At 68.9% G+C, this 85745-nt stretch carries 89 protein-coding genes; 40 read left to right on the forward strand and 49 right to left on the reverse strand.

Going from position 1 to position 85745, the window contains the following annotated elements; translation table 11 throughout:
• Positions 1-348: 348 nt before the first annotated feature.
• Complete coding sequence (locus ACFPJ1_RS12130; RefSeq protein ID WP_380103668.1) at positions 349-849, reverse strand: DinB family protein; 501 nt, start codon at positions 847-849, stop codon at positions 349-351.
• 138 nt (positions 850-987) lie between these two features.
• Between ACFPJ1_RS12130 and ACFPJ1_RS12135 the strand changes: the two genes are divergently transcribed.
• The 10 genes from ACFPJ1_RS12135 (at position 988) to ACFPJ1_RS12180 (ending at position 10392) form a co-directional block, all read left to right on the forward strand.
• Positions 988-2169 carry an MFS transporter gene (locus tag ACFPJ1_RS12135; protein ID WP_380103669.1) on the forward strand — a complete coding sequence of 394 codons (1182 nt, stop codon included), beginning with the start codon at positions 988-990 and terminating at the stop codon, positions 2167-2169.
• A gap of 14 nt (positions 2170-2183) precedes the next feature.
• A complete protein-coding gene (locus ACFPJ1_RS12140) occupies positions 2184-3335 on the forward strand; it encodes a N(5)-(carboxyethyl)ornithine synthase (protein ID WP_380103670.1) in 1152 nt (383 codons plus the stop codon).
• 59 nt (positions 3336-3394) lie between these two features.
• Entirely contained in the window at positions 3395-4612 is a 1218-nt protein-coding gene (gene cobG, locus ACFPJ1_RS12145) for a precorrin-3B synthase (RefSeq protein ID WP_380103671.1), read from the forward strand.
• Complete coding sequence (locus ACFPJ1_RS12150) at positions 4609-5244, forward strand: precorrin-8X methylmutase (RefSeq protein WP_380103672.1); 636 nt, start codon at positions 4609-4611, stop codon at positions 5242-5244. Before cobG ends, ACFPJ1_RS12150 begins: the two co-directional genes overlap by 4 nt.
• Positions 5241-6746, forward strand: a complete 1506-nt coding sequence (locus ACFPJ1_RS12155) for a precorrin-2 C(20)-methyltransferase (RefSeq protein ID WP_380103673.1) — start codon at positions 5241-5243, stop codon at positions 6744-6746. Before ACFPJ1_RS12150 ends, ACFPJ1_RS12155 begins: the two co-directional genes overlap by 4 nt.
• 94 nt (positions 6747-6840) lie before the next feature.
• Entirely contained in the window at positions 6841-7530 is a 690-nt protein-coding gene (locus tag ACFPJ1_RS12160) for a hypothetical protein (protein WP_380103674.1), read from the forward strand.
• Positions 7531-7612: 82 nt separating this feature from the next.
• Entirely contained in the window at positions 7613-8374 is a 762-nt protein-coding gene (locus ACFPJ1_RS12165; RefSeq protein ID WP_380103675.1) for a hypothetical protein, read from the forward strand.
• 100 nt (positions 8375-8474) lie between these two features.
• The gene (locus ACFPJ1_RS12170) at positions 8475-9176 is read left to right on the forward strand and encodes an SDR family NAD(P)-dependent oxidoreductase (RefSeq protein WP_380103676.1); all 702 of its coding nucleotides are present in this window, start codon (positions 8475-8477) and stop codon (positions 9174-9176) included.
• A gap of 12 nt (positions 9177-9188) precedes the next feature.
• Complete coding sequence (locus ACFPJ1_RS12175) at positions 9189-9680, forward strand: 2,4'-dihydroxyacetophenone dioxygenase family protein (RefSeq protein ID WP_380103677.1); 492 nt, start codon at positions 9189-9191, stop codon at positions 9678-9680.
• A 43-nt stretch (positions 9681-9723) separates the two neighbouring features.
• Positions 9724-10392, forward strand: a complete 669-nt coding sequence (locus tag ACFPJ1_RS12180; protein WP_380103678.1) for an ABC transporter permease — start codon at positions 9724-9726, stop codon at positions 10390-10392.
• Positions 10393-10401: 9 nt separating this feature from the next.
• Here ACFPJ1_RS12180 and ACFPJ1_RS12185 read toward each other — a convergent pair whose 3' ends face one another.
• Positions 10402-10647, reverse strand: a complete 246-nt coding sequence (locus ACFPJ1_RS12185) for a substrate-binding domain-containing protein (RefSeq protein WP_380103758.1) — start codon at positions 10645-10647, stop codon at positions 10402-10404.
• Positions 10648-10737: 90 nt separating this feature from the next.
• Here ACFPJ1_RS12185 and ACFPJ1_RS12190 point away from each other — a divergent pair, with 90 nt between their 5' ends.
• The gene (locus ACFPJ1_RS12190; protein ID WP_380103679.1) at positions 10738-10962 is read left to right on the forward strand and encodes a Rossmann-fold NAD(P)-binding domain-containing protein; all 225 of its coding nucleotides are present in this window, start codon (positions 10738-10740) and stop codon (positions 10960-10962) included.
• Between the two features lie 4 nt (positions 10963-10966).
• Here ACFPJ1_RS12190 and ACFPJ1_RS12195 read toward each other — a convergent pair whose 3' ends face one another.
• The gene (locus ACFPJ1_RS12195) at positions 10967-11860 is read right to left on the reverse strand and encodes a LysR family transcriptional regulator (protein WP_380103680.1); all 894 of its coding nucleotides are present in this window, start codon (positions 11858-11860) and stop codon (positions 10967-10969) included.
• Between the two features lie 54 nt (positions 11861-11914).
• Here ACFPJ1_RS12195 and ACFPJ1_RS12200 point away from each other — a divergent pair, with 54 nt between their 5' ends.
• On the forward strand, positions 11915-12976 hold the full coding sequence (locus ACFPJ1_RS12200) for an FAD-dependent oxidoreductase (protein ID WP_380103681.1): 1062 nt from the start codon (positions 11915-11917) through the stop codon (positions 12974-12976).
• A 53-nt stretch (positions 12977-13029) separates the two neighbouring features.
• On the opposite strand, the gene ACFPJ1_RS12205 is transcribed toward ACFPJ1_RS12200, so the two are convergent.
• Positions 13030-13506 carry a GyrI-like domain-containing protein gene (locus tag ACFPJ1_RS12205; RefSeq protein ID WP_380103682.1) on the reverse strand — a complete coding sequence of 159 codons (477 nt, stop codon included), beginning with the start codon at positions 13504-13506 and terminating at the stop codon, positions 13030-13032.
• Between the two features lie 156 nt (positions 13507-13662).
• On the opposite strand from ACFPJ1_RS12205, the gene ACFPJ1_RS12210 reads away from it, so the two are divergent.
• On the forward strand, positions 13663-14967 hold the full coding sequence (locus tag ACFPJ1_RS12210) for a glycoside hydrolase domain-containing protein (protein WP_380103683.1): 1305 nt from the start codon (positions 13663-13665) through the stop codon (positions 14965-14967).
• A 40-nt stretch (positions 14968-15007) separates the two neighbouring features.
• Here ACFPJ1_RS12210 and ACFPJ1_RS12215 read toward each other — a convergent pair whose 3' ends face one another.
• Positions 15008-15379 carry a cupin domain-containing protein gene (locus tag ACFPJ1_RS12215; RefSeq protein ID WP_380103684.1) on the reverse strand — a complete coding sequence of 124 codons (372 nt, stop codon included), beginning with the start codon at positions 15377-15379 and terminating at the stop codon, positions 15008-15010.
• Between the two features lie 61 nt (positions 15380-15440).
• Here ACFPJ1_RS12215 and ACFPJ1_RS12220 point away from each other — a divergent pair, with 61 nt between their 5' ends.
• Positions 15441-15905 (forward strand): MarR family winged helix-turn-helix transcriptional regulator, encoded by a 465-nt coding sequence (locus ACFPJ1_RS12220; protein WP_380103686.1) that lies wholly within the window; start codon positions 15441-15443, stop codon positions 15903-15905.
• 55 nt (positions 15906-15960) lie between these two features.
• On the opposite strand, the gene ACFPJ1_RS12225 is transcribed toward ACFPJ1_RS12220, so the two are convergent.
• The 3 genes from ACFPJ1_RS12225 to ACFPJ1_RS12235 form a co-directional block, all read right to left on the reverse strand.
• Positions 15961-17229: a serine hydrolase domain-containing protein gene (locus ACFPJ1_RS12225; protein ID WP_380103687.1), complete on the reverse strand. Its 1269-nt coding sequence runs from the start codon at positions 17227-17229 to the stop codon at positions 15961-15963.
• 121 nt (positions 17230-17350) lie between these two features.
• Positions 17351-20197 (reverse strand): DEAD/DEAH box helicase, encoded by a 2847-nt coding sequence (locus ACFPJ1_RS12230; protein WP_380103688.1) that lies wholly within the window; start codon positions 20195-20197, stop codon positions 17351-17353.
• Positions 20198-20597: 400 nt separating this feature from the next.
• Positions 20598-21017, reverse strand: coding sequence for an SgcJ/EcaC family oxidoreductase (locus ACFPJ1_RS12235; protein ID WP_380103689.1), 420 nt, complete (start codon positions 21015-21017; stop codon positions 20598-20600).
• A gap of 109 nt (positions 21018-21126) precedes the next feature.
• Between ACFPJ1_RS12235 and ACFPJ1_RS12240 the strand changes: the two genes are divergently transcribed.
• Positions 21127-21663, forward strand: a complete 537-nt coding sequence (locus ACFPJ1_RS12240) for a hypothetical protein (RefSeq protein WP_380103691.1) — start codon at positions 21127-21129, stop codon at positions 21661-21663.
• 126 nt (positions 21664-21789) lie between these two features.
• Here ACFPJ1_RS12240 and ACFPJ1_RS12245 read toward each other — a convergent pair whose 3' ends face one another.
• The 5 genes from ACFPJ1_RS12245 to ACFPJ1_RS12265 all read right to left on the reverse strand — a co-directional run bounded on the left by ACFPJ1_RS12245 (position 21790) and on the right by ACFPJ1_RS12265 (position 25057).
• Positions 21790-22677 carry a chitosanase gene (locus tag ACFPJ1_RS12245; RefSeq protein WP_380103692.1) on the reverse strand — a complete coding sequence of 296 codons (888 nt, stop codon included), beginning with the start codon at positions 22675-22677 and terminating at the stop codon, positions 21790-21792.
• Positions 22678-22806: 129 nt separating this feature from the next.
• On the reverse strand, positions 22807-23679 hold the full coding sequence (locus ACFPJ1_RS12250; RefSeq protein WP_380103693.1) for a diacylglycerol/lipid kinase family protein: 873 nt from the start codon (positions 23677-23679) through the stop codon (positions 22807-22809).
• 1 nt (position 23680) lies between these two features.
• Positions 23681-24436: a twin-arginine translocase subunit TatC gene (gene tatC / locus ACFPJ1_RS12255; RefSeq protein ID WP_380103694.1), complete on the reverse strand. Its 756-nt coding sequence runs from the start codon at positions 24434-24436 to the stop codon at positions 23681-23683.
• A gap of 82 nt (positions 24437-24518) precedes the next feature.
• Positions 24519-24812, reverse strand: a complete 294-nt coding sequence (locus ACFPJ1_RS12260) for a twin-arginine translocase TatA/TatE family subunit (protein ID WP_380103695.1) — start codon at positions 24810-24812, stop codon at positions 24519-24521.
• Positions 24813-24865: 53 nt separating this feature from the next.
• Positions 24866-25057 carry a hypothetical protein gene (locus ACFPJ1_RS12265; protein ID WP_380103696.1) on the reverse strand — a complete coding sequence of 64 codons (192 nt, stop codon included), beginning with the start codon at positions 25055-25057 and terminating at the stop codon, positions 24866-24868.
• Between the two features lie 164 nt (positions 25058-25221).
• Here ACFPJ1_RS12265 and ACFPJ1_RS12270 point away from each other — a divergent pair, with 164 nt between their 5' ends.
• Positions 25222-26412 carry a winged helix DNA-binding domain-containing protein gene (locus ACFPJ1_RS12270; RefSeq protein ID WP_380103697.1) on the forward strand — a complete coding sequence of 397 codons (1191 nt, stop codon included), beginning with the start codon at positions 25222-25224 and terminating at the stop codon, positions 26410-26412.
• A 56-nt stretch (positions 26413-26468) separates the two neighbouring features.
• On the opposite strand, the gene ACFPJ1_RS12275 is transcribed toward ACFPJ1_RS12270, so the two are convergent.
• Complete coding sequence (locus tag ACFPJ1_RS12275; protein WP_380103698.1) at positions 26469-27446, reverse strand: helix-turn-helix transcriptional regulator; 978 nt, start codon at positions 27444-27446, stop codon at positions 26469-26471.
• Positions 27443-28405, reverse strand: a complete 963-nt coding sequence (locus tag ACFPJ1_RS12280; protein ID WP_380103699.1) for a helix-turn-helix transcriptional regulator — start codon at positions 28403-28405, stop codon at positions 27443-27445. Before ACFPJ1_RS12280 ends, ACFPJ1_RS12275 begins: the two co-directional genes overlap by 4 nt.
• Positions 28406-28495: 90 nt before the next feature.
• Here ACFPJ1_RS12280 and ACFPJ1_RS12285 point away from each other — a divergent pair, with 90 nt between their 5' ends.
• Positions 28496-29593 (forward strand): DUF3866 family protein, encoded by a 1098-nt coding sequence (locus tag ACFPJ1_RS12285; protein WP_380103759.1) that lies wholly within the window; start codon positions 28496-28498, stop codon positions 29591-29593.
• Between the two features lie 31 nt (positions 29594-29624).
• On the forward strand, positions 29625-30095 hold the full coding sequence (locus tag ACFPJ1_RS12290; RefSeq protein WP_380103700.1) for a hypothetical protein: 471 nt from the start codon (positions 29625-29627) through the stop codon (positions 30093-30095).
• Positions 30096-30157: 62 nt separating this feature from the next.
• On the opposite strand, the gene ACFPJ1_RS12295 is transcribed toward ACFPJ1_RS12290, so the two are convergent.
• From ACFPJ1_RS12295 to pafA, 3 genes are all read right to left on the reverse strand, one after another.
• On the reverse strand, positions 30158-31135 hold the full coding sequence (locus ACFPJ1_RS12295; protein ID WP_380103701.1) for an FKBP-type peptidyl-prolyl cis-trans isomerase: 978 nt from the start codon (positions 31133-31135) through the stop codon (positions 30158-30160).
• Positions 31136-31322: 187 nt separating this feature from the next.
• The gene (locus ACFPJ1_RS12300; protein WP_380103702.1) at positions 31323-32621 is read right to left on the reverse strand and encodes a GNAT family N-acetyltransferase; all 1299 of its coding nucleotides are present in this window, start codon (positions 32619-32621) and stop codon (positions 31323-31325) included.
• 75 nt (positions 32622-32696) lie between these two features.
• Entirely contained in the window at positions 32697-34058 is a 1362-nt protein-coding gene (gene pafA / locus ACFPJ1_RS12305) for a Pup--protein ligase (protein ID WP_132191035.1), read from the reverse strand.
• Positions 34059-34123: 65 nt separating this feature from the next.
• Here pafA and ACFPJ1_RS12310 point away from each other — a divergent pair, with 65 nt between their 5' ends.
• Complete coding sequence (locus ACFPJ1_RS12310; protein WP_380103703.1) at positions 34124-34525, forward strand: hypothetical protein; 402 nt, start codon at positions 34124-34126, stop codon at positions 34523-34525.
• Here the strand turns inward: ACFPJ1_RS12310 and ACFPJ1_RS12315 are convergent.
• From ACFPJ1_RS12315 to ald, 8 genes are all read right to left on the reverse strand, one after another.
• A complete protein-coding gene (locus ACFPJ1_RS12315; RefSeq protein WP_380103705.1) occupies positions 34498-35235 on the reverse strand; it encodes a pseudouridine synthase in 738 nt (245 codons plus the stop codon). The genes ACFPJ1_RS12310 and ACFPJ1_RS12315 overlap by 28 nt on opposite strands.
• Positions 35228-36796, reverse strand: coding sequence for an SMC-Scp complex subunit ScpB (gene scpB, locus ACFPJ1_RS12320; protein ID WP_380103707.1), 1569 nt, complete (start codon positions 36794-36796; stop codon positions 35228-35230). The genes ACFPJ1_RS12315 and scpB overlap by 8 nt, the downstream gene beginning before the upstream one ends.
• Positions 36793-37836, reverse strand: a complete 1044-nt coding sequence (locus ACFPJ1_RS12325) for a segregation and condensation protein A (RefSeq protein ID WP_380103708.1) — start codon at positions 37834-37836, stop codon at positions 36793-36795. Before ACFPJ1_RS12325 ends, scpB begins: the two co-directional genes overlap by 4 nt.
• A 7-nt stretch (positions 37837-37843) precedes the next feature.
• Positions 37844-38215: a hypothetical protein gene (locus tag ACFPJ1_RS12330; protein ID WP_380103709.1), complete on the reverse strand. Its 372-nt coding sequence runs from the start codon at positions 38213-38215 to the stop codon at positions 37844-37846.
• On the reverse strand, positions 38212-39267 hold the full coding sequence (locus ACFPJ1_RS12335) for a ParA family protein (RefSeq protein ID WP_305000053.1): 1056 nt from the start codon (positions 39265-39267) through the stop codon (positions 38212-38214). Before ACFPJ1_RS12335 ends, ACFPJ1_RS12330 begins: the two co-directional genes overlap by 4 nt.
• A gap of 221 nt (positions 39268-39488) precedes the next feature.
• A complete protein-coding gene (locus ACFPJ1_RS12340; protein WP_380103710.1) occupies positions 39489-40235 on the reverse strand; it encodes an alpha/beta fold hydrolase in 747 nt (248 codons plus the stop codon).
• A 125-nt stretch (positions 40236-40360) separates the two neighbouring features.
• Positions 40361-41296: a site-specific tyrosine recombinase XerD gene (xerD, locus tag ACFPJ1_RS12345; protein ID WP_380103711.1), complete on the reverse strand. Its 936-nt coding sequence runs from the start codon at positions 41294-41296 to the stop codon at positions 40361-40363.
• A 16-nt stretch (positions 41297-41312) separates the two neighbouring features.
• Positions 41313-42428: an alanine dehydrogenase gene (gene ald / locus ACFPJ1_RS12350; RefSeq protein ID WP_380103712.1), complete on the reverse strand. Its 1116-nt coding sequence runs from the start codon at positions 42426-42428 to the stop codon at positions 41313-41315.
• A 413-nt stretch (positions 42429-42841) separates the two neighbouring features.
• Between ald and ACFPJ1_RS12355 the strand changes: the two genes are divergently transcribed.
• Complete coding sequence (locus ACFPJ1_RS12355; protein ID WP_380103713.1) at positions 42842-43582, forward strand: aminoglycoside phosphotransferase/kinase family protein; 741 nt, start codon at positions 42842-42844, stop codon at positions 43580-43582.
• A 233-nt stretch (positions 43583-43815) separates the two neighbouring features.
• The gene (locus ACFPJ1_RS12360; protein ID WP_380103714.1) at positions 43816-44646 is read left to right on the forward strand and encodes an LLM class F420-dependent oxidoreductase; all 831 of its coding nucleotides are present in this window, start codon (positions 43816-43818) and stop codon (positions 44644-44646) included.
• 8 nt (positions 44647-44654) lie between these two features.
• Here the strand turns inward: ACFPJ1_RS12360 and ACFPJ1_RS12365 are convergent, their stop codons facing one another.
• Complete coding sequence (locus ACFPJ1_RS12365; RefSeq protein WP_380103715.1) at positions 44655-45104, reverse strand: cupin domain-containing protein; 450 nt, start codon at positions 45102-45104, stop codon at positions 44655-44657.
• A gap of 55 nt (positions 45105-45159) precedes the next feature.
• Between ACFPJ1_RS12365 and ACFPJ1_RS12370 the strand changes: the two genes are divergently transcribed.
• From ACFPJ1_RS12370 to ACFPJ1_RS12385, 4 genes are all read left to right on the forward strand, one after another.
• Positions 45160-45771, forward strand: coding sequence for an HIT family protein (locus ACFPJ1_RS12370; protein ID WP_380103717.1), 612 nt, complete (start codon positions 45160-45162; stop codon positions 45769-45771).
• Positions 45772-45798: 27 nt separating this feature from the next.
• A complete protein-coding gene (locus tag ACFPJ1_RS12375) occupies positions 45799-46149 on the forward strand; it encodes a VOC family protein (RefSeq protein ID WP_380103718.1) in 351 nt (116 codons plus the stop codon).
• Positions 46150-46440: 291 nt separating this feature from the next.
• Positions 46441-47187, forward strand: coding sequence for a peptidylprolyl isomerase (locus ACFPJ1_RS12380; RefSeq protein WP_380103719.1), 747 nt, complete (start codon positions 46441-46443; stop codon positions 47185-47187).
• Between the two features lie 84 nt (positions 47188-47271).
• Positions 47272-48342, forward strand: coding sequence for a serine/threonine-protein kinase (locus ACFPJ1_RS12385; protein ID WP_380103720.1), 1071 nt, complete (start codon positions 47272-47274; stop codon positions 48340-48342).
• 82 nt (positions 48343-48424) lie between these two features.
• Here the strand turns inward: ACFPJ1_RS12385 and ACFPJ1_RS12390 are convergent, their stop codons facing one another.
• Positions 48425-50494: a vWA domain-containing protein gene (locus ACFPJ1_RS12390; protein ID WP_380103721.1), complete on the reverse strand. Its 2070-nt coding sequence runs from the start codon at positions 50492-50494 to the stop codon at positions 48425-48427.
• Positions 50495-50638: 144 nt separating this feature from the next.
• Between ACFPJ1_RS12390 and ACFPJ1_RS12395 the strand changes: the two genes are divergently transcribed.
• From ACFPJ1_RS12395 to ACFPJ1_RS12415, 5 genes are all read left to right on the forward strand, one after another.
• Positions 50639-51160, forward strand: a complete 522-nt coding sequence (locus ACFPJ1_RS12395; protein ID WP_380103722.1) for a DNA-binding protein — start codon at positions 50639-50641, stop codon at positions 51158-51160.
• Positions 51161-51397: 237 nt separating this feature from the next.
• The gene (locus tag ACFPJ1_RS12400) at positions 51398-52270 is read left to right on the forward strand and encodes a substrate-binding periplasmic protein (RefSeq protein WP_380103724.1); all 873 of its coding nucleotides are present in this window, start codon (positions 51398-51400) and stop codon (positions 52268-52270) included.
• Positions 52270-53022, forward strand: a complete 753-nt coding sequence (locus tag ACFPJ1_RS12405) for an amino acid ABC transporter permease (protein ID WP_380103725.1) — start codon at positions 52270-52272, stop codon at positions 53020-53022. Before ACFPJ1_RS12400 ends, ACFPJ1_RS12405 begins: the two co-directional genes overlap by 1 nt.
• Positions 53006-53773 carry an amino acid ABC transporter ATP-binding protein gene (locus tag ACFPJ1_RS12410; RefSeq protein ID WP_380103726.1) on the forward strand — a complete coding sequence of 256 codons (768 nt, stop codon included), beginning with the start codon at positions 53006-53008 and terminating at the stop codon, positions 53771-53773. Before ACFPJ1_RS12405 ends, ACFPJ1_RS12410 begins: the two co-directional genes overlap by 17 nt.
• Before the next feature lie 201 nt (positions 53774-53974).
• Positions 53975-54652 (forward strand): polysaccharide deacetylase family protein, encoded by a 678-nt coding sequence (locus ACFPJ1_RS12415; RefSeq protein ID WP_380103727.1) that lies wholly within the window; start codon positions 53975-53977, stop codon positions 54650-54652.
• A 24-nt stretch (positions 54653-54676) separates the two neighbouring features.
• Here the strand turns inward: ACFPJ1_RS12415 and ACFPJ1_RS12420 are convergent, their stop codons facing one another.
• The 8 genes from ACFPJ1_RS12420 to ACFPJ1_RS12455 all read right to left on the reverse strand — a co-directional run bounded on the left by ACFPJ1_RS12420 (position 54677) and on the right by ACFPJ1_RS12455 (position 62305).
• Positions 54677-55468, reverse strand: a complete 792-nt coding sequence (locus tag ACFPJ1_RS12420; RefSeq protein WP_380103728.1) for an HAD-IIA family hydrolase — start codon at positions 55466-55468, stop codon at positions 54677-54679.
• 383 nt (positions 55469-55851) lie between these two features.
• Positions 55852-56514, reverse strand: coding sequence for a ribulose-phosphate 3-epimerase (gene rpe, locus ACFPJ1_RS12425; RefSeq protein WP_380103729.1), 663 nt, complete (start codon positions 56512-56514; stop codon positions 55852-55854).
• A gap of 13 nt (positions 56515-56527) precedes the next feature.
• Positions 56528-57259 (reverse strand): cobalt-precorrin-6A reductase, encoded by a 732-nt coding sequence (locus ACFPJ1_RS12430; protein WP_380103730.1) that lies wholly within the window; start codon positions 57257-57259, stop codon positions 56528-56530.
• Position 57260: 1 nt separating this feature from the next.
• Positions 57261-58001 (reverse strand): precorrin-4 C(11)-methyltransferase, encoded by a 741-nt coding sequence (gene cobM / locus ACFPJ1_RS12435; RefSeq protein WP_380103731.1) that lies wholly within the window; start codon positions 57999-58001, stop codon positions 57261-57263.
• Entirely contained in the window at positions 57998-59287 is a 1290-nt protein-coding gene (gene cbiE / locus ACFPJ1_RS12440) for a precorrin-6y C5,15-methyltransferase (decarboxylating) subunit CbiE (protein ID WP_380103732.1), read from the reverse strand. The genes cobM and cbiE overlap by 4 nt, the downstream gene beginning before the upstream one ends.
• On the reverse strand, positions 59280-59681 hold the full coding sequence (locus tag ACFPJ1_RS12445) for a TIGR03618 family F420-dependent PPOX class oxidoreductase (protein ID WP_380103733.1): 402 nt from the start codon (positions 59679-59681) through the stop codon (positions 59280-59282). Before ACFPJ1_RS12445 ends, cbiE begins: the two co-directional genes overlap by 8 nt.
• Positions 59682-59795: 114 nt before the next feature.
• Complete coding sequence (locus ACFPJ1_RS12450; RefSeq protein WP_380103734.1) at positions 59796-61394, reverse strand: ABC transporter permease; 1599 nt, start codon at positions 61392-61394, stop codon at positions 59796-59798.
• Positions 61391-62305 carry an ABC transporter ATP-binding protein gene (locus ACFPJ1_RS12455; RefSeq protein ID WP_380103735.1) on the reverse strand — a complete coding sequence of 305 codons (915 nt, stop codon included), beginning with the start codon at positions 62303-62305 and terminating at the stop codon, positions 61391-61393. The genes ACFPJ1_RS12450 and ACFPJ1_RS12455 overlap by 4 nt, the downstream gene beginning before the upstream one ends.
• Positions 62306-62402: 97 nt before the next feature.
• Between ACFPJ1_RS12455 and ACFPJ1_RS12460 the strand changes: the two genes are divergently transcribed.
• Complete coding sequence (locus tag ACFPJ1_RS12460; RefSeq protein ID WP_380103736.1) at positions 62403-62918, forward strand: GbsR/MarR family transcriptional regulator; 516 nt, start codon at positions 62403-62405, stop codon at positions 62916-62918.
• Between the two features lie 28 nt (positions 62919-62946).
• Here the strand turns inward: ACFPJ1_RS12460 and ACFPJ1_RS12465 are convergent, their stop codons facing one another.
• Together ACFPJ1_RS12465 and ACFPJ1_RS12470 are read right to left on the reverse strand one after the other, a co-directional pair.
• Positions 62947-64803 carry an alpha/beta fold hydrolase gene (locus ACFPJ1_RS12465; protein WP_380103737.1) on the reverse strand — a complete coding sequence of 619 codons (1857 nt, stop codon included), beginning with the start codon at positions 64801-64803 and terminating at the stop codon, positions 62947-62949.
• A gap of 103 nt (positions 64804-64906) precedes the next feature.
• On the reverse strand, positions 64907-65599 hold the full coding sequence (locus ACFPJ1_RS12470) for an NBR1-Ig-like domain-containing protein (RefSeq protein WP_380103738.1): 693 nt from the start codon (positions 65597-65599) through the stop codon (positions 64907-64909).
• A gap of 158 nt (positions 65600-65757) precedes the next feature.
• On the opposite strand from ACFPJ1_RS12470, the gene ACFPJ1_RS12475 reads away from it, so the two are divergent.
• A complete protein-coding gene (locus tag ACFPJ1_RS12475; protein ID WP_380103739.1) occupies positions 65758-66453 on the forward strand; it encodes an SH3 domain-containing protein in 696 nt (231 codons plus the stop codon).
• A 45-nt stretch (positions 66454-66498) separates the two neighbouring features.
• Here the strand turns inward: ACFPJ1_RS12475 and ACFPJ1_RS12480 are convergent, their stop codons facing one another.
• Both ACFPJ1_RS12480 and ACFPJ1_RS12485 read right to left on the reverse strand, forming a co-directional pair.
• The gene (locus ACFPJ1_RS12480) at positions 66499-67263 is read right to left on the reverse strand and encodes an alpha/beta fold hydrolase (RefSeq protein WP_380103740.1); all 765 of its coding nucleotides are present in this window, start codon (positions 67261-67263) and stop codon (positions 66499-66501) included.
• A 14-nt stretch (positions 67264-67277) separates the two neighbouring features.
• Positions 67278-68294 (reverse strand): LacI family DNA-binding transcriptional regulator, encoded by a 1017-nt coding sequence (locus tag ACFPJ1_RS12485; protein WP_380103741.1) that lies wholly within the window; start codon positions 68292-68294, stop codon positions 67278-67280.
• Between the two features lie 123 nt (positions 68295-68417).
• Between ACFPJ1_RS12485 and ACFPJ1_RS12490 the strand changes: the two genes are divergently transcribed.
• The 3 genes from ACFPJ1_RS12490 to ACFPJ1_RS12500 are packed head-to-tail and all read left to right on the forward strand — an operon-like array spanning position 68418 to position 71593.
• Positions 68418-69353, forward strand: a complete 936-nt coding sequence (locus ACFPJ1_RS12490) for a carbohydrate ABC transporter permease (protein ID WP_380103742.1) — start codon at positions 68418-68420, stop codon at positions 69351-69353.
• Complete coding sequence (locus tag ACFPJ1_RS12495; RefSeq protein ID WP_380103743.1) at positions 69334-70272, forward strand: carbohydrate ABC transporter permease; 939 nt, start codon at positions 69334-69336, stop codon at positions 70270-70272. The genes ACFPJ1_RS12490 and ACFPJ1_RS12495 overlap by 20 nt, the downstream gene beginning before the upstream one ends.
• Positions 70273-70297: 25 nt before the next feature.
• A complete protein-coding gene (locus ACFPJ1_RS12500) occupies positions 70298-71593 on the forward strand; it encodes an ABC transporter substrate-binding protein (RefSeq protein WP_380103744.1) in 1296 nt (431 codons plus the stop codon).
• Positions 71594-71651: 58 nt separating this feature from the next.
• Here ACFPJ1_RS12500 and egtD read toward each other — a convergent pair whose 3' ends face one another.
• Genes egtD through ACFPJ1_RS12520 form a run of 4 tightly spaced genes read right to left on the reverse strand, consistent with a single transcriptional unit; the run spans position 71652 to position 76093 of the window.
• Positions 71652-72665 carry an L-histidine N(alpha)-methyltransferase gene (egtD, locus tag ACFPJ1_RS12505; RefSeq protein ID WP_380103745.1) on the reverse strand — a complete coding sequence of 338 codons (1014 nt, stop codon included), beginning with the start codon at positions 72663-72665 and terminating at the stop codon, positions 71652-71654.
• Entirely contained in the window at positions 72653-73471 is an 819-nt protein-coding gene (gene egtC / locus ACFPJ1_RS12510; protein WP_380103746.1) for an ergothioneine biosynthesis protein EgtC, read from the reverse strand. Before egtC ends, egtD begins: the two co-directional genes overlap by 13 nt.
• Before the next feature lie 31 nt (positions 73472-73502).
• Positions 73503-74840, reverse strand: coding sequence for an ergothioneine biosynthesis protein EgtB (gene egtB, locus ACFPJ1_RS12515; protein WP_380103747.1), 1338 nt, complete (start codon positions 74838-74840; stop codon positions 73503-73505).
• Positions 74837-76093 carry a glutamate-cysteine ligase family protein gene (locus ACFPJ1_RS12520; protein ID WP_380103748.1) on the reverse strand — a complete coding sequence of 419 codons (1257 nt, stop codon included), beginning with the start codon at positions 76091-76093 and terminating at the stop codon, positions 74837-74839. The genes egtB and ACFPJ1_RS12520 overlap by 4 nt, the downstream gene beginning before the upstream one ends.
• A gap of 300 nt (positions 76094-76393) precedes the next feature.
• Between ACFPJ1_RS12520 and ACFPJ1_RS12525 the strand changes: the two genes are divergently transcribed.
• Positions 76394-77497, forward strand: coding sequence for an FAD-dependent oxidoreductase (locus ACFPJ1_RS12525; protein ID WP_380103749.1), 1104 nt, complete (start codon positions 76394-76396; stop codon positions 77495-77497).
• On the opposite strand, the gene ACFPJ1_RS12530 is transcribed toward ACFPJ1_RS12525, so the two are convergent.
• The gene (locus ACFPJ1_RS12530) at positions 77440-78159 is read right to left on the reverse strand and encodes a (2Fe-2S)-binding protein (protein ID WP_380103750.1); all 720 of its coding nucleotides are present in this window, start codon (positions 78157-78159) and stop codon (positions 77440-77442) included. The two genes, ACFPJ1_RS12525 and ACFPJ1_RS12530, sit on opposite strands and share 58 nt — an antisense overlap.
• A gap of 63 nt (positions 78160-78222) precedes the next feature.
• Between ACFPJ1_RS12530 and ACFPJ1_RS12535 the strand changes: the two genes are divergently transcribed.
• Positions 78223-78879, forward strand: coding sequence for a hypothetical protein (locus ACFPJ1_RS12535; RefSeq protein ID WP_380103751.1), 657 nt, complete (start codon positions 78223-78225; stop codon positions 78877-78879).
• Here ACFPJ1_RS12535 and ACFPJ1_RS12540 read toward each other — a convergent pair.
• The 3 genes from ACFPJ1_RS12540 to folP are packed head-to-tail and all read right to left on the reverse strand — an operon-like array spanning position 78876 to position 81129.
• Entirely contained in the window at positions 78876-79565 is a 690-nt protein-coding gene (locus tag ACFPJ1_RS12540) for a class III extradiol dioxygenase subunit B-like domain-containing protein (protein WP_380103752.1), read from the reverse strand. The two genes, ACFPJ1_RS12535 and ACFPJ1_RS12540, sit on opposite strands and share 4 nt — an antisense overlap.
• Before the next feature lie 23 nt (positions 79566-79588).
• On the reverse strand, positions 79589-80317 hold the full coding sequence (locus ACFPJ1_RS12545; protein WP_380103753.1) for a pyrimidine reductase family protein: 729 nt from the start codon (positions 80315-80317) through the stop codon (positions 79589-79591).
• Positions 80317-81129, reverse strand: coding sequence for a dihydropteroate synthase (gene folP, locus ACFPJ1_RS12550; RefSeq protein ID WP_380103760.1), 813 nt, complete (start codon positions 81127-81129; stop codon positions 80317-80319). The genes ACFPJ1_RS12545 and folP overlap by 1 nt, the downstream gene beginning before the upstream one ends.
• A gap of 249 nt (positions 81130-81378) precedes the next feature.
• On the opposite strand from folP, the gene ACFPJ1_RS12555 reads away from it, so the two are divergent.
• The 3 genes from ACFPJ1_RS12555 to ACFPJ1_RS12565 are packed head-to-tail and all read left to right on the forward strand — an operon-like array spanning position 81379 to position 84409.
• Positions 81379-82698, forward strand: a complete 1320-nt coding sequence (locus tag ACFPJ1_RS12555; RefSeq protein WP_380103754.1) for an L-fuconate dehydratase — start codon at positions 81379-81381, stop codon at positions 82696-82698.
• Positions 82695-83447, forward strand: a complete 753-nt coding sequence (locus ACFPJ1_RS12560) for an SDR family NAD(P)-dependent oxidoreductase (RefSeq protein ID WP_380103755.1) — start codon at positions 82695-82697, stop codon at positions 83445-83447. The genes ACFPJ1_RS12555 and ACFPJ1_RS12560 overlap by 4 nt, the downstream gene beginning before the upstream one ends.
• A complete protein-coding gene (locus tag ACFPJ1_RS12565; protein ID WP_380103756.1) occupies positions 83444-84409 on the forward strand; it encodes an aldo/keto reductase in 966 nt (321 codons plus the stop codon). Before ACFPJ1_RS12560 ends, ACFPJ1_RS12565 begins: the two co-directional genes overlap by 4 nt.
• Positions 84410-84758: 349 nt before the next feature.
• On the opposite strand, the gene ACFPJ1_RS12570 is transcribed toward ACFPJ1_RS12565, so the two are convergent.
• Positions 84759-85436 carry an SDR family NAD(P)-dependent oxidoreductase gene (locus ACFPJ1_RS12570; RefSeq protein ID WP_380103757.1) on the reverse strand — a complete coding sequence of 226 codons (678 nt, stop codon included), beginning with the start codon at positions 85434-85436 and terminating at the stop codon, positions 84759-84761.
• Positions 85437-85745 lie beyond the last annotated feature (309 nt).

Here is an 85745-nt window from a genome sequence, read left to right on the forward strand (position 1 = left end):
TCACTTACCAGCGGCTACAGGCACCGAGTCTGCCAGCGACCGACCCGATAACACCCATTAGGCAGTACGGCATCAATCGCCGACTTGCAGGCGCGGGCGGTACGCCGCGGTGGTCCGTGCGGCGACTACTTCCTGTCCTTCGGTACGCCGGGCGGCGCCCGGGCTGTGGTCTGCCCAATACCCCGGTTGGTCGTTCTCTCTTCCCCGCGCCTCCCTGCTGCGGGCGGCCAGCGGTGCGAGGGTGGCGGTTCGGTGCGGGGGTACCTGCTGTTGTTGGGGGTTGGCCCCTTGGAGGTTCGGCGGGTAACCCACAACGCGAGTGGGTAACCCCTCGAAGTTGCCCGGCTGCTACTCGCCCTTGGTGCCGTCGATCAGTTCGCGGACGATGTCCAGGTGGCCGAGATGGCGGGCTGATTCCTGCAGGACGTCGGTGAGGAGCCGTTCCACCCGGACCGGGCGGTAGCTCTGGACGACGGCGCTCCAATCGGCGTCGCGCAGAGTCTGCTGGGACCGCGACCACTCCTCGTCGTACGCCGCGATGACCGAGGCGATCGTCTCGTGCGGCCCGATCCGGAACTCGTAGTCGTGGTCGTCCGAGCGCCACAGTGACGGCAGGTCCTGGCCGCCGACGGTTCGCTGGAGGTGCTGCCGCTGCACCGCGGTCAGGTGTTTGATCAGCCCGAGCGGACTCATCACCGGCGAGGACTCCAGCGGTGTCGCCCGGGCCTGTACCTCGTCCAGCCCGTCCACCTTGTTCACCGCCGTCGTATGCACGAACTGAAGAAATCCCACCACCGACTCCGCCAACGTCGACAGCGGATCCGGCCAGGAACGATCACGCGGCGCCATATCCCGGATCCTGCACCACTCCACCGACATCGCCCTCCACCCCGCCAGGGTGGCGGAAATGCGACGTTGTGCTCGACGGGAAGCCAGGTGGCGTATTTCCGCGAGTGTGCACTGGCTGCGGGCGGTGGAGTGGTCCGCATGGTGCTCACGGAAACGGTACGGCCTCTCGTTCGGTGGGGCGGGGTGGTGGCGGTGACGGCGGGGATCTTCCTGATCGTCACGGCCGAGATCCTGCCGGTCGGGTTGCTGACGCCGATGGGGAACAGCTTCGGGGTTTCGGCCGGGCGGGCCGGGTGGTTGATGACAGTGCCCGGGCTGGTGGCGGCGGTGGCTGCGCCGCTGGTCACGGTGTGGACGGCGCGACTTGATCGGCGGCTGATGCTGGTGGCGCTGATGGTGGTGCTGGCGGCGGCCGACTTCCTCACGGCGGCCGCCTCGGCCTACTGGCTCCAACTCGTCGCGCGGGCGATGGTGGGCCTGACGATCGGCGGATTCTGGTCGATCGGCGCCGGACTGGCCGCGCGGTTGGTCCCGGACCGGTGGGTGGCTCGCGCAACCGCCGTCATCTTCTCCGCGGTCCCCCTCGGCTCAGTGCTCGGCGTACCGGGCGGAACCTTCCTCGGGGAGCACGCCGGCTGGCGGGTGCCGTTCGTAGTACTGGGGGTGTTGTCGCTCGCAGTACTGGTCGCACTGCTCGCGCAGGTGCCGTCTCTGCCGCCGTTGCAGGTGACGCGTTTGGCAGTACTGCGGGAAGCGCTCGGGCGGCGGCAGACGCGGATCGCGTTGCTGGTGACCTGCCTGATCGTCACGGCTCACTTCGGCACCTACACCTATGTGACCCCATTCCTCCGCGACGTCACCGGGGTCGGCGCGGCCCAGATCAGCACGCTACTGCTCGTGTACGGCGTGGCCGGTCTGGTCGGCAACCTCGTCGCCGGTACGACGGCCGCCCGGCATCTGCGGGCCACGTTCGCCACCAGCGCGGGTCTCCTGGCGGCGGCCACTTTGCTGCTGCCGGTACTCGGGCGGACGACGGCCGGTGCGGTCCTGCTGCTGATCGTCTGGGGCATTGCGTACGGCGCGGTCCCGGTGTGCTCGATGACCTGGTTCGCCCAGGCGGCGCCGGGGTCGCGGGAGGCGGCGACGGTGCTCTTCACCTCGTCGTTCCAGGCGACGCTGTCCACCGGCGCACTGCTCGGCGGGGTGCTCGTCGACGCCACGTCGGTGTCCACAGCGATGGTCTGTGGCGGAGTGCTCGCGTCCACAATCGTGATCATCGTGGGAGCGGATTACAGCAGGGCTGTGCTAAACAGGCAGTAACCAAAGGGGCCCTCGTGGACCAGTTAACTCTCGGCGTCGTCGGCCGTTCCCGCAAAGAGAACGAGCATCGGCTGCCGATCCATCCGCACCATTTCGACCGGATCGATGAGGATCTGCGGCAGCGCATCTTCCTCGAGGCCGGGTACGGCGAGCAGTTCGGGATCTCCGACGAGCAGTTGGCCAAGTCCGTCGCCGGGGTCGTCGGGCGGGACGAGTTGATCGCCCGGGCCGATGTCGTGCTGCTGCCCAAGCCGCAGCACGAGGATCTCGCCGAGCTCCGCACCGGGCAGGTGCTCTGGGGCTGGCCGCACTGCGTCCAGGACGAGAAGGTCACCCAGCTCGCGATCGACCGCAGCCTCACGCTGATCGCGTTCGAGGCGATGAACCACTGGACACCCGACGGCCGATTCAACCTGCACGTGTTCCACAAGAACAACGAGCTCGCCGGGTACTGCTCCGTACTTCACGCCCTCGAGCTGATCGGCTCGACCGGCGATTACGGACGCCGGCTGCGTGCGGTGGTGATCGGGTTCGGCGCGACCGCGCGTGGAGCCGTCACCGCGTTGAACGCGCATGGCGTGCACGACGTCGACGTACTGACCGGGCGGGGCGTGACCGCGGTCGGTTCGCCGATCCACTCGGCCCGGATCATCCAGTTCGACCACGACGACCCCGAGGACGACGATCCGCGCCGCAGTCACGCGCTGACCGACGACGGCAGGGTGCCGCTGGCCGGGTTCCTGGCCGAGCACGACGTGATCGTGAACTGCGTGCTGCAGGATCCGGACGCCCCGCTGACGTTCCTGATCGAGGAGGACCTCGCGCAGTTCGCGCCGGGCAGCCTGATCATCGACGTCTCCTGCGACCTGGGCATGGGGTTCAGCTGGGCCCGGCCGACCGGCTTCGCCGACCCGACGTTCATCGTCGGCGACCACATCACGTATTACGGCGTCGACCACAGCCCGTCGTACCTGTGGAACTCGGCGACCTGGGAGATCAGCGAGGCCGTGCTGCCCTTCCTCCGCCCGGTGCTCGAAGGCTCCGCCGCCTGGCACGCCGACGAGACGCTCAGCCGCGCGATCGAGATCGAGGCCGGCACCATCCGCAACCCCGGCATCCTCTCCTTCCAGCACCGCTCCCCCGCCTACCCCCACCGGCATCTCTGACCCCGCTGAGCTTGCGTGAGCGAGAACACAGTGGGAGGCCGGCAAGTAGCATCACGGCCGTGCCACCTGTCGAAAGGCTCTCCACCGACCGCTGCCCTGGTGTTCTCGCGGTTCACCAGGCGGCTGACGGCGGGTTGGCACGCGTCCGGCTACCGGGCGGACTCCTGAGCATCGGGCAGCTGGAAGTCCTCGCCGCGGCCTCCGCTGAGCTGGGTGATGGCAACCTCGAGCTGACCTCCCGGGCGAACCTCCAGATCCGTGCGCTCCGCCCCGGCGCCCCGCGAGCCCTCTCGGACCAGCTGTACGCCGTCGGCCTGCTCCCCTCGATCACCCACGAGCGCATCCGCAACATCCTCGCGTCGCCGCTCTCCGGCCTCGACCAGCACAGCCTGTACGACGTACTGCCCGCGGCGGCTGAGCTGGATCGCCTCCTCTGCGACCGCCCGGGTCTCGCCGAGCTACCAGGCCGCTTCCTCTTCGCGCTGGACGACGGCCGCGGCGACCTCGCCTCAGCCCGGGCCGATGTCGCCGTACGGGTAGTGCCCGGCGGGCAGGCGCTCCTGGCACTGGGCGGGGTCGTGTGCGCGCAGACGACATTGGCGGAGATGCCCGCCGTAATGGTCGCGGCTGCCGAGGCGTTCCTGGTGGAGCGTGCCGAGCAGCGGTCGGAGGCCTGGCGTCTGGCCGAGCTGCAAGACGGCCCGGCTCGGGTTCTGAAGCGCCTGGACGTGCAGGAGTCAACCGGCGAACTGCGGAGTCCAGCTCCGCTAGTGGCCGGGCACTACCAGCAGCCTGATGGGCAGTGGGCCGTGGTGGCGACCGTGCCGCTCGGGAGCCTGCGGCAAGAGCAGGCGTCGGCGCTGGCGTTCGTCGCCGCGCAGGGTGTCGGGCAAATCCGGGTGACCCCCTGGCGGTCTGTCGTCGTCGCCGGCTTGGCTGACGTAGAGGATGCCGTCGGACGGCTGCAGGCCGTCGGGCTGGTGGTCGAGTCGGAGTCGCCCTGGAACGGGGTCACCGCGTGTGCCGGCCGACCCGGGTGCGCGAAGGCGTTGGCAGACGTGCGGGCTGAGGCGTGGCGGATGACACCCACGATGGCGCCGGGCCATCCAGCGGTGCACTGGTCCGGGTGTGAACGACGCTGCGGACGCCCGACCGGTGATCACGTCGAGGTCCTGGCGCTGGCCGGTGGCGGCTATTCGATCGACGGGATCCCGGCGGATGACCTGGCGAGTTCTCTGTCCCCAGTACGAACCGCAGTCCGAAAGGCGAGGTCGTGAGCAGCAAGTACGAGTACGTGACGGACGGGGCCGAGATCTACCGTCAGTCGTTCGCGACGATTCGTGCGGAGGCTGCACTCGGCGAACTCCCCGCGGACGTGGCGCAGGTCGCGGTCCGGATGATCCATGCCTGCGGGATGACCGATCTCGTCGCGGACCTGGCGTGGTCCAGCGAGGTGGTCTCCTCGGCGCGGGCCGCGCTGCGCTCGGGCGCGCCGATCCTCTGCGACGCCGCGATGGTCGCCGCCGGGGTCACCCGACGCCGGCTCCCCGCGGACAACGAGGTCATCTGCACCCTGAGCGATCCGTCCGTCCCCGGTCTGGCGGCGTCGCTCGGTACGACGAGGAGCGCCGCCGCACTCGACCTCTGGCTGGATCGACTGGAGGGCTCGGTGGTCGCCATCGGCAACGCGCCGACCGCGCTCTTCCGGCTGCTCGAACTGGTCGGCAACGGCGCGCCACGGCCGGCCGCGGTACTGGGGATCCCGGTCGGGTTCATCGGCGCCGCGGAGTCCAAGGAAGCTTTGGCCGCCAACGACCTGGGCCTCGAGTACCTCGTGGTTCGGGGCCGCCGGGGCGGGAGCGCGATCACCGCTGCCGCCGTCAACGCGATCGCGAGCGAGGAAGAATGACCGGACGGCTGTGGGGTGTGGGGCTCGGCCCGGGTGACCCGGAACTGGTGACGGTGAAGGCTGCCCGGCTGATCGGCGCAGCCGACGTGATCGCGTTCCACAGCGCGCGGCACGGACGCAGCATCGCCCGCTCGGTGGCCGCGCCGTACCTGCGGGACGGGCAGCTCGAGGAACACCTGGTCTACCCACTGACCGTCGAGACCACCGATCACCCCGGTGGCTACCAGGGCGCGATGGACGACTTCTACGCCGAGTGCGCCGAGCGGCTGGCCGCACACCTGGACGCCGGGCGTGAGGTCGTCGTACTGGCTGAGGGCGATCCGCTGTTCTACGGCTCCTACATGCACATGCACAAGCGGCTCGCCGATCGGTACGAGTGCGAGGTCGTACCGGGAGTGACCTCGGTCAGCGCGGCGGCCGCAGTACTGGGTCGGCCGCTGTGTGAGCGCGACGAGATTCTCACCGTGCTGCCCGGCACGCTGCCGCCCGAAGTACTGGCCGAGCGGCTCCGGAACACTGACGCCGCCGCGGTGATGAAGCTCGGCCGGACCTTCGGCAACGTCCGAGAGGCCTTCGAGCTGGCCGGCCGCCTGGACGAGGCCTGGTACGTCGAGCGCGCGACCACCGACGCCCAGCGGACCGCGCCACTCGCCGACGTCGACCCCGACTCGGTCCCCTACTTCTCCCTCGCCCTGCTCCCCAGCCCGCTGAACACCACGTCACCCACCACCGAACAGGTTGCTCTCAGCCACAAGGGATCGGTGACCGTCGTCGGGCTCGGGCCGGCCGGGCCGGAGTGGATGACGCCGGAGGTCCGGTCCGCGATCGCCACCGCCGACGACCTGATCGGCTACGGCCCGTACGTCGACCGGCTACCCGACCGTGCTCGCCAGCGCAAGCACGGTTCGGACAACCGGGTCGAGTCCGAGCGGGCCGCCTTCGCCCTCGACCTCGCCCGCAAGGGGTCCCGGGTCGTCGTCGTGTCCTCCGGCGATCCGGGCGTCTTCGCGATGGCGAGCGCGGTCACCGAGGTCGCCTCGGAGCCGGAGTACGCCGACATCGCGGTGCACGTGCTGCCCGGGATGACCGCGGCCCAGGCCGTCGCCAGCCGGGTCGGAGCGCCGCTCGGGCACGACTACTGCGTCCTGTCCCTGTCCGACCGGCTGAAGCCGTGGGAGGTGATCGCTGCCCGGCTGAGCGCCGCAGCCGCCGCCGACCTGGCGATCGCGATCTACAACCCGGCCTCGAAGTCCCGCACCTGGCAGGTCGGCGCCACCCGCGACCTGCTGCTCGAGCACCGTTCGCCCGAGACCCCGGTGGTGATCGGCCGCGACGTCGGCGGCACGGCGGAATCGATCACCGTCACCACCCTCGCCGACCTGAACCCCGACCAGGTGGACATGCGGTGCCTGCTGCTGATCGGCTCGTCGCAGACGCGTACGGTCGACCGCGAGGCCGGCCGCCTGGTCTTCACCCCTCGCCGCTACCCGTCCGGGGCGTGATCTCAGGGGACCGTTAATTCTGCCGAGACCTTGCATGAGGACGCGGGTCGAGGGGTAGGGACCCGCCGCAGGGCGGACGTGAGGAGAAACTGCAGTGGCTCAGAGCTATGGCAACACCGGTACCTTGACCGAGCCCGGGATGGACCCGGGGACCGATACGACGACTACCAAGCGCTACGAGGAAGCACGGGCGGCGGCCCGTCGGGCCATGACGACTGCGACCCAGGTCCCAGACCAACCTGCGGCCAGGATACCGGCGGACGTCGAGCGGCCGGCGTACACAGGCTTCAAGTTCGGAGCGGCATTATTCGGCTGGCTGATCACGGTGTCGATGGCCGTGCTGCTGACCGCTGTCATCGCAGGCGCAAGCTACGGCGCCGGTTACGTGCTCGACTACACCCGTGCGGACGCGAAGCAACAGGCCGGTACGGTGGCCGTCACCGCCGCTGCCGTGCTCGTGCTGACCTTGACCCTGGCCTTCTACATCGGCGGGTACGTCGCCGGCCGGCTCGCGCGGTTCGACGGAGCCCGGCAGGGGTTCGGCGTCTGGATGATCACCTTGCTGCTGCTGGCCGTCGCGGCGGGCGTCGGCGCCTACTGGAACAACCAGTACGACCTGGTCGGCCGGGTGGACCGCCCGGACGTGCCGCTGTCCAACGACATGCTGCTGACCGGGGGACTCTTCACCGTGGCCGCACTGGTGTTCGTCCCGCTCCTCGCCGCGCTGCTCGGCGGCAAGACGGGCCAGCGGTACCACGACAAGATCGACGACATGCTCGACTGAGCGCGGGGACCCTCTGCTTACGGATTCGAGGGGTGGGGTACGGGTATTGCAGACGGGGCTGTCGATATGAGGAGACGGCGACATGGTTCAGCAATATCGGGACGACCCTGACACGCAGCAGTTCAACCACCCCAGGCAGTTCAGCGAGGATCCGCCGGCCAAGCGGCCGACGGTGGATCCCAAGGCGACCGGCCTGACCAGGACCGGTGGATCCACACTCACGCGGCCCACGGTGGATTCGACCACGGAGCAGCCGGTGGTCGTGGACAAGACCGCCACGCACCGGGCGAACGTGAAGACGTCGACGGCCGCCGAGGTCGACCCGGCCTACCGCGGCTTCAAGTCCGGTTCGGCGTTCTTCGGCTGGCTGATCGCGGTCGGTTTGACCGTCCTGCTGACCGGCGTCATCGGCGCTCTCGCGGCCGCGGTCGACTACGCGATCACCCTCGACCGGTCGATGGCCGAGGAGAACGCGGGCACCATCGGCATCGTGTCCGGCACCGTGCTTGTGGTGATGCTGGCGATCGCCTACTACAGCGGCGGGTACGTCGCCGGCCGGCTCGCGCGGTTCGACGGCGCGCGGCAGGGGCTCGGCGTCTGGGCGATCGGCCTGATCGTGACGCTGGTGGTCGCCGGGATCGGCGCGCTCGCCGGTTCGCAGTACAACGTGCTCGACCGGGTGGACGTGCCGACGGTGCCGATCGCGGACGACACGCTCACCGCGGGCGGTGTGATCGCCGCGGCCGCGGTGCTGGTCGTCACGCTGCTCGCGGCAGTGATCGGCGGCAAGGCCGGCCAGCGGTACCACCGCCGCATCGACAACAGCTTGGACTCACCGGCGTAGGCAAGGTCAGACAGCCTCAAGCACCCGGAAGTCGGATCGCAACGATCCGGCTTCCGGGTGTTTCTTGTCGCCGCCACCAGCAACCGCCAGGCTGATCGGCATGTCCCGTACTGCGCTCGTCGTCGGAGGTACCAGTGGTATCGGCGCGGCCACCGCGCTCCGGCTGGCTGCCGACGGCGCCACCGTCATCGCGGCCGGGCTGAACACGGCCGCGGCGTCACCCGAGCTCCAGCAGGCGGTGGAACTCCACGAGCTCGACCTCCGCACACCGGGCGCGCTGGAAGAGCTGATCACCTCACGCTCGCGGCTCGACGTACTGGTGAACGCGGCCGGCATCATCCGCCGGGGCGAAGAGCACCGGCCGGAGGTCTTCGCCGAGGTGGTCGCGATCAACCTCACCGGCGCGATGCGAGCCGCTGCCGCCGCGCACGAGCTCCTTGCCGAGAGCAAGGGCTGCATCGTCAACGTGGCGTCGATGCTGAGCTATTTCGGCGGCCCGCTGGTGCCGGGGTACAGCGCGAGCAAGGGCGGGATCGTGCAGCTGACCAAGTCCCTCGCGGTTGCGTGGGCCGTCGAGGGGATCCGGGTGAACGCCGTCGCACCCGGCTGGATCGCCACCGACCTGACGGCGGCGCTGCAGGCCGACCCGGCCGCCGCCGACCGGATCCTCTCCCGTACTCCGATGGCGCGCTGGGGCCGCGCCGCGGAAGTCGCCGGCGCGATCGCGTTCCTGACCGGACCCGACGCCACCTTCATCACGGGCGCGGTGCTGCCCGTCGACGGTGGATACCAGAGCAACTAGGAGGAGAACCGGATGAGTAGCCAGATCCCGATCGCGGCCGGCGTACCGGCGGAGATCGCCGTCCAGGCCGTGCCGGACGACGACCGGTTGTGGGTGCCGCAGGCGCCGGACGTGTGGTTCCGGCCGCTGATGCTGAACACGATCACCGGGCAGTGGTGCAACCTGCTCAAGGTGACCCGGGCCGGGATCGTGTCCCGGCACCGGCACCCGAGCGCGGTGTTCGGCTACGTGATCAAGGGCCGCTGGCAGTACGACGAGCACGACTGGGTCGCGGAGACCGGGTCGTTCGTCTACGAGCCGCCCGGTGAGATCCACACCCTGCGCGTGCCCGAGAACACCACCGAGATGATCACCTTCTTCAACATCTCCGGCGCGATGATCTACGTCGACGACGACGGCAACCAGATCGGCTACGAGGACACCTTCACCAAGATCCAGCTCTGCCGCGACCACTACGCGGCGAACGGTCTCGGCGCCGACTACGTCGACCAGTTCATCCGCTGAGGCCCACGTCCTTTGAGCCCCCACGTCCGCTCAGCGCATTGGCTTGACGGCGCAGCACACGCTTCAGCGCCCTGCAAGCGATCCGGGCTGGTGCCCCCACACCGGCCGGGCGGTCTCGCCTCGCCCGCTTGATCGGTCGCGCGAGTCTGCCGGTTCGCTCTCACTCGGCCTCAAGGACCTCCTCGCCAGGCGCCATCGAGCCTTCCGCCTGGCCGGCGCGATAGCGGTCACCGGCGCCGCCGTCGTCTTCGCGTTGTCGATGCAAGCCAGCCTTGACGCCCGACCGCCAGGCGAAGCGAGCGACGTCCCGAAGGAACTACCGGCACTCGTCTACTCTCTCGACGCCGTGCTCCTGCTGATCACCGCGACGACGCTCGTCGCCGTCGCCCTCGTCTCGGTCCGCGAGCGAATCCGTGACTACGGAGTGCTGAAGGCAGTCGGCCTCACCCCCGGTCAGATCACCTCGAGCCTGGTCAGCGCCCACGCCGTCCTTGCGGCAGTCGCCGGGATCCTGTCGATTCCGGTGGGCATCGCGCTCTATGTCATCGTCTACGGAATCGCCGGTGGAAGCAGCGAAGACCGGGTGATCGCACCTTGGTGGTGGCTCGTTCTGGTCCCAGCGGGAGGCGTACTCATGGTCATCCTCGCGACCATCCTGCCCGCCCGATCGGCTACCCGGATCGCGACCGCCGACGCCATTCGCTACGAGTAGCGGAGGGCGTCAAGCGGAGGCACGGACGACGAGTTCCGTCGGGAGGATGCGAGGGCCTTCGTCGTCACCCTCGATCCGGCGGAGCAGCACCTCCACCATCTCGCGGGCGACCAGCTCGAGTGGCTGGCGGATGGTGGTCAGCGGCGGGTTCGACTCCCGGGCGATCCGGGAGTCGTCGAACCCGCCGACGGCCACTTCCTCCGGGACCCAGCGACCGGCCCGGCGAAGCTCCACCAGAGCTCCGGAGGCCAGCAGGGCGGCTCAAGTGCTGCGGATCGGGGCGCCGGAGGTCGTCGTGCACAACGCCGGCCGGAGGTGCTGTCGAACGCGGTCCACCCCGGCTGGGTGAGCACGAAGATGAGCGGCTACGCGGCCCCGCTGACCGTTGCCCAGGGCGCCGATACTCCCGCCTGGCTGGCGGTGTCGGATGACCCGGACGCGCTCGTCACCGGCAAGTTCTTCCAGCACCGCAAGGCCATCGAGGTCAACCCGCAGGCCTACGACCCCGACCTCCAGGCCAAACTCCTCACCCACTGCCTCGCCCTCGCCGGGACCACGCTCCCCGACTAACCCGTCAGGGCCAGGTCGGCGGGGGTACGGCTCTGACCGACGCGACGACCTGGTCCAGCGCCGGGGTGCGGGGGCGGTCGCGGTGGACGAAGAGGGCGACCTGCCGCTCCACTCCTGAGTCGCTGATCGGGACCAGCCGTACTCCGGTGAGGTTGGCGGTGGTGACGGCGAGCGCGTTGGTGACGCCGGTGCCCAGGCCGTGGCGGACCAACGAGAGCAGGGTTTGGGGCTGATTGGTGCGGTAGACACTCTCCGGGCTGAGCCCTACGGACGCGAAGGCCAGGTGCGACTCGAATTGACGTGCACCCGACGTCTCTCCGATCGAGATCAGCGGCAGCTCGGCCAACTCCCCCAGGCTGACCGACGACGCGGAAGCCAGTGGATCGCCGTCCTGGAACACCGCGACCAGCGGCTCGGTCCAGAGGATCTCATGCTCCAGGGACTCCGACGCCACTAGCGGATGCACCGGCCGGATCGCGAGGTCGACCTCACCCCGCCCGAGGGCACCTTCGAGGTCGATGCTCGGCCCCTCGACCAGATGCAGCTGTACCTCGGCCGGAAGGCGCTGCGCGACCTGCGGAAACAGCCACGCGGCCGCGCTCGGATAGGCGCCGAACCGGACGTGACCCCGAGCCGCTGAGAGGTCGCCGAGCCGGTTGAGGATCTCCTCGGCGTGCGGCAGCAACGCCCGCCCTTCCGGGGTCAGCGCGGCCGGGTGCGCAGTACGGTCGAAGAGTTGGACGCCGAGGGCCTTCTCGAGCTCGGCGACGTGCTCGCTGATCCGCGACTGGGAGCGGAAGGTCGCCTTGGCCGCGGCCGAGAATCCGCCGTGCCGGGCGACCGCCACGAAGCTGACGATCCAGTCCAGGCGGTAGCCGTACGCCGCGGTCAGGTCCATAGCTGATCAGGCTAGCCGGGAAGAGACACCCCCGCTCCGGCTGTTGTCACCAGTGTGAAGACGACCCAGGTGGTGGTGATCGGCGCCGGCCAGGCCGGGCTGTCGGCCGCGTATCACCTGGTCAGGATGGGGTTCAGCCGGTACGACGGGGTCGTGGTGCTGGACCGCAACCCGGCTCCAGGTGGAGCGTGGCAGCACCGCTGGGACTCCCTCACCATGCACGACGTGCACGGGATCGCGAACCTGCCCGGTGTCGCCGTACCGGAGAGTGCGGGTGACGAGCGGGCGAACGTGTTCGTCCCGCAGTACTTCGCCGACTACGAGGCTCGCTTCGACCTGCCGGTGGTCCGGCCGGTGGTCGTGCAGAGCGTGCGCGAGACCCCGGACGGGCTGTTCGAGGTGACGACGGATCACGACAGCTACCGCGCCGAGGCGATCGTCAACGCCACCGGGACCTGGAACCGGCCCTTCATCCCCTGGTATCCGGGCATCGAGACCTTCCAAGGCCGGCAGCTACATACGTCGGATTACAACGGCGCTGAAGAGTTCGCCGGGCAGCACGTACTCGTCGTTGGAGGAGGCGCATCGGCGGTCCAACTGCTGGCCGAGATCTCCGAAGTCGCCAGTACTACGTGGGTCACGCGCCGGCCGCCTGAATGGCGCACAGGCGAGGAGTTCGGTCCGGAAATCGGGCGGCAGATCATCGCCAAGGTCGAGGAACGGGTCCGCGCCGGCTTGCCGCCGAAGAGCGTCGTCGCCGTGACCGGGCTGCAGTTGCGCGAGCAGGAGCAGGCGGCACTGCGTCGAGGCGTATACACCAGGCACCCGATGTTCGAGCGGATCACGCCGACCGGTGTCGAGTGGGCCGACGGGCGGAAGGAACGCGTCGACACGATCCTGTGGGCGACGGGCTTCCGCGCCGACCTCGGGCATCTCGCTCCGCTGCACCTGCGCGAGCCCTCGGGTGGGATCCGGATGGACGGAACGCACACCGTGCTGGAGCCGCGCGTCCACCTGATCGGGTACGGCCCGTCGGCCAGCACCATCGGCGGCAACCGAGCCGGCTTCACCGCCGCCCGCGAGCTGCGAGACCTGCTACAACCCGTCGCCGCCTAGCCCCGCGACCGCGGCCGTGGCGCGGCCGGGTTGCGGGGACGGCGAGCCCCAGCTCAGCCGCGGAGGCGGAACAGGAGTTCTGTCTCCCAGGTGTCCATGTCGGGCTGCTCGACCGGGTCGGACTTGTAGACCTCCAGCCGGCTGCCCCACTTGTCACCGTCGACGTCCCACTGCAGGCCCTGCTCGTCCGCCCAGGCGAGCAGGTCGCGGGTCGCGTCGTACAGCTTGTCGGGGTGGCCGAAGTGCGTGACGCTGGCGTAGCGGCCGCCGGGCAGGACACCGGCGACGATCTCTCCCTCGCCGTGGTGCCGCTCCTCGACCGGGACGCCGATCTCGATCACGAGTCCGTTCTCCATGTCGACGACGTCGTACTTGAAGAACACGTCGCCGATCGGGTCGATCGTGCGCGCGGCGAGCCAACTGAACAGCTCGGGCGTGCGGTTCGCGAACTTGCCGATCTCGTTCATCGCGACCTTGCCGCGCAGCGCGACGTACGGCTGGTCCTCGCGCTCGACGATGGTGGGCTCCATGCGATCTCTCCTGATCTGTGGGGATGCCAAAACCATCCTGCCCGAGGTGGACTCAGCACGGGAGAGGCGGGCCTTCACCCGGCCCGGAAAACTGCCCATTGCCGTCCGGTGATTTGAGGCGTGTACTGCAATTGGGGTTTCGGGGGGATGGTCGCCATGAGGCGGATCAGAGTTGCTTTCGTAGTGCTGACGGCCGGGCTGTTGCTGGGTCCGGCACTACCTGCCGCGGCCGAGCCCGCGACCTCGATCGCCTATCCCGTCAGCGCCACGGCGACGCGGTACATCGGCTTGGCGTTCGACACCTGTACTGCGCCGACCGTCGCGCAGATGACGGCGTGGAAGGCCTCGCCGTACCGGGCGATCGGGATCTACATCGGCGGGGTCAACCGCGGCTGCGCGCAACCGCAACTGACGGCCAGTTGGGTCAGCAGCGTGACCAAGCTGGGCTGGCGGCTGGTCCCGATCTACATGGGCTACCAGGCACCGTGCACCTTCCGTCCGAACGCGGTGAAGATGACGGTGCCGTCCGCCGCCACGCAGGGGACGAGCCAGGCCGCCGACGCGATCGCCAAGGCCAGGGCCCTCGGCATCCTGCCCGGTAGCGCGATCTACGGCGACATGGAGCACTACAACGCGACCGACACGACCTGCCGGGCGACCGTACTGCGGTACTTGTCCTCCTGGACGAAGGAGATGCACCGGCAGGGGTATGTGTCGGCCGTCTACGCGCACCAGGATTCGGGCGCGCGGCATCTCGCCCAGGTGTACAACTCGACCGCCTATGCCCGGCCCGACGCGGTGTGGATCGCCCGCTGGGACCTGAACTCCGCAGTGACCACCCTGACCAACTGGCCGCTGATCTCCAACCGCTACTGGCTGATCGGCCAGCGGGCCAAGCAATATCGCGGTGACCACCTGGAGACGTACGGCGGTGTCACCCTGAACATCGACAACGATCGGTTCGACGCGCCGGTCGCCTCGGTCTCGTACACCTACACGATCCGGGTCGCCCTGTTCTCGCGGACCGGGCCCGGGACCAACTACCCGGCGACGGCGACGCTGCCGGCCAACTCCGGCGTACGGGTGGTCTGCCAGACCTACGGCACGAAGGTCGGCACAAGCATCGCCTGGGACAAGCTGACCAACGGCACGTACATCGCGGACTACTACGTCCGGACTCCGTCCAACACCGGCTACAGCGCGCCGATCCCCGGCTGCAGCTACCCGTACCAGATCACCATCGACAACCTTGCCCGCCGGAAGGGGCCGAGTACAACGTACGAGAGGTACCCAGGGTTGCTGCCGATCGGCTCGCTGGCGTGGGTCACTTGCCAGCGAGCCGGGGGCAAGGTCGGTACTACGGCGGTGTGGGACCGGCTGACGGACGGCAGTTGGGTCACCGACTACTACGTGGCCAACCCGAGCAACACGACCTACAGCGCTCCCATCCGCCGCTGCTGATCTCCTGGGTGCTGCTGATCTCCTGGGGTGCTGGTGGCTGCTACTGGGCCCAGGGCGGCTGGATCTGGGTGCCGTCGGCCATGGTGCCGGTGAAGCCGGCGGTGATGGCGACGTGCAGCTCGGCCTTGCCCTCGCCCAGGTTGGTGAGCGAGATCGGCTCGCCCGCTGGTACGACGACCGCGTCGCCGGGACCGAGCTTGTCGCCGTCCGGGGTGACCTGGACCTTGCCGGTGAGCACCATGAACACCTCGTCCCGGTCGAGCGTGTGCGGCTCACCGCCGCCGTGCCCGGGATCGACCGTGAGCTTCCACGTGCACAGCCCGGCGGATCCACGACTCGGCGCCGCCAGGCCGGTGAACTCGACGCCGTGCAGCTGGAACCGCGGCGCCTCGATCGCGCGAATGACCTGCATGTCTCTCCCTGGTAGATAGTCCAGCTGACTTGACCAAGTCAGCTTGACTATCATGGCCTGCATGACGCGATCGGGCAAGCCGGATTTCGGGATCTTGTTACTGCTGGCGGACCAGGAGTTCGTCCGCTCACTGCGCGCGGCGACGGCCGAGCAGGGTTACGACGACCAAGGCCGGTCGGACGGATTCGTCCTGCGCACGCTGGGCGCCGGGCCGACCACGATCGGCGGATTGGCTGAGCGGCTGGAGATCACCAAGCAGGGTGCGAGCCAGATCGCCGACGACATGGAACGCCGCGGGTACGTCGAACGCCGTTCCGACCCCTCCGACGCTCGGGCCCGCCTACTGCACCTCACCGCGAGGGGTGATGCCGCACTGCAGACGGCCCGGAAGTTCCACCAGGCCTACGAACGCAAGCTCCGCAGGCGGTTCGGCGACGACGCGATCGACACCGTGCGCGGCGTACTGACCGAGATGGCCGGCGAGGCTCAGATCAGTACGCCGCACTTCCGGGCGTTGATGTTCTAACGCTTGCGTCCGAAGAACTGTGGGTTATAGACCACAGTTCTTCGGACGCAAGGGATCAGGCGAAGTACGTCGGGAAGAAGTCGTTCGTGGGCCAGGTCTTCACACTGTTGGCCGCGGTCCAGAGGGCGGCGTCGATGTCGCCGTACGACTTACCGCTGGCGTCGTCGCGGCGGTTGAACAGGGCGGCCCAGCTCATCCCGTTGTAGGTCCGGACCACGATGGTGAAGGTCCCCGGCAGGCTGCCGGTGTGCCAGGTGTTGCGGCCGGTGCCGCCCGTGACGGGACGCACCTGCCAGCCGAGGCCGTAGTACCAGCCGTCGGGGTTCACGCCGGTCGAGGGCTTCGACCAGAAGCGGCTCAGCGAGGTGCTGTTCAGCACGCTCGACGGCGCGTCGAACATCTTCGCCCAGCGGACCAGGTCCGGAGCGCTGGCGATCCAGCCGCCGTTCGCGTCGTGGAGCCGCATGCTGAACGAGCCGTACGGCGCGGCGACGGTCTTTCCGGACATGTCCAGCACGGTCCGCGCGGTGTACTGCGACTCGTACGACGTCTCGCCGGTGTGCTTCGCGATGGTGTAGCCCTGCGCCATCCGCTTGATCTTCAAGGGAGTGAGCAGCTTCTGCTGCACATACGTCGCATAGCTCAGGCCGCTGACCTTCTCGATCACGCGGCCGGCCAGCAGGTAGCCGAAGTTCGAGTACGCAACCTTGGTGCCCGGGTTGAAGTCCAGCTTCTGTCCGGCCATGTACTTGATCACGTCGGCGTGCTGCAGCTCCATCGGTACGCCGAGAGTCCGGGAGATCACGGCGTCCTTAGCGAGCGGGTCACCGGAGACATCGCGATCCCAGCCGCCGAGGTGCTGCAGCAGCTTCCACAGCGTGATCGTCGACCAGCGCGAGTCCCGGGTCAGACCGGTCGCCGGCGTGATGTCGATGATGTTGCCGACCGGCGTCGACAGGCTCAGCTTGCCGTCCTGCACGAGCTTCACGATCGCTGCCGCGGTGAACGACTTCGTCAGGCTCGCGACGCGGAACAGCGAGGTCGGCTGAACCGTCAGCGCGGTCGACGTACTGTAGCCGCGGGCAAGCACCAGGCGGCCCTTGTAGGTGACCGCGAGCTGCCCGGCCGAGATGCCCCGGGCCTGCATGAAGGCCTTCATCTGGTTGTCGAAACCACTCAACGCCGGTACTGCGGTCCCGGTCGCGCGCCAGGTGGCCTCAGCACTGGCCGACCGGCCCATCACGGTGCCGACTCCGGTACCGACGGCAGCGGTCGCTCCGGTCGCCACGGCAAGCTTGCCCAAATTACGGCGCGTCAGTTCCACGGACATGAACTCCTTCGATCTGCAGGGGGCAGGTGTTCGTCGCGAAGGGGAACGTTACTGCTAGACCGGTTCAGCTCAGGGCTCGTCGACGCTTCGGCTGACGGCTCGTCGACTATTCGGCTCAGGGCTCGTCGACGACCGAGGCGTAGGCGATCACGCCGCGGCGGATCTGGTCGGTGACGGCCCGGGCGGTGGAGCGCAGCGGCGTGGGGCCGGCGGCGTCGGCGACCTGTTCGGTGAGGTCGATCAGCTGCTTGACCCAGCGGACGAAGTCGCCGGCCGCGAGATCCGACTCGTAGAGCACCTCGGCCAGCGAGGCCCCAGACGCCCAGCGGTACGCGGCCCAGCTGAAGCCGAGATCCATCGGACGGAGGAAGTCGACGCGCATGTCGCGTTCCAGCGCCGACAGGTCCCGCCAGATCGAGCCCATCTTCTCGATCGCGTGCCGCACTTCGCCCCGCGGCAGCCGCGGCGACGTCGGCTCGTCCTTGGCGCGTGACTCGTAGACCAGTGCCGCCAGGCAGGCGGCCAGGTCCGGCACCTCCAGGTCGTCGAACACGCCCTGCCGCAGGCATTCGGCCGCGACCAGGTCGAGCTCGGTGTAGATCCGCGACAGCCGGTCGCCGGCCTCGGTGGTCTTGTCACCGTCGAGGTAATGCAGCGCGTCCAGCACCTGGCAAACTCGGTCGAACTGCCGGGCGATGGTGTTCGTCCGCTGCTCGATCTTGCGCTGTACCTCGCGGTTCTCCCGGTCCAGCCGGAAGTACCGCTCGGCCCAGCGGGCGTGGTCCTCGCGGTCCGAGCATCCGTGGCAGGGGTGCGCGCGCAGTTCCGCCCGCATCTCCTGCAGCTCGGGGTCGTCCGCGTGCGTGACCACGTCACCGTTGCGGCTGCGGGAGGACGGCGGCCCTTCCTCGCCGAGCATGTCGGTGCGGCCCCGCAGTACATGGGCCAGCTCGCGGCGCTGCTGCGGGTTGCGCGGGTTGAACTTCTTCGGCACCCGGAGCGAGCCGATCGCCTCGACCGGCGTCGGGAAGTCGATCATCGACAGCTTGCGCACCTGCCGGTCCAGCGTCAGCACGGTCGGCCGCGGTCCCTCGCGCTCCGACCGCACCCCCGGGTCGAGCACCAGCGCCCAGCCTGCGCTACGGCCCGCCGGGATCCGGATGATGTCGCCGATTCGTAGCTTCTCCAGGGACTCCTGGGCCTCGACGCGGCGATCCAGCTTGCGCCGCTTGGACCCGGACGATTCGCGCTCACTGATCCGGCGGCGCAGGGCGGCGTACTCGAGGAAGTCGCCGAGGTGGCAGTCGATGGACTCCTTGTACCCCTCGAGCGCCTCGTTGTTGCGCTGCACCTGCCGCGCCAGCCCGACGACCGCCTGGTCGGACTGGAACTGCGCGAACGACAGTTCCAGCATGTCGCGCGCCCGGCTCCGCCCGACCTGGCGGACCAGGTTCACAGCCATGTTGTACGACGGGGAGAACGACGAGCGAAGCGGATACGTACGGGTCGAGGCCAGGCCGGCCACCGCCCGCGGGTCGAACCCGGGCTGCCAGAGCACCACGGCGTGACCCTCGACGTCGATGCCGCGGCGGCCCGCCCGGCCGGTCAGCTGGGTGTACTCCCCCGGCGTGATGTCGACGTGCGCCTCGCCGTTCCACTTGCTCAGCTTCTCCAGCACCACCGTGCGGGCCGGCATGTTGATGCCGAGGGCAAGGGTCTCGGTGGCGAAGACGACCTTGATCAGGCCGCGCGCGAACAGCTCCTCGACGACCTCCTTGAACGCGGCGAGCATGCCCGCGTGGTGCGCCGCGATGCCACGGCTGAGCGCCTCGGCGAAGTCGTGGTAACCCAGTACTCCGAGGTCCTCGTCCGGCAGGTCCGAGGTGCGCTCCGCGAGCACCCGCTTGATCTCGTCGCGCTCGCTCGGCTTGGTCAGCCGCAGACCTGAGCGCAGGCACTGCAGCATCGCGTCCTCGCAGCCCTTGCGGGAGAAGATGAAGTAGATCGCCGGCAGCAGCGCGCCCGCGTCCAGCTCCTCCACCACGTCCGACCGGTACGGCGTGAAGTGCGACCGGGCCGGGCGGCTCTTGGGCAAGTCCCGGCGGCGGCGTGGCTTGCGCGAGTCGTCCCGGAAGATCCGGCTGTCGTCGCGGGCGATCCGGACCAGCTGCGGGTTGACCAGATCCTTGATGTCGGAGCTACCGCCTCCGGTTCCGGCCTTGGCCGGGTTGCCGGACTTCGCCGGGTTGCCGGAGCGGCTGGGCGCGCCTGTCCGGGCGGTCGGGGCCTCGCCGGCGAACAGGTCGTGCAGCCGCTTGCCGACCATGACGTGCTGGAACAGCGGCACCGGCCGCTTCTCCTCCAGCACGACCACGGTGTTCCCGCGGACCGTCTCCAGCCAGTCGCCGAACTCCTCGGCGTTGCTCACCGTCGCCGAGAGCGACACCACCGCCACCGAGTCCGGCAGGTGGATGATCACCTCTTCCCAGACCGCCCCACGGGCCCGGTCGGCCAGGTAGTGCACCTCGTCCATCACCACGTACGACAACCCGAGCAGGGTGTGCGACGCGGCGTACAGCATGTTCCGCAGTACCTCGGTCGTCATCACGACGATGGGCGCCTCGGAGTTGATCGAGTTGTCCCCGGTCAGCAGCCCGACGTTGTCGCTGCCGTAGCGGCGGACCAGATCGGCGTACTTCTGGTTGCTCAGCGCCTTGATCGGGGTGGTGTAGAAGCACTTCTGCCCCCGCTGCAGCGCGAGGTGCACCGCGAACTCCCCGACCAGCGTCTTCCCGGACCCCGTCGGCGCCGCCACCAGCACCTGGTGACCGTCCTCCAGGGCCGCACAAGCGCGCAACTGGAACTCGTCCAGCTCGAAGTCGTACAGCCCCCGGAACTCCTTCACCGCAGGATGCTCCTGGTCCGAGCGGAAAACGGCATACTTCTCGGACGGGGTGCTCATACGCCCCAGGCTATGCGAAGCCACCCCCAGACCCACGCCCACCTGCCTCGAGGCACCCCACGCACCTCCTCAGTCGCACGACTCCCACCCGCTCCCGGTGCCGCCGCTCCTCCGTCGCCGCTCAGCGACGGCCGGGTGGTCGCGGTGGAGTGACGTGGGTCACCGGACGGGCTGCTGGGTGGTTACCAAGCTGCCCGCGAGGTGGTCAGGCGGCCGGCCCGCTCTCAAAGACAACCCCGAGCTGCTGATCCGGCCTGGCTGTACCGAAGGACAGGAAGAGGCCGCTCGCAACGTCAACCTCCACGCCTACCGAGGCGATCGAAGCGCAGACAGAATGCAGGACTTCCTGTCATTCCGTACACCGCTCGCCTCGTCGACGTACTGCGTGAGCTGAGGGCTGCTAGTGGATCGGCGTGGTCTGGGCCAACCCGATCCGCCAGCCGTCACCGGTCCTGACCACGACGTAGGTCAACGCTCCCGCCAAGGGCAAGGCGCCCTCCGAGCCCTGCCTGTTGTCGTGGACCGTCTTGACGCAACTGACCAAGGCGACATCGGTTGCCACGGCCCGGATGTCCACGATCTCGACGCTGGTCTGAACGTCCTTGAGCGGCGAGGCAAGCGCAGTACTCATAGCCTCCGCGAACACGTCCCGCCCGAGCAGCCGCCGCCCCGCGATGTTCACGATCGCCATCTGCTCCAGATGAAGCCCAGGCAACACCGCCGCATCACTCTGCGCCCGATCAGCCTCCGCCACCAGTTCCCGGATCGCCCCTTCATCCTCAACGGAGAGGCCCACAGTCGAAGTACCAGTTGAAGTCATGCCCCAACCCTCCAACCTCAAGCCGACTTGAATTCAAGCCGGCTGGTGACCGGAACGACTGTGTCGCGCCGTCGGCTTGTGCTCGTGGGTTCCGGGTGATGATGTCCGCATGCGCCTGAACTGGTCGAACCTCCCGCGGTGGGTCCTGGTCCTGTTCCACGGAGTGCCTTTCGGAATCGTGATGGGGGCCTTCGTCAAGACCGATGGGGAGAGTTGGACTTCGGCCGTTGTGGGTGGGCTCTTCATGGGCGTGTTTTACGGCCTCGCCATGGGGATCTGGGCTTTCAAGCAGCAAGGCGAGACGCAGGCGGCTGGCGGGGACCTCCTAGCCGTCAAGGCGACGGCCGCGTATCGCGCGTCGGCCCGCGGGCTGGTACCTGAGGGTCCAGAAGTCCGCGCGGCCGCGCTCCGGATTGCAACTCAGGACCTGGCTCGCTTCCGTCGACCGGGCATGGCCACTGTCTTAGTGGCGCTCGCGTTGATCTGGAGCGTGGTCGGCAGCGTGACCGCCTCGCCGTGGTACCTACTCCCGGTCGCAGTGTTCGGCTTCGCTCTGTTCAGCCAGTGGTATCGGCCTCGACGGATCCGTCACCGGATCGAACTGCTATCCCATGCACCAAACGTGCACGGCGGAGTTCCGTGGTGAGTAGGCACCCAGTCGTGGATCAGCGTTGCGGGCAAACGGTTGCCGCCCACGCAAATCCACGACTCGGCACCCGCCATCCCAAACCCACCCCGGCGGCGAAAGAGCCGCGGGGGTGGAGGAGTGCGGCTAGCTGATGTGGAAGGGGTCGCCGTAGACCTTCCAGTCGAGGGGGGTGTTGAGGTTGAGGTTGCCGTTGCGGAGGAAGACGCGTTGGGCGGTGTCCACGCGGCTGGTGTCGCTGTGGGCCTCCTCCTGCTTCATCGCCCAGACCCGGGCGTCGAGGAACGCGTTCAGGTAGGTGGTCTCGTTGCCGCCCTGCGACGGCGGCTTGGCCTTCTGGAGGGCGCGCTTGCGGATGCCGCCGAAGCTGACGGAGTCGGTGCCGGGGCCGTGCATCACGATCGCGTCGTAGTACATGAACTGGCCGAGGGTGCCGATGCCGTCGGCCTTGCCCTGGGCAACGGCAGGGTTGAAGTAGACCCGGTCGCGCTCGTCGTTCTGCGCGGTCTTGAAGGCGGTGTCGTTGGCCGCGGTCCTCCAGTCCCTGGTGTAGTTCGGGTCGAGGCCGGCGTGCGAGTCGCTGCCGTCCACGTCGCGCAGGGCCGGCAGGTACTTCGCGAGCACGTTGCCCGGCTTGCGGTTCGCGTAGAGCTGGACCAGGTCGAGCATGTCCCCGGTCCCGGAGCAGAAGCCGATGATGCCGGCGGTGTAGCCGCGGCCGTCGTCGATGTCCTCGATGTACTTGTACTGCGCCTTCCAGTCCAGCGAGGAGTTCTCCGCACTGGACACGATCTGCATCGCGATGTCTTTCTTGGCCGGGTCGTCCAGCCCGGTCGCGGCGAGCTTGTCCTGGTACGGCGTGACCGTGGCGACTTGCGCGTACTGCGCGGCGCCGGGGGTTGCGGCGTCCGGCTGGAGCGGCCGGGCGAACGCGGTCGCCGGGGTGGCGGCGAGGCCGAGTCCGAGCAGGATGCCGGTCAGTCTGGTGACCTTCTGACGGGGGCGGTGGGTCACGATGTTCTCCTCCGAGGGGCGTCGGGAGTTATCTGTTAGGAAGCTTTCCTATCAGACAATCCTTGTGACGACCAGAGATGAGGAGATTTCATTCCGTAGCCGACCGCCGCGGGCGAAGGTGGATCTCCCTCAGGCGAAGACGGTCAGAGCGCCCGGGGAGATGCCGATGTCGACCGGGAGCGGGCCGAGGATCTCGCCGTCCGCGTAGGCGGTGACGCCGGCGGACTCCAGGCGGACCGCGCTGCCGCGCAGCGCGTGCACTGCCGGGTGCCCGACGTGCGTGCCCTTCGACAGTTTCGGGAACAACTGCAGCAGGGTGAGCCGCGAGACCGGCTTGATGATGGTGATGTCGAGCAGCCCGTCGTCGATCTCGGCCCCCGCGCAGATCTGCAGGCCACCCCCGTACGTCGGGCCGGTGCCGACCGCCACGAGCATCGCATCGGTCTCGATCACCTTGCCGTCGACGGTCACGACGTACGACAGGGGGTTGAAGGTGCGCAGTTCCGCCAGCGTGGCGACGGTGTAGCGCGAGTTGCCCTTCGGCCAGTTCATCTCGTTGGCGCGCTTGTTCACCAGGGAGTCGAAGCCACCTGCCACGACGGTGGTGATGTACCGGTCGTTCGCCATCGCGAGGTCGACGGCGCGGGTGTCGCCCTTCACGATCAGGTCGGCCGCTGCCAGCGGATCCTTCAGCGGTACGCCGATGCCGCGGGCGAAGTCGTTCCCCGTACCGGCAGGGATCACCCCGAACGGCATCCCGGACTTCGCCAGCACCTGGGCACCGAGGTGGACCGTGCCGTCACCACCGACCAGAGCGACCCCGTCCGCGCCAGAGGCGACGACTTCGGCGGAGATCCGGCCGACGTCCTCGGCGCAGGTGGTCGCGTACTCGTCGACGGTGAGCCCGGCGGACTCCAGCCTGGCGCGGACCCGCGGGGCGACGCGGGCACCGAGGCCCCGGCCGGAAGTGGGATTCACCACCAGCGCGATCCGGCGGCTCATCTCAGCCGGCCAGGAGTTCGTCGGCCTTGCGGGCCTTCCGCTTGTCGTTGATCTTGGCGATCACCTCGGCGGCGAAGAACAGCAGACACATCGGGATCGCCAGCAGACACATCGTGAACGGGTCACCCGACGGTGTCGCGACCGCGGCGAACACGAAGATCACCAGCACGATGTACGGCCGGAACTTACCCAGCACCGAGGCCGGCACCACGCCCACCATGTTCAGCAGCACCACGACCAGCGGGATCAGGAACGCGATCCCGAACACCAGCATCGTCCGGATCACGAAGTCCAGATACTGCGGCAGCGTGATCAGGTTCTGGATATCCATCGGGGTGAACCCGATCAGGATCTCCAAGCCCTTCGGCAGCGTCCAGTACGCCACCGCCATACCACCCACGAACAGCGGCGTGGCGATCGCGGAGAACAGCATCGCCCACCGGCGCTCGTTGCGGTGCAGACCCGGCGCGATGAACGCCCACAACTGGTACAGCCACACCGGGCTGGCCAGAATCAGACCGAACAACGCCGAGATCTTGATCTTGAACGTCAGCGCGTCACCGACACCGGTGAACGTCAAGATCGGCTTCAGGTTCTGCTCGGCGGCCAACTCCTTGACGCTGGTGTCGAACGGCTTCTGCAACAGGTCGAGCGCCCAGTTGTAGAAGATCCAGCCGACGACCGCGCCCAGCACGATCGCGAGCACACACTTGAGCAACCGGTTGCGCAGCTCGGTGATGTGCTCGCGCAGGGTCATCCGACCCTCTTCGTCCTTCGGCCGGCGCTCTTTCTCTCTCCGCCGTCCGAGCCTCACCATCGTCACAGCTGGCGCGGGTGTCTCAGTTGGCCGTGTGGGTCGGCGGCAAGCCGTCGCCCGGAGCCTGGTTGGGCTGCTGGGCCGGCTGCTGGACCGGAGCCTGGGCCGGCGGCGGGGTCTGCGCCTCCGCCTGCTCGCCCTGGGTCAGCTCGTCGCCCTTCTTGCGACCGGGGCCGACCTCTTCTTCCCAGATCTTCTTCGACTTGCCGAGCTGCCTCACCAGTGCCGGCAGCTTTGCCGACCCGAAGAGCAGCACGACGATCGCGAGGATGACGAGCCACTCCGCGCCCTGGGGCATACCGAGGAGCGTGACCATGACGAACTCCCTTTCACAAACTTCTACTCGTGGCTCAACCGTGAGCGCCGATACTACGCCCGGACCCGCTCGTCCCCGCGGGTCTGTCCGGACCCGGCCTGGGACTGCGCCTGTTCGAGCTTGGACTGGGCGGCGACCAACTCACGCGTCAGTGCCTTGGTCTGGCCCCACAGCTTCAGCCCGAGCAGGGCGAGGACCAGGAGCCACACCGCCACCACACCGAGGAAGAGCAGGAACCAATACATACGGATGAGCCTATCCGGTTCACGGTCGCGGTCCTTCCTCCGCGGGTCGCTGTGGGGACAACGGTGTCGGAACGTGATGGTAAGAACTGGTGTCCGCCGCGCGATCCGCGGCCGGGACACACTGCAGGGACACTGGGCTGACGACATGAAGGGGGCGCCGGGGGATGGAACAGATCTCACTCGACGAACGCAGGGCCAGGATCGGTCGACGGCACCGGCTGGCGCCGTCCTGCCAGGCGCCGGACCCGGTCCAGGCGGCCGCCTCGATGGTCGCGCTGCACGCGACGGATCCGGCCACCGTGCACCTCTCGGTCGCCGCGCGGGTGCCGGGGAGCGAGGTCGCGATCACGGAGCGTGCCCTGTACGACGACCGCACGCTGATCCGGATGCTCGGGATGCGGCGGACGGTGTTCGTCGTACCGACTCCGTTCGCGCCGGTGGTCCAGGCGGCCTGCACCGACGACATCGCCGTCAAGCAGCGCAAACTGCTGGTCAAGCACCTCACCGAGGCGGGTATCGGGGCCGACCCGGACGCCTCCGGCAAGTGGTTGCGAGCCGTCGAGGAATCGACTGCGACCGCACTCACGCTGCGTGGCTCGGCCACCGCCCAGGAGCTGTCCGCGGACGAGCCCCGGCTGCGGAGCCGGCTGGCGATGGCGCCGGGCAAGACGTACGCCGCCCAGCCGTACGTCACCAGTCGGGTGCTCTTCCAGTTGTCGGCCGAGGGGCGGATCGTCCGCGGACGCCCGCTCGGGACGTGGTTGAGCGGACAGCACCAGTGGTCCCCGGTGGAGAACTGGCTGCCGGAGGGACCGGGTGACAAGCCTCCGGCCGAAGAGGCACGGATCTCCCTGGCGCGGGCCTGGCTGGGCACGTTCGGGCCGGGGACCTTGGCGGATCTGCAGTGGTGGAGCGGGTGGACCCTCGGCCAGACGAGAAAGGCGTTGGCCGCGCTCTCCGCGGTCGAGGTGGACCTCGAGGGCGTGGTCGGCTACGTGCTCCCTGGCGACGAGGCCCCTGAGGTCGAGGTGGAGCCGTGGGTCTCGTTCCTGCCTGCGCTCGACCCGACGCCGATGGGGTGGAAGGACCGCGACTGGTACCTCGGCGAGCACAAGTCCCAGCTCTTCGACAACACCGGCAACGTGGGCCCGAGTGTCTGGTGCGACGGCCGGATCGTCGGCGGCTGGGGGCAGCCCGAGACCGGCGAGGTCCGCTACAAGCTGCTGGAGGATGTCGGCTCCGAAACAGTCGCCGCGATCGAGGCCGAAGCCGCTCGCTGGACCTCCTGGCTGGCCGGCGTCCGCGTCACCCCACGCTTCCGCGCACCCCTCGAGAAGTCCCTCTCGAAGCCGTGAAAGCCCCACTCAAGCTGGCCACGCGCTGTCGAAGGCGGGACAGTCGAGAGCCGGGATCAGAGCTGGTCGTCGTAGGCGGCGAGGGCCTCGCGGGCCGTGCCTGCGATCTGCCGGCCCAGGTCTGGCGGATCCAAGACCGTGGCGGAACCGCCGAGGCGCAGTACCAGGCGCTGGAGCCAACCAGTGTCGGCGACTCGAAGCTTCACGATGAGCGAGTTGTCGGGACCTTCTTCGACAGACTCCGTGGGGTAGTACTCGGCCACCCAGCGGGCCGGCGGCGCCAGCTGAACCGTCGCCAGTAGGTCACACTCGGACGGCTGGAACATGCCGTTCGAGAGGTCGCGCGGGGTCGCCTGCGGCGGTGGCTCGCTCGGGAGCTCCAGGAGCTTCGCGGCGGCGATCCGATCCAGCCGGAAGAGCCGGACGTCCTCGGCCAGGCGGCACCACGCCTCGAGGTAGGTGCGCCCCTCCGACACCACCAGCCGCATCGGGTCCACGTCCCGCTCGGTGGTCTCGTCCCGCGACGGTACGTCGTACGTGAGGTGCAGGCGGAGCTTCCCGGCCAGGGCGCGGTTGACCGTGTCCGCGATCTCCGGCGCGGCCGGCTCCACGTGGACGTGCGCCGCTGTGCCCTCGCTGGCCGCGGCCCCCTCCCCCGCTGCCGCTTCGAGCTTGGCGATCGCGCGGTCGACGGCATCCCGGTCGTGGCCGGCAGTGACCTCGCGGAGGGTTCGCAGTGCGGTGAGCAGTGCGAGCGCCTCGTCGGCCGCGAGCCGCAGCGGCCGGGCCAGGTAGTCGGCGTTGTTCAGGTGGATGACGCCCTCGCCCTCGGCGGCGTCGATGTCAATCTCGATCAGATCGCCCATCTGCGCGCCGGGCAGGCCGCAGAACCAGAGCACCTTCAGGTCCGCGATGATCTGCTTCGGCCGCACGCCGAACTCCGCGGCGACGTCATCCACCCGGGCACCGTCGTTCTCCCGCAGGTAAGGCACCAGCGCGAGCAGCCGCTGGACCTGATCCCGCGCGTTGCTCATGCGGGCACCCCTGCGACCGTCCGCAGCCGCCGCAGTACGCCGTCGAGTACGTCGCCCGGGCCTTCGACCACCGCATCCGGGCCGTACGACGCGATCTCCTCCGCGAGCACGCCGGAGTCGGCGTACGGGACGTGCAGGAGGTCCCAGCCGTCCTCGTACGGCTCGATCGCGTTCGCTCGGCGGCGCAGGCTGACGCACGAACCGGTCCGGGCCCGGACCTTCGCCTCGGAGGTCGGCCGCGGCGGCGCGAGCTCGGACACCAGCGAGCGGATGTCGGTCCCCTCGGGCACGGTGAACGCGCCCGGCTCGCCGATGGTCTTCACGTTCCCGCCGATCCGGGACATCCGGAACATCCGGGTCGCCTCACGGTCGCGATCGCGGCCCACGACGTACCAGCGGCCGTGCCAGGAGACGATGCCCCACGGCTCGAGCGTGCGGGTGGTCGACTCGGAGTAACCGCTGCGGGTGTGCTCGAAGCGGACGGCGGTCCGGCTCACCACGGCCGACCAGAGCGGGTCGAAGGCGGGCTCGGAGGCGCCGACGTGCGGCTCGATCGCGCTCAACGCGGACTGGTCGGTCTGGATGCCGGCGGCCTTCAGCTTCAGCACGGCCGACGTGGTCGCCTCGGCCAGGCTGGCGTGCTGCCAGACCCTCGCGGCGACACCGAGCACCGCCGCCTCGTCCGGCTCCAGGTGCACCTCGGGAAGTTCGAACACGTCCCGGCGGATCCGGTAGCCGACGTCGTCGGAGAAGAACTTGTCGATGGTACCCATCTCGATCGGGATGCCGAGGTCGCGCAACTCGTCCTTGTCGCGCTCGAACATCTTCTCGAAGGCGTCGTCGGTCTGCCCGGCGTAGCCCTCGACCACCTCGCGGATCCGCTCCTTGGTCACGTACGTGCGCGCGACCAGCAGGCAGATCACCAAATTGAGCAGCCGCTCACTCTTCCGCGCCGACACCCGACCACCTTACGGGGTCCACGGTCCTACTTCGTACCCCCGCGCCGAACAGGTGTTCTAACGGCGGAAACCACTAGGGTCGCGGGTGTGATGCGGTGGCGTGAGGGGTTTGTGAGCGAGCTCGGCCGGGCTTGGGCCGGGGCTCAGGAGTTGACGGTGGACGTCGGGGGCCGGGCTGTGCGGTCGCTGGCCTATCCGGACCTGGTGGGGTCCCCGGTCGTGGGTGATCGGGTCCTGCTCAACGTGGGCGCACTCGATCGTGGTCTCGGGACCGGTGGATATGCCCTGGTCGTGGCGATCCCCGACCGGCTTCCGGAGGACCCGCCTGAGACCGGACACCTGGTGAAGGCCCGCTACACGCCGTTGCAGTCGATGGTGCTCGGTGCGGACGAGCAGGACTCGCCGGACCACGCAGTACTGCGAGACGCCGACGACCTCTTCGGTACTCCGGTAGTGGTCGCTGACCTGCACTCGGCGCTGCCCGCAGTACTGGCTGGGGTGTTCGAGGCACGGCCCGGCACTCGGGTCGTCTATGTGATGACGGACGGCGGGGCGTTGCCGCTGGCTTTCTCCCGCACTGTGCCCGCACTGCGTGATGCCGGCTGGCTTGGTGGCACAGTGACGGTCGGGCAGGCGTACGGCGGCGACCGGGAGGCCGTGACGGTCCACACCGGCCTGCTGACGGCCGTCCACGTACTGGCCGCCGAACTCGTCGTGCTGACGCAGGGGCCGGGCAACCTCGGCACTGGCACTCGCTGGGGCTTCTCCGGCGTCCAGTCGGGTGAGGCCGTGAACGCCATCAGCACCCTCGGCGGACGAGCAGTGGCGTCCCTGCGGATCTCCGAGGCGGATCCGCGCCCACGACACCGCGGCATCTCGCACCACAGCCTCACGGCGTACGGGCGGGTCGCCCTGCAGCCGGCGGACGTCGTCGTACCGGATCTGGCCGGTGACTTCGGCGACGCGGTCCGCGACGCGGCCGAGCCGCTCAAGGCCCGGCACCGGGTCGTCCGCGTCGGCATCGACGGCCTGTACGACGCCCTGCGGGACGCCCCGGTCAAGCTGTCGACGATGGGCCGCGACCTCGACAGCGACCGCGCGTACTTCGAGGCAGCCGCCGCGGCGGGACGCCACGCGGCCGGTCTGGTGGACGTACCACCACCGGGATCGGGGTCCCAGTACTCCTGATCTGACGGCGTTTCCGGCCGAGAGTTGGAGCATGGCAACCAACCTCAGCATCCACGACACAGCCGCCCCGGGGCCGCCGGTCACCGCGCGGGCCTCGGCCGGCATGTGGTTCCTCGCCGTGGGCGCCGGAGTGGCCGAGTCCGTCCTCGGCGTGATCGGAGTGCTGTCGTCCGGCGACATCCCCTGGGCCGCTCTAGTCGCCCAGATCGCGCTCCGGACCATCGTGTACGGCGGTCTGTTCGTCGTGATCGACAAGTTCTTCCGGCAAGGGCGCAACTGGTCCCGCACGCTGCTGACCGTGGCGCTTGGGGTGGTCGGGATGGCGACGCTGGTCGCCGGGCCGATCGGGTGGCTCGCCGGTGACCGCGACTTTGGCGCGCTGGACCTCGATGCCGGGTTCTTCGCGTTCGCGGTGATCCGGAGCGTGCATGTGATGGCCGTGATCGCCGCTGTCGTGCTGATGTACCAGCCCGAGTCCAACCGCTGGTTCCGCCGGCCCTGAAATGCACCGCGGCCCGGTCCCCCCACTCGGGAGACCGGGCCGCGGTGATGACTACTATCTGACTACTGGCCCTGCTGCTTCGGCGCCGGGAAGGCGTTCAGGACGTCGATGACGGCGAAGGCCGTAGTGACCTTGCCCTTGTCGTCCTTGGCGGGGGGCAGCTCGACCAGGACGCGGCTGCCGATCGGCATACCGGCCAGGCCGTCCAGGGCACCTGCCTGGCCGTTCGGGCCCGGGCCGACCTGGAGCTGGTCGGTCGGCGCACCCGGCTGGGCCGGAGCGGACGCCGACGCGGGCTGGCCGTCCCAGGTGCTGGCCTGCTTCTTGCCGGCGTAGTCGTAGACCACGTAGCGGCCGATGAGCTGGCTGCCCTTCTCGATCGGCTTGCCCTTGCCCAGCGCGATGATGACGGGCTTACCCGGCTTCGCGGGGGCCTTGGTGCCGGCCGGAACCGTCACCTTCGGCTCGGCGTTCAGCTCGCCGGTGACCTTGAACTTGGTCGGCGCGGAGGCGACCGGCTCAGCGTCCAGCTTGGTGTCGTTGGCGGCGGCGCCGACCAGGTCGACGACGAAGATCAGCGTGTCGTCACCCTTGATGCCGGCCTGCTCGTTGCCCTGCTCCTTGTAGCCCTTGTCGGACGGGATCGACATCACCACGCGGCTGCCGATCTTCTTGCCGACCAGCGCCTCGTCCCAGCCGGCGATGACGCCGCCGACACCGATCGGGAACGACGACGGCGCGCCCCGGTCGTAGGAGTTGTCGAACACCTTGCCGTCACGCCAGATCTGGCCGAGGTAGTTCGCGGTGAGCAGCTCGCCCTTCTTCACCTCGGGACCGTCGCCCTCCTTGAGCACCTCGGTCACCAGGGCCTTGTCGGGCTCCCCGTCGCGGTGGGTGACGGTGGGCTTCTTGCCGAAGTCCTCGGTCACCTTGATCCCGGCCTTGCCGAAGTCGCCTCCGGAGTTGGAATCCTCGGAGCCGCAGGCGGCCAGGGTTGCCCCCAGCGCCACCACCGCGACCAGACTCAACAGCTTGCGCACGAAAAGAGCACCTCAAAATCTCACGGCGCGACCTGGTCTCAGCGGCCCGCCTCGATATACGGCCAGATGAACGCGCCCACCCTAGCCTGCGCGGACAAGCACGACGCCAGCCACCTCAGTCACCGTTCGGTCACGTCACGCAGCGTCGTTGGGGCTCCCGACTGTGGACTCCACGGGCCCTGCAGACTCAGAAACCGACGGCGTTGTGTGGAGCGGTGTCCAGTCGCAGCATGCCACCCAGACGCGAGACAGCGCCAGGCCTGTGCTCGCCGATTCGCCCAGCTGCGAGCAGATCCCCCGGCGAAACGCCTCCCAGATAAAGCGATCCGAGCTCAGTCGTCGACAGGCTGACGTCCACCTGCGCGGCCGGCGCCGCAGTACAGGTTGCTCCGTCAGGTCCGGCCTCCAGGTGCCAGCGGCCCGCGTTCCACTCGCACAGGTCGTCGGTCACCTCCAGCACAAGCGACCCCGGTACGGCGTACGCGCGTGCCTCTAGTGCGGCGACTACGTCGAGGATGCGAAGCCAGAGGTTGTCCCTCGTGCGAGTGACGCGCATCGCGCGCTGGTTGGCGAGCATCCAACGCAGTGGCTCGACGACCGGGCGCCTCGCCGCCACGACCCGGTTGGTGAGGTCGAAGTCGGTCAGCAGACTCCACAGGGCCCGGTATGCGTTCAGGTTGAGGGCCTCGAACGCCTCCACCTGCAGGGCTCCCGCAAGTGCCGGGTCCGGGGACCACGGCAGGCGGAAGATCGCGGCGCCGTCGACAACACCGTTGGCGTCTCGATGCACCAAGTGTCTGGCCGGGCCGGAGCCGTCGCGTGGCAGGGCGTTCGCCTCGAGGCCGTCCCACTTGCCCGGCAGCGGGCTGATCTCACCGACCCGCCGAGCGCGGACCTGCTCGTGCAGGACCGGCCACACCTCGGCTGCTGTCGGGCCATCGACCAGGTCGAGCTCGCCGGAATCCTGGACGGGCTCGCGGAACTTTGCCTCGGTGCGCTGGAGTTCCCAGCGTTCCTGGAAGGTGGCGGGCGAGAATCCGTACCGGCCGTAGATGCTTCCTTCACTGGCGCTAAGCCCGACAACGAACTCGCCGTGCTCGCGGCAGTCGGTCAGCATCGCGGTCATGATGCCGCGGAGCAGACCCTTGCGGCGGTGAGTGGCCATCACGGCGGTCGAGGTCACGCCGCCCATCGGGACCTGGCGCAACCCGGGGATGGTTACTTCCACGGACACGATGGCCGACGCGCCCACGAGCTTGCCGTCGACGAAAGCCGCCTGAGGGCGGAACCAGTCGCTGCGGACCTCCTCGGCGTACCGATCGAGGTCCTCGTCGGACGCGGGAGCGGGCTGCGGCGGCCAGGCCGCGTGACCGGCGTACCAGGCGGAGGGCCGGGGTTCCTCCTGCGGCAACCCGTTCACGTACGGCAGGACGCGCAGGTAGTCGCGGATCTCGCTCTCGGTCACCGGTCTGAACTCGATCGCCATGGCCGCAGTTCTACCGGTCGCGCGCGATCCCCGCACCAGGTTTCAGGCTGGACCGAAACCTGGAGCGGGGAAGCCTCACATGCTGGCGATGAGCTTCTCGACGCGCTCGTCGTGGGACTTGAACGGGTCCTTGCAGAGCACGGTGCGCTGGGCCTGGTCGTTCAGCTTCAGGTGCACCCAGTCGACGGTGAAGTCGCGGCGGCGCTCCTGCGCACGCTTTATGAACTCGCCGCGCAGCCGGGCGCGGGTCGTCTGCGGCGGCACCGACTTCGCCTCGAACACCCGCAGGTCGTCGACCACCCGGGTGACGGCGCCCTTGCGCTCGAGCAGGTAGTACAGCCCGCGCGGGCGGTGGATGTCGTGGTACGCCAGGTCGAGCTGGGCCACCCGGGGGCTGGCCAGGCCGAGGTTGTTCTGCTGGCGGTAGCGCTCGATCAGCCGGTACTTGATCACCCAGTCGATCTCGCGCTCGATCCCGGACAGGTCGCCGGACTCGATCGCCTTCAGGGTCCGCTCCCACAGCGACAGCGCACGTTCGACGGCCGGCGTCCCGAGCTCGCGGCGGTCGACGAAGTCGCGGGCCTTGTTCAGGTACTCACCCTGGATGTCCAGGGCGCTCGCCTCGCGGCCGTTCGCCAGCCGCACCTCGCGGCGTCCGGTCATGTCGTGGCTGATCTCGCGGATCGCCCGGATCGGATTGTCCAGGGTCAGGTCGCGCATCACGATGCCGGCCTCGATCATCCGCAGCACCAGGTCCGTGCTGGCCACCTTCAGCAGCATGGTGGTCTCGGACATGTTCGAGTCGCCGACGATCACGTGCAGCCGGCGGAACCGCTCGGCGTCCGCGTGCGGTTCGTCGCGGGTGTTGATGATCGGCCGGGACCGCGTCGTCGCGCTGGAGACGCCTTCCCAGATGTGCTCGGCGCGCTGGCTCACGGAGTACACGGCGCCGCGGGGCGTCTGCAGCACCTTGCCGGCGCCGCAGATCAGCTGCCGGGTGACCAGAAACGGGATCAGCACGTCGGCAAGCTTGGCGAAGTCGCCGTGTCGGCTGACCAGGTAGTTCTCGTGGCAACCGTAGGAGTTGCCGGCCGAGTCGGTGTTGTTCTTGAACAGGTAGACGTCGCCGAAGATGCCTTCGTCGTGCAGCCGCTTCTGCGCGTCGACGAGCAGCCCTTCGAGGATCCGCTCGCCCGCCTTGTCATGCGCGATCAGGTCGGTGACCGAGTCGCACTCGCCGGTCGCGTACTCCGGATGGGAGCCCACGTCGAGGTAAAGCCGGGCCCCGTTGCGGAGGAAGACGTTGCTGCTCCGCCCCCAGGACACGACGCGCCGAAACAGGTATCGCGCCACCTCATCGGGGGTCAGTCGGCGCTGACCGCGAAAAGTGCAGGTGACGCCGTACTCGTTCTCCAGACCGAAGATTCGCCGGTTCACATCACCCACCCTACGGCGCGCTTCCGACATCCGGGCCAGATGGCAGGCGCGCCGTCATCGCTTCGTTGCCCGGATCCCGCGCCGCAACATTTCTTCAACCGTTCGCATCGAGGTCGGAGGAGGCGGAGAACCCGGCCTCCTCAGGCAACGAAGGGGAGCAGCATGACGAGCAGTCGAAAGACGATCTGGGGCACGTCAAGCTTGCTCGGCGCGGCAAGGGCGACGTAGTACCGGGCACTGTGCAGCAGACCAAGGTGGGCGGTAGCTGGGTCGGCTTCCGGTACTTCGAGGAGTTCAGGTACTTCGCCGGCAGAACCTTGTCGCGGGACAACACCTACGCACTGCAGTCGGACCAACTCAGCCGGTGGACAGTCAGCCCGACCGCCTGGCTCAACCGCCAGAGCTACGCCGGCTTCGCGAGGGCTGTAGCTCCGGGCTGTCAGAGGTCGACCAGGTCGAGGAGCTGACCCAGTTCCTTGCCTTCGAGCTCGCGGACCTCGCCGGTGTGCAGGTTGCCGCGGCGGACCGGGCCGATCGCAGTACGAGTGAGGCGCTTGACCGGGTGGCCGATCGCGTCGAACATCCGGCGGACGATCCGGTTGCGGCCCTCGTGCAGGGTGATCTGGACCAGCGTGCGGCCCTTGATGCTGGAGATCTCCCGGACGGTGTCCGCCTGCGCCGTTCCGTCCTCGAGGTCTACCCCGTCGAGCAGCTTCCGCAGTACGAAGGGCTTCACGTTGCCGTCGACCTCGGCGACGTACGTCTTGGAGACCTCGTACGACGGGTGGGCCAGGCGATGCGCGAACTCGCCGTGGTTCGTGAGCAGGAGCAGACCCTCGGTGTCGGTGTCGAGGCGTCCGATGTGGAAGAGCCGCTCGGGGCGGTCCTGGACGTAGTCGGCCACACACGGCCGGCCCTGCGGATCGGACATGGTCGTCACGACGCCGCGCGGCTTGTTCAGGACGAGGTAGACGAGCGCGGTGATCGGTGGGATCCGCTCGCCGTCGACGCGGATCACCGAGACCGCCGGGTCGACCCGGGTACCGAACTCGGTGACGACCTGGCCGTCGACCTCGACCCGGCGCTGCTCGATCAGCAGCTCGGCCGACCGCCGGCTGGCGATCCCCGCCTGCGCCAGCGCCTTCTGCAGCCGGATCCCGCCCTCACCGTCAGCCATCGCTTCTCTCTACCCGCTCGCTCGCCGTACCCGTACCTTCATCATCCGCCGCCACCCCAACGGTGCCGTCCTCGCCCTCGACAACCTCGGGGATCTCGGCGAGATCAACCTCCTCGTCGACCCCCACCTCCCCGGCCGCCTCGAGCTCCTCCGCCGGCTCCAACTCCTCCTCCGCGGACTCAGGTTCCTCGGCGGGCTCCAGCTCCTCCTCCACGGGCTCGGATTCCTCCGTGTTCTCGGAGTCGCTGCCGGACTCGACCTCGTCGGACGGGTCGAGGTGCTCGGGGGTGTGTTCGAGGTACAGATCGGAGGGCTCGTCGGTGCTCAGATCGCCGTCGATCCCCGTGTCGCTCTCCTCGCCGGCCGCGTCCTCGGTGGTCAGCAGGACCTCGGGATCGGCTGACACCGCGCCGATGTCGGAGGTCACCGCCTCGCCGTCGTCCGGCGTCGCGTCCGCCTCGGCCTCCGGTACGTCGGCCACCGGTACCGCGTCCGCAGTACCGGCATCGTCCGCCGCACCAGCGTCATCCGCGGCATCGGCGTCGTCCACAGGACGAGCGTTGTCCGCGGTGCCGGCGTCGTCCGCGGCAGCATCGGCGGGCTCGGGCATCAGCGGCTGCTGGCTCGGCGTTTCGGCGGGCTCGTCGGAGGTGGCGGGTGGGGCTGCGTCGGCGGCTGCTTGGGCGGCTAGTTCCTCTTCCATGTCGTCCATCTCCGGGAGGTACGGGGCGAGCTCCGGCAGGTCGTCCAGGCTCTGCATACCCATGCGCTCCAGGAAGTACGAGGTCGTTCGGTACAGAATCGCCTGGGACTCCGTGTCCGCGCCCGCCTCCTCGACCAGACCGCGGCTGATCAGCGTCCGCATCACGCCGTCGACGTTGACACCACGGATCGCGGAGACCCGCGCCCGGCTGACCGGCTGCTTGTACGCGACCACCGCCAGCGTCTCCAGCGCCGCCTGCGTGAGCCGCGCCTGCTGACCGTCCAGCACGAACCTTTCCACGTACTGCGCGGCGTCGTCGCGCGTGTAGTACCGCCAGCCGCCGCCGACCTCACGCAGGTCGAACCCACGCCCCTGCTCGGTGTACTCCTCCGAAAGCCCGGTCAGCGCCGCCGACACATCCGGCGTCGGCCGCCCGACGCTCCGAGCGAGCGTCAACACCGGCAACGGCTCATCCGTCACCATCAGAATCGCCTCGAGCGCACGCCGCATGGTGTCGTCATCAATGACAACCTCATCCCCCACCGGCAACTCCGCCTGCCCAGGCTCCCCCTCCTCCACGGACGACTCCACGTCGGCGGGCCTCTCCGCGGACGGCTCCCCCGCGTCGGCAGGCTCCTCGCCGTACGGCTCCTCGGCGCCAGCATCTGGTTCCTCCGCCTCGGCGGAAAGCTGGTCTGTGTCGGTGGGTGCCTCGGCGGACCGTTCGTCGTCAGCTGCCGGGCTTGGGTCTACGGGGTGTTCGGTGGTGGTGACGGAGTCCAGGGCGTCGGCCGTGGCGGAGTCGGCCGGGGACTGCTCGTTGTCCTGGAGATCGGTCGGGGTCTGGTTCTCGGTCACTGCTCCACCGTCTCGTTGTCCGCCATCTCAGGCCGGCCTGTCTCTTGCTGCGCCGCATCGCCTTCCGCGGCCGGCTCCGGGCCCGGTTCCGGAATTGGTTCGGTGAGTTCTTCGCCGGGCTCGAGGAAGTCCGTCTCGTCCGAGACGACCGGCGCCTCGCCTTCCTCGCCGTCGGGCTCAGGGACCTCGTCGAACTCGTCGCCGACCTCGATTTCACCTTCGTCGGCCCCGGTCCAGCGGATCGTCAGCTCACCCAGCGGCGTCACCTGGTCGAACGCGACCGCCGCCTCCCGGAACAACTCCAGCAAAGCGAGGAACCGGCACACCGTCGTCACAGTGTCCGGCGAGTCCGCGATCAGAGCGCGGAACGTCGTACTGCGTTGTCTGCGCAGGCGGTCGACGACGACCAGGGCCTGCTCGCGGACGGTGACCGTCGGGGCGTGCAGGTGGGCGAGCGAGACCCCCTCCGGCACGTTCGCCTTCGGCGCCAGAGCGCGAGCGGCCAGCGCGGCGAGTCCGGCCGGATCCACCCCGAGCAGAACCTCGGGCAGCAGATCCGCGAACCGCGGCTCCATCCCGACCGCGCGCGGGAACCGCTTGGCCTCCTCTGCCATCCGCTGCTGCATCAACGCCGCGATCTGCTTGAACGCGCGGTACTGCAGCAGCCGCGCGAACAGCAGGTCCCGGGCCTCGAGCAGCGCCAGATCCTCGGCGTCCTCGACGTCGCCCTGCGGCAGCAGCCGGGCCGCCTTGAGGTCCAGCAGGGTCGCCGCGATCAGCAGGAATTCGGAGGTCTGGTCCAGGTCCCACTCCGACCCCAACGCCTTGATGTGCGCGATGAAGTCGTCGGTGACCTGGGACAGCGCGATCTCGGTGATGTCCAACTTGTGCTTGCTGATCAGTTGCAGCAGCAGGTCGAACGGGCCCTCGAAGTTGACCAGGTGAACGCTGAAGCCCTTGCTCTCGGTCGCCACCGGCGACTGCGGGTCAGCGGCGCCCGGCAGGTCGATCGGCAGATCCGAGGTCGGGGCATCGCTCATGGCGAGCTCACTCCGCGGCCCGGAGCCGCTGCACCAGGACGGAGTCCGGCCCGTGGTCGACGAAGTCGGCCAGCAGCACGTCGATCGCCTCGCGGACGATCCGGCCGCGGTCCGCGGTCAGGCCGTGCTCGGCCCGCAGCGCGAGTCTCGTCTGTTCCAGTCCGAGCAGCTCTTCCTCCGTCACGTACACGGTGATCTTCGTGTCGTGGCGGATCCGTCCACTGGACTTGCGGTCCTCGACGACGGCCGTGCGCGACCGCCCGTTGGTACCGGGCCGGTCGGCGCTCAGCGCCGATCCTTCAGTGGCTGTGTGCTTCTCGGGTCTGGTCTGCTTCGGTGCCGCACCCCCGAACAGCTCGCTGGCACCTGGCAGGCTCACCCGGCGGGACAACGCGCCAGCACCTCCTTGGCAAGGTCGCGGTACTGGGTAGCCGCTTGGGACGATGGCGCGTACGTCGTGATCGGCTCGCCGACGACCGTGGTCTCGGGGAACTTGACGGTACGCCGGATGACGGTGTGGAAGACGCGCTCGTCGAAGGCCTGGACGACCCGGTCGAGCACCTCCCGGGCGTGCGTGGTGCGCCCGTCGAACATGGTGCCGAGGATGCCGACGATCTCCAGCTTCGGGTTCAGCCGGTCCTGCACCTTGCCGATCGTGTCGGTCAGCATCGCCAGGCCGCGCAGCGCGAAGAACTCGCACTCCAGCGGTACGACGATGCCGTTCGACGCGGTCAGGGCGTTCACGGTCAGCAGGCCGAGCGACGGCGCGCAGTCGATCAGGATCACGTCGTACAGCGGGATGATCGGCTCCAGCACCCGCTGCAGCGTGTACTCGCGGGCGACCTCCTGGACCAGCTGGACCTCGGCCGCGGACAGGTCGATGTTGGCGGGCAGCAGGTCGAGGTTCTCCACCCGGGTCGCCTGGATCACCTCGGCGGGCGTGATGTCGCGCTGCATCAGCAGGTTGTAGACCGACAGCTCGAGGTCGTGCGGCTGGACGCCCAGGCCGATCGAGGCCGAGCCCTGCGGGTCGAAGTCGATCAGCAGCACCTTGCGCCCGGTCTCGGCGATCGCGGCGCCCAGGTTGATGGTCGTCGTGGTCTTGCCGACGCCACCCTTCTGGTTGCACATGGCGATCACCTGGGCCGGCCCACGACGCGTGGGCGGCTTCACCTCCGGCAGATCGGGAAGCGGCCGTCCGGTCGGCCCGATCTTGTTCCTCGGGCCGTGCGGGTCATTCACAGGCGCGATGTCCTCCGCGGTCAGCTTGGCCGTCGGCCTCGGCATCTCCGCATAGTTGCTGGGTGGGGTGACGGCCCGTGCTGGTGCGGGGGCAGTCGGGGGCGTGGCGGGCGCCGTTTCAGGTGTCGACGACATCGGTTCCGTCGACGACGACAGGTGCTGGGTGCCCGGGAATGTCGACTCGTTCATGACTCGTCAAACCTTTCAACCGATACGGGCGATCCCAGCGACTGTAAGCGTGCATTCAAGCACTCTCAACCAGCCACTCCGCAGCGGGGTCGGGTGGTTTGTGGTCGGCGTTCCGGACGGGGCCGATCACCCCGCCGGAGTGACCGACCGTGATGGAATGATCGCACACAGCACCCATAGCGCGGCCCCCGGGGTCCGGCGTGTCACCGGTAGAACCGGCCTCAGTGATCCTCCAGCCAGTCGAGCACCAGCGGAAGGAACATCCCGGGAGCCGCATGGTGCACGTCATGACCGACCCCGGGCACCTCGACGAACCGGCCCCGCGGGATCGCCTCGGCAAGTTCGCGGACCACCGGCGCCGGGCAGTGCTGGTCGTCGGCGCCGACGACCAGCAGCGAGGGACAGCTGATCCCGGCAGCCTGTGAGCGGCTGATGTCGCCGCCGGACTCGACGATCGTCCGCAATGCTCCAGCCCAGCTCTTGGCCATCGCCCGGGCGTTCTCGGGCCCGTACGCCTCCGCGAGGTAGGCAGCCAACGGCAGCAGCAGCGGAGTCGGCTCGTCCAGCAGGCGCTCCAGCGGACCGAAGCCGTCGGCCGGCGCGATCACCTGGCCCGCGGCTCCCCAAGTGACCACCGACAGCGCACGGGCCGGCTCAAGAGCCGCCATCAGCAAAGCCGTCTCACCCCCATCACTGAAGCCGACGAGGTGAGCCGACCCGATGCCGAGGTGGTCGAGCAAGGCCAGGAACGTGCGAGCGTCGTCGGCATAGAAGTCGGCCGTGTAGGACCGGGGCTGAGGCTGCGAACGACCGCAGCCCGGCAGATCCGCGGCGACCACCCGGAAGCCGGTGGCGAGCTCTCCGCGCAGACGATCCAGGTCGGTGATGCTCCCCGCCCACCCGGGCAGCAGCAGGACGGCGTCGCCTCGGCCGTGGTCCTCGTAATAGAGGCCCTGGAGAAAGGGCATGCCTCACACCATCGCAGGCTCGGTACGCCGGGTGCGTGCGACGAGCCGGTCGTAGCTGGAGAACGAGCCCAGGATCACCCAGGCGAGCACCACTCCCCGCTTCATCAGCCACGGGAGCACAGTAACTAGCTGGACAGCGCTCGCGGGTGAGAAGTCGCGTAGACCTCGCGGAGTTTGTCGACCGTCACCAATGTGTAGACCTGGGTGGTGGTGACAGAGGCGTGGCCGAGGAGTTCCTGGACCACGCGGACGTCGGCTCCCCCGTCCAGCAGGTGAGTGGCGAACGAGTGGCGCAACGTATGCGGCGAGATCTCCTTGGCGACCCCCGCACGCTCGGCGGCGCGTCGCAGTACCGTCCAGGCGCTCTGCCGCGACAGACGTCCGCCGCGAGCGTTGAGGAAGAGAGCCGGAGTACCGCGCCCGCGGCCGACGAGGTCGGGCCGGCCCCGGACCTGGTACGCCGAGAGCGCGTCGCGAGCGTAGGAGCCGACGGGCACGACTCTTTCCTTGCTGCCCTTACCGCGGAGCAGGACCGTCCCCGTCTCCAGGTCGACCTCGTCCACGTCCAGCCCGACAGCCTCGGAGATCCGCGCGCCCGTGCCGTAGAGGAACTCCAGCAGCGCGGCATCCCGTGTTGCCAGTACTGCGGGCTCCGCCTCGGCACCGGCCGCCGCCGACAGGATCCTGGTCACCTCGTCCACGGAAAGGGCCTTCGGCAAGCGTTGCGGCGGCGCGGGTGGTTTCACCGCGGCCGCGGGATCGACCGCGGTCAGGCCTTCGCGCAGCAGGAACTTGTGGAACCCACGTACGGCGACCACCGTGCGTCCCGCGCTCGACGCGGTCAGTGGCGGGTGGTCCGTATCCCCTTCGCGCAAGCGCATGAGGAAGTCGCTCACCACGGCCTCGGAGATCCGGCCGAGGCTCTGGATGTCCGCCTCGGCCAGGAAGGCGTCGTACCGGCGCAGGTCGCGGCGGTACGACGCCAAGGTGTTGGCGGCCAGCCCTCGCTCGACCGTGAGGTGGTCGAGGTACGAGCTGACCGCCCGACCAATCTCACTCATATATACCGGTCGGTGCTCAGACCAGGACCTCGTCGAGCTTCAGCTGCTGCAGATCATGCGCGTCCGCGACCGGGCCGTAGGTGATGTGACCGTCGTGCGTGTTCAGGCCGAGCGCAAGAGTGTGGTCCTGCTTCATCGCCTCACGCCAGCCCAGGTTCGCCAGCTCCACGGCGTACGGCAGGGTCACGTTGGTGAGCGCGTACGTCGAGGTGTTCGGCACCGCGCCCGGCATGTTCGCGACGCAGTAGAACAGTGAGTTGTGCACCCGGTACACCGGGTCAGCGTGGGTGGTCGGCCGCGAGTCCTCGAAGCAGCCGCCCTGGTCGATGGCGATGTCGACGAGCACGCTGCCCGGCCTCATCCGCGAGACCAGCTCGTTGCTGACCAGCTTCGGCGCCTTCGCTCCGGTGACCAGGACCGCGCCGATCACCAGATCGGCCTCGAGCACCGCGCGCTCGATCTCGAAGGAGTTCGACGCGACCGTGCGCAGGTGTCCCTGGTAGGTCCGGTCGGCGTCGCGGAGGCGGGCGATGTTGCGGTCGAACAGCTGCACCTCGGCCTGCATGCCGAGCGCGATCGCCGCGGCGTTCATGCCGGCCACGCCGGCGCCGAGCACGACCACCCGGGCCGCGTGCACGCCGGAGACGCCGCCCATCAGGACGCCGCGGCCGCCGCCGTTGGCCATCAGGTGGTAGGAGCCGGCCTGCGGAGCCAGCCGGCCCGCGACCTCGCTCATCGGGGCGAGCAGCGGCAGCGAACCGTCCGGCAGCTGCACCGTCTCGTAGGCGATGGCGGTGATGCCGGACTTGAGCAGCGCGGCCGTGCAGTCGCGGCTGGCGGCGAGGTGCAGGTAGGTGAACAGCACCTGCTCCTTGCGCATCCGGTGGTACTCCTCTTCCACCGGCTCCTTGACCTTCAGCACCAGCTCGGCGTCGGCCCAGACGTCGTCGGCCGTGGGGAGAATGCGGGCACCCGCGGCGACGAACTCGTCATCAGGGAGCAGCGAGCCCGCGCCGGCCCCTTGCTCGATCAGAACCTCGTGCCCGTTGCGCACGAACTCGTGCACGCCGGCCGGGGTGATGGCCACCCGGTACTCGTGGTTCTTGACTTCCTTCGGAACTCCGACCTTCACAACTTGCCCTTCTTCCGTTTCCAGGTGACGACTCGGACCGGTTGCGTCCGAGTCGCCGGCGGCTCACGTCGTTGTGGTCCGCGGCCCGGGCGTTTCGAGGGGTTGGGAACGCCTGGTCGCTGCCGAGTGTAAGCCCGCCAGGTTCATACCACCCGAGTGGATGGTCTTGTCCGGTCCCGACACTCGGAACCGTTCCCTGCGGTACGGTTACACTGTTCGTACGACGCCGTGGCGCCCCGTGAGGTTGGCTCCGCGAAGGCTTGCCCGGCTCGTTCTCCGCATTCTTAGCGCAATCTTTTCCTCCGCCTTCACGCAATCTTTTCGTTCGCGCGATCGGGCACACTTCTGCGCAGCTCGCGCCCTACTCCCAGCTTGCCTGCAGCCCACAAGAACCCGTCGTGAAAGGTTGAGCAATGAACGAGATCGCCCTCCCCGGAGGCAACGTCGGCGGCGCTGTCCGCGTGGGCGACACGGTGCGCCGGGCGACCGGACCGTGGACCCCGGCGGTGCACGGGCTGCTGAACCACCTGGCCGCCGCGGGTCTGCCCGGCGTACCGCGGGTGCTCGGGTTCGACGACCGGGACCGGGAGATCCTCGACTACCTGCCGGGCGAGGTGTACGGACCGCAGGTACCGGACGACGTGCTTGCCGACGCGATGCGCTGGCTACGCCGGTACCACGAGGTGGTCGCGTCGTACCGGCCCGCCGGTCACCTGGTCTGGCGGACCAGCCAGGGTGAGCTCGGGCCGGACGAGATCGTCTGCATGCACGACTTCGGCTACTACAACTGGATCGGCACCGACGCGGGGTTCAGCGGGGTGATCGACTGGGACATGGCCGGGCCCGGAGTACCGCTCGACGACATCGCCTTCACCGCGTGGAACACAGCCCCGCTCGCGATGCCCGGCGACCCGGCGTACCAGGCGCGACGGGTGACGCTGATGGCCGAGGCGTACGCCGGCGGCATCACGCCGCTGCAGATCCTCGAAGGGGCACCGCTGCGGGCCCTGCGGTCGGCCCGGGTGATCCGCGCCGGCCAGGAGGCGGGCGATCCCGGCATGCTCAACCTCGCCAAGGTCGGCGAACCGCAGAACAGCATCACCCGCTCAGCCGACCTCCAACACCGCATCCCGGCGATCGCCGCCCACCTGTGACGGCCCCGTTCAACTGTTGGCCCGGTTCAACTATTGGTCTGGAGTTTGCGCACTGGTCCACCCTGGCAGGGAGGCGGGTTCACTACTACTTGTCTCCGCAACGATCGTTGACGCGTGAGCATGGGCGTCAGGGATGCTTGCTCCTGTCGCCCGTCCCGGCCGCCCCGGCAGGAATGGGAGGCACTCCGCCCGCAGTTGCCATTGGTGAGTGGAATCGAGGAGAGGAGTACGACGTGGCGGTCGATCTGGGACGGTTCGGCGTCTGGCACCAGGCGCACAAATGGGGTCCCGAGCTCGCCGCGGGGGTCGAGCAGGCCGGGTACGGCGCGATCTGGCTGGGCGCCTCCCCGACGGCTGACCTGCGCGATGCCGAGGTGCTGCTCGCGTCGACGAACTCGGCCGTGGTCGGCACGAGCATCGTGAACATGTGGAAGGACGACGCGACCGCCGTGGCCGAGTCGTACCACCGGCTGGAGTCGGAGCATCCCGGGCGGTTCGTGCTCGGCGTCGGCATCGGGCACCCCGAACGCACCCGCGAGTACAAGTCGCCGTACGAGACGATCGTCGACTACCTGGACGTGCTCGACGAGGCGAAGGTCCCGACCGACCGGCGGATGCTGGCGGCGCTCGGACCGCGGGTGCTGAAGTTGTCGGCCGCGCGGACGGCCGGCGCGCTGCCGTACCTGACCACCCCGGAGCACACGCGGCAGGCGCGGGAGATCCTGGGTTCGGGTGTGCTGCTCGCGCCGGAGCAGAAGGTGGTGCTCGAGACCGACGAGGAGATCGCCCGATCGGTGGCGCGCGACTACCTCGCGTCGTACCTGCAGCTGAGCAACTACGCGAGCAACCTGAAGCGGCTCGGGTACAGCGACAGCGACATCGCGGACGGCGGCAGCGACGACCTGGTCGACGCGCTCGTGCTGCACGGGACCGCGGTCGAGATCGCCGAGGGGCTGAACGCGCACCTCGAGGCCGGCGCCGACCAGGTCGTCATCCAGCAACTCGGCAAGGAAGGGCCAGATCTGCTGCCCGGCTATGAAGCTCTCGCTGCCGTCCTCGGCTAGCGCCACGGCTAGCGCAGGGTGAAGTCGGCGAAGTCGAAGCCGGGCGAGACGATGCAGGAGACCAGCACCGGCTGATCACCGGCCGGTCGCGCGGCCTGCCAAGCACCCGCCGGTACTACGGCCTGCGGGTGCTGACCGGCTTCGACGTCCGGCCCGAGGGTGATCGGTTCGGCCTCGCCCGGGTCGTCGCCGGTGCCGCCGAGGTCCAGCGTCAACGGACCACCCGAGTGCCACAGCCAGATCTCGGCCGAGCGCACCCGGTGCCAGCGCGACTCCTCCCCCGGCGCCAGCAGGAAGTAGATCGCCGTCGCGCTCGCCCGCGGTCCGTCGTACCCGTCCGGCTGGAAGCTCACTGGCGACCGCCAGGTCTCGCGGAACCAGCCGCCCTCGGGATGCGGCGCGAGGACCAGCGCCTCTGCCAGCTTCGGTCGTTCCAACTCGCCTGCCGGGTCGCTCATGCCACAAACGGTAATGGCCGTGACAGCGGCCGCTCGCGTTGGGCAGAGTTCGTGCATGAGCGAACCCGAGAGGCCGTCCGAGTACCACCGCAGACTCCCGTACGGCGAACGCGTGTCAGCCGAACCTGTACTGGGCGGACCGTTCTTCCCCTTCGAGGGCGATCTGCAGGTGGTCCCGCTGGACGAGCCGGTGCTCCCCGAACCACCGCGCGCCGGTGAGCCCGACGGCAAGCCGTGCTTCACCTGCACCAACCCCGAGGTGGACGCGATCTGGGGCGACGATCAGTGGCTGCTGAAGTCCGGCTTCCAGCAGAACGGCCTGCCGATGGTCGCCCTGCTGGTCCCCCGCGAGCACTATCGGCTGGACAACCTCCCGCCCGAGCTGACAGCCACCCTGGGCCCGATGATCCAGCGCGTCGCCGGCGCGATCCGTCAGATCGAGGGCGTCGGCCGCACCCACTTCAACCGCTGGGGCGACGGCAGCGAACACTTCCACGTCTGGTTCCTCGCCCGCCCCCTCGGCATGATGCAACTCCGCGGCGCCATGATCGCCGCCTGGGACGACCTCCTCCCACCCGTCCCGCCCGAAGAATTCCAAGCCAACGCCCGCACCGTCGCCACCGCCCTGTCTGCCCTTGGCGGTGTCGCGCTCGGCCTGGGGAAGTGATCGATCCACCGCCGTTACAGTCGGTGGATGATCAACGGAGCGCACGTCATCATCTACAGCCGGGATGCCGAGGCGGACCGGGCGTTCTTCCGCGACGTGCTGGGCTATCCGCACGTCGACGCCGGCCGCGGCTGGCTGACCTTCAAGCTCCCACCGGCTGAAGTTGCGGTGCATCCGGTGGGTGAGCGGGAGGCGCACGAGCTGTTCCTGATGTGCGACGACCTCGAGCAGACCGTCGCCGACCTGACCTCGCGTGGCGTCGAGTTCGTCCGCTCGCCCGAGGATCAGGGGTGGGGCATCCTCACGTCGATCCGTCTCCCGGGCGGCGGCGAGCTCGGGCTCTACCAGCCGCGGCACCAGACGGCGTACGACCTCTGACGCCCTGACCTCAACCGTCGCCCACTGGCGAGGTCGACCTGTCCTTCAGTGACTGGACGCTCGGCGGGGGTGGCGACACCGTCCGCTTCGGCAACCTCGTCAAGGCGACCACGCCGTACCGGAACGAAGCAGGCGGCGGCAGGGACGCGGTGGCGACGCATATCTTCGCGACCGCGCCGTTCACCTTCCCGGCGGGCAAGACACCCGTTAGCGTGACGCTGCCGAAGAACCGTGACCTGCGGATCTTCACGCTGGCCACCGGCTGATCCCGAACGCCCCAGAAGGAGAACCATGAGAGCCACTAGCGTCATCGCCTGCGCGGCGCTGACCGTCGCAGGCCTGCTCGCGACGACCGGTACCGCGCTCGCCCAGCCGACCGTGGAGACGTCGACGGTGGTGTCGTCGGCCACCACCAACGGGCCGTGCGGGTACACCGCGACGCCGGACGACCCGTCGCCGCGCCCGGTCTCGCTGCCGCCCGACCCGACCCCGACGCCGAGCAAGGGCATCGTGAAGGTCATGGTCGCCACCAACCAGGGACCGATGCTGCTGTCGCTGGACCGGGCGAAGGCGCCCTGCACGGTGCAGAGCTTCCTGCACCTGGCGAAGAGCCGCTTCTACGACTTCACCACCTGCCACCGGCTGACGCTCTACCCGACGCTGAAGGTGCTGCAGTGCGGTGACCCGACCGGTACGGGCGAACGCGGCCCGGGCTACTCGTACAAGGACGAACTGCCGACCGATCTGCCGAACTGGCCGACCGACCCGACCGGCACGAGCAAGGTCTACGCGCGCGGCACCCTGGCGATGGCCAACGCCGGCCCGGACACCAACGGCAGCCAGTTCTTCCTGGTCTTCGGCGACTCCCGTCTTCGTCCCGACTACGCCGTCTTCGGCAGTGTGGACCGCCTCGGCCTCAAGGTCCTCGACCGCGTGGCCGCCGCCGGCATCGTCCCGACCGCTGAAGACCCGGCCCCCGTGGACGGCAGCCCGAAGCGCACCACCAACATCCTCATCGCCCGCGCCCTGGGCCACTAGTGGCCCAGAGAACCGCCTGTACTCCGCTGCACGGGGTACAGGCGGTTTCTCGTGATGGGACCGGGGGACGGTAGTTTCTGGGCGGTGGAGGCGTTTGCGGGGCGGTACCAGCTGATCGACCTGGTCGGCACCGGTGGCATGGGCTCGGTCTGGCGCGCCTGGGATCTGAGGCGGAAGGCGTACGTCGCCGCCAAGGTCCTCGGGCAGCACGACGCGGCCACGCTGCTGCGGTTCGTGCGGGAGCAGTCGCTGCGGATCGACCATCCGCACGTGGTCGCGCCGCACGGGTGGGCCGCGGACGACGACAAGGTCGTGTTCGCGATGGACCTCGTACGCGGCGGCTCCGTCGCCACCCTGCTCGGCGACCACGGTCCCCTGCCCGAGTCGTACGTCGCGGTCCTGCTCGACCAGGTCCTGCATGGACTGTCCGCGGTACACGCCGCCGGCATCGTGCACCGCGACCTCAAGCCGGCCAACCTGTTGCTCGACGCCACTGGTACCGCGCGTCCGCACCTCCGCCTGTCCGACTTCGGCGTCGCCGGTCTGCTCGACGAACCACGCATGACGCGTCACAGCATGGTCCTCGGCACCCCCGGTTACATCGCCCCCGAACAACTCGCCGGCGCCGACCCCGACCCCCGCCAGGACCTCTACACAGTTGGTGCCGTGGCTGCGGAACTCCTCACCGGAGTACGCCCTGACCTCAACGGCACCCTCTCCACCGGCGAGGGTGCGCTGTGGGAGCTCATCCACACCCTCACCGCCGCCTCTCCCACAGCCCGCCCGGCCTCCGCCGCCGAAGCCGGACGCCTGCTCGCCCAGACCTCCCTCCTCCCACCAGCGGGCTTGACCCCCTGGGCGCACCATCCCGATCCCCCCGAGGTCTTCGACCAACTCCCGCCCCTCCCATCCACCTGGACGCCCACCGGTCCAGCTCCCAAAGCCTCCGCCCTCTCGCAACCACGCCCATCGCAGCCGTCATCACCTCCATCGCGGCCGTTGTCCCCACAGCCACTGGCCGCCTCATCCACCGCCTTGGCGACCGCAACCAACGACAGCCCCAGCCGGAGCAAGCCCCTCCTCTGGACCGCAGTCGGCAGCCTCACGGGCGCCGTCGCCCTCCTCGCCGCCGCCACCTGGCTCTTCCTGCGCTGACCCGACAACAGCAGAGCCCGGACCGCTCAAGGCGATCCGGGCTCTTACTCAGTCCGTCAGCTGTACTGCGGACCGGGTGGACTCAGCGTGGGGCTGGACCCTGGTGCGGGTTCTGGGGCGGCCCCTGGTTCGGGTGGTTGGGCTGGTTGCCGTGCTGCTGCCAGCCGGGCTGCTGCTGCGGCGGGTACGGACCCGCCTGAGGGTATGAGGCGGGGTGAGCTGTGGCCATGGCCGGCTTGTTCCGAAGGCGGAGGATCGCCCAGGCGCCGAGCAGGGCCAGGAGGATGCCTCCACCGCCAAGACCGGCGATCAGACCGAGGGGGGTGCCGCCATCAGAGGAACTGCTGCCGTTGTCCTGGACCGGGCCACCCGCCTCGGTCTTGTCCGCCGAAGGCTCGTCGGACGGCTCGTCGGTAGGAGTCGCACTCGGGGTCACCGAGTCACCCGAGACCGGCATCGCGCCGTTGACGTACTCCGGCTTGCCCTCGCCGGCGGTTCCCTGCAGTCCGACGGTCAGCGTCATCGGCATGGCGAAGGGCTGCGGCTGCTCCGCCTTCTTGGTGAGGGTGACCAGCACGTAGTACTCACCAGGCTGTGACGTCCCCGTGTTGTAGCTGTTGGCGCCGGTGCGGTTGAGGTAGCGGATCTCCTTGCTGACGACGCCATGGACCGTGCCCCTGCTGGTCAGTGCGACCTTCTTGTACGCGCCGCCGGGCGTGCCCTTCGCGAAGGTCGCGAACACCTCGTCACCGGTCGGCGAGATCAGATTGACGTCGAGGTAGCGAATGCCGTCGAAGGCCTTGTCCAGGGCCGCCCCCAGCTGCGGGACGCTGACCTGGGCCTGCAGTCGCTGGCCCCAGTCGACCTTCACCTTATAGAGCTGGACCTCGCCAGGCATCAGCGTCGTCCTGTAGCTGCCCGGGCTCAGCAGCGGCGCATCAGGGAAGCTCGAGCCAGGCACGATCTCGCGAGGCGTCGACCCTGGCATCGACTTCCAGATCGGCTCCTCGGCCTCGTCGGGCAGACCGGTCGTGGTGCTGACCGGCGGCTCTTCGTCGATCCGCAGCTCGAACGGTGTGGCCACCAGTTGCTTGTCGCCATGGGACACGGTCAGCACGAGCTGGTCCGCCGTGGCGCATTCGTCCTGCGTCTCCTTCCAGCTCGAAGCCACCCCGGTCGCGAGCCCCTCGTCACTGCCGTAGTTGTGCGGATAGCTCCAGCCACAGTCGTCGCCCTCGATCGTCGAGAGCTGGGTCTTGGACTCGACCACATCGCTACCACCGGCAGGATTCCGGAAGCTGACACCGGCCCGCAGGGTCGAGCCGGCGATCGTCCGCTTGATCAGGTAGTACTTCGCGACCTTTTCGGCGCCGAACTTGTCGGAGTAGAGGCCCGGGGCAAGCACCGGGGCACCTTCCTGCTGCGGGCCGCCCTCGACCGGAGTACCGGAGAGGCGGAACGGGCGGAAGGCGCGGGTGGACAGCCGGTCCAGGCCTGCCTCTAGGTCGATCGTGGAGTCGGCGTCGTAGTAGTCGCCGCGGCCCTCCCGGGCAACGCACTGCAACTGGCTGCGGGCCTTGGCACCGACGCGGAATCCGACCACGTCGATCTTCAGGTCGATGCCCTGCTTGGCGATCGCGCGGGCGACCACACACGGCTCGGGGGCACAGGTCGCCTCTCCGTCGGAGACCAGCACAATCGTGCGCTGGCCGCTCGGGCCGAGATCCTTGGCGGCCTGCTGCAACGAATATCCGATCGGAGTCTCGCCGAACGGCTTGTACTTCGAGATCGCGGACAGCAACTGCGGGCGGTTGCCGGTGCCGATCGGCACGGTCAACTGGGTGTCCGTGCAGGCGCCCGGTTGGCTCCGCTTGAACACGGTCGCGCCGTAGACCCGGAGACCGACCTGGGCGTTCTCCGGCAGCTTGTTCACCACGCGGGTGAGCGCAGTGCGGGCGGCGACGATCTTGGTCTGGCCGTCACCGGCCGGTTCCTTCATCGATCCGGACGAGTCCAGCACCATCACCAGCTTGCTGTCGTCCCCCGGCTCGGGATCGGCCTGCGCGGGCCCGATCGACAGGCCGGCCAGCAGCACGGCGGCAAGCAGCGTCAGGGCCGCGGGGCGGCGGTACCCCTGTGTTCGGATCATCATTTCCTCCAGTGGATTCGCTATCGCAACCTTTGCAGTTTGCTATCGCGAATGTCAAGCAGGTTCGGAACTGGAATTTGCGGTTCGCACCTGCGAAGATGATCGAGCGGGCGCCGAGGGGGAGCCTGCCACAGGAGGGTGGCAACCGTGGATCAGACCGAGCACAACCTGCAGCAGCAGACCGAGCTGTACGGCGAGCCGCTGGGCGTGCTGATGCGGCGGATCGGCGGCACTCTCGGGCTGACCCAGGCCCGGCTGGCGGAGGCGATCGGCCTGTCCGCGCCGATGCTGTCGCAGTTGATGAGCGCGCAGCGGGTGAAGATCGGCAACCCCGCGGTCGTGCAGCGCCTGCACTCGCTCGACGAACTGGTCGCCCGGGTGGTCGAGGAGGGCCTGGAGGATCTCCAGATCGCCGCCGAGCTCGACGAGATCCGCGGCAGCACCGGCGCCTTCACCAAGTCGGTGCCGACGGCAAGCATTCCCCGGCCGGCCGCGCGGGCCGTGGTCCGGGAGATCCAGGATCTGTTCCGCTCGGTCGCGTCGGCGGACGAGATCCAGCGGGCCGCGGACCTGATCGTTGCCGAGTCCCCCGGTCTGGCCGAGCTGCTGCTCGCCTACGGTGCGGGACGGACCGACGACGCCGTGGCACACTACGAACGCCACCACTGATCCGGTGCGTGACCGAGGCCATACCCGGCCCCTGATCCGGCACTGATCCGGCACTGATCCGGCCGTGACCTGAAGCACACAAGGGCATTCGGGCACCTATATACCACGCCCAGAGTGGACATTGCGTTCTCGTCTCATCCCGCGTGAAGGCGGAATGGGCCGCCGAGCGACGGCGTTAGCGTCGTCGGGTGGGTCAACCCCACCGCCCCGACATCCCCTGTTCTGAAGGAGACACCTGTGCGCGCCATCAGCGCCTTCCGCCGGTTCGCCGCTCTCGGTACGGCCGTCACCCTGGCCGTCGCGCTCGCGGCCTGCGGCAGCGACGACAAGTCCGCTGCCTCGGGACCCGACCTGGGCCTGATGCAGTCCGGCACCCTGCGGATCGGCACGCTCACCGACGCGCCTCCGAACGTCTACGTCAAGGACGGCAAGTTCACCGGCTTCGACAACGACCTGATCACCGCGGTCGCGGCGAAGCTGAACCTCAAGCCGGAGTTCGTCGGCACCGACTTCTCCGCCCTGCTCTCACAGGTGAACGGCGGTCAGTACGACCTCGGCAGCTCCTCCATCACGGTCACCGAGGCGCGCAAGAAGACCGTTGCGTTCAGCAACGGCTACGACTTCGGCTACCTCGGCCTGAACACCACCAAGACCACCGGTATCAGCTCGTTCGACCAGCTCAACGGCAAGCGGGTCGTCGTGGTGCAGGGCACTGTGCAGGACGACTACGCCACCCAGAAGAACCTCGACCCGGTGCGGGTGCCGAACTACAACGCCGCGCTCGGCCAGCTCAAGGCCGGTACCGCGGACGCGTGGGTCTCGCCCGCCGAGATCGGCGAGAAGATGGCCAAGGAGCAGGGCGGCGGCACGGTGATCCTGGCCGCCAAGGAGCTCAGCGACGCGCCGATGGCCTTCGCCGTGGCCAAGAGCAACGACAAGCTCCGCGAGGCCGTGAACAAGGCTCTCGACGAGGTGATCGTTGACGGCACCTGGACCAAGCTGGTCGAGCAGTACTACCCGGGCCGCGCAGTACCGGCGAACTTCAAGCCCGGTAGCGGCTCCGTGAAGTTCACCACCCCGGCGGCGCCGGGCACTCCCGCGGCTGGCTGATGGACATCTGGTCCACCCTCTCGGACACTTTTCTCGACTGGGAGTCGATGAAGGCGGTCCTGCCGGAGATGCTCAAGGTAGGACTGGTCAACACCCTCATCCTCGCCGCCGCCTCGGTCGTGCTGGGCACTGTGCTCGGCCTGATCGTGGCGGTGATAGGGCTGTCCCGTCGCCGTTGGCTGCGCTGGCCGGCGAAGGTCTACACCGACATCTTCCGCGGCCTGCCGGCGATCCTGACGATCCTGCTGATCGGACAGGGCCTGTCACCGATCACCCGGCACTGGTGGGGCCCGAACCCGTACCCGCTGGGCATTCTCGCCCTGTCCCTGATCGCGGCCGCCTATATCGGCGAGATCTTCCGCTCCGGCATCCAGAGCGTGGAGAAGGGCCAACTGGAGGCCGCACGGGCACTGGGCTTCACCTATACCTCCGGCATGTGGCTGGTCGTCATCCCGCAGGGCGTACGCCGGGTCCTGCCGGCGCTGGTGAACCAGTTCATCGCACTGGTGAAGGATTCGAGCCTGGTCTACTTCCTCGGACTGCTCGCCAGCCAGCGGGAGCTGTTCCGGATCGGCCAGGACGCGGCGGCGACGAACGGCAACCTCTCGCCGTTGCTGCTGGCCGGCATCTTCTACCTGATCATCACGGTGCCGCTCACGCACCTGGTCAACCACTTCGACAACCGGCTCCGCGAGGGCCGTCCCACCGCCGAACTCGAGGTCGAGGAGCTCGTCCATGCCGACCATCGCTGACACCGCGCCCGCCGACACCACCTTCCGGGCGGCCAGCCTGGAGCTGTCCGGGATCGAGCTCGCCTTCGGCGCCAACAAAGTACTGCGGGGCGTGGACCTCGTCGTACCGGCCGGGCGGACGGCCTGCGTGATCGGGCCGTCGGGGTCCGGCAAGTCGACGTTGCTCCGCGCCACCAACCGGCTCCTCGAACCCGACGCGGGTGACGTCCGGCTCGGGGGCGAGTCGGTACTGCGAAGCAACCCGGACGAGCTGCGCCGGCGGATCGGGATGGTGTTCCAGCACTTCAACCTGTTCCCGCACAAGACCGTGCTCGAGAACATCACGCTGCCGCTGCGCAAGATCAAGAAGCTCACTCCCGAGCGTGCGGTCGAGGCGGCCCGGATCCAGCTCGAGCTGGTCGGACTCCGCGAGAAGGAGTCCGCGCGACCGGGCAACCTTTCCGGGGGGCAGCAGCAACGGGTCGCGATCGCCCGGGCACTGGCGATGAAGCCCGAGGTGATGCTGTTCGACGAAGCCACCTCGGCGCTGGACCCAGAACTGGTGAAGGGAGTGCTCAGCCTGATGGCCGATCTCGCCTCCGCCGGGATGACGATGATCGTGGTCACCCACGAGATGGGCTTCGCCCGGCAGGTCGCCGACCAGGTCGCCTTCATGGATCGCGGCGTAGTGGTCGAGGCCGGCGCTCCGGACAAGCTCTTCACCGCCGCCGAATCCCCGCGGCTCCAGCAGTTCCTCTCCCAGGTGCTGTAGTCCTAGGGAGCTTCGGTTACCGGGCGTGTCCGGTATCCGAAGTTGTTGACGCGACAGCGGCGCGCTGTCTGGCCTTCGGCGTACCTCGCGGCGGATGGTAGGAGGTAGTGAGGTCACCTACGTCCGGGGGGACGCATGGTTCGTCGTTCGCCTGCCCTGGGCCGCCGGCCCGTCCGCCCAAACACCCGGCCTACCGTCCGCTTGACGGTCGCCACGACCATTCTCGGCCTGATCGCGCTGCTGGGGATCTCCGTGTCCTGCACCCCTCAGACCGCGGTCAGCCCGGCGCGTGCCGCACCCCCGGCGGCGGCACCGACGAAGTACGTGCTGCTCACCTTCGATGACGGACCTGACGCGAAGTACACCCCGCAGATCCTCGAGATCCTCAAGTCGTACGACGCCAAGGCCACCTTCTTCGAGGTCGGCCAGAACGTGGTGAAGCACCCGGACCTGACCAAGCAGATCCACGAGCAGGGCCACAGTGTGCAGAACCACACCTGGTCCCACGCGGACCTGCGCAAACTCTCCTCGGCGAGCCTCAAGAACCAGGTGGCGAGGACCGACCAGGCGATCCGCGCCCAGACCGGATACACCCCGCGCTGCCTGCGACCTCCGTACGGCGGGGTGAACAAGGTAGTGCTCCAACGCACCGACAGCCTCGACAAGGTGATCCGCCTGTGGACCGTCGACTCGCACGACTGGGAGCGCCCCGGTACGTCGGTGATCGTGAAGCGGGTGCTCGCCGGAGTGAAGGACGGCTCGACAGTCCTGATGCACGACGGCGGCGGCAACCGCAGCCAGACCGTCGCCGCGTTGCCGACGATCCTCAAAGCCTTGAAGGCGAAGGGCTACGGCTTCGCCGCCACCTGGTGCCGTTAGCCGCTTGTCACGAACTCGTGGTGATCAGGACAGCGTGGTGATCAGGGGGACGACGTCGGCGATGGACTCGACGATGCGGGTCGGACGGTAGGGGAAGCGCTCGACCTCGTGCTCGCCGGTGGAGCCCGAGAGCACCAGCACCGTGCGCAGGCCCGCCTCGAGGCCGCTGATGATGTCGGTGTCCATCCGGTCGCCGATCATCACGCTGGTCTCGGAGTGCGCCTCGATCTGGTTCAGCGCGCTGCGCATCATCAGCGGGTTCGGCTTGCCGACGAAGTACGGCGCGACGCCGGTGGCGCGGGTGATCAGCGCCGCCACGGATCCGGTGGCCGGCAGCGGTCCCTCGGCGGACGGGCCGGTCGGGTCCGGGTTCGTCGCCAGGAATCGCGCGCCGGCCGAGATCAGCCGGATCGCCTTGGTGATCGCCTCGAACGAGTACGTCCGGGTCTCCCCCAGCACCACGTAGTCCGGGTCGCGCTCGGTCAGCACGTACCCGACCTCGTGCAGCGCCGTGGTCAGGCCCGCCTCGCCGATCACGTACGCCGTACCGCCGGGCCGCTGGTCGTCCAGGAACTGCGCGGTGGCCAGCGCGGAGGTCCAGATCGCCTGCTCCGGCACATCGATGCCCCCGGCAAGCAACCGGGCCCGCAGGTCCCGCGGCGTGAAGATCGAGTTGTTCGTCAGCACCAGGAACTTCTTGCCCGACTTCTGCAAGATCCCGATGAACTCACTGGCCCCGGGAATAGCCCGCTCCTCGTGCACCAGCACGCCATCCATATCCGTCAGCCAGCTCTCGACCCGCTTGTGCTCGCTCATCCCACACCCTCCATCGCCGGCCAGTCCCCTAGATCTTGTCAGACCCCCCACCCCGCTCCCACGCAACCCGTTTCCGGCTGAGCGAGCACTCATTCGTGGATCAGGGCCCCCGGCAAACGATTGCCCACCCCCACAATCCACGACTGAGCGAAGACTCAGTCAAGGAGCTAGCAGGAGCGGCGGGAGGAGTGGGGTCGGGGCGAGCGGGAGTGGCGGGGGCGCGAGCGGGGCGGCGGGGCTGGGACGGCCGGAGCGGCGGGACGAGGGGTCGGCCGGAGCGGCGGGACGAGGGGCGGGGGCGGCGCGAGCAGGTATGGCGCGGGCGGGAGTGGCGCGGGGCGCGAGCGCGGCGGCGGGAGTGCGGGCCAGAGGAGGTGTGGGGGTTATTTGCTGGCGTTGGTGGCTAGGGTTCGGAGGGTTTCGACCATGGTGTTGGGGTTGTCGGCCTTGTAGACGGCGGAGCCGGCGACGAAGACGTTGGCGCCAGCTTCGGCGCACTGCTCGATGGTGTCGGCGGAGATGCCGCCGTCGATCTCGATCCAGATGTCGAGGCCGTGCTTGGCGACCAGGTCGCGGGTGCGGCGGATCTTGGGGACGCAGACGTCGAGGAACTTCTGGCCGCCGAAGCCCGGCTCGACCGTCATGATCAGCACCATGTCGAGCTCGGACAGGATGTCCTCGTAGGGCTCGATCGGGGTGGCCGGCTTGAGCGCCATCGCGGCGCGGGCACCCTTGGCGCGGATCTCGCGGGCGGTGCGGATCGGAGCGCGGCAGGCCTCGATGTGGAAGGTGACACTGCTCGCGCCGGCCTCGACGTACCCGGGGGCCCAGCGGTCCGGATCCTCGATCATCAGGTGGCAGTCGAGCGGCTGGGCGGCGGCCTTGGCGAGCGACTCGACCACTGGCAGGCCGAGCGTCAGGTTCGGCACGAAGTGGTTGTCCATCACGTCGACGTGCAGCCAGTCGGCGTTCGAGACCGCGGCCGCGTCCTCGGCCAGCCTGGCGAAATCGGCGGACAGGATGCTGGGTGCGATCTGGATTCCCATAAGGCCCCGGATTCTACCGATGGTCCCGCAGCCACCCGACGACCTGGTCGGCCGACGCCACCGTGCGAACGCCGTCCGGTAAGAGCGGCCGCCTGATCACCACGACCGGGATCCCGACCTTCCGCGCGGCTTCGAGCTTCGCTGCGGTCAGGTCGCCACCACTGTCCTTGGTCACCAGTACGTCGATCCGGTGCCGCCGCAGCAGGTCCAACTCACCAGCCAACTCGTACGGCCCGCGGTCGAGGATCAACTCGCACCAGGCGGGCCGTGGCGTCGGTGCATCCACACAGCGCGCGAGCATCCACACCCCTGCGTCGGCGAACGCCCCCAGCCCCTGCCTCCCGATCGTCAGGAAGGCCCGAGCGCCAAGGGAACGCAGTACAGCCGCTGCCTCCGCAGCCGAGTCCACCCACACCCAACGATCACCTGGCTTCTCACGCCATCCCGGGCGCCGCAGTACGAGCAGTGGAAGGCCGATAGAAGCAGTAGCCGCTACAGCGTGAGCGGTCATCGTGGCGGCGAACGGGTGAGTCGCATCGACCACCGCGTCCACCGATTCCGCTCGCAACCAGTCCACCAGCCCAGGGACGCCACCGAAGCCGCCCTGCCGCACAGCACCCTCCGGCAGCCGCGCCTCGAGCGTGCGCCCGGCAAGCGACGACACCACCTCGACACCCGGCTCGGCGACCAGCAACGCGGCCACCTGCCGAGCCTCCGCAGTACCGCCGAGCAGCAGGACCTTCATGTCACCTGGAGCGGGTTGTGGAGTACAGGTGGCTGTCGCGGAAGTTCTCGGCGGCTAGCACCTTGCCGACGATGACTACTGCGGTCCGGAGGATGCCGGCCTCGCGGACCTGGGCCGCGATGTCGGCCAGTGTGCCGCGCAGGATCACCTCGTCGTCACGGCTGGCGCGAGCCACTACCGCCACGGGACAGTCGGCGCCGTAGTTCGGGGTGAGCTCGTCGACCAGCCGTTCGATGTGCTGGACCGCCAGGTGCAGGACGATCGTGCCGCGGCTTGCGCCCAGCGTCGCCAGGTCCTCCCCCGGCGGCATCGCGGTCGCCTGCGCCGCGATGCGCGTCAGGATCACCGTCTGCCCGACCTCCGGCACGGTCAACTCCCGCTTGAGCGAGGCCGCCGCGGCAGCAAAAGCCGGTACTCCGGGCGTCACGTCGTAGGGGATCTCCAGCGCATCCAGGCGGCGCATCTGCTCAGCCATCGCGCTGAACACCGCCGGGTCGCCTGAATGCAGCCGCGCGACGTCCAGCCCGGCCTCGGTCGCCTTCACCAGTTCAGCCAGGATCTCGTCCAGATCAAGCCGGGCGGTGTCGACCTTGCGAGCATCCGGCGGGCAGTGCTCGAGGAGCTCCACCGGCACCAGCGCCCCGGCGTACAGGCAGACCGGAGAGGCGGCGATCAGGTCGCGGCCGCGGACGGTGATGAGGTCGGCCGCGCCGGGTCCCGCGCCGATGAAGTGGACGGTCATTTGGTCACGCTCCAGATCGTCACGGGCATCGCTGGGCGCCACCCGGTCATACCGCCGACGGGCGACGCGCGCTGCACCGACAGCCGGACCAGATCGCCGCCGAGCTCGGCGTACCAGCGGGCGATCAGAGCCTCGGTCTCCAGCGTCACGCCGTTGACGACCAGCCGTCCGCTCGGCTTGAGCGCTTCCCAGCAGGTCTCGATCACGCCCGGGATGGTCGCTCCGCCGCCGACGAACACCGCATCCGGCGCTTCCAGGCCGGCGAGCTCTCCCGGCGCAGCGCCGACGACCGTGCGGACCGAGACGCCGAGCGTGGCCGCGTTCCGGTCGAGGCGCCTGGCGCGATCCGGGTCGCGCTCGATCGCGACCGCGCGGCAACTGGGGTGATGCCGCAACCATTCGATCGCGATGCTGCCCGCTCCACCACCGACGTCCCACAGCAACTGCCCGGGCACCGGCGCCAACCTCGACAGCGTCACCGCCCGTACTTCGCGCTTGGTCAGCTGACCGTCGCTCTCGTACGCCGAATCGGGCAACCCGGGCGAGGTCGGCAGCAAAGGCGCGCCCGCATCGGCCTTGCAGACCACGCCGATCACGTTCAGCGCGTCGACCTCGTGGTCCCACTCGTCAGCCCGAGTACTCCGCACCCGCTGCTGCGCCGACCCGAGTTGCTCGAGCACGGTGAACTCGCTCGCGCCATACCCCCGAGCCGTCAGCAGCCCAGCGACCTTGGAAGGCGTGTGAGCACCCCAACTCAGTACTACGAGTCGCCGACCCGGCTGGATGTGCGGATGGACGAGTTCGAGGGGATGCCCGACCAGGCTGATCACCGCGACCTGGTCCTGCGGCCACCCGAGCCGCGCACACGCCAGCGACACGCTCGACGGGTGCGGAATCACCCGCACGGCATGAGCCCCGAGCAACCGCGTCAACGTGGTTCCGATCCCGTGGAAGGTCGGGTCACCGCTCGCGAGCACGCAGATCTGCTGACCCCGATGGGTGGCGAGCAACCCCGGCAACGACTCCGACAACGGAGACGGCCAGGCCACCCGTTCGGCATTCACCTCGGGTACCAGTGCAAGCTGCCGGGCGCTCCCCATCAAGACCTCAGCGGACTCGACAACAGCCCGAGCCGCCGGCGCCAACCCGTCCCACCCATCAGCACCGAGGCCCACCACCGTCAGCACCTCAGCGGCCTCGTCGAAGTTGCCGTGCGTGCGAGCACTGGAGCCAGGAGTCTCGGCCTGCGATCCGGCGCCCGGGAAGCCGTCTGGGGATTCAGGCATTGCCGAGCACCTTGGTGACGGTGATCTCGATGACAACGCGCTCGGGGTTCACCCGCGGCTGGCGGTAGCGCTCGGCGTACCGGCGTACTGCGTCCGCGACTCGATCCGGGTCGTCGCTCACCACGGCGCGGCCCTCCAGCGTGGACCACTTCGGGCCCTCGGTCTGGCTGACGGCGACCGCCGCACCCTCGGCCCCGGCATCGCGGATCTGCCGGGCCTTGTGTGAGGTCCCCGAGCAGATCACCCGCGCGACCCCCGCCTCGAAGTCCACCGTCGCCCCGACCATGACGACGTGCACCGAGCCGTCCTTCCGCACGGTGCTGAGCAGGCACAGGTGCCGCTCGGTCCAGAACTGGACGAACTCCCCGGACCGGTCCTTCAGAGGCTGCTGCACCCGACGATCGTAGTCAGCGACCCGCCCGGTGAGGTGCCGGGCGGGTCGCTGGGTGGTCTGCCTAGGCCACCACCTCGACGCCGGACCCCTCAGACCGGCGACCGTCAGGTTGGTTCAGCCGATGTCCCGCCGGCGGAAGGTGGTGAAGCCGGTGGCCAGCAGCACCGCGGCGATCGCGGACAGCCAGATCACCGGACCCGCCGAAAAATCGCCGCCGGGGAGGCGCGGGGTGTGGGCGTACGGCGAGACGTTCATCAGGCCCTGCGGCAGGTCGAAGATCGGGCCGAACTGGCCGATCAGGAGGAACGCGCCGAACAGGACCCAAGCGCCGGTGACCAGCTTCGGGGCGAACCCGAAGAGGGCGACCACAAGCGCCGTGACGAGCCAGATCGCGGGCAGTTGCACGGCGGCCGCCGCCAGCATCCGCGGCACCTGCCGACCCATATTGCCGAGCGACGCGCCGCTCGAGATGCCCGAGCCGAGCCCGCCGATGAGGACTAGGGCCGCAGTACCGAGGAGCGCGATCAGCACGTGACTCGCCAGCCACTGGGCTCGCGTGACACCTGTCGCCAGCAGAGGTTCGGCTCGCAGCGCGGTCTCCTCGGAGCGGAGCCGTAGAGCCGCCTGGATGCCGAAGGCGGAGGCGAGCAGGCCGAGTACCCCCATCTCCGCCGAGAGGAACGCGTCGGTGATGCCGTTCACGCCGCCGAGCTTCTCCACCAGTTCCTTGGCGCTGTCGCTGCTGACGAACCCGTCGACGTTGCTGGCGATGTTGCCCACGATGAAGCCGAGCAGCAAGAACGCGAATCCCCAGGCATACAGGGATCCCCGCTGCAGCCGCCAGGCCAGCGCGAGCGGCGAGCGAAGCGAGGGTGCGGCGGTGGCAGGACCCGGACGCGGTCGCACGAGACCGGCGCCGACATCCCGCCGCCGCACCAACGCGAAGGCCGCGGCAACGAGAACCACCATCAGCGCAAGAGGAAGCAGCGCTACGAACCAGCGGTCCCCGGCGAACGGGCGGATCTGCTGGGCCCACCCGATCGGCGACAACCAAGAGATCCAGCGCGAGCCGCCGTCGGACGCGGAGTCACCCAGCGCCCGCAGTACATAGGACACACCGAGTACGACGGCGGTCAGGCCGTTCGCGGTCCGGGCGCCCTCGGTGAGCTGGGCGGTCACCGCGCCCACGCCGGCGAAAGTGAGACCGGCCACAGCCCACGTCAGACCGAAGGCGAAGGATCCGGAGGCCGGCAGGCCTGTCCCGATCAGGCTCAACGCGGTCAGCAGGCCCATCACGATCACCGTGCCGGCGGACACGATCAGCGCGGCGGTCAGGGAGGCATAGCGGCCGAGCACACCGGCGCTGAGCAGTTCCAGCCGTCCGGACTCCTCTTCACCACGGGTGTGGCGGACCACCACGATCGCGGCGAGCAGAGCCACCAGCAGCGCACCGAAGGAGGTCAGCTTGAACAGCGACACCTCACCGAGCGAGGTGGGATCGAAGATCCGGCCATAGAGGGAGACCAGCGCGGGTGAAGCGTTCGAGGTGTTGGCGGCCTCCACCCGAGACGCCACGTCCGGGTAGAGGTCGATCGACGCCTTCGCGGAGCCCGCCGCCAGCGAGACGAACACCACGATCCAGACGGGCAGCATGATCCGGTCGCGGCGCAACGCCAGCCGCACCAGGGTCGCAGTACCGGCGAAGTCTTTCATCGGGTCGCCACCGCAGGCTCGGCGACGGTGTCGTCCTCGTAGTGCCGCAGGAACAGTTCCTCGAGCGTCGGGGGCTGCGCCACCAGGCTCTTGATGCCGCTGGCGGCCAGTTGCTTCATCAGCGCGTCCAGCTGGGCCGTGTCGACCTCGCACCGCACCCGGTTGCCTTCGACGTCGAGGCTGTGGACACCCGGCAGGTCGGCGATACCGTTCGGCGAACCGGCAAGTTCGGCCTGGATCGACGTCCGGGTCAGGTGCCGCAGGTCGGCCAGGGTCCCGGTCTCGACCACCTTGCCACGGCGGATGATGCTGATCCGGTCGCAGAGGGCCTCGACCTCGGACAGGATGTGGCTCGACAGCAGCACGGTGCGATCGCGATGCCGCTCATCCTCGATGCACTGCCGGAACACCTCCTCCATCAGCGGGTCCAGGCCGGAGGTGGGCTCGTCCAGGATCAGCAGTTCCACGTCGGAGGCGAGCGCCGCGACCAGGGCGACCTTCTGCCGGTTGCCCTTGGAGTAGGTGCGGCCCTTCTTCGTCGGGTCGAGGTCGAAGCGCCGCAGCAGGTCGTCCCGCTTCTTCGGGTCCAGCCCGCCGCGGAGCCGGCCGAGCAGGTCGATCACCTCGCCGCCGGTCAGGTTCGGCCAAAGGTTCACGTCACCGGGGACATAGGCCAGCCGGCGGTGCAGCTTGGCCGCATCCCGCCACGGGTCGCCGCCGAGCAGCGTCGCTTCTCCTGCGTCGCCCTTCAGCAGCCCGAGCAGAACCCGGATGGTGGTGGACTTCCCGGAGCCGTTCGGACCAAGGAATCCGTGCACCTCACCGGTCGCGACCTCCAGGTCGAGACCGTCGAGGGCGTGCGTACTGCCGTACGACTTGTGCAGTCCAGAGACCACGATGGCTGATGTCATGATTCATAACGTACACTTCATTCAGAAGATTGTGAATCTTGCTAACACAATTCTCACAGCGCAGGTTTTTCACTGACACAGAGGAGATGATGGGGCGGTGAGCGCACCCCGACAACGAGACGACGAGGCGGTCCAGCGATATGCCGAGCAGTTCGGGAACGTGCTGGCCGAGACCGGCTGGCCGCGGATGTCCGCCCGTGCCTTCGCCGCCATCCTGGCCAGCGAGGAGGGCCGTCTGACCGCCGCCGAACTCTCCGAGCGGCTGAAGGCCAGCCCGGCCGCCATCTCCGGCGCGGTCAACTACCTGATGCAGCTACGGCTGGCCACCCGGGAACGCGAACCGGGCAGCCGGCGCGACGTCTACGTGGTGCAGGAGGACTTCTGGCACGAGTCCATGATGAGTCAGGACCGGGGTCTGTCCCGCTGGGAGGACATCCTTCAGCAGATGCTGCAGGTCACCGGCGCCGGTACTGCGTCGGACCGCCGGATCCGGGCCACGATCGGCTTCATCGAGTTCATCAAGGAAGAGGTCGAGGGCCTGAGTGAGCGCTGGATCAAGCGCAAAGCTGAGATCGACGCCCGGCTGGACGAGGAGGACAGCCGGGGCGCCTAGTGGCCCCCCGGCTGTCCGAGCAGTACTGCTAACGCAGCGAGGTGGCCGCGACCGTGTCCAGCGCCTGCTGGAGCAGCGGGTTCGTCCTGGCGCTGCCCGCCTTGGACTTCGGCAGCGGTACCGCCTTGCCGTCCACCGGGCCCTTGACCGGGTAGACCGACAGCTCCTCCGGCAGCGGCGTGGTCCCGCAGACCTGGTCCTTGCCGGGCAGTTCGCCGGTGAAGACGAACTTGTCCCCGATCGCCTCGGCGCACGACGACGCCGAGCCGACGTACTGGCCGTGCTGGCCCTCGTCGTCGATCGCGACGAACCGGGTGGCCTGCTTGGAGTCGTTGTGGGTGCGCAGCGATCCCTCGTACGCCGTGGCCGGGTCGAGCTCGCCCTGGATGATCAGCATCCGCGGCGATCCCTTCAGGTCCAGCTTCCGGTCCTGCGGGGCGTAGTTCCAGAACGCACACATCGGGACGCCGTTCATGTAGCCGAAGAAGCTGTACTTCTTGGCCATCCGGTCGGCTTCCTTCAGGTAGAAGTTCGGGTCCTTGTTCCAGGCGGTGTCGTTGCAGCGGACCGTGGTACCAATCGCGCCGAGGTTGACCGGCTGGTCACCCGAGGTGGCCGTGGCCGCCTCGGCCCGGGCATCCGCCATCACGTCCTTCAGCGAGTCCACCTGCGCCGCGGCAACGGTCGCCGGAGAGGCAGCCGCCGAGACGCCGTACCGGGCGCGGAGCGCGGCCAGGGTGTCGTACGCCTGCAGGTTCGGGGCGAGCCGCGCCCAGGCCCGGTCGACGTGCGCGAGCTCGACCTCGCCCGAGTCCGACGGGTCCTTGGTGAACTCGTCGTGCACCAGGATGTCGAGCGTCGCCCGGATGAACCGGGTGTTGCCGTAGATCGCGCTGTAGATCAAACCGTCCAGGTTGTCACCGCGGACCGAGCTCTCGCCGGCCTTGACCAGCGTGGTCAGCGACGCGCGGATCCCGTTGTACTTCGCGGTCACCTGCGCCGGCGTCTTGCCCAGGCCGGTGATCTGGTCGGCGTGCCGGGCGATCCACGGGAACAACTGGGTGTCGCGCCGGCGCTGGCCGGAGAACGGGTCGAAGTTCACGTTGTCCCACTGGGTGTGGGTCCAGTCCATGTTCGAGTCGAGCACGAACCGGCCGACCTTCGACGGGTAGGTGTCGGCGTACCAGCCGCCGAGCCAGGTGCCGTAGCTGTAGCCGATGAAGTTCAGCTGACGGGCCTTGAAGAGGGCCCGGAGGAAGTCCATGTCGTACACGGTCTGCTGGCTGCTGACGAACTGGCCGAACTCGGTCGCGGCGCAGGCGTCGGCCTGCAGCTTGGCCTCGGCCACCTCGACCTTGTGGGTCAGCTTGGTGCGCTCCTTGTAGTCCGGCGTCACCGGCAGCGCATTGAGCGCCTCTGCGGTGGTGATGCACTGCAGCGGGGTGCTGGCGCCGAAACCGCGCGGGTCGAAGCCCACCAGGTCGAAATCGCTGAACAGCTGCGGCTTGTCCGCGGCTAATGCGGCCGAGAGCGAGAGACCGGCGCCACCCGGGCCACCGGGGTTCGTGGTCATCAGGCCCTTGGAGGTGCCGGTGGCCTGGCTGTAGGCGATGGCGACCTGGACGTCCGGGTGCGCGTCCGGGTTGGCCCAGTCCATCGGCACGTTGACCTTGGCGCAGTTGGTGGTGGGCGCCTGCGGGTAGAGCCGCCTGACCGCGGCATCGAACGAGCAGACCGACCACGTGATCGGCTGGTCGAGGTACCGCTGCGGGATCGAGGGCGTCGGCGGATCCTTCGGAGCGGCCGCCGAGGCCGTGGTGGTGGCCAGCAAGGGAACTACCAAGGCGAGGGCGGCTGCCATCGCGAGCATGCGAGGTTTCTTCACAGTGCAACCCCTGTGTCATTACAGGCGGACAGGATGCTGCAACCTATGACGCCGGAAGGATCGGGTTCCAGGTCTCAGGCCGACGTCAAGGGCAAACCCGCGACTACAACTCGTAAACGGTGAAGATGGTGCAGTAGACCGGCGGGGACTCCAGCCCCGGGTAATAGAGCCGCCCGGCGTCGTCGGTGATCTTGAAATAGGCGGTCGAGGCCCCTACCTGGGACGGCGCCTGCAGCCTCATCCGCACCGTTACCACGTCACCTGGTACGGCGTCCGGAATCCTCGCGCGAGCCGGGGATCGCAACCAGCCGGGGGCACCGGCCGCGCCCTGCCGGGTCAGCCATCGGCCGCGCCAGGGGCGTTCGCCGCTGTTGCGGAGCTCCCAGGTCTTCTCGAACTCCTGGTCCCGGCACACCTGGGTCCCGTCGGGCACGGTCTCCCCCGCGAGCTCGGCCCGGTCCTCCGGATGGTGGTCGGCCGGCACGGACCCGCCCAGCAGGACGGGGTGATGCACCGGATCCCTCCGACGCAGGTCCCGCATCGACATGTCCTTGCCCGCTCGCACGGCCGCGTCGAGCTCCACCACCTGGTTGACCAGGGCACTGCCCGCGCCGAAGGAGTCGTCGTACCACTCGATCAGTTCACGGCTGGGCTTCGTGTGCCCGCGTTCGACCCGGGAGAGGTGGCCCTTGTCCCAGCCGGACAGGGCGGCCGCGCGGGTCAACGGCACCCCCGCGGCCTCGCGTAACTCCCGCATCCGGCAGCCGATCACGTACCGCGCTTGTGCTGGCCTCACGGTGGACTCCCCGGCGTTACTCGTTCACAGAGACTACCTGCTGATCGTTACTCGCTTTCGTTGCCCACTGCGACAACACGATGACCCTCTGATTCTCTGGCGAGTAGTGCCAGATCGCCAAGGACCCGCCCCTCTCCGAGCGAAAAGGAACAGTCATCATGCGGACCGCCCTCCTCCGTACCGTCGCCAGACTCACCGCCACCACCCTGCTCGGCGGCCTCGCCGTGGCCGGCGGCGCGGCTCTGCCCGCGCACGCCGCCACCGGCACCGTCGTTACCGACAGCGGAGCCGGAGTGACCATTCGCTCCGGCAACGCGACCAGTTTCAGCGCCGTCGGCACCCAGCCGAACGGCCCCGTCGAGATCGACTGCCAGATCTACGGCGAGCCCGTCACCGGCAAGTACGGCCGCAGCCTGATCTGGGACCACGTGCCCGGCAAGGGCTACATCTCCGACTCCTACGTCAACACCGGCAGCAGCGGCCTGGTCGCGCCGCTCTGCACCTCCAACCCGCGGGCCGACAAGGCCATCGCCTGGTACGCCGCCCGCAACGGGTCCACCGCGTTCCAGGGCTACTGCGAGATGGCGGCCGAGAACTCGTACGGCAAGACCGCCATCTGGCCCTCGGCCAAGGCGGACTGGAACGACGCCGTGGCCCGCGGGGTCGCCCACCGCGGTGACCTCAACCCACCCAAGGGAGCCCTCGTCTTCTGGGACCTCGCCGCGCCGTACGGGCACGTCGGAGTAGCCCGGGGCGACGGCTACTTCTGGGCTACCAGCGTCGGCGGCAAGATCGGCCTGGCCAAACTCCCCTACTTCTCCAGCTACCTCGGCTGGGCCTGGCCGAACTTCTGATCCCCATCAGCCCTTGGTACTGGAGCACCCGGGTGCGACCGCCCCTCAAGCGCCCGGGTGCTTCGCCAGCTCTTCCATCCGGTCGAGCCAGTCGGACACCAACGCTCGATAGAGAGCTTCGTTCTGGATCGGCAGGTCATGGTTGGCCCGATCCAGTACTACGTACGTGGCGCGCGGGTAGTCGTCGAGCAGCGGCCACGCATCGGCGTAGCCCGTGATGGCGTCCTGCCGACCGGTGACGATCAGGGTCGGGGCCTCCAACCGCGCGGACGGCTCGACGCTCAGGGCATAGCCGTTGCGCTGGATCGCGCCGAGGAAGTCGAGATCGGCCTGTTCCTCAGCCGGCAGGTAGTACCTCTCCTGCTTGTCCCGATGCGCCTCGTCAAACCCTTCAGGCATCGGCCAGTACTCCGGGAGCGTGCGCTTGTCGCGATCCACGATGACACCGGGCACTCGAAGGAGCAGACCCAGGATGCGCGAGGGATCGCGGTGGATGATGCCGCGGGCGTGGAGTCCACCAGCCGAAGTACCTGCGAGCGCGAAGGGCTCACCGCCGACCAGGTCGTCGACCACCCGCGTCAGAACACCCAGCATGTCGTCCTGGTTCTTGATCCGGTCGTGCGAAGGGCTGTTGCCGGTGCCAGGTGGGTCGACGTAGATCCGTCGCCAATGAGGGTGCGTGTCAAAGACCGGCTCGTGGACGTCGCGTCCTTCGCCGTTGGCGTTTCCCCAGCCGGGCAGGAAGACGATCGGACGACCTTCGCCGTACGACTCGTAGTACACCGGGAGGTCATCGACGAGGCTGATCACCTGACCGACGCTACCTACTCCCCCGCCGGCTGGTCCTTGATTCTCTTCCCAGCAGAAGGCGGGCGCTCTCCCGAGCCTCGCTGGATCAGCGCGCACGGCAGCACGATGCGCTGCGGCGGCCGGGTGTCGGTGCCGGAGGTCCGGTCGAGCAGCAGGCGGGCCGCGGTCCGGCCGAGCTCGGCGATGTCGGAGGCAACGACCGTCACCGGGGTCGGGAGCATGTCGGCCAGCCGGAAGTCGTCGAACCCGACCACCGCCGGCTCGGCGTCCACCTCGCGCAGGGCCCGCAGTACGCCCTCGGTGAGAAAGTTGGTCGAGGCAAAGAAAGCGGTCGGCGGGTCGGGCCGGTGCATCAGCTCGCGAGTCGCCTTCTCGGCGGCCTCGGCGTTACCTTCCGGCAGCTGCACGACGAGGCTCTCGTCGACGTCGAGACCGGCCGCGCGATAAGCCCGGCGATAGCCGCGCAACCGCCGGCCGATGGTGTAGTACGACGGGGCGAGCAGGATCGCGATGCGCTCATGTCCCTGCTGCAGAAGGTGTTCCGCCGCGAGCCGGCCACCGCCTTCGTTGTCGACCATCACGATGTCCGCATCGATCCCGTGCGCGGGCCGATCCACGAAGACCACCGGAACCCCGGCGCTGGACAGGAACGAATGATCTCCCTGGTCCGGCACGATCATCAGGCCGGCCACCTGCCGCCCGACCAGTTCCTGGATCGCGCGCTTCTCCCCTTCGGGATCCTCGTCGACGCTGCCGAGCACCACCGCGAAGCCGACCTGGCCGGCGACCTCGAGCGACGACTTCGCGATCGTCGCGAAGAACGGGTTGGTCAGGTCGCCGAGCACCAGCGCCAGACTGGACGACTTCTTCCCGGGCCGGAGCGCGCGGGCGACCTCGTTGCGCTGGAAGCCCAGCGCGTCGATCGCGGCGCGCACCCGGCTCGCGGTCTCGTCCCGCACACCGGCGCCGCCATTCACCACTCGGGACACCGTGCCGAGTCCTACGCCGGCGCGCTTGGCCACGTCGATCATCGTCGGACGGCTGGGCTCCGGTTGTCTTGGAAACGTTTCGGACACAGGGTTGACTTCTCTCTCACGACACGGCATCGTCACACAACAATAACCCGTTGGAAACGTTACCATCCGGGAGGCAGGATGAATCGTGACGGACCCAGAGGCGGCCGCGGGCTAAGCCGAAACGCGGGCTCGGACGTGAAGGCGGCGTACCTGTTCATCGCGCCCGCGATCATCGGCTTCACGGTCTTCGTGGTGTATCCGCTGATCCGCTCGTTCTACCTCGCGCTGACCAAGTACAACGGCCTCACCGATCCGGTCTTCGTCGGCCTGGCGAACTTCCGCCGGCTGTTCACCGTCGACCCGGCGTTCTGGCCGTCGCTGCGCGCGACCGGGTACCTCGTGGTGCTCTACGTCCCGCTCTCGCTCGCCATCGGGCTGGCGCTCGCGATGTTCTGCAACCAGCGCTTCGCCGGTGTCCGGATCGTCAGGACGCTGGCCTACCTGCCGGTGGTGCTGCCCGCGGTCGCGACCATCACGCTCTGGAAGTTCATCCTCAATCCCCAGGTGGGCTTGCTGAACACCATCCTGGAGAAGCTGCATCTGCCGACCAGCAACTGGCTGCAGAGTCCGGCGATGTCGATGCCCTCGATCGTGATCGTGATGCTGTGGGGCGTCGGCGGCACGATGATCATCTTCCTGGCGGCGCTGCAGGCCGTGCCGACCGAGCTCTACGAAGCGGCCCGGGTCGACGGCGCCGGGCCGTACTCGGTGTTCCTCCGGATCACCCTGCCGATGATCAGCCCGATCATGCTGCTGCAGGTGATCCTGCAGACGACGGCCGCGCTGCAGACGTTCAACCAGCCGAAGATCCTCACCAACGGCGGACCCGGCTTCAGCACCAGCGTGCTGATGCTGTCGATCTACAACAACGGATTCTCCAACCTCGGCCGGGTTCCCCAGCTCGGGTACGCCTCCGCCCAGGTGTGGGTGCTGTTCATCCTGATCATCGCCGTGATCGCCTTGACCGCGAAGTTCTCCTCGCTCTGGACCTACAGTGACAACACTCCCGACTGAAACCGCGGATCCGCCGAGCGCGGCCGAGGCCGCCGCACTCACCGAGACCAGCACCAGGAGCCCGGCTCCCCCTGGCCGGCGACGACCTGCCGGTACGGCGTCGTGGTACGTGATCGCGCTGTTCATCAGTTCGGTGATGGTCGTCCCGCTGCTGTGGATGATCACCATCGGCCTGAAGAGCGGGACCGCCGTGTTCGAGGTGCCGCCGAGGTTGCTGCCGCACGAGTTCAAGTGGAGCAACTTCGTCGACGGCCCGCAGGCGATCCACTTCCCGCGGCTGCTGCTGAACTCCACCATCATCACCGTGCTCAGCGTGCTCGGCGGCGTGATGACCGCGATGATGGCGGGCTACGCGCTGGCCCGGTTGCGATTCCCCGGACGGAAGCTCTGGTTCTACCTGTTCGTCGGCAGCATGCTGCTGCCCGGCGTGGTCGGCCTGATCCCGCTGTTCCAGCTGTACAAGAGCATCGGCTGGTACGACACCTGGCTGCCGCTGATCGTGCCGGCCTTCTTCGGCGGCAACCCGCTGTTCATCTTCCTGGCCCGGCAGTACTTCCTGGCCATCCCGTACTCGATCGACGAGGCGGCCAAGATCGACGGCGCCGGCCACTTCCGGATCTTCACCAGCGTGATGCTGCCGTTGACCCGGCCGGCCTGGATCACGATGGCGATCCTGGCCTTCCAGGCGTCCTGGAACGACTTCCTGAACCCGCTGGTCTACCTGTACTCCTCGGAGAAGTGGCCGCTGTCGGTCGGGATGGCGTCGTTCATCTCGCCGTTCGCCGGGCAGACGCCGAACTGGAGCTACTACATGGCCACCAACCTGCTCTACATGCTGCCGCCGCTGATCATCTTCTTCGCCGCGCAGCGCTACTTCATCCAGGGCCTCGGCTCACTGGGCAGCACCACTCAGAAGTAACCCCGAACCCCTGAGGAGCACAGCTGTGAAGAGGATCATCGGTACCACCCTGGCGTGCGCCGGGTTGCTGACGGCAACGGCCTGCGGCGGATCGGACAGCGGCGGCGACGCCGACGGACCGGTCACCGTGACCGTGATGACGTGGGAGTCGCCGGAGACCAACGCCGCGATCAAGAAGGCGCTGGAAGGGTTCAAGGACGACAAGATCACCGTGCAGCTGATCGACACCCCGAGCGGCGGGTACGGCGACAAGCTCGCCTCGCTGACCCAGGCGAAGAAGCTCCCGGACCTGTTCTGGTGCGGCAACGACACAGAGCAGCAGTACACCTCGCAGGGCTTGCTGGTGGACTGGTCGAAGCGCATCGCCGACGGTGACGGCGACTTCAAGGCCGACAAGTTCGTCGCCTCCGCGATGGAGAACTGGAAGACGGCCGACGGCCAGATGGGCGGCCTGCCGTCGCTGATGAACACCTACGGGGTCTGGTACAACCTCGACGCCTTCAAGGCGGCCGGCATCCCCGAGCCCAAGGCCGGCTGGACCTGGGACGACATGTACGCCGCCGCCGGCAAGCTCGCCAACAAGGGCGGCGCGAAGTACGGGCTGGTCGCGGACCAGCTCACCTCCGCCGACGCCCCCTTCACGATGAGCCTGTACTCCGTGTCCGCGGGCGGGGCGCCGTTCACCGACAACGTGAACCACCCGACCAAGGCCGAGGCGGACGACAAGTACACCGAGGGCGTGAGCAAGCTCGCCGAGGCGATCAAGTCCGGCGCCGTCGCCCCGCCCGGGTACGACGCGTCGAACGTGCCGGCGCTGTTCTCCGGTGGCAAGGTGCCGATGATGTTCGGCGGCCAGTGGCTCGCGGCCGGGTTCCAGACGGACAAGCCGAAGATCAAGTACGGCTTCGCCCCGTTCCCGCAGGTGACCACCCCGACCACTCTGTACGACTCGGTCGGCATCTGCACCCCGCAGTACACGGCGAACGAGGACTCGACGTACAAGGTGCTGCAGTACCTGAACACCAAGGTGTGGGACGCCGTACTGCCGGCCGCGCCGGTCGCTCCCCCGGCGTACACCCCGGCGCAGGAGAGCTACTTCACCGCGCTGACGAAGTCGGACCAGACGACCGTCGTCGACACGGTGAAGGCGGACCTCGCCGCCGAGAAGACGGTCGGCGTCCGCTTCACCACCCAGTGGTCCTCGCAGGTGGGCGACCTGACCACGGCGATGTACCAGCCGATCCTGAGCGGCAAGAAGCCGGTCAGCGACCTGCAGGCCTACGTCGGCAAGATCAACGACCTGATCAAGTCGCAGGGGTAACCACCGTTGCGTCCGAAGAACCGAGGGCTATGGCGCACGGTTCTTCGGACGCAAACTTCTAGACAGCCTGCCAGAGGGAGAGGGCGAAGCGGTCCTCGGAGTCCGTCCACCAGGCGCCGGAGGTGAAGCCGGCCTTGTCGAGCTCGGCCTCGACGCCGTGCCGGTGGAACTTCGCGGACACCTCGGTGCTGAGCTCCTCGCCCTCGGCGAATTCCACCTCGAGCCGGATCTCCGGGATCAGCACCCGCATCGCCCGGTCGGCCCGCAGGTGCATCTCGATCCACTCGTTGTCGGCGTCCCAGATCGCCACATGGCTGAACGCGTCCACGTCGAAGTCCGCGCCGAGCTGCCGGTTCAGCACCCGCAGGACGTTCCGGTTGAACTCGGCCGTCACGCCCCCGCTGTCGTCGTACGCCGCGACCAGGGTGGCCGGGTCCTTCACCAGGTCGGTGCCGAGCAGCAACCACTCCCCCGGCTCCAGTACCCCGCGGACGGACTCGTAGAAGTCGGCGCGCTCGTCAGGCAGCAGGTTCCCGATCGTGCCGCCGAGGAACGCGACGACCCGGGGAGCCTCGCCCGGAAGCTTGTCCAAGTGCTCGGTGAAGTCGCCGACCACACCGTGCACGACCACGCTCGGATAGTCCGTGGTGATCGCCGCGGCCGCGTCGCGCAGCGCCGACTCCGAGACGTCCAGCGGTACGAACGTGGTCAGCGTGCCGTGGTCCCGCAGGCCGTCGAGCAGCAGCCTGGTCTTCTCCGACGAGCCGGAGCCGAGCTCGACCAGGGTGTGCGCGCCGGTCAGCTCGGCGATCTCGTGCGACCGGGCCTGCAGGATCTCCCGCTCGGCCCGGGTCGGGTAGTACTCCGGCAGCCGGGTGATCTGCTCGAACAGCTCACTACCGCGGGCGTCGTAGAACCACTTGGGCGCAAGCCACTTCGGCTCCGCGGTCAACCCGGCCCGGGCATCCGCCCGCAGCGCGCGAGCGGCGTAGTCCGGGGTGAGGTGGATATCGATCTCGGGGTCGATCAGGGTCCCCTGACCGGGGCGGTGGGGTGGGGTCAGAGAGTGCACTGTCGTCCTTCCATCGGAGGCTGCTCCGGTCCGGGAGCAAAGGGGGTGGCAGGAAATGAGGGGTTGCTGGTGTCGAGCGGAGTGATGGCGAGGGTGGTGGAAGTTGCTAGGAGCAAGGAATGGTCCGGTACTTCTTCCCAGCCGTCGGAGGTCCAGGGCTCCGAGCTGACTGCCACGGAGTCCGTGGTGCGCCGGACCCAGAGCGAGTGTGTCCAGGTGGTGGCGACGAGTTGCTCGCCGTCTGTCAGCAGCACGTTCAGCCGGGACTCGGGCGCCGCCGCTGCGACCTCGCGCACGACTGACGCGACCGCCTCGGCCGCGGGCGATCCGGAGTACAGGCGGTCCTGGACGAGGGCCCAGAGCAACGCCGAGTCCATCGGGGCGTCGAGCGTGAGGAGCTCGGAGACGGGCAGCGCCTCGGCGAGCTTCGAGATCGAGCCGGGCCAGCCGCTGATCAGCCCGTTGTGGCTGAACAACCACTGGTCCCGCACGAACGGCGCCACCGCCGACTCGGTCAGCGGCGATCCCACCGTCCCGTTCCGCACTGCGGCCAGCACCGCGCCCGACTGGATCGACCGAGCCAGGCCCGGTAACGACTCGTCCGCCCAGATCGGCACACTCCGCCGATACCGCACCGGAGCAGCCCCGTCGCCGTACCAGCCGAGGCCGAAGCCGTCGGCGTTGACCGAGCCGCCGCCGCGCATGTCGGACGGAGCCCAGCTCTGGCGGTAGAGCGAGTGCGGCGGCTCCAGCACCAGCGACGCCAGGGACACCGGCGGGCCGAGGTAGGCCAGATGACGACACATCAGAGAACTCCCCATGAATCTGTGCGGCAGGTCACTGGGCCACCTCCTCCGGCCGGGGATCCCGGGCACAGCGGAAACCGGCGAAGATCTGCCGGCGGATCGGGTAGTCCCAGTTGCGGAAGGTGCCGCGGGCAACCACCTCGTCCGTGCCGAAGGACCCGCCGCGTAGCATCTTGTAGTCGCTCCCGAAGAAGACCAGCGAGTACTCGTCGTACGGGAAAGCGCGGAATCCGGGGTACGGCTTGAAGTCGCTGCTCGTCCACTCCCAGACGTCGCCGATCAGCTGCTCGACGCCGAGCGGCGACGCGCCTGCCGGGTAGGCCCCGATCGGTGCCGGGCGGAGATGACGCTGACCGAGGTTCGCGTGCTGCGGGCCCGCGCTCTCGTCGCCCCAGGGGAAGCGCCGCGTCCGCCCGGTCGCCGGGTCGAACCGCGCGGCCATCTCCCACTCCTCCTCGGTCGGCAGCCGCTTGCCCGCCCAGCGCGCATACGCCTCGGCCTCGTAGAAGCAGACGTGCATGACCAGCTCGTCTAGCGGCAGCAGCTCGCGATGGCCGAAGCGGGTCCGGAGCCAGTTGCCGTCGACGAGTTCCCAGAAGCGCGGCGCGACGAGCGAGGCCTTCTGCACATGCGCCCAACCGGCCTCGGACCACCATTGCGGGTCCTGGTAGCCGCCGCCGGTCACGAACTTCAGATAGTCCCCGTTGCTCACCGGCGCCGTGTCGATCACATACGGCGCGACGTGCACCGGGTGCGCGGGTCGCTCGTTGTCGAGCGCCCACGGCTCGATCGACGTGCCCATCTCGAACACCCCACCCGGCACCAGCACTTCGGACCGCGCCAGCCGTCGCCCGGCGGGTGGAGCCGGAGCGTCGAGCACCGGAGCACCCGTGCGGAGCTGGTGCGTTGCCAGCATCGTCTCGTCGTGCTGCTGTTCGTGCTGCACGATCATGCCGAACGCGAAGGCGTTGTCGACCAGCTCGCGACCGCCGCTGAACTTCACGTGATCGAGCACGTCGAGCACCTTGTCGCGGACCTCGACGACGTACTCGCGGGTCTCGGTGGGACCGAGCAGCGGCAGCGACGGCCGATCCGCCCGGGCGTGCATGAACGCGTCGTACAGCTCGTCGATGTCCTGGCGGACCGGCTCACGGCCGCCGACGTCACGGACCAGCCAGAGTTCCTCCTGGTTGCCGATGTGCGCGTAGTCCCAGACCAGCGGCGACATCAGCCGGGAGTGCTGCCGGACCAGGTCGTCGGTGTCGACCGCGTCGGTCAGCTGGACGGTCCGGCCGCGCGAGCGTTCCAGCTGCGCAGCCACGAACGAGCGCAGCTCCTCGGCGGTCAGGTCGGACAACTGGTGGTTCATGATGCTCGCCTTCTCTGGGTGTCGTCGACGATGCAGTGCAGTCGGGTGCCGACCTCGGTGATCAGGTCCTGATCCACGCCGGTGCGGCTCAATGCCTCGGTGCCCAGCTCGACCACGTCACGCGCGGTCTGCAGGACCAGCTTGTCGTCCAGCCCTTCCCGGGCGGCCGGGAACCAGCGCCCGGCCGACGGCTCGGCCGCGGCCAGTGCCTGGTCGATCAGCGCGGGGTCGGACATCAACGCGGTCAGCAGGAGGGTCGGCGCGATCCACCCGTCCCCCTGCTGCGCGTCCAGGTAGCGCACCTCGAGATACCCGCGCGGCCGGACCGGCGGGAACAAGGTGGACAGGTGATACACGAGGTCGTCGTACGTCGGTCTGCCGCCGGCCGGATCTCCGACGGCCAGGTCACTGCCGACGAGGGCGCCATCCGCCCAGGCGCCGAACGTGAGACCGGCAGGAGCGTCCCAGGTATCGCCCCGACGCAGGCAGAGCACGGGCGCATCCATCGCGGTCCGGGCCCACGCCTCGGCCGGGTCGCCGTCGAGCGGAGGTGGCTCCGTGAAGGGCGCACACGTGCCGAAGGTCGCTTCGGTCCGGGCCGACGCCCAGCCGGTGTCGGAGCCCGCCCGTTGCCGGGAGTTCGCGAACAGAGCGACCAGGGCCGGACCGAGATTGTGCAGTGCTCGCCAACGGAGGGCGGTCTGGTCCTTCTCGCCGGCGTCGAGGCAGACCTGCAGGCCGGCCGTGCTGCACATCATCCGCGGGCCATGCGGGCCGAGCTGCCCGAAGGCACGCTCCATCGCGGCGTAGCGCGGGACGGTGAGGATGCGGCGGGGCGGGCGGAAGGCGTCGAGACCGTGGGCACCGGGCTCCAGGTCTTCGGTGGCGAGAAGGGAGAAGAGTTCCGCGGCATCTGCGGCGGTGTCCTCGATCAGCCTGGGCACGGAGGCCGAGGCGGGGCCGGAGATCTCCACCTGGCCACCCGGCTCCACCGTGACCAGAGCACCCCGGCTCAGTGGCAGCTGCGGGCTGCCCCGGACCAGAGTGGCGGGCGCGTGCACGCCCAGGGCCTTGCTGAGTTGTCCGGCATCGAGAGGCCGGTGCGGATCGTCCGCATGGTGCACCGTCCACTCCAGCTCGACGCCGTGCAGCTGGGGAGGTCCGTGCTTGAAACACACCATCGCGACGTAACCCTCAGCCTCCACGCGGGAGCCGATCGGAGTCGTCGCCGGGAAGTCGCCGGGCGCGGTCACGTCAGCGAACCTAACCGCGGCCCTGGGTACGGACAACCGATAGCGGGTTACCCCTCGATGACGTCAGCCACCGGGCGGCGCCCGTCCAACACTGTGTCGAAGTCATGGTCGACATAGTGCCGCCGCCCACCGACAATATTCCGCGCCCGATCTTTTCGGCCGATCCCGGCGGGGTCCGTCCGCCGCGGAGTCCCGGCGGGCTGACGCGGGATCGCCCGGTCGCGATTTCCGCTCTCAGCGAAATACCGGCCGAGCCGATGCCGGTGGCCGGCATCCGGATCACCCGGGTAGGAAGGACGGATGCAGACCTATGACGTCGTTGTGATCGGCGCCGGAGCGATGGGCTCCGCGGCCGCCCGCGCCCTGGCCGCGGCCGACCGTGAGGTGCTGGTCCTTGAGCAGTACGAGCTCGGGCACCACCGTGGCGGTTCGCACGGTGGCACGAGACTCTTCCGGCTGGCGATCGACGACGAGGCCGAACTCCTCCGGGCCGAGCAGTCACGAGCCTTGTGGGACGAGCTGGAGAGCGAGACCGGCGTACGGATGCTCGATCTCGTCGGAGGCGTCGACCACGGCGTGGACGAGCACCAGGTCCGGGAGTTCGAGGACCAGTTCAGGCGGCACGGCATCGACCACGAGGTGCTCGATCCGGCGGAGGCGACCGAGCGCTGGCCCGGGATGCGGTTCGAGACGAAGGTGCTCTATCAGCCCGGGTCGGGACGCGCGCTGGCCGACCAGGCGCTGATCGCGATCCGCGAGTCGGCCCGGACCCTCGGAGTGGAGTTCCGCCCGAACTGCCCGGTCACCGAGCTCAAGCTGGCTGGTTCGGCCGACGGTCTAGTGGACCTGGAGACGCCCGGGGGCGAAGTACGGGCTCGTCAGGTGGTGGTGACTGCCGGGCCGTGGGCGCCGCGGATTCTCGGTGGTCAGCTCGAGTTGCCGGCGATCACCGTGTCGCAGGAGCAGCCGCGGTTCTTCGCGCCGCTCGACGCGGACAGCGCCTGGCCGGTCTTCGTGCACCGGCGCCGCGGCGCTGATCCCCTCGACGCCGCCACGGCCTACGGAGTGTTCGAGGAGGGTCATGGGGTGAAGGTCGGCATGCACGCGACCGGCGCGGTGATCGACCTGGACCAGCGGGACTTCGCGGTCGAACCCAAACGTGACGCTGCGCTGATCGCTTACGTCCGCGACTGGTTCCCGGGAGTGGATGTGACGCGGTCGGAGGCCATCAGCTGCCTCTACGACAACACCGAGCGCGGTGACTTCGTGATCGACCGCCGCGGACCGATCAGCGTGGCGACGGGGTTCCACGGCGAGGGGTTCAAGTTCGTGCCGCTCGTCGCCCGCTATCTGTCCGAACTGGTCACCGGGACGGCTTCTCCGCCGGCCACCTTCGCGCTCTGAGAACTGCGAACCCGCGGGCAGCCGGCACACGGGTTCACGTTGGGAAGGGCGTAGACGAAGCAGCAGGACGTGCGGATCTGCTGGTCGAGACTGAGGTGGAACGCCTCCGCGGCAGTCGCCGCCAGGAGGGCTTCCTCGGGCACCCGCATCGCTCCCCGAAGCTCGTCCTCCACAGCACCGAGTCGCTGCCGCGAGCTGAGCTTCACTCCCGGCCGGTAGCTATCGGTGAAAGCCCTGGTGTGCGACTCGACCTGCTCGACCGCTTTGGTCAATGACACAACCTCACGAGACAGCAGAGCCACATCAGTCGGGTAGTGGGCAGTCGGGTGCCGCCGGAACGCCAGAGACTCCGGTGACACGTCCGGCGAGACCCCGGTGAGCGCTGTCGCCAGACCGGCCACGATGGACGGCACCGAGACGTACCACATCAGCACGAACATGGCGGCCACCTGCACCGGCGCCTCGATGTCGTACTCGCGCCCGTAGTCGTCCTCCAGCGCCTTGCGCCACTCGTACGTCGGGTCGCCGCCGTTCTGCTGGTCCGCGAGGAGTTCGGCGCAGGAGATCCACTCGGGCCCCGGCAGGGCGGACGCGGTACGGACGGACAGCCAGGACACCTCCCCGTCCAGCATGTCCGCGAGGCGCCCCGCGGTGTACGTCATACGGTCAGCCTACGGTCGGGTCGGTAGGCAACCACCACTGAGCCGCCTGGGTAGGGTCGGGGTATGACGGCTTTGGAGCGCTGGCATGTCGGGCCCTGGACGACGCGCGGGACGTTGCCGGGTGAGCCGCTGGAGCCGGGGCGGAAGCGGACGCCGGACGAGCTGAACTTCGATGTCGTCGGGCTGGCGCGCATCCTCGGCCGTCGGCTGTCCGGACGCGAGGAGCTCCAGGTCCGCCTCTGGCAGAACGAACTCCGCCCCACCCACACCCGCCGCTGCGGCGTACACACGCTCGCGGATCCCGACAACTCGCGCCTGCTCGCCGAGACCGCCCAGGAGGCGCTCGCCTGGCTGGCCTCCCGAGCGCCCGAGGGCTACGAGTTCGTCCTTACCGACGCGGTCTACCTGCGCCCGCTGACGGAGTTGGCCGCCGAGATCGTCACGGTCGACGCGGTCATCCAGCTCGCCGCCGAGCGCGGAGATGCCCTCCCGGCCGACCGCCTGGCCGCTTCCCAGGTACGTCGCTCTTCGGCGGGCGAGTGGTTCGCCGGCGACGCGGTCTGCAACTGGTCCGGCCCGTACCCGACCGCCGAAGAAGCAGCCGACGCGATCCGGGCCGCCCGGGTAGAACTGACAAACCAGCTGACCGAAGCCGGCCACCCTGACCTCGCGGCAACCTTCTCCCGCTGGTCAGACGTTCACGTCGAACCCGCCGCCTAGGTCCAGCTCGCGACGAAGTAGCCGACGCCGTACGGTGCGGTGTGGTGGGTGAGGTTGCCCTGGAGCGGGGTGGTCGCGGTTGCGCCAGCCAGGACTTGCCAGGGAGCTCGGCCGGCAGCTTGGAGAGTCGTCGCCAGGTCTGGGTCCAGCGCGGACAAGGTCGTGGTGTCGGCCAGGTCCAGGGCGGCGGCGACGGTGGTATCGAAGATCTCGGCACGGGGGTGAAGGTGCACCGGGGAGTGTTCGCTGCGGCGGGCCGAGCCGTCCCCCATCACCAGCAGGGCCACCCGTTCATTGCCATGGGCAAGCTCTTGCCCCAGTACCAGACAGGCGGCCGGAGTTTCGTCGGCAGCGACCGTGATCGAGAGCCGGGGAAGGCCCACCGCCTTGCTCTGATTGACGAGCCAAGCGCCCATCGTGAGCGAGAGCGGCAGCACCGGATCGCCGGAGCCCACCTGTACGCCGGGGGCGCCGTACGGGCCGAACGTGCCGCCGGCGGACGCGTCGTACCGGGTGCCGGTGGTGGGCCCGGATCCGACGATCACGAGGGTGTCGGCGTCGGCGAGTTGGTCGATGGCGGCAAGGCAGGCGGCCCGTAGGTCGTCGAGCTCGGCGGCGGCTCCACTGGCGACCTCGGGAACCAGGAGCGGCGGATGCGGGCAGACCGCGGCGCTGACGATGGGCACGACGTCAACCGTAGTCGAGGCTCTCAGCGGGCCCGCAGGTAGCGCATGAAGAGGTATCCGTCGTCCGACCCGAGCACCGACCTCAACTCCAACCGCCGGGCGATCGTCGAGATGGGGCCGGCCGTGATGCGACCCGCACCCGGGCCGGCCAGCAGCGGCGCCAGCGACAGGCACATCTCGTCCACCAGATCCGCCTCGGTGAGCGCACCCAGCAGATGCGGCCCACCCTCCGACAGGATCTGCGGCAGCCCCCGCTCGGCCAGGGCGGCCACAGCCGTGGGGAGATCGACAGACGTCTCGCCACAGATCAGTACGTCGGCCACCTCGGCAAGCGCTTCGCGGCGGTCGGGCGGCGCCGCGGCGTGCGTGATCACGACGGGCCGGATCGGCGCCTGCGCGAACACCGGGTTGATCGGGTTCAGGTCGAGCCGGGACGAGACGATCGCCAGTGTCGGGTTCTCAGGCAGACCGTTCGCCTGCCGCCACTCCCGGCGTTTGGCGCTGAGCCGGAGCGGGTTGTACCCCTCGGCCCGGACGGTCCCGGCGCCAACCAGGATCACGTCGCTGAGCATCCGGAGCTTGCCGAACAGCTCCTGGTCCGCCTGGTTCGACAGCGACTTCGACTGACCGTCGATCTCCACCGCGCCGTCGATGCTGCAGACGAAGTTGCTCCGCAGATAGGGCATCGAGCGATCGTCGACCTGGTACTCCGCGATCAGCTCGTCCTCGGTCAGATCGGCCAACTGATGCATCAAGCCAGGCTCCTTCGGGTTCCAGCGGGCTGCCCGGCACCCCGCAGTACTGCGACCAGGTCCAGCGCCTGCCGGGCCGCAGGGACATCGTGCACCCGGAAGACCCGGGCGCCCAGCCAGGCGGAGACCGTCAGCGCGGCGAGTGTCCCGGAGCCTCGCTGCCCCGGTGGCAGGTCGAGGGTCTCGCCGATGAAGTCCTTGTTCGAGACGGCCACCAGCACCGGCCAGCCGGTCGCCGCGAGCTCGTCCAGCCGGCGGGTCAGCTCGAGCGACTGCAGGGTGTTCTTGCCGAAGTCGTGGGTCGGGTCGATGAGGATCCCGTCCGGCCTGACCCCCGCGGCAACGGCCCGCTCGGCGAGCGCCGTGGTCGTGCGGATCACGTCGGCCACCACGTCGTCGTACGCCATCCGGTGCGGGTCGGTCCGCGGGGTGAGCCCGCCGACGTGGCTGCACACGAGCCCGGTCCCGTACTCCGCGGCGGCGGCCGGGATGTCGGGATCGGCGCCGGCCCAGGTGTCGTTGATGAGGTCCGCTCCGGCTGCTCCGACCCGGCGGGCGACTCCGCTGCGGTACGTGTCGACGCTGATCACCAGGTCCGGGTGCCGCTTGCGGATCCCCGCCACGAAGTCGACCGTGCGCCGGAGTTCCTCGTCCTCGCTGACGGGCTCGCCGTAGCCGGCCTTGACCCCGCCGATGTCCACCAGGTCCGCGCCGTCGGCGACCGCCCGATCGATCGCTTCGTACGCCGCTTCGGTGGCGTAGGTGGCGCCACGGTCGAAGAAGGAGTCCGGCGTCCGGTTCACGATCGCCATCACCGCGAACTCCGCCGGTCCGAACGACCGCCGCCCCAACCGCAGTACTCCGGGCTCGTCAGCGTCCTGGTGGTCGGGCACGGTTCGACTCTATCCAGCGGCTCCCGCCCGGTCGGCCCGGGCCGGGGTGAACCCGGCGCGGACTTTGTTCCTTGAACGGATGAACTAATTCGCCGGAGCGCTGCACGATGACCCACATATCCTATAGGATCTGGTCTGCCAGATCGAACACAGCCAGAACGGGTCTTCATGCCACGCTTCACCGAGTTCGAGACGTATGACGTCCGCTTCCCCACCTCACTGGACCTGGACGGCTCCGACGCGATGAACGCCGACCCGGACTACTCCGCGGCGTACCTGATCCTGCGCACCGACACCGGCGACGGCCTCGAAGGACACGGATTCGCCTTCACCATCGGCCGCGGCAACGACGTCCAGACGGCCGCGATCGAGGCGCTCCGCGACCACGTCATCGGCCTGGACGTGGACGAGACCCTGAACGACCTGGGCGGCTTCTGGAAGTCTCTGGTGCACGACTCGCAACTGCGCTGGCTCGGCCCGGAGAAGGGCGTGATGCACATGGCGATCGGGGCGGTGGTGAACGCCGTTTGGGACCTGGCCGCCAAGCGCGCCGGAGTACCGCTGTGGAAGCTGCTGGCCGACCTCTCCCCCGAGCAGATCGTCGACCTGCTCGACTTCCGGTACCTGTCGGACGCGCTCACCCGCGAGGAGGCGCTGGAGATCCTGTACGCCGCTGTGCCGGGTCGCGCCGAGCGGGAGAAGTCGCTGCGCGAGCGGGGCTACCCGGCGTACACGACCACGCCCGGCTGGCTCGGGTACGACGACGCCAAGCTGGTGCGCCTCTGCCACGAGGCGGTGGCCGAGGGGTTCACCCAGATCAAGCTGAAGGTCGGCGCGAACCTCGACGACGACATCCGCCGGATGCGGCTGGCGCGTGAGGCGGTCGGCCCGGACATCCGGATCGCGATCGACGCGAACCAGCGCTGGGACGTGGCCGAGGCGATCATCTGGATCGAGGCGCTGAAGCCGCACGACGTGTGGTGGGTCGAGGAGCCGACCAGCCCCGACGACATCCTCGGCCACGCGGCGATCGCCCAGGCCGTCGCGCCGGTCCGGGTGGCCACCGGTGAGCACGTGCAGAACCGGGTGGTCTTCAAGCAGATGCTGCAGGCCGGGTCCCTGTCGTTCCTGCAGATCGACGCGGCCCGGGTCGCAGGGGTGAACGAGAACATCGCGATCCTGCTGCTGGCGGCGAAGTTCGGCGTACCGGTGTGTCCGCACGCGGGCGGGGTCGGGCTGTGCGAACTGGTGCAACACCTGTCGATGTTCGACCTCGTGGCGGTCAGTGGTTCGACCGAGAATCGCGTGATCGAGTTTGTCGACCACCTGCACGAGCACTTCCTCGAACCGGTGGCGATCAAGGACGGGCACTACGTCACGCCGACGCAGCCGGGCTTCAGCGCGGAGATGGATGCCGAGACACTGTGTGACTTCCGGTACCCGACTGGCAAGATCTGGACTGACCTGACGAAGGAGAGCGTGAAGTGACGGATTTCGCCGGCCTGCGGGCCGTGGTGACCGGAGGAGCCTCGGGGATCGGTCTGGCGGCCGCCTCGTTGCTGGCCGAGCGAGGTGCCCAGGTGGTCGTCTTCGACCTGAAGCCGGACGTGCCCGCGCCGCTGACCGGGATCGCCGCGGACGTGAGCGACGACAGTTCCATCCGGGACGCCGTCTCCGCGGCCGCTCTGCAACTCGGCGGGATCGACATCCTGGTGAACAACGCCGGGATCGGCGCCCAGGGCACCGTCGCGGACAACGACGACGACGAGTGGCACCGCGTCCTCGACGTGAACGTCGTCGGCATCGCCCGCGTCACCCGGGCGACGCTTCCCTATCTGCGTCGCTCGTCGGCCGCCGCGATCGTCAACACCTGCTCGATCGCCGCTGTCGCCGGTCTCCCGAACCGTGCGCTCTACAGCGCCAGCAAGGGCGCAGTACTGGCTCTGACCATGGCGATGGCCGCTGACCACGTCCGCGAAGGCATCCGGGTCAACTGCGTGAATCCAGGCACCGCCGACACTCCGTGGGTCGGCCGGCTGCTCGATGTGGCATCCGACCCGGCCGCCGAGCGCGCTGCGCTGGAGGCCCGGCAGCCGATGGGCCGGCTCGTCACCGCCGAGGAGGTCGCTGCGGCGATCGTCTACCTGGCGAGCCCGCTGTCAGCCTCGACCACCGGTACTGCGCTCGCGGTCGACGGCGGCATGCAGAACCTGCGCCTGCCGGCAGCCCGGTCATGAAGCTCTTCGCGGACGACTCGCGAATCGGACTCGGTGGTGCTCCACTAGCCGGGTTGTTCACGCCGGTCGGCGATGCCGAGGCCGCCGCGACCGTACAGGCCGCGTGGGACGAAGGCTGGCGGTACTTCGACACGGCACCGCATTACGGCCTCGGTCTGGCTGAGGAGCGCCTGGGTGCTGGGCTCGCTGGGAAGCCACGCGACGAGTACGTGCTGTCGAGCAAGGTCGGCCGGATCATCTACGAAGCGGACACCGACGCTACCGACGACGAAGGCTTCGCAGTCACCTCCCGACGACGCCGCCGCTGGGACTTCAGCCGCGACGGCGTTCTGCAGAGCATCGAGGACTCCCTGCGCCGCATCGGCACGGACCGCCTCGACGTCGTCTTCGTCCACGACCCCGACGACCACTACGAAGAAGCCGTCGCCACCGCCTTCCCGACCCTGATCGAACTCCGCGACCAGGGCGTCATCGGCGCCATCGGCTCCGGCATGAACCAGACCGCGATGCTCACCCGCTTCGTCCGCGAGGTGGACATCGACGCCATCATGCTCGCCGGCCGCTACACCCTGTTGGACCCCGACGGCCTGGACGACATCCTCCCCGCCTGCGTCGAGAACAACGTCCAGGTAGTTGCCGTAGGCATCTTCAACTCCGGATTGTTGTCACAACCCCGCCCGGCCGCAGACGCCACCTTCAACTACGCCCCCGCGCCTGCTCCCCTGGTGGACAAGGCCAACCAACTAGCCGACATCTGCGAATCCCACGGCGTAACCCTCCCCGCAGTAGCCCTCAACTTCCCCCTCCACCACCCCGCAGTAGCCGGCATCGCAGTCGGCTGCCGCACCCCCTCCGAAGTCCACACCAACGCCGCCCTCTCCCGGGTGGAAATCCCCACCGCCCTCTGGTCCGACCTCAAGTCGACCGACCTACTCCGCCCCGACGCCCCAACCCCCACCTAGCACTCCGCCCCACCCCGCTCCTCCGTCTCGCTCGGTGGTCGCCGGACGTGATCGGGCGGGCTACCGGGCCTCGCGAGCTGCTACGCCGGCATCCCTTCGCAAGATGCCCACCCGAGCTGGAACTCCGGCACAGCTGTACCGAACGACAGGAAGACGTCGCTAGCGATGACACCCTCCCGGCGTACCGACGTGATCGAGGGGCCGAGAGCACCTAGTACTTCCTGTTCTTCCGTACGCCGCTCACCTGCGACCACCCTCCCGGCTTCCCCGCATCCGCGCCACCCACCCCCGCAGGGCCACCCGTTGTCACCGAGCCGGGGACGGAGGAGCGCGTGGGCGGAGTACCAGGTCAGTAGGTTGCTCGGCCGCCGCTGATGTCGTAGACGGCGCCGGTGGAGAAGCTGCACTTGTCGGAGGTGAGCCAGGCGACTAGTTCGGCTACTTCTTCGGGGCGGCCGATGCGGTGCATGGGGATCAGAGCGGTGAGGCGGGCCAGCACCTCTGGGGCGGTGGCGGCGTTCATGGGGGTGTCGATCACAGCGGGGGCGATGACGTTGACCAGGATGCCGGTGGTGGCGAGTTCTTTGCCGAGGGACTTGGTCATCGCGATGACGGCCGCCTTGGAGGCGGAGTACGCGGAGAGGTTCGCGTTTCCGTCTTTGCCGGCCATGCTCGCGACGTTGACGATCCGCCCCCAGCCGTGTTCGCGCATGCCGGGGATCACAGCCCGGCACAGCTGAAAGGTCCCGCGGACGTTCACCGCGAACGTTTGATCCCAGTCGGCGGTCGAGACTTCCCACAGCGGTTGGTTCGGCCCGACGATCCCGGCGGAGTTGACCAGGATGTCGACTACGCCCAACCCAGCAACCGCCGACACGACGGCGTCCTCGTCGGTGATGTCCAAGACCACATCAGCACCGGCCGTGCGATCGAGGGTGACGACCTCGATCCCATCCGCCCGCAACCGCTCAACAGTCGCCAGCCCAAGCCCACTCACTCCGCCGGTCACCAGCGCACGTCGAGTCACAGCTACCCCTGTCTCGATGGTGGGCTCTCAGTATGTCGGACGCCTGCGCCAGGACCCGTCGCCCCACCACGGGCTTCTGGCGACAACTGGCGGCGAACTTGTGCACCAGTTGAGCAAGTCCTGGCGCCCGAAACACTCAACTGGTGCTCAAGGTCGGCCCTGGGACGCCGAAGCGGGACTTGGGACACCCCAGCGGGACCCCGGACACCGAAGTGGGACCCCGGACACGGAGTGGTCTGTCCGAGAGCCTGTTGCTCTTTGGTTGGCTGGCGTGGGATGCGGTCAGCTCGAGGTTCAGGTGTTGGGGGG

This window comes from Kribbella qitaiheensis, assembly GCF_042657745.1.
GTDB classification, from domain to species: domain Bacteria; phylum Actinomycetota; class Actinomycetes; order Propionibacteriales; family Kribbellaceae; genus Kribbella; species Kribbella qitaiheensis.

Bases quoted from the DNA above. Each gene is read 5' to 3' on its own strand.
- ACFPJ1_RS12285 (WP_380103759.1), top strand. From the start codon at position 28,496: ATGCGGTGGCGTGAGGGGTTTGTGAGCGAGCTCGGCCGGGCTTGGGCC.
- ACFPJ1_RS12290 (WP_380103700.1), top strand. From the start codon at position 29,625: ATGGCAACCAACCTCAGCATCCACGACACAGCCGCCCCGGGGCCGCCG.
- ACFPJ1_RS12405 (WP_380103725.1), top strand. From the start codon at position 52,270: ATGGACATCTGGTCCACCCTCTCGGACACTTTTCTCGACTGGGAGTCG.
- ACFPJ1_RS12335 (WP_305000053.1), bottom strand. From the start codon at position 39,267: ATGAACGAGTCGACATTCCCGGGCACCCAGCACCTGTCGTCGTCGACG.
- ACFPJ1_RS12355 (WP_380103713.1), top strand. From the start codon at position 42,842: ATGAACGAGATCGCCCTCCCCGGAGGCAACGTCGGCGGCGCTGTCCGC.
- ACFPJ1_RS12275 (WP_380103698.1), bottom strand. From the start codon at position 27,446: ATGAGCAACGCGCGGGATCAGGTCCAGCGGCTGCTCGCGCTGGTGCCT.
- ACFPJ1_RS12530 (WP_380103750.1), bottom strand. From the start codon at position 78,159: ATGACGTACACCGCGGGGCGCCTCGCGGACATGCTGGACGGGGAGGTG.
- ACFPJ1_RS12240 (WP_380103691.1), top strand. From the start codon at position 21,127: ATGCGCCTGAACTGGTCGAACCTCCCGCGGTGGGTCCTGGTCCTGTTC.
- ACFPJ1_RS12535 (WP_380103751.1), top strand. From the start codon at position 78,223: ATGACGGCTTTGGAGCGCTGGCATGTCGGGCCCTGGACGACGCGCGGG.
- ACFPJ1_RS12315 (WP_380103705.1), bottom strand. From the start codon at position 35,235: ATGGCTGACGGTGAGGGCGGGATCCGGCTGCAGAAGGCGCTGGCGCAG.
- ACFPJ1_RS12430 (WP_380103730.1), bottom strand. From the start codon at position 57,259: ATGAAGGTCCTGCTGCTCGGCGGTACTGCGGAGGCTCGGCAGGTGGCC.
- ACFPJ1_RS12205 (WP_380103682.1), bottom strand. From the start codon at position 13,506: ATGGAGCCCACCATCGTCGAGCGCGAGGACCAGCCGTACGTCGCGCTG.
- ACFPJ1_RS12420 (WP_380103728.1), bottom strand. From the start codon at position 55,468: ATGAGCGAGCACAAGCGGGTCGAGAGCTGGCTGACGGATATGGATGGC.
- ACFPJ1_RS12265 (WP_380103696.1), bottom strand. From the start codon at position 25,057: ATGTATTGGTTCCTGCTCTTCCTCGGTGTGGTGGCGGTGTGGCTCCTG.
- ACFPJ1_RS12340 (WP_380103710.1), bottom strand. From the start codon at position 40,235: ATGCCCTTTCTCCAGGGCCTCTATTACGAGGACCACGGCCGAGGCGAC.
- egtC (WP_380103746.1), bottom strand. From the start codon at position 73,471: ATGTGTCGTCATCTGGCCTACCTCGGCCCGCCGGTGTCCCTGGCGTCG.
- rpe (WP_380103729.1), bottom strand. From the start codon at position 56,514: ATGGGAATCCAGATCGCACCCAGCATCCTGTCCGCCGATTTCGCCAGG.
- tatC (WP_380103694.1), bottom strand. From the start codon at position 24,436: ATGACCCTGCGCGAGCACATCACCGAGCTGCGCAACCGGTTGCTCAAG.
- ACFPJ1_RS12525 (WP_380103749.1), top strand. From the start codon at position 76,394: ATGCAGACCTATGACGTCGTTGTGATCGGCGCCGGAGCGATGGGCTCC.
- ACFPJ1_RS12325 (WP_380103708.1), bottom strand. From the start codon at position 37,836: ATGAGCGATGCCCCGACCTCGGATCTGCCGATCGACCTGCCGGGCGCC.
- ACFPJ1_RS12300 (WP_380103702.1), bottom strand. From the start codon at position 32,621: ATGGCGATCGAGTTCAGACCGGTGACCGAGAGCGAGATCCGCGACTAC.
- ACFPJ1_RS12370 (WP_380103717.1), top strand. From the start codon at position 45,160: ATGAGCGAACCCGAGAGGCCGTCCGAGTACCACCGCAGACTCCCGTAC.
- ACFPJ1_RS12450 (WP_380103734.1), bottom strand. From the start codon at position 61,394: ATGAAAGACTTCGCCGGTACTGCGACCCTGGTGCGGCTGGCGTTGCGC.
- ACFPJ1_RS12235 (WP_380103689.1), bottom strand. From the start codon at position 21,017: ATGACTTCAACTGGTACTTCGACTGTGGGCCTCTCCGTTGAGGATGAA.
- ACFPJ1_RS12155 (WP_380103673.1), top strand. From the start codon at position 5,241: ATGACCGGACGGCTGTGGGGTGTGGGGCTCGGCCCGGGTGACCCGGAA.
- folP (WP_380103760.1), bottom strand. From the start codon at position 81,129: ATGGCGATCGTGAACCGGACGCCGGACTCCTTCTTCGACCGTGGCGCC.
- ACFPJ1_RS12210 (WP_380103683.1), top strand. From the start codon at position 13,663: ATGAGGCGGATCAGAGTTGCTTTCGTAGTGCTGACGGCCGGGCTGTTG.
- ACFPJ1_RS12490 (WP_380103742.1), top strand. From the start codon at position 68,418: ATGAATCGTGACGGACCCAGAGGCGGCCGCGGGCTAAGCCGAAACGCG.
- ACFPJ1_RS12260 (WP_380103695.1), bottom strand. From the start codon at position 24,812: ATGGTCACGCTCCTCGGTATGCCCCAGGGCGCGGAGTGGCTCGTCATC.
- ACFPJ1_RS12270 (WP_380103697.1), top strand. From the start codon at position 25,222: ATGGAACAGATCTCACTCGACGAACGCAGGGCCAGGATCGGTCGACGG.
- ACFPJ1_RS12365 (WP_380103715.1), bottom strand. From the start codon at position 45,104: ATGAGCGACCCGGCAGGCGAGTTGGAACGACCGAAGCTGGCAGAGGCG.
- ACFPJ1_RS12410 (WP_380103726.1), top strand. From the start codon at position 53,006: ATGCCGACCATCGCTGACACCGCGCCCGCCGACACCACCTTCCGGGCG.
- ACFPJ1_RS12130 (WP_380103668.1), bottom strand. From the start codon at position 849: ATGGCGCCGCGTGATCGTTCCTGGCCGGATCCGCTGTCGACGTTGGCG.
- ACFPJ1_RS12555 (WP_380103754.1), top strand. From the start codon at position 81,379: ATGCCACGCTTCACCGAGTTCGAGACGTATGACGTCCGCTTCCCCACC.
- cobM (WP_380103731.1), bottom strand. From the start codon at position 58,001: ATGACCGTCCACTTCATCGGCGCGGGACCCGGCGCGGCCGACCTCATC.
- ACFPJ1_RS12230 (WP_380103688.1), bottom strand. From the start codon at position 20,197: ATGAGCACCCCGTCCGAGAAGTATGCCGTTTTCCGCTCGGACCAGGAG.
- ACFPJ1_RS12135 (WP_380103669.1), top strand. From the start codon at position 988: ATGGTGCTCACGGAAACGGTACGGCCTCTCGTTCGGTGGGGCGGGGTG.
- ACFPJ1_RS12390 (WP_380103721.1), bottom strand. From the start codon at position 50,494: ATGATGATCCGAACACAGGGGTACCGCCGCCCCGCGGCCCTGACGCTG.
- ACFPJ1_RS12215 (WP_380103684.1), bottom strand. From the start codon at position 15,379: ATGCAGGTCATTCGCGCGATCGAGGCGCCGCGGTTCCAGCTGCACGGC.
- ACFPJ1_RS12475 (WP_380103739.1), top strand. From the start codon at position 65,758: ATGCGGACCGCCCTCCTCCGTACCGTCGCCAGACTCACCGCCACCACC.
- ACFPJ1_RS12250 (WP_380103693.1), bottom strand. From the start codon at position 23,679: ATGAGCCGCCGGATCGCGCTGGTGGTGAATCCCACTTCCGGCCGGGGC.
- ACFPJ1_RS12565 (WP_380103756.1), top strand. From the start codon at position 83,444: ATGAAGCTCTTCGCGGACGACTCGCGAATCGGACTCGGTGGTGCTCCA.
- egtB (WP_380103747.1), bottom strand. From the start codon at position 74,840: ATGAACCACCAGTTGTCCGACCTGACCGCCGAGGAGCTGCGCTCGTTC.
- ACFPJ1_RS12375 (WP_380103718.1), top strand. From the start codon at position 45,799: ATGATCAACGGAGCGCACGTCATCATCTACAGCCGGGATGCCGAGGCG.
- ACFPJ1_RS12165 (WP_380103675.1), top strand. From the start codon at position 7,613: ATGGTTCAGCAATATCGGGACGACCCTGACACGCAGCAGTTCAACCAC.
- ACFPJ1_RS12485 (WP_380103741.1), bottom strand. From the start codon at position 68,294: ATGATCGACGTGGCCAAGCGCGCCGGCGTAGGACTCGGCACGGTGTCC.
- ACFPJ1_RS12455 (WP_380103735.1), bottom strand. From the start codon at position 62,305: ATGACATCAGCCATCGTGGTCTCTGGACTGCACAAGTCGTACGGCAGT.
- ACFPJ1_RS12175 (WP_380103677.1), top strand. From the start codon at position 9,189: ATGAGTAGCCAGATCCCGATCGCGGCCGGCGTACCGGCGGAGATCGCC.
- ACFPJ1_RS12195 (WP_380103680.1), bottom strand. From the start codon at position 11,860: ATGGACCTGACCGCGGCGTACGGCTACCGCCTGGACTGGATCGTCAGC.
- ACFPJ1_RS12545 (WP_380103753.1), bottom strand. From the start codon at position 80,317: ATGCATCAGTTGGCCGATCTGACCGAGGACGAGCTGATCGCGGAGTAC.
- xerD (WP_380103711.1), bottom strand. From the start codon at position 41,296: ATGAGTGAGATTGGTCGGGCGGTCAGCTCGTACCTCGACCACCTCACG.
- ACFPJ1_RS12220 (WP_380103686.1), top strand. From the start codon at position 15,441: ATGACGCGATCGGGCAAGCCGGATTTCGGGATCTTGTTACTGCTGGCG.
- cbiE (WP_380103732.1), bottom strand. From the start codon at position 59,287: ATGCCTGAATCCCCAGACGGCTTCCCGGGCGCCGGATCGCAGGCCGAG.
- ACFPJ1_RS12380 (WP_380103719.1), top strand. From the start codon at position 46,441: ATGAGAGCCACTAGCGTCATCGCCTGCGCGGCGCTGACCGTCGCAGGC.
- ACFPJ1_RS12170 (WP_380103676.1), top strand. From the start codon at position 8,475: ATGTCCCGTACTGCGCTCGTCGTCGGAGGTACCAGTGGTATCGGCGCG.